Here is a 115,343-nt window from a genome sequence, read left to right as displayed (position 1 = left end):
ACCTGGCTAAGCATGATTCGCTAACAGGGCTACTCAACTTTGATGAGTTTAAGCGACTGTTTCAAACACAGCTCGATAAACAGAAGCCATGCACGGTGATGTTAATCGATATCAAAGGCTTTGATGTATTGTGCGATCAGATGGGTGGGCATCATCGTGATCAGGCATTGCTACAACTGATCCTGCAGATGAAGCAAAAGGCACCGCAAAATGTTCGGCTGGCGCGTTATCCGATGAATGGTGTCGCTATACTAGGTCCAGAGGATGAGCAGTCTGTGTTTGCGCTGTGCTATCAGTTAGTTCAAATTGTCCGTGAGTTTAGGTACAGCACCGAAGGGCGCGTCTTCCAGTTTACTGCGAATGCAGGCATGGCTGTGGCTCGGGATGCACAATTACGGATTGCAGAGCGCTTGATAAGGCAAGCCGAGGATGCTGAGAAGATAGCCCAACAACTAGGTGACTTTAAAGTATACAGCGCAACGGCTGATGATCATCGACGGTTACAGACAAGAGAAGAACGGCGTTGGGAAGATCGGTTGCGTAGCGCGCTCGTGAATCAAGATTGGCAAGTATTCCGCCAACCCATTCTTAGCGCATCAATCGAGCATGATAAACATTGCTATGAAATTTTGTTGCGTTTACCTAATGATGACACCTTAGAGCCTGACGAAGCTATTGCACCTCAACAGTTCCTACAAGCTGCCGTGCAGGCAGGGATTATGGGTAAAGCTGACCGTTGGCTGTTCCGCGAACTAATCGAACGATTTGAAGAGCAACCGTTTGAAGCTACACGGACTTGGCGATGCCATGTGAATTTGTCACAACAAAGCTTAGAGGATAACGACTTTATAAACTTTATCGAGTCGATGGTAGCGCATTCAAATATTCAACCCAAACAATTGATGTTTGAAGTCGCAGAGCCTATTGCTAACGAGCGTTTTGAACAGACCTATAGACTCTTTAAACAGTTACATCAATTAGGTTTTGGCACCGCCATTGATCAGTTTGGTAGCGGATTTAATAGCTTTCGGCTACTTAAATCGTTGCCACTTACTCAAATCAAAATTAACCGCTTTTGGGTGCAGAATATGCTACTCGATCCAACTGATGCGGAACTTGTCGATAGCTGTATACGTTTAGCCAAAATTAACCAAGTTGAAGTGACCGCTGTCGGTGTCGAAAACGATGAAACGCGGGCGTTACTGAGTCAAGCAAAGGTCGATTACATACAAGGTTTTGCGTGCGGTAAACCAACGCGTTGGTAAACGCTTAAAGAAAAAGGGCAGCGTCTGCTGCCCTCTGTTCAACTAATGTTATTTTGCCCAGGGAAAACAAAATAGATTAGCTTTCGCTTTTAACTCGATTCTCAAGTAGCTCTTTTGGCGAACTACCAATATCGATACGTTTAGGTTTCATCGCCTCGGGGATTCGTTTAACCAAGCCAATGGTTAACAGCCCATTTTTAAGTGCTGCACCCGTTACTTCTACATGCTCGGCAAGACTGAATTTTCGCTCAAACGCTCGATTGGCGATGCCGCGATGCAGAAACTCACGCTGTTCGCTTTCTTCTGCTTTCTTGCCGGTAACACGTAATACACCATTTTCGACTTCGATTTCTAAATCGTCGTCTTCAAAGCCCGCGACTGCGATAGTAATCGCGTATTGGTTATCTGCCACACGCTCAATATTGTATGGAGGATAGCCGCTCGCACTGGTGTCAGAACGAAGTGCTGCATCGAGTAGTGATGCCATACGATCAAAACCTACGCTGCTGCGATACAGAGGACTTAAATCTATAGTAGCCATAGTCATTCTCCTTAGAAGCAATAACTTTTAAATTTTCAATTAAAAGGCACAAATCGTTGTCGCCTTTGCTTAGGGTGACTCTCTTTGAGACCTCACCCTTAATTTCTAAATAGGGACAGGCGTAAGCCAATTCAAGTAGAGAAAGAAAAAAATTGCATCTTTGTAACCAACCCTTTTAAATGAAACTAAGATGAACTAACGAGTACAGCTGTGGACGAGAACCTTTGGCGATGGATTGAACTGAACGAATACGAAACGCCCAGTGTGCCGACAACGATGTTGGCAAAGCGGTGGTGGCATAAGATGCTACAAACACTCAGACCGAGCCGTGTCGAAGTATCCACCGCAAATTCGGCAGAGGAGGAACCGAAAGGCGTCGAATTTAAGTTTGAAGAGCAACCTTTATTGGATTCGCTAAACACGCTATTGGACCAGCAAAACCAAGATGATCCACGTGTCACTTGGCTGATACTCGCGCCTGCATCTCCAGTCTGGAGTGTGATAAGAAAATGGGCTAGTCAAAACGGGTGGCAACGCGTGTCAATCCCTCAGCGCGACTCATTACTGACCTCACATTCATTTGAAGAACCAAACCTGCCGTCTGAGCCTTGGGTGGTGGACGATTTGTCATGTGGCTTCGTCAGGCATCCTCTCGGCATGCGTTGGCTGCAAGGCTTCTTGAGGAAAACGCTTCATACGCCTACGTCGCCGGGCCTGGTTATCTGTGGCAGTTGGCTATATTACTACCTTGAGAAGACTCATGGCGGCCTTAATCGTCAGGCGTTAACGTTACGACCTTTCGATACTGAGTCTATGGTGACCAGTCGCATCGCTGTGAGTCGAGCGCATGCTAAGCGTCTGGTTGCGGTGAGTGAGGGTCATCCGGGTATTGCGGCGGCTTATCGTAACGCCTTTGCTGTCGCGGCTGAACAAACTGAAATTGCACTTGAAATGCCTCAGGTGCCAACCGCTCATGGGGAAACATCAACGTTTGTCATTTATGCGTTACTCCTACACGGTGGGCTTAGCACGTTTTTGTTAGGAGAAGTGCTCAACAGTATTGCGCCCAACCTTATTGAGCACAGTTTAAACTTATTGCGTAGTCACGGAATTGTGAGGTATCAGGATGATCAGTGGTCGGTCACCGAACTCGGTTACCCAGCCGCTAAGCAGTTTTTAGCGCAACGCGACTTTAATTGGACATCGTGTTAGGTGCAGGATTTTATGGATACACAAAAAATTTCCGACTTGTTTAAGACGGTTGATTCAAACGCTGCTCTGCAAGTCGTTACGATTATCCTAATCGCGTGGCTTATTGTATTTTTGAGTCAGCGATTACTGCCTCGTCTAGCCAACTTACTTCATAGTAAACAGCGCTTGTACACGCTGGCGCTGATTCCTTTGATTCGCTTAGTTGTCGTGATCGTCGCGTTAGTTATGCTCGTGCCAATTTTTATCGAGCCGACGCTAAAAAATATGGTCGCAGCCTTGGGAGCGCTTGGTTTAGCTATTGGCTTTGCGATTAAAGATTATGTGTCGAGTTTGATAGCGGGAGTCGTTGCGATTCACGAAATGCCTTATCGCCCAGGTGATTGGGTGACCATTGATGGCGTTTATGGCGAGGTCGCTCACATTGGTTTGCGTACCGTCGAGCTGGTCACACCCGATGATACGGTCGTCGCGATGCCACACGAGAAAATTTGGCAACATGCCGTGCTCAATGCCAATAACGGCGGGCCATCGTTGATGTGCGTTGCAGAATTCTTTTTGACGCCAGAATCTGACGGATTGGTGGTAAAAGAGGCATTGGAGCAAATAGCATTTACGAGTCCCTACCTACAAATTCACAAGCCTGTCGTGGTTACTGTAAACGATGAGCCGTGGGGCACACGATATCGCTTGAAAGCATACCCTGTTGATCCGCGACAGCAATTTAAGTTCATCACTGACTTAAGTCTTCGTGGCAAACAGCGTTTACTCGATTTGAACATAGAGTTTGCCAAAGTTGAAACCGCCAAAGTAAATTAATTCGCTAGGGCTTTAATCCGTTTTTGAGTGATTACTGTAAAACTAGAGACTTAATTGGTCAGCAGGGCGCGCATCGATAGCGCTGCGGAAACATCATTTATGAACTCAAACTACGAGCATGTATTAATACTTGAGGACGATGCAGTCACCGCGGCGCACCTCTCTAGTACCTTGAGCAAGCATGGCATTACAACTGTTACGCGATTCGAAAGTGGTTTCGATGTGTTGCACGAAGTTGAACACAACAAACACCCTGATTTGATTCTTTGTGACTTACGCTTATCGGATATGGATGGCCTCCAGTTTGTGCGCTTTTTAACAGAAACGCATTATGAGGGCGACATTGGATTTATCAGTGGTAATGATAGCCGTGTGCTAGACGTGGTGCAGCAGCTTGCACGTTCCTTGGGCTACTCAGTATTAGGTGGAGTAACCAAGCCAGTTACCCCGAATCAGGTTGTACGTTTGCTGATGGCGCGCCCCATTAACGAGCCAGAACAACAACCTCACTCCATTTACTCACTCACGGCTAATCAGATTATTAAAGGCGTTAGAACAGGCGCACTGCTACCCTACTATCAGCCGAAGGTTGATATCATCGACAACCGTGTGATTGGTTTTGAGTCGCTAGCGCGCTGGCGTGATAGAAAGACAGATCAAATTTTATCACCGGCTACTTTTATACCTGTTGCTGAGCGCTTTGGTATTATTAGTGAGTTGAGCTTAACGTTTTTAAAAGCAGTATTGAGTGATTTCAAGCAGTTCGATGCTTTCGATGAACAGGTGACCGTTGCGGTCAATTTTAGTATCGATAGTCTTAGCGATCGTCATTTGCCAGATATGCTGCTTGATCTTTTGCGTGAGTATGATGTATCCCCTTCTCGCATCGTAATTGAAGTGACTGAATCGCGGTTAGCTAATGAACGCATCAACGTTTTAGAAGTATTAGCGCGGTTACACTTAGCTGGCTTCAGGCTCTCAATCGATGACTTTGGTACGGGCTATTCATCACTTTATCGACTGAAACATACGCCATTTGAAGAGTTAAAGTTAGACCGTTCGTTTGTGCAAGACGCTGTTAGAGATAACTCAGCTAAAGCGGTGATTCGCTCCTCGATGCAATTGGCCAAGGAATTAAATATGCAGGTCGTTGCCGAGGGGGTAGAAACGGCAGCTGAGCAACAGTTAGTGAATGAAATGGGTTGCGGTGTCATGCAAGGCTTCCGCTTTGCAAAACCGCAACCCATTGAGAGCGCTTTTAATATTGAGTGGCCTCTTCATCAAGTGTCTCAGGTAGAAAGCCACCTGACTGGTGACGCCAGAGTTTAGCGTAAAGGCCATCCTGCTCCAGAAGCTGCTCGTGGCTGCCTTGTTCAATGATCTGACCTTGGTCCATTACGATCAGTTTATCCATCGCAGCGATAGTGGATAAACGATGCGCAATAGCAATGACAGTCTTACCTTGCATCAGTTGATACAAGTTATCTTGAATAGCGTTTTCAACCTCAGAGTCGAGCGCTGATGTTGCTTCATCTAAAATAAGTAACGGCGCGTCTTTAAGCATTACCCGCGCTATGGCAATACGTTGACGCTGTCCACCCGAGAGCTTAACGCCGCGTTCACCAACATGAGCGTCGAGTCCCCGTCGTCCTTTTGAGTCCTCGAGTTGGTCGATAAATTCATTACAATGCGCGCGTTTTACTGCAAGTAACAGCTCTTCTTCGGTGGCGTCGGGGCGGCCGTAGAGGATATTGTCGCGCACGGAGCGATGCAGCAATGAAGTGTCTTGCGTGACCATGCCAATATTAGCGCGTAGAGTGTCTTGCTGTACTTGGCTAATATCTTGACCATCAATAGTAATGGCGCCTTTTTCTACATCGTAAAAACGCAGTAATAAGTTAACCAACGTCGATTTTCCGGCACCCGAGCGACCGACAACGCCAATTTTTTCACCCGGTTTAATGTCTAGATTGAAATCTTCCATTACACCGGAGCCTTTCCCATAGTGAAAGCTGACATGATTAAACCGAATGTTACCGTGCGGTACGTTTAACGGCTTGGCATCGGGCTTATCAACAATACGTTGGGGAACGGCGAGTGAACCAATCCCATCTTGTACGGTGCCGATGCTCTCGAACAGCGTTGATAGTTGCCACATGACCATTTGTGACATACCGAACAAGCGCAGTACTAAACCAATGACAACCGCCACGGCACCTAAGGTGACCCAGTCGCCTCGCCATAGGACGATGGCGGTCGCAGCGGATCCGAATAATAGTCCACAATTGATAAAATATAGAAAGCCATAGAGTTGCGTGACCAAGCGCATTTGCGCGTGGACGGTGGTTAAAAACTCGCTCATACCCTCTTTAGCGAACCGCGCTTCACGTTGTGCATGGGAGAACAATTTGACGGTTTGGATATTGGTGTAGGAATCGACAATACGTCCCGTCATAACCGAGCGTGCATCTGCTTGTAAAGCGGAAACCTGTCCCAGTTTCGGAACATAGTAGCGCAATAAGATCCCGTAGAGCACAAGCCAAATAGCGAGTGGCAACATGAGGCGCCAATCGGCGGAACCAATAATAAAGAACATGCCAATAAAATAGACCACTACATAGTTAATGATCTCAATAAACGACATGATACATTGCCTGACAGCTAACGAGGTTTGCATCAACTTGGTTGCGACCCGACCAGCAAACTCATCCTGATAATAGCTCATCGATTGTTTCATTAAGTAACGATGCCCCTGCCAACGAATGCGCATAGGAAAGTTACCGAGCAGTGTTTGATGAGTCAGCATGGAGTGCACCCAAACCAACAGCGGTAGTCCGATAAGTACGAATGCGCTCATCCAAACTAAGGGTACGAACTGATCTTGGAAAATTGTTTCGCGATCTTGCTGTGACAGCCAGTCGACAATTTGCCCTAAAAAACCGAAAAGCCAAACTTCTGCGATGGCTATTCCAGCCATAAAGAGCGCAGTCATCAGCAAATAGGGTGTTGAACCTTTAGTAAAATGCCAACAAAACGCAAAGAAGCCTTTCGGCGGCTGCGTTGGCTCTTCCTCGGGAAACGGGTTGATACGATTTTCAAACCATTTAAACAACATCGATTGAACTCCAGAAAAATTATTGGCCGAGGTAGCGGCTGCGTTCTTGGCGCCATGCTTCAGTTTGGATGATAGCTAAGAGCTCGCGGTTGATAGACTCGCGGAGCGGACTGCCTTGTGGTAGTACAAAGCCATAGTCTTGCGAAATCACGCGTTCGGGTAATACTCGGACATTATTATACGACTGCGTACGAATTAGGTAGCGAATGATAGGTTCATCATAAACCACAGCATCGAGTTGACCATTGTCGAGTTTCGCTAAGGCTGTGTTGAGATCGGTTACAGATTCAAAGCCGATATTCTTATCTTCTAACCAGCGCGCTGTCGCTGAAGAGCCAATGGTCGCTACACGTGCATTACCTAAATCTGCAACACTGGATACTTTTGACTGAAACTTAGAAACGGTCAACGACGAAGCGATACTTGCGGTGAAGCTCGAAATAATGATGACGCAGGTAAACATCCAGATCAGGCTGACTGCTCGTCCCCCCAAGCTGCGGGGGGATTTATCACCGTAACCCACGGTGGTCATGGTCACGGCGGCCCACCAAAAGCCTGATCCCAGGCCCTTTAGTGGCTGGTCAGAGAACTCTTCAGTATTTTCTTTGCGCTCGAAATACCAAACTAATGCACCGGCAACAAAGAGCACCAACGATAGAATCATAATGATGTATAGAAAATCAAAGGACACAAAGCGTTTAGTCATTGCCCACCAAGTTGACTCGTTATTGACGGGTACAGCAATAGCCAGACCGCCATTGATAAACGGTTGACTAAAGTCTAGTCGTGCTTCGCGTTCAGAGGTGATGGTGAGTGCACCGAGGCCGAGATCATAGCCGCCCTGCTCCACACCATTGATAACCTCGTCTAAGGGCAGTGGATACAGTTCATAATTGACGTTTAACCGATCTGCGATATCTTGCCATAGTTGAATTGCCAAACCTTGATATTGCTGGTTACTTTGTTCAATGACAAATGGCGCATTCACGCGTACTGCAATTTTTAATGGCTCTTCAGGCTGCGGTGTCGCCTGCTGCTGTGCAAACGCAGATGAGGATATGAGTACGGCGATAAACGCGAAAACAAAATGACGCATGTGAACGTACCTTATTAATTAATACAAATTAAAGATTAGCAGTTATGATTACATAAAATAGTGTCATACCGATTGATTATTTGAATACTTTGGAAAAATAGTAAGAGGAATGTTCTATGCGAAAACTGGTTTACACCTTGGCAGCGTGTAGTGTGCTAATGACTGCCGGCGCGCTAGCGCAACAACAAAGCTATCAGCATTTTAAGCCGAAGCCTTCTGAAAATTTAGCGCAAGCGCTTGCCAATATTGATGAGTATAACGCGAAGTTGAAATCTTTAACCGAAGGCGAGATGACCGCTCAGGATTTAGCCAAAGTGCATGAAATTACCTACACATTAGAAGTTGCGCTGGCGCGCCTGAGTAAAGAGCTGGATGTTGCGGCGAATTCATTGGAGCAGGTCCACTTAGGTTCAGAGGCCATGAACCAAGCGCGCGTGAAAGGCTTTGCGAAAGACTACCTACGCACGCTCGACACAATCACCTCGGCTAAGAAAAACTAGCGTTCATAAGAAACAAGCGGATAGATGTCTAATCCAGAACTCGGGCGCTTGTTCAAGTGCCCGATCGCCAATCGAAACCTCGCAGATAGCCTTGTCATCTTGTTCGGCTCGTGGCAAAGGTAATACGATGACTCCCTGTTGTTGGGCATAATCAACAAGTTTTTCAGCCGCTATTGTCGCGTTACATGGGAGGCGGATATGAAACATAGCCGCTTTGGGCTGCGGGGGAATGATTTCGAAGCCGGCGGAGCTTAGCAAGTCCGTCAGAGTTTTAGTGAATTCAACATAATCAGGCATCTTCGGCAGATAACTCTCTAGCCCTTTGCGAGCCGAAAGCGCCTCAGGGTACAGTGTGATGGGATTTCCACCCGCGCGACGTGACCAGACGCGTGCAGGTTTTATTAATTCATCGGTACCAATCAGGGCCGCCCCAAATATTCCACCTAAATCTTTATAAAAGCTAACGTAAATACTGTCGAACAATTCGGCAATTTGAGCCAGTGAGCGTTGGTAATATTCGGTCGCTTGCCAAATACGGGCACCATCTAAGTGCATACGTACGTTGTGCTGACTACACCATGCGCGCATCGTGAGCAGATCATCCCAAGACGGCATTGCGCCACCTATTTCACGCATCGGCGTCTCGACAATAATCGCAGTCACGTGTTCAGGGTTAAGCGTGGTGATATCGACCGCTGTGAGCGAGCGCTGCGCTTCCCCCATAAAGTGTACTGACAGCCCCCACAAGTGCTGTATCGCATCATGCTCATGGAGTCGCAAATGGGACGTCGGATGCAAACCAACACCGTTTTTGCCACTGGCTTCGCTGTAACACTTCATCGCAACACACTGGGCGAGTGTACCCGTTGGTAAGAAGAGCGCTGAAGGCTTGTCAAAGAGTTCGCAGATTTGCTCTTCAAACTCGCTGACAATGCCGCCCTGTCCATAGCTATCGCGAGTATCGCTTTCTTGCGCATACTCGCTTAATTGCACCAACTCATTTTTTAGAGTCGGTTGTGGATGGCGATGAATGACCGCCGAGGCGGTGTCTAATTGTGAGTGAAACTCAGATTTTAAAGCGTCAGGGATGTGCATCTTTTATTTCATATGGACTTTGCCGCCAATCATTTTATACGCCGGTGTGCCTCGAATCATCGTTTCCCGTGCAAACTCTTGCCCACAGCCTGGGCAGTGACATGGGGTTTGCGTGTGATCTTCGACTATCCGTTCGATAAAACATTTTACCAGTGCACCTTTACCACCTTTGCGATATTTGAATAATGTCGCTTTGCATTGCAAACATGAAATTTGCACTGTGCGCACAGGGCCTTTTTTGTTTGGCTTAGCCATATCTCCCATTATGTTGCGTAGGTTTTATCTAATACTAACAACTGTGGAGGTCGGTTGGCTAACGCAAGTCTATAAAACACCTAAATCAATCGCTTTGAGTACCGCGCGCGTGCGGTCATGAACGCCTAGCTTGGCCATAATCGACGAGACTTGGTTTTTTATAGTACCAGTCGACTTAAACAAGCTATCGGCGATTTCTTGATTACTGAGCCCTGCCGCCATCAGTCTCAGTACAGCAAGTTCTTTATCGGTTAACGGTTCTATCAAGGCGGGAGCGGTCTTGGTGGCACTGTGTGTTAGGCTGTTAACGATGCGCTCAGTAATAGCAGGCTGGAGCCAAGTGCCGCCGTCGACGAGTGCGCGAATCGCATCGACCAACGTTTCTAAAGAGACATCTTTAAGTAGATAGCCCTGTGCACCTGCTGCAATGGCTTTAATAATTAATTCGTGATCATCAAAGGTCGTTAGAATCAATATCGGTAGCTGAGGGTGTGTCTGGCGCAGGCGTCTTGTCGTCTCAATACCGTCCATACGCGGCATACGAATGTCCATTAGCACGACATCCGGTTGCACTGAGTCGATCATGTTAATGGCTTCCTCACCATCGCTCGCCTGCCCACAAATTGTGAGCGCATCGCTCATGGTCAAAAGACTCTCTAATCCTTGTCGAATAAGCGTTTGATCATCGACAAGTAGCACTTTGATCATAGTGCTTGCTCCTTAGGCAATGTCGCAGTGATAGTTAACGTCGGCTGTTCATTAATATTTAATCGCCCTTTAAGTTCTGTGACGCGTTCGACCATGCCCCGCAGACCGTTGCCGAGCTGCAATGGTTGCTTTATTGTGCCTGAATCAGCAATTCGCATCTCGATATCTTTTTTACTCGATAGCTCAATCAGTAGCGTGTTGCCGTTAGAATGACGGAAAAAGTTAGTAATGGCCTCTTTTGCAATGAGTAATAGCGTCTCGGCCGTAGCAACGTCAGTCACGGTAAGGTCGTCTGAAATACTAAAAGAGACCTGCTTTTCTGGGCTGTTTAGTTGCAAAGCGAGCAGAGCACTTTTAACATCGATTGCGGCCGTGCTGCGTATATCGTTAACCGCTTCGCGGACATCGGCAAGTAACAGTTTGGCCACCTGCTGACTGCGTTCAATAAGCGTTTTTACTTCACCCTCCGACTTACGTTCGGCTACTTGCAACTGAATAGTGAGGGCTGTTAGATGATGCCCGACTAAATCATGGATATTGCGAGCAATACGGGTACGTTCAGATTGTTTACTCGCTTCAGTGAGCAGTGCCTGTGTTGCGCGAAGCTCACGATTAATTGCCTCCTCTCGCTCACGGGCTTGTTGCTCTTTTAGCTGGGTCATCATCATTACGATAGAAAAAATTTCAAACGTCCAAAACAAAACGGCGCTGAGCCAAGCGCCTGACTGTTGCCAATGAACGTGATAAATGACACCAAAAATAGTGGATAACACAGCCATGAGTATGACTGCACCTAGCAGCGACATAAAATAGGGCAATTGTGCGGCCCAGATTACCAACAGAATCGCGACATAATTATGCGGGATAAAAAAGAAGGTGACGTAAATACACGCTAATTGCAGAAAAATAAGGCCGTAACGAGTATGGGGTTCATGTTTGAATGGCTTTTGTCGTGTGGCGAGACTAAAGCAAATAATAAACCCAATAAATGCGAAGTAAGTTAGGTAAGTTGAAATAGCGCTCCAAGGCAGTAAACCTTGACGATGAGCAAAGTAAACCGAGGTCGCCGAGACGACTAGCCAAGTGAGTAGGCCCGCCCAACGGTCAGCGCCCATTTGCGCGATATGTGAAATATATTTGCCAATGTTCATATTAGCAGTATGCCGTGAATGTCTCCCTTTAGAAATAGGCCGAAAGTCACCTTTTAAGTCATGACCTTTGTCACTCACAAAGAGGGCTTAAGTTGCTTAAGCTTTCAATCAGTGAACTGACGGAGAACATCCATGTTGCAATTACATTCCTTTCTTTTATACACGCACATTCTGGCAGGTGCGCTGGCTATGGTCTTATTTGTCATCCCGATGGTGGCTCGCAAAGGCAGTCTCAATCATCGTAAGTATGGACGTTTTTACACTTACACGATGTATGTACTGGCCATCTCAGCCTTAGTGATGTCGGTGATGGTACTCGTAGCTCCGACTTACTTTAAGGGGCAATTGATTAATCAATCTACCTCGCCAGAAGATACCTTAGCGACGGTACGCATGTTTTGGACGTTGCTTCTTTTCTTGTCATTACTAACCTTTACATCTATTCATCATGCGAACCGTGTGTTGCAAACGAAGGGCAATAGAGCACCGCTAAGAAAATGGCACTATGTCGCAATGCCGGTGTTATTAATGGTGGTTGCCAGTGTGCTTTTTGTGCAGGGGATATTGATGGCACAACATGCATTGGTAAGTCCTTACTTACACTTTATTTTTGCTGTGCTGGGCATCGTCAACGGCTATCAAATGCTGTCTTATATATTTTCCCAAAATGTAGCGAGCAATCGTTGGTTAATTGAACACTTAAGTTCAATGTGTGGTTCCGGTATCGCGGTCTACACAGCCTTCTTTGCTTTTGGTGCGCGGCATGCGTTGGCACATATCGGACAATGGCAGTTGTTGTTTTGGGTTATGCCCGGTGTGTTGGGTGGTGTTGCGATTTATTTTTACAGCAAAAAGTATGAAGCCTTAAATGTGCGCAAAGGAGTCTAATATGAAAAAATTAATACTCATGATAGTGCTCCTTTGGAGCTGCTGCTCAAACGCACAAAGGAGCGACATCGAGAAACTGCTGAACATGGAGCAATATGACCAAGCTGAAATAATTTCTCAGCAATGGATTTGGGACAAGCCAATCAGGTTTTTGAAAGGATGATGTCTGCTGAAAGGCTAAATGAGCGATTGATGGGTTATTATCAATTTGCTCGGACGAGTATCTTTTCGGAGTCACGAACTGCTGATGGTGTGACTGCGCTAAATAGGTACCTTAAAGAGATCACAACGCTGCACAAACCTGATACATCTTTACCAAGTGCTGATTGGGCACGCTATCGCTTAGCGCAGTTATATGCTCACCAGGGTGCACAGCAGCAATTTAATGAGTTAGTGAAAGCCCGTGATAAACATGAGGAAGAAACATTGAACGAGGCGTGGCAGTCACTGCTGTCAATGCGTTAATAAAAGCGAATACAGTTGCGACCAGCGAGCTTGGCGCGATATAGAGCCGTATCTGCATTTTTAATCAAACGTTTGCTCGTTTTAACAAGTTCAGAATCTGCAATGGGTGCCTCATAATAGCCACCAATGCTGACAGTCAGTATGTCTGCGCACTGTGATTTTGGATGTGTAATCGCAAGTCGACTGATTTGTTCGCTAATGTTATTTGCCATTTTCAACGCACTACTGGCATTGGCCGCTGACATCAGAATGGCAAATTCTTCACCGCCATAGCGAGCAACAAAATCGGTACCACGTTTTACCAGTTGAGCTAAGCTTTGACTAACGGCTTTGAGCGCATCGTCACCCGCTAAGTGACCAAAATGATCGTTATAGGCTTTGAAGTCGTCGATATCTAATAGTAAGACAGCAATGCCCGTTTGTTGGCGTTTAGCACGTCTAATTTCGGTCGCGAGTCGCTCATCGAGCGCGCGACGGTTAGCAACACCGGTTAAGCCGTCGATATTGGCTTGCTGAGTTAATTGTTGGTTGGCTAACTCAAGCGCTCGTTTGGTCTCCAGCAACGCGGCGTGTGTACGTTCACGCTCAATGGTGTTCGCTATCATGTCAGCAATTAAACTCAGGTGCTGAATGTCTTCGTCAGTCCAATGGTATTGTTGGCGCACCTTGTCGCACCCGACAAACCCTAATATGCGTCCTTTTGCCACTAAGCCAATGCACAACACCGATTTAATTTGCTCACGTTCAAACTCGTCGCGCTCTGCTTTAGCGGTATCAGGGAGGAGCGATACGTCGGGACACACAAATCGAAAGTCATTTCGCATGGTGGCGAAAAAATAGGGCAAATCGTGTTGTTCGACGTTCTGCAGATCGTCAATATGCCGCGAGAAGCCCTCGCGTACCCATTCGAACGTATTCGACATCGCTGAGAGGTCTTCATTAAATTCAAAAATATAGCACCTATCCGCTTGGCAATAATCACCATAGGCAGCAATGACCTCAGAAACACATTGGGATGTTTCTGAACCCTGACTATTAATTAAGCGGGTAGAGAGCTTCGAGAGCAACTGATCAAATGATGACATTTATTTTTGAATTTTTGTATTTTGTTAACACTGCCTTAAGATTACAAAAGTTGCACGAAAAATCATCATTTTTTCCACTAAATCAATGAATGTCGTGATAAAAGCGCTATCGATTAGACATGAAGTGACCTAGGATAGGCAAAGCGTTGTCTTTAGTGAAAGGGTAAAAGGAGTTGAGTTTGGCTGACCAAGCGCCAGGGTTCATTGTTGCACATAGTCATCGGCTAGAAGACTTAACGGATATCGCAGTTAATTTTATTGAGCGGTTTCCTCTTGCACCACTTGAGCAAGAAACCATATTGGTGCAAAGCAATGGTATTGCACAGTGGTTGAAAATTAACCTCGCACAACACGCCGGTATTGCTTCGATGATTGATGTGACCCTGCCTGCGCGATTTCAGTGGCAAGCTTATCGAGCGGTCTTAGGCGATGATATCCCACGTACCTCGCCTTTTGATAAAGTGCGTTTGAGCTGGCGATTATTACGCATACTCCCCGATATTCTGGAGCAAGATACGCGATTCGCGCCGCTAAAAAACTATATCTCTGATGACCTTGATAATCGCAAGCTGTATCAGTTAAGTGAACGCTTAGCGGATTTATTTGATCAGTACGCTATCTATCGTGCTGATTGGCTAGATAACTGGTTAAACGAGCGCGATGTACTCGATAACGACGAACCTGTTGCTAATGAGCATGCTTGGCAACCTGAACTGTGGCGTCGAGTAGCAAATGACATCGGTGCTGAACACTTGTGGAACAACCGTGCCACCTTACACCAGCAATTTGTTAAATCAGCACGCGCGTTAAACCAACGTCCCGCCGCGATACCTCCTCGCATTATGGTATTTGGGATATCGTCGTTACCCCAGCAAATGCTAGAAGTGCTCGATGCCTTAAAACATCTCAGCCAGATCGTGCTGTGTGTGCATAATCCGTCAAAGTTCTACTGGGCCGATATTGTTGATGGTAAAGAGCAGTTAAAGCAGGTGGTCAAAGCAAAGTCGCGATTAGCTCACAAACCGGGTATGCCGCTGGAGTGGAATGACGAAGAATTACATCAACTTGCTCACCCTCTACTGGCATCGTGGGGTAAACAGGGCCGCGACTACATTCGTTTGCTCGACTTATATGATGAGTCGATTCAAAAGCAGGCCGCATTGGGGCATATGACTCTAGAGCTGTTTGAATCGCATGCTACCGAGCATGTGCTAGGACAGTTGCAAGACGATATTCTAAACCTGAGACCGCTGCACGAAACGCAGCAACATTGGTCGCCGCTTTCAGCGCAGGATCAATCGGTTCAGTTTCATATTTGCCACAGTCCTCAACGCGAAATTGAGGTGTTACATGATCGTCTACTTGCTGCGTTTGCTGACGACCCCACGTTAAAGCCGCGAGACGTTATGGTGATGTTGCCTGATGTCGATACCTATGCGCCTTATATTGATGCCGTGTTTGGACGGTATGCGCGTGACGGTAACAGCCAAGATACACGCGCTATTCCTTATACGATTGCCGATCAAACGTCTCGTCACCGAGCGCCACTACTGATTGCGTTAGAACTATTACTTTCTAGTGATCAGCTTAGGTTTACCCAAACCGACATGCTGACCTTGCTCAGCACGCCCGCAATTCAGCGGCAGTTCGCTATTGATGACGATGACATTGAGCAACTGCGCGTTTGGATGAACGAATCCGGTGGTCGTTGGGGATTAAGTGCGAACCATCGTAAACTATTCTTCATGCCAGATGATGACGAAACTAATAGCTGGTGGTTTGCCATAAAGCGGATGATGGCGGGCTATAGCATTGGTTACGCGGAAGTTGAAAATGATTGGCAAGGCATTGTTGCGTATGCCGATATTGGCGGCTTAGGCGCCGACTTAGTTGGGCGTTTTGGCTATTTTATTGAGCAGTTGGAGCGCTGGTGGGATCGCTCCCAAGCAGCGCGTAGCTATAAGGATTGGGTACCTGTAGCGGAATGGCTCATCGACACCTTTTTCGACACTGATGAGGCCAGTGATGCGCTGTTGAAAAATCAAATCGTAGATCAGCTATATCAAGTCGCCGAGCATGTAGATGAAGCGGATAACGAAACAGCGCTTAACATCGCATTATTTAGAGAATCGTGGCTATCGCGAGTCGATGAACACAGCTTAAACCAACGCTTCCTTGCAGGCGCTGTAAATTTTGCAACGTTGATGCCGATGCGCGCCATTCCATTTAAGTTTGTTGCCATATTAGGCATGAACGAGAGTGATTATCCACGAAATACGAGTCAGATTGATTTTGACCTGATGGCATCACGCTATCGGCCCGGTGACCGTTCACGGCGTGATGATGACCGATACTTGTTTCTTGAGGCGTTACTCTCTGCTCGAGATGTATTTTACGTAAGCTGGGTAGGTTTCAGTGCCCGAGATAACAGCGAACGCACGCCTTCGGTATTGGTTGCACAACTGCGCGAACATTTACAGCAAGGCTGGCACAGCGATCTAAGTGAGCACACGCTAGCTCATAAGCTACAGCCATTTAATCGTGCTTACTTTGATGAAAGTACTCGTGTATTTTCTTACGCAAGTGAGTGGGCGCAGGCGCACGATTCCGTCTCGAATCAGTCGTCTTCAGGTTCGGTTGTGATCGCTGATGACGTATCGAATGAACGTACGATAGACCTCAACGATATCAAACGCTTTGTTCAAGAACCGGCGCGCTTGTTTTTTAACAGTCGGTTGGAAACTTATTTTTCGGTTGATGCGGATGAAACGATTGATCGTGAGTCATTCCAACTGGATGCGTTAACGGAATGGAAACTGCTACAGCGTGTGGTGGATAAAACGCGCGAGGCGATACGCAAGGAGCTCGAACCAGAACAACAGATGCACCACGAGTTGGCTCGGATACGCCGAGAAGGCGCGGTCGGTACATCGGTGATAGCGGATCGTCATCAACAGCACATCCAACAGCAAGCCGAAGATATTTTAGAAACATACCGAGTTGTGGCTGAGGGTTACACTCGTCAGAATGTGACGCCGTATTGGATTGATGTGGAGTACAACAACGTCACTATTGAGGAAGGAATCGAGGGGTTGCACTGGGATGATAACGGACAGTGTGCTTGGATTATTACCACCGCGAGCCAGGTCGCCGCGAAAAAAGCTGACGATATTACCGAGAGTGGGTGGAAGCATTTCGCACCCTATTATGTAGGGCACCTACTGCTAAATAGTCGGCAGCCAACAGTGACACACATCGTATCCCGTGGTGGCTGCCACTTTAAGTTGCCGGCCATTGAACCTGCTGTGGTTAACTTTCAGCTGGAGGCGATGACAAAGTTAATTTCATTAGCGTACCGCGAACCGGTAGCAATGCACCTTGATTTAGCCCGAACCTATCTAAAAACCATGAGTAAAGAAGGTGATGAAGCCGCCGCTGAAGCTGCAGCTTGTGAATACTATGAGGTAGGTACATCACAGCGTAAACCGCTGGTAGAGACCGCGCAGTACTGCGCTCGCACAGCAGCGACGTTTAATGAGATACGTGAGCAACGATACTTTAAAGCTTTTATCGATACGATATATCGCCCTATGTTTGAGTTCGTCGAACAACAAGGAGGTCCAAAGGCATGAGTCATGTATTAGAAAACCCTTTAGACTTTCCTTTAGTGGGCAGCCGGTTGATTGAGGCGAGCGCCGGTACAGGGAAAACTTATACTATTGCAGCGCTGTATGTTCGACTCGTTATCGGCATGCGGGCTGACAGTCAAAATGGCGCTGAATTAGAAGCGCCTTTGCTGCCGCGTAATATTCTGGTAATGACATTTACCAAAGCCGCAACGGAGGAGCTGAGTGACCGCATTCGCGCACGCCTCTCTGAGGCGGCACGCTATTTTCGTGATGTTGAAAGCGCGCCAAGCGACCCGTTTTTAAAACAACTACGCGCGGCATGCGAATCTAAAGGTGAGTCACTCAATTATTTGGCGCGACTGCTTGAGCTTGCGTCCGAGTCTATGGATGAGGCGGCTGTAAAAACGATTCACGGCTGGTGTCAGTCGATGCTTAAAGAGCACGCATTCGCCAGTGGAAGCTTATTTACCCAAAATGTGGAAACCGATGACGAAGAACTCCGTCGGCAAGCTGCTGAGGATTACTTCCGCCGCTTTATCTATCAAAGTGATAGCGCAACGCAGGTTGCTTTGTTAGCCGTGTTTGATACCCCGGATAAGATTATGGCACAGCTATCGCGCGTCGATGAAACAGAGTCGGTGCAGATTGACGGGGATATTGCGGAACGATTACGAGCTGAAACACAACGCTATCAAAGCGAATTGAATTCGCTCAAGCAACATAGCTGTTCTGCATTTGAGCGTGTGTTAGCCGACCTTGAAGGTGTTAAGGGTGTAGCGCAGAAAACCAAGCAGATACAAAAATTTGTTGACTGGTGCGCGAGTGACGCACAAACCGATGTGAAGTTCACAGATGCTAACTGGCGAACTATCAGTGAAAACGATTTACAAACATTGCATGAGAAGAAGTTAGCGGGTGCTGAACTGCCCGCTTATTGGCTTGAAGTGGCACAGTTCAAAGCTAAATTCGAAGCAGTACATCAGGTTAAGCGTGGATTTGATGAGCTGATTAATCGTCATGCTACGCATTGGGTAAGCGCCCGCTTCTCTGCACTACAAAGCCAGCGTGCTGAAATGAACCACGACGACATGCTGACAAGGCTACGTGATGCGCTGCGCGGACCGGACGGCGAGCAGTTAGCGACCACCATTAGGCAGCAGTACCCGATCGCATTGGTTGATGAGTTTCAGGATACCGATCCGGTTCAGTATGAAATCTTTAACCGTATTTATCGCCTAAAAGAACCATTGCCAGACACGGGTATATTTTTAATCGGCGATCCCAAGCAAGCCATCTACAGCTTCCGTAATGCGGATATTTTTACCTATCTAAAAGCGCGTCGTGATACAGAAGGACGGCACTATAGTTTGGCAACCAATTTCCGATCCTCAACGCAGATGGTACAAGCAGTGAATCATTTGTTTGAGCGCGCAGAGCAATCGGATCGAGGCGCCTTTTTGTTTAAGCGTGCAGATGAGAATGAACTGCCGTTTGAGCCCGTATCCGCCAATGGTGTAAAAACAACATTTAGACACCGGTTGCGGAGTCAGCAGTTAGCGCAAGCACCCGCGCTCTATTGGAGTGTGAGCTCTGAGCGAAAACGGAAAAAGGGCGTTGCGTTTAGTCATCTGGCGAATCATCACGCGCAGTTGATCGTGAACTTACTCAATGATCCGCAAGCGGGCTACTATGATGACAACAATGCTTTGCAGCAACGTGTCTGTGCCAAGGATATCGCTATCTTGGTTAATAACTTCGCCGAGGCCGATGCGATTCGAACGGCGCTTTCAGCGAGGGGGGTTAAAAGTGTTTATTTATCCGAGCGAGAATCGGTTTATGCTCAACCGGTCGCGCGGGATTTACTCTATATTTTAAAAGCCTGTGCAGCGCCCCGAAATGCCAGCACACTGAAGACTGCGGTTGCGGCGCCGTTGTTGAGTTTATCGTTGGCCGAATTAATTCGGTTACAGGAAGATGAGAACACCTGGGAAAGAACGGTCGATACCTTCATTGATTTTCATGAAGTATGGCGCAGCCAAGGTGTGTTAGCCATGCTACATCGTTTAATGCATCACTTTCAGGTGCCGGCAACTTTGCTACAGGATAAAATCAACGGCGAACGTAAATTGGCGGATGCGTTACATATTGCGGAGCTGCTGCAACAGAACAGCATGGCGTTAGAGGGCATGGCCGCGTTGGTTAATGACTTTGCCGAGAAAGTTTATGAGCGGCAGAGCTTTGGCGCAAATAGTCGCACTCAGCGTGATGAACAACAACTCAGGCTAGAGAGTGATGACGATCTTGTTAAAGTTATCACTATTCATAAATCAAAGGGTTTGCAATACCCGCTGGTGTTTTTGCCCTTTATAACTTACACGCCACAAGAGCAATATCGTATTAAGCCACCGATGACTTATCATGACGAACAAGGTGACGTCCAAGTGCTCTGGTCAAAGGACGACTCGGCTAAATCGCGTGTGTTAGATGAGTTGTTGGCTGAGGATCTACGCAAGCTTTATGTAGCCGTAACGCGTGCACAACACGCCACCTTTATTACAGTCGAGAATGTCGGGCAATTTGAGCATAACCCGCTTGCTTACTTGCTCGGTGATGACGCACTAACTGACGATCTGTATAAAGCCGCGAGCGAAGCTTGGGGACAGTCAGGTGTGAGTGTGGTCTCCAAATTGGAAGACGACGAGCCATTTGAAGCGTTGCAAGAGCAAACCACTGAACATCGCGCATTGGCCGCGCGCGAGATGCCTAGAACCCAACTACTTGAGCGCTGGTGGGTGTCGAGTTACAGCGCATTGCGTTACCGAGCAGCCAATGAATACACACAGTCAGGTCCACAAACCGCGGTCGAGATGAATTTATTAGAGGAGGCTAACGCCGACACGAGCGAGGTCGATGCTGAAGCTGACGAAGTCACTTATTTACCGAGTCATCTGCATCAATTTCCGAAAGGCGCGACCCCGGGAACGCTATTGCATAACCTACTTGAACAGTGCGCGATTGAGGGCTTTTCGACAGTGTTGGCAAAACCTCGAATGGTCGGTGAAATTATTGAACGAGAGCTGCGAGGCGAAGTATGGGACGAATACCGAGAGATGTTAGATCATTGGCTCACGCATTATTTAGCATTGCCCATGGTGTTCAGCGACAGCTTTCAACCTACGGCATTGGCTGATCTTAAGAGCTATAAAGCTGAGCCGGAATTCTGGCTGCCAGTCTGTGAGCTTGAAGCTGTAAAGTTGGATGCGTTAATAAACCAATATATTCATCCTGGGCAGTCACGACCAGGCTTGGAGAACATTGAACTAAACGGCATGCTCAAGGGGTTTATCGATTTAGTATTCGAGCATCAAGGTCAGTACTTTGTGGTTGATTACAAGTCAAACTGGCTGGGTGAATCGGATGACAACTATAGCGAAACGGCAATGACCGATAAGATATTAGCAAGCCGCTATGATGTGCAGTATGTGCTTTATACCCTAGCTCTGCACCGACAGCTTAAACAACGGTTGGGGGAGCAGTATCATTACGATACGCATGTTGGAGGTATTGCCTATTTATTTCTAAGAGGTAATCACGCAGAAACGGCCGGTGTTTATCGAGCTCGGCCTCCCTATGAACTCATTACTGAACTCGATGTTATGTTTAGTGGAAAGGAGCACCATGATGTCGCATGACCCACTAAGTTATTTGCGCGCAGTTGCAGATGAGTGGTTTGAGCATAAATGGATACGCGCGCTGGATCGTGCCATGGTCGACTTTCTATTCCGCAGCGGAGAAACGAATGCGGCTATGCTGGCGCTCGCCATGCTGACGTCGCATCAAGCGGGACGCGGCTTAACTTCGTTAAAGCTCGAAGATCTAAAAACATCGCCTGAACGCTGTTTGGCGTTACCACCGACGGGCAGACTACATGAAGTCACCATGCCTAGCCAATTACTTAGTCAGTTGGGCGTATTTGACACAGACTGGCGAGCATCTGTGACGCTCAAAAGCGATGATTCATCCAGTAGCCCTTTGGTTTTAACTACTAATAGCGACGGTGAGCGTTTGTATTTGCGCCGTTATTGGTATTGTGAACATTACAACAATGAAAACCTCAAGATGCGAATGGAAAATCGTCTTGAGGTGAAAGAAGACCAGCTTAACCAGACCTTGGACGCGCTATTTGGCTCCTCGAGCGAGGAACTAGATTGGCAGCGCATAGCCTGTGCGAACGCTGCTAGAAGTGGTTTCAGTGTCATTACTGGAGGACCGGGGACGGGAAAAACGTATACGGTAGTGAGGCTACTTGTTGCGCTACAGCAGCAATTTCAGCAAACACATGGACGGTTACTACGAATTAAACTTGCGGCACCGACGGGTAAAGCCGCAGCGCGTCTGAGTGAGTCCATTAACCTAGCCCTGTCAGAATTACAGGACAGTTTACCGCAGGAGTTACAACCCTTACTCGCGAATATTCAGATCGAAGCGTCGACGGTGCATAAGTTGCTAGGTGTGATAGCGAACTCCAGACGGTACCGGCATCATGATAAAAATCCTGTCCGAGCGGATCTGATTGTGATTGATGAAGCCTCGATGCTGGATATCGAAATGATGACAGCGCTGCTACAGGCGGCTCCAACCCATGCTCAGTTGGTGTTGTTAGGTGACAAGGATCAACTGGCTTCAGTCGAAGCCGGTGCGGTTCTAGGTAATTTGTGTGAAGGAGCAGAAGAAGGGCGCTATTGGCCCGCTACGATTAACAGCTTGGTGAATAGTGCGGAGCAACGAGATGCATTAGCGAACTATCATGATGAGGATGGGCCCAAGCGCTTGCAACACGTGGTGATGCTGCGTCAAACACGGCGCTTTAAGCAGGCTATTGCAGAGGTTGCTAACGCAATTAATGAACAGGATATACGCACGATAGAGCGACTCAGTGCGGCGCCCATGTCAGAAAATGAGTCCAGTATTGTCACGTGGCTCATGTTGGAACACGATCACCAGAATAGTTTTGACGCATTGATAAAGCAGGGTTTTTCGCACTATTTGAGAGCGCTTGAAGATTGGCGCGCAGCACCTGCTGAACAGCGCGATACGGTGGCGGTACTTAAAGCATATGGGACATTTCAGTTATTAACGGGATTACGTAATGGACCTTGGGGCGCTCACGCATTGAACCGTTATGTAGCCGACGTTTTAGGAGTCGACGCGGATCGTTGGTATGAGGGGCGTCCAGTGATGGTGACTAAGAACGACTACGGTTTGCGGTTAAACAATGGCGATATTGGCTTAACTTTTAGAATGCCGGAAACCGGTCAAATGCGTGTCGCATTTTCCGATGTGAATGGCAAAATAAAGTGGGTGTTGCCGAGCCGATTGAATCATGTCGAAACGGTGTATGTGATGACAGTACATAAGTCTCAAGGCTCCGAGTTTTCCCATGCAGTACTTGTCAGTCCACAGCACGACTCCCCTGTTTTGACGAAAGAGCTCCTCTATACGGGCGTGACGCGTGCGAAAGAAAAGCTCACTCTAGTGGTCAGTCGAAAGTCGGTTTTGTTGAACGCTGTATCAAAAAAAATTAATCGTTGATCCGAATCCCTGCGTATTTGTAAAGATTACACTGTAAAGATGTATTTCTTTATCTATATTTAGGGAACTAAGACAAAAAGGATCTCTGTCACGAATGCCACACTCAACACGAAAGCTCGATGAGCGCATCTTATTTGATTGTATCGAACGGGATAACCAGCGCTCAATTTGGTTAAAGCGTGTTGAGTCAAACCCTGAGCCGCTAACCGAAGAGCGATTAAAAAACGATAACCGTTGGCAACAGGTTGTTAATCCTAAGCATTTTTACCGTAGTGGGGATCAACACGGACTTGTATTACCGTCTGGAGAGTGGCTCGACGAGCTACGCTGGGATAATTTGATTGATGCACTCACTATCGCGGGAAGTATTGTCAGCGCGGTAAAACATATGCATCAGAATGGTATAATCCATCGCACTATCAACCCCGCTATTTTCTACGTTACCTATAAAAATGTCATAGTCACAGACTTGTCGACCGCAACGCAGATTCGTTTTATCCACACACCCTGGTTTCCGCTTCCGCAGAATGCTACTTCGTTAAGGTGCGTAGCACCCGAGTTAACGGGGCGTTCACAAGCGGTGGGTGATGCACGCTGTGATTTATACAGTCTTGGTGTGGTTTTATTTTATTGGTTTACTGGAAAGTATCCATTTACCGCTGATTCAAGCGCGCGACTCGTCCACCAGCATTTAGTAGCAACACCTAAGCGTTTGAATCAAATTAATCCTCAGTTACCTGCGGTGCTGGCAGAGGTCGTTGAACGTTTGTTGGCTAAGCAGCCGTATCAACGCTATCGAACTGTGGATGCATTATTGAACGACTTAGCGACAGTACGCCAAGTGGTATTAGGACAACGTAAGGATGATATCAGCACGCTTTCGCGATTAGGATTTGCGAGCGAGATAGAGCGAATTGGTTCGCTTTACGGGCGTGATAATCAACTTCGGTTACTTGAAAAAAAATACAGTATGAGCCGCGAGGGTGGAACACACGGAGTATTAATCAATGGTCGCTCGGGTTTAGGTAAAACATCATTAGTGCGTCATCTTTATCCGCAAATGACAGCCGACAATACCTTTTTTATCTCGGGAAAATATGAGCACTCCACCCGTGGCGTTCCATACACCGGTTGGCTGTCAGCGATTGAGTCACTCGCGGGTTATTTTCAACAAATGTCGATCGAGCAGCGCACTCAATGGCGAGCTTGGCTCGCCGAAGCAATGTCGGACTACCTGGCTGTCTTCTTGAGTTGGGTACCTGATATTAAAAGGAGTCTTGGATTTTCGGACCTGGGTATTGCACCACAACACGCTAATTTACCGTCGTCAGAATTAAAACAACGACTTAATGAAACAGTTCGTCGTTTTCTCTCAGTTTTTGAGCACGCTGATCGTTCGTTAGTCATCTTTTTAGATGATCTGCAATGGGCCGATCAGGCGTCAGTAGAGTTACTAGAGTGGATACTGACCCAGTCCAGTCGAGCGCCTGTTTTACTGATTGGCTCACTGCGCGAGAATGAGGTCGACAGTGGGCACCCGCTTAGTATCGTGATTCAAGAAATTGAACGCGCTAATGTGATTCCGCTTAAGCATATTCGGCTTGATGAGTTATCTGTCGACGATATTTCCTTATTACTCGCTGAAAAGGTTCAACACGAAACGAGTCAATTTCAACAACTCGCTAATTGGTTGCATCAACACAGTCGCGGTAATCCATTCATGGTGTGGCAGTTATTAAAAGCTTTGAGCCAGAAGGGGTTGCTTCAGTATCAGCCAGAAGCAGGTTGGCAATGGCGAATGGATGCAATTAATGATTTGGACGCCATCGATGATATTTTCTCGGTTATACAATTACGGTTTCAACTGTTGCATGCTGATGTCCAAGATCTGCTTGCCCAAGCTGCGTGTATCGGTGTCCGGTTTGACATGCCATCTTTAGTCAGACTGACGGGAAAGACGCCTGAAGCGATTCTAAAACAGTTATTGCCAGCAATTAACGAGGAGTTTGTCGTAGTCGAAGCTGACATAACGACACCGATCATGGATGAATCCAACATGACCTTTCGCTTCATTCATGACCGAGTGCAAGAAGTCGCACACCGAACACTTGATTCAAACGACCTGGCCCAGGTGCATTACCAATTAGGCACACATCTGTTGCAGCAGACCACTGATCACCCAGAGGCTTACTCAATCCGTATCGTTAATCACCTATACCGCGGTAAACAGTTTATTGATACCGCCGACCAACAAAGAGACTTTCTTCGGCTGGTAGTCAACGCTACCAGGAAAGCGGCTTCGGCGGGCGCCTTTGCTGAGGCCTTAACACTTTTGCGTCAGGGTATGCATGAAAACCCATGTCTCAATGATTTATGGTCGGTCGATCCCGAACTGGCTTACCAAGTGTATTCAGAGCGTGGTGAGCTTGAGTACCTCAACTCGAACTTTGAGCGCGCTGAGTATTTTGTACGCCAAGCGATAGGCAATACTCATTCGTTATTTGATAAGGCCAACTTATATACCAAGTGGGTACAGCAAGCGACGTTAAGTGCCGATTACAAAAAGGCAGTCGATGTAGCGCGTGAAGGACTTGCATTGTTTGATGTGAGCCTACCCGAGGAGACAGAGCTAGACACCACAGCGTTACGTTGCAGCATATCAGACTCAGTCGACAGTCTTTCTTTTAATGATTTAGCGCATTTGTCAGTGCTGACCGACAAAACGCAACAGATGGTTCTCGCGCTACTGATAGCGGTGGGTCCGCCTTGTTATCGCGCGTTTCCACGCCTTTGGTCAAGTGTTGTTATCGCGCAGTTTAAGCTTATGAGATCTCATGGAGCCAATGGCGCCATTGGTTATACGCTGCCGGCTCTCGGTGGTCTTATGGTTAGTCATCAATTGGCTGACAGTGAACACATTAAATCGCTGTACGCGGTTACAGAACAGTTGACGCGAAAGCGAGGCGATACAAGCGCGCAAAGTATGGGCTTTCTGATGATGGGTAGCTCCTTAAGCCACTGGTTTAGAGCCCAACGTATCGCGAGTGATGACTATATGGCGGCGTACCGCTGTGGCCAGCAGTCAGGTAATTTGCAATATGCGGTATATGGTTTTGGTCATGATACCTATTGCCGATTTTTATCCGGTGAGCCACTTTCGGAACTCGTTCCGCGCGTTGAGCACTATTTGGAATACGCTAAACAGCGCGGCAATACTTGGGGCGTCGACTTGATGACAGGCGCTTTGGGAGTCATGTATCGACTGAGTGGTATCGGGCATTTTCGCGGTAGCTTTGAGCAACACGTGGCTCAAGCTGAAACCCATCATAATCACCAAGTACTCGCTATCCTCAGTTGCATGCGGATAATCGAAGGATTAGTCGGTAACGATAGACTTATTGTGCAAAAGTCGCTTGAACTCTGTGAACGCTATATTGAGCATACATCAGTACAAGGCTTATTACCGATGGCGCATTGGCCAGGGCTTCGTACGTTGGCATTGAGTCAGCTAGAACAGTTAGACGAGGACTCATTAAATGTCGCAATTGAGCGCTATCAAACTTGGGCACAATGGCAGCCCGATAATTTTAGCCATTGGCTTGCGTTAATGCGCGCTGAACAAGCACGTTGCCGAGGCGAAATGCAGCACACATTAGATGAATATGACCATGCTTTGCGCTTAGCGCAGAAACAAGGGCAGTGGCAAACCGCAGCGATGATAGCATCGCGGGCCCAGCATTATTGGCAAAATAAAGGTCATCCTGGCTTTGCGGCGGTGTATTCGTCACAACGTCATCATGTGATGGAGCGTTGGGATGCGATTGAGTTGATACACGATAGTGAGCGTAAACCTCAATCGACGGGCTACGCCATGAGCATGGATGCTGTAATTGAGATAGCTCAAGCACTCTCTGCATTTACTGAGCATGAGCGGCTTGTCTCAGAAGTATCGCGTATTCTGGTTCGCCAAACAGGCGCTCAGCGTTTGGCACTGATGCTGTGTGAAGATGATGAGCTGAAGCTCGTGATGGATGTAGAACATCACTTAGAAAAGTATTATGAGCCGAGTGTTAGCTTAGAGCATGTAAACGACTTGCCTACGGCAATGATTAGACATGTGGCTAAGGCCAAAAAGTTACAGCACATCAATGAAAATTCGCTGATAAACCGCAGTTGGCATAATCGTGCTGAAGACATTAAAAGTAGCCAAGTAAATGACTTTTCGGGCTCCGCAGTGAGCGTGCCTTTGGTTTATTTAGGTGACTTGATCGGTGTGTTGTATTTGGAACACAGCCGCAACCGTTACGCTTTTAATGAGCGGCAGATGCCTATTGTTGAGTTTATCGCTGCGCAAGCGGCAATTTCGATTCGTAATTTAGATCTCATGCGTGCGCTAGCGCGCGAAGGTGAGGCTCGTGCAGAAGCGGAGATGCGTATGCGATTTGCTGATGCCGAAATGGCTTCACACGATAAAGTAAGGCAGCAATTACAACATCTTGCAAATACTGACGCATTAACTCAACTGCCTAATCGTCGCTTCTTCATGAATGAACTGCGACAGAGCTTTGAATTGTTTAAGCGTAAAGGACAACAAGCAGCGGTCGTTATGATGGATATTGATTCATTTAAAGTGATTAATGACCACTATGGGCATAGCGCGGGTGATGAAGTCCTAAAGGCGATGGCTGAGCAATTTAACCGTGCCGTGCGTATGAATGATGTTGCTGCCCGGATTGGCGGTGAAGAATTTGCGTTATTAATTCGAGAAGCGGACTTGTCGCAAGTGCTTACTATTGCCGAGCGGTTAAGAAAAGCCATTGAAATCGACTCAATTAAACACAACGATGAAGAAGTCGACTACACAGTGAGTATGGGAGTTTCACAATTTGAGACAACAGACACGCAATTTGAATCGATTTTAAACCGCGCGGATCGTGCGCTTTATCAGGCGAAATCTCTAGGGAAAAACCGTGTGTGTCATGTAGAGCTCGAAAAGTGAGCCGTACGATGCTTCGCGCCTGTAATTCGAAACATCGTACGACAACTGCTCACACAGCTAACTAACGTGAAGTGCAAATCAATTATATGCGATCTATTCTCATTTGCAATACTAAATGAAAAAAATTCTCATTTAGATTATCATGTGTTAACCTGTTCATGATTTAAACAGTGATTTAGGAGTAGCCATGCGCAGTACCATTGCAGAAAAAGTCACTCAAGTACGTCATTGGAACGATACCCTCTTTAGTTTTAAAACTACACGACAACGTTCGTTCACATTTGAAAACGGACAATTTGTGATGATTGGCTTAGAGGTTGACGATAAACCTCTGCTGCGCGCTTACAGTATTGCAAGCGCTAACTATGAAGATGAACTGGAGTTCTTCAGTATTAAAGTACCCGATGGCGCGTTAACCTCGCGCTTACAACATATCGAAGTGGGCGATGAAGTCATCATGTCGACGCGCCCTACCGGAACTCTAGTGCCAGGTCACTTATTGCCGGGGAAACGACTGTATCTACTCTCAACGGGGACTGGCTTAGCGCCTTTCATGAGTGTGATTAAAGATCCCGATATCTACGAGCAGTACGAACAAGTGGTGTTGGTGCATGGTGTGCGTTATGTTTCTGAACTCGCCTATCAGAAAGAAATCGGCGAGGATTTGCCCAACAATGAATTTTTCGGTGATTGGGTCAAGGAAAAGCTACGTTACTATCCCACAGTAACGCGCGAACCTTTCCGTGATGAAGATCATCAGAAACGTATCACCGAGTTGCTCGAGTCGAACATACTTACGCATAAGTTGGGTTTACCTGATATCGACCCTGAGCACGATCGTTTCATGTTATGTGGCAATGATGCCATGCTACAAGATTTAATGGCTATCTTGAACGAACGCGGCTTTAGTAAAGCGACCTCGCGAAAACAAGGCAGCTACGTTATCGAGCAGGCGTTCATCGAAAAGTAAGCAGATTGCATTGCGCGAGTAAGTTTGCCACGCTATTTAAGCGTCTTATATTAAGGAGCTTGTAATGAGCGCGTGGCAAACGACGGTACAACACGTACGCAACTGCTCTCTATGTGAGCCCAAATTACCTTTAGGGGCTCGCCCTGTTATTCAATTTCATCCGCGCGCTAAGATACTCATAGCGGGCCAAGCCCCGGGTATTCGCGTACATCGTTCGGGCAAACCGTTTGATGATCCGAGCGGTGAGCGTTTGAGAGCGTGGCTTGGTGTCGATAAACCCGATTTCTACGACGCACGGCAGTTTGCCATCCTACCGATGGGCTTTTGCTACCCGGGTACTACGAACTCTGGAGATGCGCCCCCTCGACCTGAATGCGCCGACGCTTGGCGCGAGCAATTACTTGAACAACTACCTCACTTACAACTCACGCTTGCAATCGGACAATATGCTCAGCAATGGCATGCTCAGCAACTTACCGGTATCAAGCTCCAGCGAACCCTCACAGAGCGCGTAAAGAATTGGCAGGCGTGGTTAGAACAGGGCATACTGCCATTACCCCATCCGAGCCCTCGCAATAACCGCTGGCTTGCTAAAAATCCATGGTTCGAAGATGAGGTGTTACCCGAGTTGAAAGCGCAGATCGCGCTATGCCGAGGCTCTCAAAAATGAAAAGATTAGCAGCGTATGGACGCTTAATATGTTTTTTTGTGGCGGCTATGATAGGTGTTCAAATACCGCAATTTGTCGACCAATACGGTGATGCCGTCTACGCACATCTTAACGAGGCGAAAGCGAGCGTAGCGGAGTTTCAACAGGAAGCCGACCGCTATTTTGATGGCTCTATTGAGCGTCTTATTGACTATTACCGCGCTTCAGATGATCCGGTATTCATTGATGGCGGCGATAGCATCGAGACCATTTATCAGCGCTACCAGATGCTTCAGTCTGCTTGGAACCAATACCAACAGGGCTATTGGCAACGTTACCAAACGACATTTTTGTCTCCGATTACTGATATCCGTAGAGAAGCTTGGGCGCGTTACAACTATGCGATACGCCTGACACCTGAGGCTCTCGTTATGGCTGTCGTTGTCGGCTTATTTATTAGTTTGCTAGCCGATCTGTTGTTGAGCTTGTTATTATGGCCGCTCAGAAAACGCAGGACAGTCGCTAACTAGGAGTATGCAATGGCATATGATTGGGTTGTATTTGATGCCGATGAAACACTATTTAGGTTCGATGCTAAGCGCGGTCTAACTCAACTACTACAGTCTTACGACGTTGATTTTACCGAAGCGCACTTTAAACGGTTTAAAGAAGTGAATGCACCCTTATGGGAGGCGTTCCAACGTGGCGAAATTTCTGCCGCAGATATTAAAGCGCGACGCTTTGTAGATTGGGAAGATCGTTTGGGGGTTTCATCTACAGAGCTCAACCGTCAATTTATGGCGCAGATGGGTACTATTTCCTCAACGCTTGATGGGGCAGGGTCAATGCTCACTGCACTCGACGATAAAGTTCGCATGGGCATTATCACCAATGGCTTCGTCGAGCTTCAGCAGGAGCGACTCGCAACGCATCAGTTTGAACAGTTTTTTCAGTTTGTAGTGGTTTCTGAAGCGCTTGGTGTGGCCAAACCACACCCTGAGATCTTTCATCATACGCATCGTCAACATATCTCGGAGGAGGTTCCGACCAGTCGCATCTTAATGGTCGGGGATAATCCGTATTCGGATATATTGGGGGGACAACGGGCAGGTTGGCATACTTGCTGGTTGAATGAACACCAAGCCACTTGCCCCGAAGAAGTTAAACCGAATCATACCATTCGTCATTTAAGCGAGCTGGTGGAATTAGTCGCCTAGTCACCACCAGCGTCCCACGCGTTTTTTATACTCACGGTAGGTATCACCAAAGTGATTTTCGAGCTGGCGTTCTTCGGGTTTGATTTGAAATAGGTTCATGTAGAACATGTAGAGTGGTAAGCCCAACAAGGCTGCCATGTTGTGTAACGACAAGCCCCAAGCAAAAAGAATAACTAGAAAGCCTAGATACATTGGGTTACGTGTCCAGCGGTAAATACCGCTTGTTACCAATGTGCTTGATTTATCGGGTACCCGAGGGTCAATGGTGGTTTTTGCTTTGCGAAATTCCACCCAGCCTAATAATGGCAGTAAAATACCCACGGCTAATAAAAGGATACGTATCCAATGAGGTACCCAACCAAAGCGCACGGCAGGGAACAGGATGGTACAGCCATACATCAATGCGGCTACCACGATGATCAATAATAGCGGCGGTACTTTGAGCTCGAGTGCTTTCATAATTTAGGATAATAAACGATGGAACAACAAGCCATTATTGACCAAACCCAACGCTGGGTACAAGAGGTTGTGGTTAAGTTCAACTTTTGCCCATTTGCACGACCGGAAGTCGATGCCAAGCGTATCCGATACTGCGTTGTAGCTGAGCAAGATCGGCAGACTCAACTCGAAACACTGAATAACGAGTTGTTAAACTTGCAACAGAACGACGCTATTGCGACTACACTCCTGATTGTTCCTAAAGGCGTGGAGGGGTTTTATGACTTTTTGGATTTAGTCGACCAAGCCAACGAGCTCATAGCGATGCAAGGTTTCGATGGTGAATTTCAATTAGCTCACTTCCATCCCGACTATTGCTTTGCGGATGCCAAGCAAAGCGACCCAGAGAACTACACCAACCGCTCTCCTTTTCCGGTGCTACATTTGCTTCGAGAGGCTATGATGGAAGAGGCATTAGAGCAATTTGAGCACCCCGAGAAGATTCCGGAGCGTAATATCGAATATTGCCGCCGCCGAGGTGCTGAGTACTTTGCTCAACAGCTGGCGACGATTACAGCAGGTAAGCGTTAGAGAACATTATTGAGTGCGATACCGACACCAAAACGTGTTTGTTTATGGTTGTAGTCAATTAAGCTCTCGCCGTATCCAGTAAACAAACTGGTATAGCCAATGAATTTGCCCCAAAGTGGGAAGGTGAAGTTGAATTCCGCTGAGCCACGACCTGTTTCGATGGCATGTCGCAGATTTAATGTGTATTCAAAGTCATCGATATTAGCAGCGATGGTGAATTCATAATCGCCAACGTAGTCGGTAATATCAGGGTTGTCGTCGCCTGAAGACTGCATCGGATCGGATTTTTCGTCTTCTTGAAAGCGAATCCAAGGTTTTAGGCTAAACACAAAGGGACCCTTTTCGGCGACCAACTGCACATAGGCGCGGTTCCAACTGCGTGAAAGTTCTTGGCTACGTCCATTTGATAAATGCTCAACACCAATCGCTAAGCCGGTATTAGTACCAAACGGATGCCAACCTGTCGGTGTGGTATAAAATATTTCGGGCTGGTAGTTCGTTTCTCGAAAGGGTTTAGAGATATTGCTAGCATAAACCTGCCACCATGATTGCATACTAAAGCCGAAAAATAGCTTATCCCCTTCAATAAGCAAGCTTTCCTTATTGATAGGTACTTTAAAGCTCAGTTGCAGTTTTGCCTCGTATTCTTCGAGGCTATCTTCGTAGCCCTGAAAGTTTTGATACGGTGCGGTATTGATATCGGTCGTTCCCCAAACCGGTAAGAGGTAATTACGGCGGTGGGGCGTGAGCACGTATGGATCAAACTCGGTTACTTTTTCGCTTTGTAAGCGTTTGGTCAATGCGCCAGGCTCTTTTACCTCATCAATTTTTACTACGTCCTGGTTATCTTCTTCTCGAAGTTTCTCGGTGCATTGCTGTCTTACCTCAGCGATAGTTAATGAGGCGTTTTCTTTATTCATTGCGTCCAATAGACACTGCTGCATCGAGGAGAGCTCCTGAGCTTGAACAGCGGGCGCAAGACATGCAGCCGATAAGGCTAAACAAGAAATGATACGACGCGGCATGACAGCAAATCCTATATAATTGAATGTAATAAATCATGACTAATACGTATCTAAATGTCTACTCAGATCCCCCAACATCGTGAACTCTTAACAGGACTTTTTCGTAATCTGTTTATAAATTGATATTTTGTGGATAGCTGGAGGCATTATGAAAGTTGCAGTGATTGGGGCAAATGGGAAAATAGGCACGCATGTGGTCGAGCAGTTGCAACATGCAAAGACTCACCCAGTCGTTGCTATGGTGCGCAAGCAAGCACAAGTGGATGGTTGGAAAGATCAGGGTGTCGACGCGCGTTTGTTGGATCTTGAAGGTCCTGTAAACGACATTGAGAAAGCGTTTGAAGATATCGATGCGGTAATTTTTACGGCGGGCTCTGGTGGCGCGACAGGCGACGATAAAACGCTCATGGTTGATTTGGACGGTGCTGTTAAAACGATGGAAGCAGCGCACGCGGTTGCTGCCGACCGTTTCATCTTAGTTAGTGCGCTGCAGGCACATAACCGCGAGCATTGGAACGAAGATTTACTACCCTACTATGTCGCAAAACATTATGCCGACAAAGAGTTAATGCGTAGCGAACTTGACTGGACTATTGTGCGCCCTGGTGGCTTAACTGATGAGCCAGGTACAGAGAAAGTGGAACTTGCCGAGAACTTAGGGCGAGGCACCATCGCAAGAGAAGATGTGGCTCGTATTCTAATCCGTTGTCTTGATGCAGATAATACGATTGGCAAGCACTTCGATGCACTGACGGGCGAACAAGGTGTAGAGGCCGCTGTTAAGGCGATCTAATTTGATTGCATGGCGTGCATCCAACTGCGGTGCACGCTATTGCGAGTTTTCGGATTCTTCCACCGGCACGTATATCGCCACACCTTCGGCGGTTTTGTCGGTTAAACCAAACATGCGTCCAAGTTGAACACTTAAGCCTAAATTACCCGAATAACTGCCCAACCCGGTACCAACATAGACCGAGCTATCACGCTTTTCCCCCGTTGCTTGTAACAGAACACCATTGGCACCTAACTTTGCCGCTTGTTCCTTAAGTCGTTGGACAACCGCGTCCATTTGGGCTTGATCACCGAAGCTCCAACTACCGTCACTTGAAACAGATAGCAGCGCGACCGTTTCATATTGTGTGGGTTCTTTTAGATAGAGTTTGACAGCGTCGACGTTGATCGCAGGACGCGCCTCACCAACCATAACGGTGGAAGGTTTCGAGGAACAAGCTGCTAGCCCCAAAAGCATAACAGCTGTCGTGAGCCAGGCCGAGCGGCGAGAAAAAGCGTTGCGCATAATACACTCCAAACAAGTTCCTATTGATTGAGTATACGCAATTTATTGGCCTTTAGTGCGTCCTTTACATGAAAATGATAAAAGACGGTGGCGCGCTAATCGATAACGATACTCGCGACGCCGCGTCTGACCAATACGCGTAATTCTTGAGTGCCACTCACAGTCACGGGTTGAATAACGATACTGCTAGTTTCGCTGATGTTCTCGACTAACGACTTATAAATCGTTTGGACATCGCTCGTTGCGGTGTATTCGAAGACAGCAGCGCAAATAACATCGTTACAGGCTGCACTGCGTTGAAACGCGGATGAAGTCTGCTCTGCGGCATTTTTTAATGCTGCCCGAAAGTCGTATTCAAAGTCCTTGTGTTGTACGGCGCCACCCAGTTGATTAATGAAATTGTCGAAGTTTCGTAGTCTAAACGCCCTCTCTGTCGCCGTATTGGATAACCCACGCGGTGCAGATAGCTGGCCAATCAGTGTTTGCATCGCTGTCGGCTGCTCGGGCTCCGCATTAACAGAAAGTGTCTCGTCGAACTGCGCGATACGCGGTTCTGTGCTGCGTTTGGGTGAAGCGAGTGGAGCTTTTGAGGGCTGCTCTTGGTTTAACCTTGGCGTATTTACTTGAACAGGCGTCGATTTTGGTTGTTCCTTGCTCATATACAAAACGATGATTACCGCTGCGATCAGCAGCGCAAGGATGAGCAAAAGATATCTATTTTTCATTGTATAGCGGTTATCTTTATAAGTTGTTAGGCAACGTCAGTATGTGTTGGTTAATGCTTGCTGGCAAGGGTAGCTGGTAAGTTGCAAAAGGGCGAGCTAAGCTCTTATTACATAATAGAATAATGGGCATCTGAGGCACATGTTATTTATTGATGCGGCTATTCGATTTTCTGCTCTCGGTTTTTTATTGTTGATGACAGTCGTGATCATTCGAGATTTGCCGCGCTCACCGCGTTACTACCTCTTACTTTCAAGCAACTTTTTATTGGCTTGCTTTTTATTAGGCACGATGCCAACTGATATACAGCTCCCTCATACAGTTCAAATTCCCTTTCGTTTGCTTGATACTTTACTGATTCCAGTAACGTGGTTCTTAGTTTTGACGTTGTTCCACCCTTATTTTCGTTTGAGCTATCGGCATATGTTAGTCGCTTTGCTATTAACGAGCTCAATGCTTGCAGAACGAATGGTTTGGTTAGGAATTATTGAAAAGCTGCCACCTGAGTGGCCGTTGCTGGTCATCGGCCTCGCTGTGACCGTAGTTATTCATATGTTAGTTGTGACTTTATCCGGTCGAGCGGATGACCTTATCGAACGACGCAGACGTTATCGGCTGTATTTCGTCGTGATTATTTCACTCTCTATACTAATCGCCATTTTCGTAGGTTCGATATGGTTACGCAGTGCACAAGCGACGACTCAGGCAATGAGTGTTTGGTTGCCCATCACTTCGCTCACCTTGTGGTTAGTAAAGGGAGATACCTCAGCGTTGGCTTTTTATCGTAGAGGAGACAATGGCAACAAGCAGACCGATATCGATAAGCATTGGATGCAGAAACTGGACAGTTTAATGCAAACTGAACGTTTGTACTGCCGGGAGAAGCTGAGCGTGAAAGATTTAGCAACAGCGCTCGGCGTGGCAGAGCACAAGCTAAGAGCGCTGATAAATAAGCATAGTGGTTATAGCAACTTCAGCCACTACATTAATTCTTTACGAGTTGATGCCGTTGTGAGGTGCTTAGAGAGTCGAGAGTATGACCATTTACCGATTCTTACCCTTGCGCTTAACCACGGTTTTAATTCCTTACCTCCTTTTAACCGTGCGTTTAAACGTGAAATAGGCCTTACACCATCCCAATTTAGAAAAAATTTGCGAGACTTTCAGAATTGACTCGCTTTTTTTAGAAATCGACCAGCTTAAACTTCTCTATCTATCTATCGTGGTTGTATGTTTCTCGAACAAGGTAAGCAATCATGATGAAATTCAATTCCCTAAAAAAAGTGATGCTGTTCATTCTCATCGCTCTTATCATTATATGTGCATTCAGCTTCATCCTAATAAACCAACAAATAGAGCGAGCGTGGGGCGCGAGCGTTCCCCCTGTCGAAGTCGTTCCATTTGAACGACCCCAAGGACATTACGCAATCGTCAACGCCAGTGTGCTAGATAGCCTTGGCGAGCACATGTTGTTTAATCAGATCCTACTGATCAATAACGGAATCATTGAGGCGGTTGGTAACGATATTGCTATACCCGAAGATGCTGAGCAAATTGATGCCACAGGTATGTTCTTGATACCGGGGCTGATCGATGCGCATGTACACTTGTGGCAAAGCCCTAATGACTTACTGCTTTATTTAGCGAACGGAGTAACACATGTTCGTGAACTGAATGGAAGTGAAGAGCATTTGCAGTGGCGTCAACAAATCAGCCAGGGTAGACCGGGCCCTGATCTATTCGTAGCCTCTCGCCGACATAATAGCACAGGACTATTCGAGCAGTTGTTTCATAAGTGGGCAGCCAAGGTTGAACCGGTAACCGTCATCACAGATATGAAAACCCATGTGACTGAGTTGAAAGCTGCGGGTTACGACGCGATTAAAGTATACACCGAGTTGAGCAATGATGACTTTAGTGCACTAGCCAATGAAGCCTACCATCAAGGCATTCCGATACTAGGGCATATTCCACGGGGGGTAAAGCTCACTGAGTTGTGGAACTCAAACCTAAAAGAAATCGCACATATTGAAGAATTTGCTAAAGCACTCGACCGCGAGTTTGGTGGTTATACACGAGACAATACAGATGACTTTATTGAGTTTGTTCGCCTACGAGCTCCTGAGATCGCACGGAATCTAGCTGCTCAAGATATGGCTGTGGTATCGACGCTCGCCCTAATAGAGAGCATTCCAAAGCAAAAGCTAAATGTGCAAAGGGCTTTAAAGCAAGTAGCGCTTGAATACGTGAATCGGGGTATCGCCGAGTCAGTGCATCCGAGTATAAAAATGATGGGGTGGCTTTCGGATGTGAATATTTATCGACTGCCAGATGACTATCCACAAGACCGCGTTGCAGGTAATCAGCGTTATTGGCTGGCATACGCCGAGGCTAATCGCATTTTGTTGAGTAAAATGCGCGAATATCAGGTCAAGGTATTGGCTGGCACCGATGCCAACGTACCGATCATGGTACCTGGCTTTTCAATACACGATGAGTTGAAAGCGTTAGTTAAGACTGGCTACTCACCAGCAGCAGCATTGCGAAGTGCGACTACTGAGACAGCGCAATGGATGGATCTAAAGACTGGCAAGATAGCGCCTGGTTATGAGGCAGACTTGGTTATGCTCAGTGGCAACCCATTGCATGACATCAGCAATAGTCGAACAATCCAGGGGGTTATGACTAATGGACGGTGGTATTCGAAGTCATCACTTACGCAAATGCTAGTGGCAATCCGAGAGGCTAATGGGTCTTAGTCTGAGGAACTGTAGCCAACCCTTCCGCACACGCATAGGCGCTTGACCATGCCCATTGGAAGTTATAGCCACCGAGCCAACCGGTGACATCGAGTACTTCGCCAATGAAAAATAGTCCAGGCTGTAGTTTACTTTGCATGGTTTGGGAGCTGACTTCATCGACATTAACGCCGCCCAGGGTGACCTCGGCGGTTCGATAGCCTTCGGTGCCATTGGGCTTGATTTGCCATTGGTTAAGTTGCTCAGCGATTGCTTTAAACGTCTTTTTGCTGATATCGGCGAGGCGTTGAGTCAACGGCCATTGATGATACGCACCGAGTTGAGTGACGACGCGTTTCGCGAACAGCTGCTGTAATACGGTATTCAGCTGAGCCTTTGGTTGTTTAGTTTGGTTTTCTTGTAGCCATTCAAACGCATCGGTACTGGGCAGGCAGTCAACGGTAATCGCCTCGCCGGGTTGCCAATAAGAGGACACCTGCAGCATCGCCGGACCCGATAAGCCGCGGTGAGTAAACAACATCGCCTCACTAAAGTGACCATCATTGGCGCTGGCGGCTACGTTCATTGAAACGCCAGCTAGCTCAGCAAAAGCGTCTTTTTCGGTTGGATGCAAAGTGAAAGGTACTAAGCCCGCCCGTACAGGTATGATCGAATGACCGAATTGCTCAGCAATTTGGTAGCCCAACGGTGTCGCCCCTAGCTTGGGCATTGAGAGTCCACCACAGGCGACGACTAGTTGATTAGCGCTCAGTTGACCCTGCGAGGTATTAATACGATAAGTGTCTTGCTCGTATTCGACATCCAGCACTTCGGTTCTCAGTTGTACTTTGGCACCGTAGCGAGCGCACTCGTCGAGTAGCATGCGAACGATGTCCTTCGCTGATTCATCACAGAATAATTGTCCCAAGGTCTTTTCATGATACGGGATTTGGTATTCTGCGACTAAACCAATAAAGTCCCACTGGGTGTAACGACTAAGCGCCGATTTACAAAAGTGAGGGTTACTGGAAAGATAGTTCTCGGGGCTGGCATACATGTTAGTGAAGTTACATCGACCGCCCCCCGAAATGAGGATCTTTTTACCAGCCTGTTTGGCATGGTCTACCACGATAACCTTGTGGCCGTTTCGCGCGGCATGAGCTGCACAGTGCAAACCGGCAGCTCCCGCACCAATAATCACTACATCAAATAACGCCATTACTGCTCAGATTTCAATACATCAAGAACGTATTTTGCTGCACTCACTTCGAATTGCTTCTCATCTTCCACGAATAGATGTTCCACGATGCCATCAACGATAATCATGGCGTAACGTTTTGAGCGAATGCCACCAAACGCACCAGTATCATTAGCAAGCCCTAGGGTTTGGCTATATTCACCGTTACCATCTGATAATAACCGAACCTCATCTCCGATCCCCAGGTGGTCACCCCAAGCTTTCATCACGAATGCATCATTGACCGAAACGCAATTAATACTCTGCACCCCTTGTTTAGCAAGCTCATTTGCGAGTGACACATAGCCTGGCAAGTGTTTCTCCGAACAGGTCGGAGTAAATGCACCAGGTACAGCGAATAGGATGTGTGTGCCTTTGGCGAAAAGCTCTTGAGGATCGTAATGTTGAATGCCAAGTTCACCTTTTGAGGTGAGCGAGCCCGATGGTAATAAATCGTTTTCTTTAATCATAGCTGTTCGAATCCTTGCTTTATATAAACATCAAATCGATGCTTTTTACTCTTGATTTGCGTATTCGGTTCTCTTTGCCCTAAAAAGTCGGCATGATCAGGACGCTTTACGACCACACGAAATTTAGCCGCATTTAGCGCTGGAGCAATTAGGTCGTCCGCATCTTCATCGCCGCCGACTAACTGCTGAAACATTTGCATGTCTTTTTTTACTTGAGCGCGCTGTTTACCCGATTTTGGATACATCGGATCGAGGTATACCACATCGTACTGTTCTGAAGAAACCTGTTTAACGTGCTCGAGCTCAAGTAGTTGCATGCGTTGGCAACAGTCCGCAATTTTATCGGCACCATTACGACCACGTTCAAGTGCATCCTTGAGTAGAATACGAACCATCGGGTGACGCTCAATTAAATCAACCAATGATCCGAACGCGGCAACCATGAGTGCGTCACGAGCCAAACCAGCCGTTGCGTCGAGTACGGATGGTTTGCGCTTGCCAGTAATACCGAGTGCCTTTATCAGAGATTCTGATTTCAAGTTTGAGTTAACCGCGCGGTAACCTGATTTTCCCGCCCGGAAATCAAGATCAAGCGGTTTGATACCTTTAGGGCCTGCTGTCCAAACTAATTGGATGCCGTGTTCGGTTTGTTGTAATTCAAATTCTGAGCTCATTGATTTTTAGCGGAGCGTTGCATATCGACATGTGGAATATCATCTTCAAGATAGTCCTCGCTAATTGCCTCAAAGCCAAACGACTGATAAAACGCCCGTAAGTAAGTCTGAGCTTGGACTTGAATAGGCGCCCTAGATGCCCGCGAATCAAGGTATTCGATCGCACGCTGCATAAGCTCTCGGCCCAAGCCCAATTGTCGCGCCTCTGCGGTCGTGAGAACGCGACCAATTTTTGATACTGGACTCACGTCAGAGGCTTTAAAAATGCGTGCGTAAGCAAGCATCTTGCCTTGGTCGTTGCGAGCAAAAAGATGTTCGGCGTCAAAGTCAGTCCCGTCAGCGTCTAAATATGGACAGTTTTGTTCTACAACAAAAACTTCTTGGCGAATGCGTAGAATTTCATACAGCTGATGGGTGTTCAATTCTTCAAAAGTTCTTAAAAACCAGTTCATGTCCCTACTTTTTTAATGTCACGTTTAATCGGAATCACGTTTCGCTTATGTTCGTGGGAGAACAGTGCCAATAACTCGGTGACGGGTTTGCGTGCATCACCTTTTTGGCTAATATTGCGAGCAACTTTCAGACTACTGATTTCTGCCTGCTCGTACAATGCGCGTGTTAGCGGCGTATCGTGATTACTTATTAGTACAGGAATGTGTCTTTTACAAGCTGTACGTAAGGCGTGTCGCGCGAGCTCACTTTGTTCGTCTAAACTAAAACCACCCGTAGCATAACTTGTAAAATTACTTGCTTGTACAAGTGGTGCATAAGGAGGATCACAATAAATGACATCGCCTTTTCGGGCTCTCCTGAACATTTGTTCAAAAGAACTGCAGACGAATTTAGCACGCTTTGCCTTTTCTGCAAAAACTTCAATTTCCGCTTCTGGAAAATAGGGCTTACGATAGTCGCCAAACGGGACATTAAAAATACCGCGACTGTTATAGCGGCAAAGCCCGTTATAACCATGCCGATTGAGATACAAAAATAGCAGTGAACGGTAATAGGGGTCGTTGCTTTCGTTAAACGATTTACGCAACGCGTAGTACGCGTCTGGTTGATTATTACGTGCAGTAAAAAACCTACGCGCATCAACAATAAACGTCTTAGGGCGGCGCTTTACAAATTGATACAGGGTGATGAGATCGGGATTGATATCGTTTAGTAAATAGCGGTCATAATCAGTGTTTAGAAAGACCGATCCTGCACCCACAAAAGGTTCAATTAACTTACGCCCCTCGGGCAAACAAGCTTTTATGGGCTCGACAAGGCCGTACTTGCCTCCTGCCCATTTTAAAAATGCCCGATTTCGTTTCATTAGCCGGCCTTTTGTGGATTGAACGGCTAGTGTACCCGAAAGCTAAAGATATGAAAATTACTCTCCGCTCAATGGTCTTTGTTCCCGTTGAATAGCGGCAAAAGACTTGGGCCACGGACCCAGCTTACGCAAAGATTCAGGCAGTGCACTTGCGCGTGTTCTTGCCGCATCAATTGTACCGTAGCTACCTAGAATAACGACAAAGCTGTTGTCCTTTTGACGCTGATAAATACGTGCTTGCTGAGTCAAATTATTGCGTTTAATGAATTCGGTTAACGTTGGCTTATCACTGGCAATGGTGAGCTGTACTGAATAGTTTTGCGGTGGTTGATCAGCCACCCATTGACTATCGGTAAGTGTATTCGGTTGAGTGATGGTCTCGGCTTCTTTGGGGACTCGTTTATCACTGACCCATTCAACGCCTACTTCACGTGGGTCATTCTCGGCGGCGGCGACACGATTAAGTGAATGAAGTGCTTCGCGATATGATGTTGCGAGCTCGGCAGGCACAAATTCAAATTGATTCGACTGCAAAGGTTCAAAGCTCGGCAGTTGTTGTGTGACTTCTTTTGAACTTGGTTCGATCGTCAGCGGGCGAGGCTCAGGCGCCACCTCTGCTGTTTCGACGGAATCGGGCTGTTGGTTGAAGTAATCGATGATCGCTTGATGTTTGAGGCCTGCGAACCCAACTAAAGCGAGTGAAATACTTGCAGCAAGAACTTTTATGACCGGTACCGACCGTCGTTCCGTAGCGGGCTCGAGGTTGCTCTCCGCCTGCTCCAACTGGTTCGAGAACACATCATCTTGGTTTTCCTCTGGCTCCGAGTAGCGTTGTGCTTGAGTCATTAGCTTCAGTTGCAAACGCTGCTGGATCTCACCCGGATAACCATTAATGGTGGCTAGAAACTGTTGGATTTTATCAAGGTTCCAAAGCGGGCGTTGGCGCTCTGGCAATAACGCCTGAATAAAGCGCATCTGTTCTTCTTTGCCAAGTGGCGGTACTTCTACTAGTTCAGGTCGCTTCACACGTAACTGCGGTGGTGGTGTCTGTTGAAACACCCAGCGTGACTCGGCTGAGATAATAATACTTACACGTTGTCCAAGCGCACACAATTGATTAACTGTATTGACGCACTCCGCCAAAAAGCTGTCAGGCATGAGTTCACCATTATCAATGACGATAACGGCATGTTGCAGTGGACGTTGCCGCTGAATTTCACGACTCAGCGTGTCATCATTTAAACTGATGGTGCCAAACAGTTGATTCAGGATTTGCGCGCGTAGACGCTCTACCGAAGCTCGCTCTGATACTTGTACCCAAGCACACTCAGCGTAATTAGAGGCCTGCTCAATAAATAGCTCGCTGATCGTCGACTTGCCGCTACCTTGCGGACCATGCAGTAACACGAGCGTATCACTGTGCTGGCAATGTTCATGCAAACGATCGATCACTGCCTGTTGGGAAGGCTTTGACCTAACGGGGGCGGCGACAATATGTGATGAGTAGGCGTTAGCCGGCATAATCTGCTTCCTATGTGATGCGGTTTAGCAACATTCAGTCAGCACAGCGGCTAGGTCCTCGTCAGTGATGTTGTGAGTGACTTCCGCTTGGCCGATACCGAGCGGTAACACGAAGTTTATTCGATGGTCTTTCACTTTTTTATCGCGCATCATATAGCTCAGCCAATCCGCCAACGTCATGTTGGGCGCTTGTGTTGGTAGCTGTAACTGTGACATCAGGTTGAGCACGCGACGGAAATCTGACGAAGACATCCGCTGTGTTTTCTCTGATAATTTAGATGCAATAATAGTGCCAGCGGCAACAGCTTCACCGTGGGTCCACTCACCGTATTCAGTTGCTGCCTCGATCGCATGGCCGAATGTATGACCTAAGTTTAGCCATGCGCGGATACCAGACTCGCGTTCGTCTTTGGCGACAATGTCTGCCTTAATCTCACAGCTTCGTTGAATCGCATGTTGCAGCGCTTGCGTCTCTCGTTGTGCGAGGGCAATAGCATTGTGTTCGAGCCAGTGAAAGAAATCGGAATCGTATATGATGCCGTACTTTACGATTTCTGCTAGCCCACTTCGAAAGTCACGATCGTCTAACGTTGTTAGGCAGTTAAGATCAATAACAACGGCTTTGGGCTGATAAAAAGCGCCAATAAGGTTTTTACCTTGGGGGTGGTTAATTGCCGTTTTACCGCCAACCGAGGAATCCACTTGCGATAACAACGTTGTCGGAATTTGATAAAAGTCGACGCCACGGTGATAAGTCGCTGCCACAAAGCCTGCTAAATCGCCTACGACACCGCCACCTAAAGCAACGATTGCGCAGTCGCGACTGAAACCCTCAGCTATAAGCTTGTTGGTAATGGCTTCGAATGATGCGAGGCTCTTATATTGTTCGCCATCGTCCATCTCGAACAGGACAAGACGATGATCAGCAAGAGCGGCGGAGACATCGGCAAAATAATGTTTGGCCACAGTCGTATTACTAACGACAAAAACATCTTTACTTAAGTTAGGAAGCAATCGCTTCAGTTGTTGCAGATGATTTGCGGCGATATGAATATGGTAGCTGCGTTCGCCCAACTCTACATGCACATTGGCCATAACACAGCTCCCCAAAAAGGTTAACCTAAACCGTTAACCCCTAGTTGATCGATGATTTCATTGACTACTACTTTAGCGCTTTGTTCGTCAGTACGCACAACGATATCCGCAATTTCCTCGTATAGCGGGTTGCGAACTTCTGCTAATTCTTCAAGCACTTTACGCGGGTCATCCGCCTCTGCGATCAGAGGACGACGTTTATCACGTTGTGTACGAGCCAATTGTTTGTCGATGGTCGTTTCAAGATATACGACAACACCACGAGCAGATAGACGGTTGCGGCTTTCTTTACTCATTACCGAGCCGCCACCTGTCGCCAGGACGATACCCATATGCTCAGTCAGTTCTTCAATGACTTTTTCTTCCCGCGCACGGAAGCCTTCTTCACCTTCCAGCTCAAAAACCCAGCTGATGTCAGCGCCGGTGCGTCGTTCAATTTCTGTATCTGAATCGTAGAAATCTAAATGAAGTTGTCTGGCAATTTGACGACCAATCGTACTTTTGCCGGCGCCCATTGGGCCGACAAGAAAAATATTACGTTTCTCAGCCATATTCCTGCTTACATCACTGTTAAATTAGCTGTAAATCACGAATCCGGAGTGTCTGGAGACGTCCCCCAACTCAACGAAAAGAAGCGGGATTATCTCAATTAGATTGCATTTTAGCAAATTTATTCCGATTCACTTAACAGCGTGGGTGTAACGAAAATAACCAGTTCACGTTTTTCTGATTGTTCACGCTGATTTTTAAAAAGATTACCGACAAGCGGCAACGAGGACAATATGGGGACACTTGTATCATCCTTCAACTCATATTGCTGAAAAATTCCACCTAATACGATCGTTTCGCCACTCTTTACTAAAACACGAGTAGCCATCTCTTGGGTATCGATAGCCACTGCCGGACCTGTGGGTGTTGATACGGTATCGCCACGCGTGTTTTGTGTAATGGTAAGATCAAGCATTACATAGTCATTGGATGTAATCTGCGGTGTTACGCGTAATCCCATCACTGCCTTTTTAAATTTAACCGCAGTCGCCCCCGAAGCTGCGCTCTCAACATACGGAATCTCGGTGCCTTGCTCGATGTAAGCGGGTTGCTGATTAGATGTAAAAATCTTCGGCCTTGCAATGATTTCGGCTTGGTTGTCCTGTTCCATTGCAGAAAGCTCAAGATCCAGCAGGAGTCCGTCAGACAATTTTCCGACATTGACCTTAAACCGTCCCGCGGCGGGCACAGAAGGAAGATCGACACGCATGCCTTCGATGACCTGAGTAATGGCTTCATCCTCGCGCAGGGTGGTCAAATCGCCCCAACGTACTCCAAATTGATCAATGGCATTACTTTTCATGGTGACCATACGGGCTTCTATCATGACCTGCTTTACCGGCACATCCAATTGCGTAATGAGTCGTTTGATGCCATCGAGATAGGCTTTTGATTCTTTGAGTATGAGCGTATTTGTTCGGGCATCGATAGAAACCGCACCTTGCTCTGACAACAACCTTTGTTCGCTTTCTGAAAGAAGTTGAGCAATATCTTCAGCCTTTGCATGATTGAGGGGAATGAGATGTGGAAGTATGACTCGTTCTGGCGGTTGTTGATCCGATGTCGAGGGCTGCACACGTGTGACGCGGATAAGGTTGTTACTCATCCGTAGCGTGAGGCCGTAGCTATCGGCTAACTCACGCATTAACTCAAGCGCATCGACATCACTGACGGCTAGGCTGACTGTCTCATCGATCGCCTGGTCAGCAATAAGATTAAGTTTAATTTTGTCAGCGATGATCTCAAAAGCGGTGACGAGGTCGACATCTTTCAAGCTCAAAGTGATTTTCGCTTGTTCGTTAGCGTACGCCGTTTTTAACGACAGCAAGCAAAGCAACACCAGCAGCAGTACGCATGGTAAAACTACAACGCGAGCTCGCTCGTGCGTTTGACTTTGTTTTGAAAAGTTGTGGTTGCACACGGAAAAGACTCCAGTTGTTTAAACGTGACGGATTCATGGGTGATGTGTGTGATGATCGTGGTAGGTGCTTGAAAATAGTCTCCGACCTCTGCCGCATACCAACGATCATCAGTTGCTTGGAAATAAGCAGAGAAAGTGCCTTGGGCGGCCAAAGTGGCAACCAGTGTATAGTCATGCCAATTACCCAGTAATTTACCATCGGTCTTAAGTGCACACTTTGTGGATGCCGACTCGATTAAGCGAACGGGAGCGATGGAAGGGCCTGTATCAACCAGGTGCAGTGTGAGCTCAGTTGCACTTTCATCCCCATCGTTCTGATTAAGCGCTACACTGGATAGTACAAAGGGGTGGAGGACGTTGTACGGCCAGTAGCTGAACGTGTCCGACAGCCACCGTTCGAGTTGTTGAGGTTCGGCCGTCAACTTCAGTCTGATTTGGGCATCTGAAACGAGCGGTAATTGCTGCTCCACGTCGAGACGTGCCGCTGTCTCTAACGCATAGCTGAGCCATTGCGAAGCTAATAGCTTTTCAGGTGCGACGGTGTCCGATTCATCGACTAGTTGCGAGGGCGGCGCTTCTTGCCAGATGGCTTGGATAGCCTTACGTGAGCTTTGTTGACTCGAGCCAAGTTGCCATGACCCGATCAGTAAACTCACCGGTGTAATGGTCAGTGATAGGCTAATGAATAAGTAATAAAGAGCGGTGTTTCGCATGCTACAGGGTCAATGTTTGAATATATCAACTTGAGCATGATGGTGCTTTTGCAGTTGAAGCTGAACACTCTGTTCCCCACCATGTCGCAAAGACTCACTTAAACGGGTTAGTTGCGCCGTATTAACATAAGTCCCACTCAATGATAGTTGCGACGATGTCCAACGCGCTTGTTTGAGGTTGAGCCCCGATAGTTCATCCCGTCCAAATTTGATTAACTGCTTGAGCAGAGCGATTTGGTGCTGAGCCTGGACGGCTTGGTCGAATTGACGAAGCGCCGCTGCTTTCTGATCTTCTTCTGCGCGATGCCATTGAGCAACTTTAGTCTCAACCTCGCCAAGGTTTTGGGCAAAAAATTGCAAGTAGACAGGTAAATTGACGAAGAGAGCACAGACCCCATTGAACAACATGAGCGCTATAACAACGCTAAGCCGCTGGCGCTGTTTTTTACGCTGAATGGCGGATTGCCAGTCATTCAGGTTTAGCCACGCCATGGAAAGAAACCTCGAAGTGCGGCGCCGAATAAGAGCGGAGTGATATGTTTAAATAACGCACTTGTGGTGCCGATATTAAGCCACAGCGTATCAGAACCCAGTAATTGCTGTTTAACCTGACTATCATCGTGATTATCGAGATAGCTAAGTATCATTGCACAAGCGTGATCAAAGCGCACCGCTTCAAGGCGTGCAAGTGAGTGTAAAGAGACTAGAATCCCGTGCTTAACTCGTAGCAGAATGTAACGTTGTTGCTCTTTGCATAAAATAATCCATTCAGTGATGGGCTTGTTATAGGTTGCGTAGCGCGATAACGAAGGTAGTAAATAGTTGGTACAACGCACCCAAGCTTGAGGTGCTGGCTCTAGTACTTTCGGAACGATGGGCAGTTGTTCCGTCAGCTTTTCAATGGCGCTCTCATGGCCGCTGACCTGTTGGGTACCCAGTAGGGGCAGCGTCTGGGTATCCTGAAAAGCTGCCGCGCGCTGTGGAGCCTCTTGTGAGGTATCAGTTAACGTTTTTAAGTGAACGAACTGGCTCGGAATAATAAGACACAACTGTGTCTTATACTTGTGCCAACTAATTTGATGAATAGCTGCAACGCGATGGTGTTTGATATTGAATCGACCCTGCTTGAGACGCAGCGAAACGAGTGAAACAGTACCGTCATCTATTAGTGCGGCAGTGAGAAAAGGTGTCATAAGTCTGTGCTACCAATGCAGTCGATTTTTGTATCGTGTTAAGCGTTGCAAGCGTAGTGTTTAGTTTAAAAATCAGCCATAATAGTTGGTCAAAGGTGTATGTCAGACATTCAACAACGTCACAGTAATGGGGTAAGTTTTTGAAGTTCTTAAAGCGATTCGCATGGATAGTCGCCATTTTGGGCGTGTTGGGGATATTGGCCGTAGGTGGACTCTACCTTTACGTAAAACCCGAATTGCCGAGCGTCGAGACATTAAGGGAAGTGAAACTGCAAACCCCAATGCAGGTATTCACAAAAGATGGCCAAATGATCTCTCAATTCGGCGAAAAGCGTCGGATTCCGGTTAAGCTCGAAGATGTCCCACAAACCATGGTTGACGCATTCCTTGCAACCGAAGATAGCCGCTTTTATCAACACTTTGGTGTTGATCCCATTGGGGTTGTGCGAGCATTCGGTGTGCTAGTTACTACCGGCGAAGTCAAAGAAGGTGCGAGTACTATCACCATGCAGTTGGCGCGAAACTTTTTCTTAAGTTTTGACCGAGCCTGGATGCGAAAAATCAAAGAGACCTTCATTGCGCTACATATTGAGCAGCTGCTTACTAAAGACGAAATTCTTGAACTCTATCTGAATAAAATTGCATTCGGTCACCGCGCGTATGGTATTGGTGCTGCGGCACAAGTCTATTATGGCAAACCTTTAAGTGAATTAAGCCTAGCGCAAATGGCGACTATTGCGGGCTTGCCTAAAGCGCCTTCTAACCTGAACCCGATTAGTAACCCAGAAGCTTCAAAGGCACGCCGTCGAGTGGTTTTGTTGCGTATGCTCGACGAGAAAAAAATTACTCGGGCGCAATTTGACGAAGCCGCAGAAGCGCCTGTTACTGCTCGCCGTCATGGCGCGGAGGTTACGGTAAATGCGCCGTATCTTGCGGAGATCGTGCGTCAAGATATGGTCGACCGTTTTGGCGAGGAAGAAGCCTATAACGGTGGCTATAACGTCTACACCAGTGTGAGAAGCGATGTACAACTAGCTGCTCAACAAGCTATTTGGGACAACCTGCATGGCTATGATGAACGCCATGGCTATCGCGGTCCTGTAAGTGTGTTATGGAATGAAAAAGAGGATCAGCCTGCATTAAGCCAGCGCGAGGTGGAGCAATACTTAGAGCGCGTCGACCGCATTGGCGCAGTGACTCCTGCGGTTGTCATGGCGCTTGAAGACCAGTCGGCAGAAATTATTATTAAAGGTGATGAACAGCTTACCACGCTCGATTGGGACGCCATGAAATGGGCGCGCCCCTACCTTAATGAGGAACGTCAGGGCGAACCGCCTGAACGCGCGGCTGATATTTTGCAGCCTGGGCATGTGATCTATGTGCGCTCAGTCGGTGAAAATAACCGTCTGCGCTTGGCACAAGTGCCGGAGCCTAGTTCAGCTATTGTCTCTTTAAAGCCCGAAGACGGTGCAGTCGAAGCTGTCGTCGGTGGTTATAGTTTCAATTTGAGTCAATATAACCGTGCCCTACAAGCAGCACGACAAGTGGGCTCTAATATCAAACCATTGATTTACTCGGCTGCGTTTGAGCAAGGCTTCACGTTGGCTACCTTAGTCAATGATGCACCGATTAATCAGTGGAATCCTGGAGCGGGTATCGCTTGGCGTCCCAAGAACTCTCCAGATGTGTATGAAGGGCCGATTCGTTTGCGCAAAGCGCTGGCGAAATCTAAAAACGTGGTTTCTGTAAGGCTGATAAGAGAAATCGGCGTCAAAACTGCTGCAGATCATATTGCTAAGTTTGGTATTCCACGCGATTCCATTCCGGAAAATGAATCAATTTCGTTAGGGTCGTTATCCATGACACCGATGGAAGTGGCGCGCGCTTATGCAACGTTTGCTAATGGCGGGTTTCTTATCGAGCCTTATGTTATCGAGCGGATAGAAAATGGCGATGGTGAAGTTGTGTACGAAGCGAACCCCCAACGCGCTTGTGAGGACTGCGATAACCCAGCGCCACGTATTATCTCTGAGCAGAACGCGTTCTTGGTCGCTCAGGCGATGAACTCAGCGGTATGGGGTGGCGGCAGTTGGGCTCACAAAACCGGCTGGAACGGTACATCTTGGCGTATTCAACGCTCAAAACCTATTGTTAACGTAACTGGTCGTGCGATTACAGGTAAAACCGGTACTACCAACGATGTGAAAGATACCTGGTTCTCAGGCTTTACCACTGGTCTGGTGACAACCACATGGGTGGGCTTTGACGATGTATCACGCGAGTTGGGCCGCACTACCATGAACCCATTACTGAGTAGTAAAGAACAACCAATCTCAGGAGGTGAAGCGGGTGCGAAAACCGCATTGCCAGGGTGGATCTTATTCATGGAAAAAGCGGTCGACAAATTTCCAGCCGATGACTTTACCATTCCACCCAACGTGGTGAGTGTGAGAATTGATATGGAAACGGGTAAGTTATCGCATCGAAACGACTACACCAGCCGCTTCGAGTATTTTATCAGTGGCACCGAGCCGACTGAATATGCTCAGGACGAGCGTGATAATAAAGATATCTTTAATAACGAAGACGGGTTGTTTTAACCCGTCACCGTTAGTTTTGCCAATAATTGGTTGAGATCTGATTGGACCCCGCCGGCAGTGACATGCTTACCTGCGCCTGGGCCGCTAATAACCAGTGGCATTTCTGAATACCAATCGGTGTATATCACAAAGATATTCTCGCCAGGGATCAGGTTGGCGAGCATATCGCCTGCTGGAATATATTCGACACCTATTTTCGCACTGACCCGCCCCTCTTCAGAGACCGAGAAACTGGCGAGTAAGCGCGGCACATTACCGTCTTTAGCGGCTTCCTTAAGCATGGTATCCATTGGCTCGTCTAACTCGTGAGCTCGTTGTAAAAATTCACTGGCAGAGATATCGCGAAGACTTTCAGGCACTAAACTGCTCACGCTGATATCTTCCCAATCAAGTTTAAGACCAATTTCACGCGCTAAGATTAATAGCTTACGTACCAGATCCTGACAGGATAAGTCTTCACGTGGGTCGGGCTCTGAATAGCCGCGCTTTTTAGCTTCCAATACTAAATCACTGAATTTGACACCGTCTGTGAAGTTCTCGAATAGCCAAGACATGGTGCCCGAAAAAATCCCTGAAATACTACGAATTTCGTCACCGGAACCGCGCAGATCGTTGATGGCATAATTGAGCGGTAGGCCTGCACCGACCGTAGTGTTATACAACCACTCGCGCTTATACTCATGTTGAATCGTGCGAATTTCGCGATACAGTGCCTCCTCAGCAGACCCTGCTCGCTTATTTGCGCTGATAATATGTAAACCATTAGCAAACAAGCTCGGGTACAGTTGAGCGACCGGCTTCGCGTCGGTTAAATCAATCATGACGAGTTCATCATAGGGGGCATTAGGTAATTCGCGCAGTAACTCGGTTAGCACGTAAGGACGTGATAAACGGTCAAACCCTGCTTGCCACTCATTTAATTCGACGCCGCTATAGTCAAGCCAGAGCTTCTTAGAGTTAGCGATACCGATAACACGTACATCCATCACCTGGTTAATGCGGTCACGTTGTTGGCGGAATAAGTCCAACCAAGCAGTACCAATGTTACCGCGACCAATGACTAACACGCCTAAGCTACGGCGATAGTTAAATAACTGGCTATGAAGACGATTGAGTAAACGGTTGTCGAGCTTTTGTTCTAATATTGCGACCGCAGAACACCCATCTTCGCTGACGGCAAAGCGGCGCACCTTCTGTTCGCCCAACTGGAGTTTGAAGGTGTTGTATTGATCCGTCTCTTGAATGCGATTACCAACCAGTGCCACCATTGAATAGCCGTGGATTTGCGTAACTGCATTACCCGCATTGATACGATCGAGCCAGTGGCTGATGTAGTTCAAGTGGTTTTGGTGGAAAACCAAGTATTGCTGATGTTTTTCGGGTTCGGTCCAGCTTACCAATGGCGTTAAATCGAGCGCCTCAAGTTGTTTGACGAGTTCGCGGTCGTTGAGTTCGACTTTAAACAATACAACTTCGGACAAAGATGTGAATACTTTGCCCTTGGGCTCTGTATGTTCGAAATTGCCAATACGGGTCTGTTGATTTTCGACTTTTAGACTTGAGCGCACAGAAATGACCATGCGATCGCGGTCAACAGGTTGGAATGTACGCGGGTGTAGTACCGGACTGCCTAATCGAGCCAGCTCTTCTGCTTCACTCCAATCTAAGGTCGACAAACTGACGACACGTTCTATCTTACGCGGATCGGCTGAATAAACACCGGCGACGTCTTTCCAAATAGTGACTTGCTTTGAATTAAGTAAGCTACCAACCAACGTTGCAGAATAGTCACTGCCGTTTCGACCTAATGTGAGGCTCTCACCGTTTAAGCCTCGTGCAATAAAGCCTGTGACAATAAATCGTGTGCCGGGAAACGGTGCTACGCGGTTCAATAGATTGTGGCGCGATTCCAGCTCCTGAATGACGGGTTCGGGGGCGTCTTCAGCCTTTAGGAAGTCACGTGCATCAATATGGTCCGCTTTAGTACCTTGTTTCCTTAATAATGCCGCAAGGAGTCGAGCTGACCAAAGTTCACCGTAAGACAGCAGTTCTGCTTCGTGTTCGATAATTTCTTTACCCGCAACGAAGTCGCGGAAGCGTTGAAAATCAACAGTCGACTGCTCAAGGATAGGTGCTGCAAATTCGCTGCCGAGTAGTTCGAGGATTAACCCTTGCTGGAAACGTTCCAACTGATCGAGCAAAATGTCAGCGGTATCACCCGACTCCTTTTGAGCTTTGATAATCGCAAGAATCCGATTAGTGGTATCACCTGCCGCCGAAACAACAACAACATCGCTTGCGCCTGCATATTCAGTTACAATACGCGCCACTCGACGGTAACAAAAAGCGTCAGCCAAACTACTGCCGCCAAACTTATGCACTTGAACGTTGTCTGCAACCGTTCGAATCTGGTCTAAGCTCGGCTCTACGCTCATTGGCGATACCCCTCAAATATATGAATTAACTGATGTAAATACTAAGGCTAAAACATCAAACACCAAATGTCAGCAAATTTTAGCCATCTAGACGGATAAAATTTGACCTTCATCTGGGATTGAGTAAAATTCAATATAACTTATATGGTTTTTGACTAAGGCAGGACTCTCACGATGAAGTGGAATGGTGACTATATCTACCCCTACGCTGAGCATGGGCGAAAGAGCGAACAGGTAAAAAAAGTAACAGTATCGATACCGACTCGCGTGCTCAAAGTGCTCACTGATGAGCGCACCCGCCGTCAAGTTAAGAACTTGCGTCATGCTACGAATAGCGAGTTGCTCTGCGAAGCTTTTTTACATGCTTTTACGGGGCAACCACTGCCAACAGACACTGATTTAGAAAAAACTAACCCAAATAAAATTCCCAAGGCGGTACGAGAGGAATTAGAAGCCCGTGGACTTCCAATTCCTTCTGATGACGAGCTTGATACGCCTTAATCTCTCATGTAGTTATCAGGCAGCGGGATCTTCGCGACACCGGACTCGACCGCTGCCTCCGCCACTGCTCTAGCGACTCGCTGACACAAGCGCGGGTCCATCGGTTTAGGAATAATGTAATCTGGGCCGAAAGAGAGCTTATCAATACCTGCAGCTTTTATAACTGCGTCGGGTACTTCCTCTCGAGCGAGTTGGCGAATCGCTTCAACAGCAGCGATCTTCATCTCGTCATTAATGGCGGTTGCGCGCACATCTAAAGCGCCACGAAACATGAAAGGAAAACACAACACGTTGTTTACTTGGTTGGGATAATCTGAGCGCCCCGTGCCAATAATAATGTCGTCGCGTGTCTGTTGGGCTAACTCAGGTTTTATTTCTGGATCGGGGTTAGAGCACGCAAACACAATAGGCTTATCGGCCATCAACTTGAGTGCATCCGGCGATAGCAAGTCTGGCCCCGATACGCCCAAGAACAAGTCTGCTCCTTCAATGACTTCCTCAAGTGTGCGCTTATCTGTGTTGTTGGCGAACAGTGCCTTGTATTCGTTGAGATCTTCTCGACGCGTATGAATCACACCTTTCGAGTCGAGCATGTATATATGTTCACGCTGTGCGCCACATTTAATCAGTAGTTCCATACAAGCAATGGCTGCGGCACCGGCACCCATACATACAATATGTGCATCTTTAAGTGATTTACCTTGGATTTCCAGCGCATTTAACATGCCCGCCGCGGTCACAATAGCCGTACCGTGTTGGTCATCATGAAAAACCGGCACGTTGCACTTTTCAATAAGCGCTTGCTCGATTTCAAAGCATTCAGGCGCTTTAATATCCTCGAGGTTAATACCGCCAAAGGTATCAGCTATGTTGGCAACGGTATTAATGAAGTCTTGAGTCGTGCGGTGGGATACTTCGATATCAATTGAATCAAGCCCAGCAAAACGTTTAAATAATAGCGCCTTACCTTCCATGACTGGCTTAGACGCCAGCGGTCCTAAGTTACCTAAACCAAGAATCGCGGTGCCATTAGAAATAACGGCGACCATGTTGCCTTTCGCCGTGTATTTATAGGCATTATCTGGATCTTCAGCAATGGCTCTAACAGGCTCAGCCACACCAGGGCTGTAGGCAAGTGCTAAGTCTTTAGCGGAGTCAGCTGGTTTAGTGAGTTCAACAGAGATCTTACCCGGTGTAGGGTATTGATGATAATCCAACGCTTTTTGGCGGAAATCTGACATTTAGGCAACCTGACAAAATGAGTAAAGGATGATGCATAAGGATAAAGGCAATTGCGAAAATAACAAATCTTACCTGCTTAATTGGCTTCTTTGGGTCAGGCTAACTTTTCATGTGTTTAAAAACGCACCAGTTAACTTTTCGTTAACAATGCTTGGTCTGGGCAGGGTAGAAACGAAAAAAGGCGCCATTTGGCGCCTTCTTCATAAAAACGTGCTGAAAAGCCCGTTTTAATACGTTTTGTGTTCGGGCTATTATTTTTTGCCCAAAGAACCAAAACGTTTCTTGAATTTGTCGACACGACCACCGGTGTCCATTACACGTTGCTTACCAGTGTAGAATGGGTGGCACTCTGAACATACGTCGATGTGTAGATCTTCTACGCGAGTAGAGCGAGTTTCAAATTCGTTACCGCACGAGCAAGTCACTTTGATTGCTTCGTACTTAGGGTGAATACCTTGTTTCATGGGAATACCTCAAGTTGGGCCACATCGCTATCCAGTCGCCTCTTTTGCGCAGGACACCATGTGTAAAAAAACAACAATGTTTAAGAGCGCGGCATTTTATGCGATCTTCACTGATCATTCAAGAGGCTTATTGCGCTTGTTTTATCTTTAATTGCGTTTCAGAATAGCGGCATGATAGAGAGCCCGCATTACATAGAAGTCGCCTTACCGTTGCCATTGCGGCGCGTCTTCACCTACCAATACACATTGTCCGAGCCTGCGGTAGTTGGTGCTCGCGTGCGAGTACCTTTTGGTCAGCGACAATTGGTCGGCATTGTAACCGAGCTGAATGCGAGCGCGCCGGAGAACTTTGAAGCAAAACCTGTGCTGGCGCAACTCGATGCCCAAGCGGTTTGGAAAGCCGAATTGTGGGAACTGTTAAATTGGGCGTCCGACTACTATCAGCATAGTCTGGGTGATGTATTTGCCAATGCTTTACCGGTATTGTTAAGGCAAGGAAAGCCCCTCGGTTATGCGCCAGTTACCTATTACGAGTTGGCGCAAAGTGCGCCGAGTCCGAGTGACACTGTGCTAAACCGCGCGCCAAAGCAGAAGCAATTACTCGAATTGTTGGCACGAGGTCGAGTCAGCGCTGCACAACTTAAGCAGGCTCAGATTAGTACCACAGCCATCAGTGCTGCCTGCGATAAAGGCTGGGTGAGACGCATCGAAGAAAAGCCGGAGCTGAAGGCACAACAACATTGGCAGATGGCGCTAGGTGAAGAGCCACTGGCGGTCAACCAAGAACAGGCAGTTGCATTAAGTGCGATAAAGCAAATCGAAGATCACGCGTGCTGCTTGATCGAGGGCGTCACTGGTAGTGGTAAGACAGAAGTATACTTACAAGCGATTGAGCGTGTTTTGTCAGCGGGACGCCAAGTGCTGGTGCTGGTTCCTGAGATTGGACTGACGATGCAGACAATCAAACGTTTTAAGCAGCGCTTTGAGGTACCTGTCGAGGTCTTACACTCTAATCTTAATGATACTGAACGTCTTCATGCTTGGCTCAACAGCCGTTCGAATCGGGCAGCTATTGTTATTGGAACACGTTCAGCCATTTTTACCCCGTTTGCTGACTTAGGCATGATCGTCGTCGATGAAGAGCACGACTTGTCCTACAAGCAGCAAGATGGATTCCGCTATCACGCTCGCGATATTGCTATAAAGCGCGCGCAATTACTTGATATTCCGATCATTCTAGGCAGCGCTACGCCTGCGCTAGAGACTCTTAATAATGCCGTTAATCAGCGCTTTCATTGGTTGCAGCTAACTCAACGCGCCGGTGTTGCAGAAAACGTTGAGCATGAACTTATAGACTTGAAAGGTCTACCGATGCAGGCGGGCTTGTCGGAACCGTTGCTGCAGCAAATAGAACAAGAGCTAAGCAAGCACAACCAAGTGCTTTTGTTTTTAAATCGGCGTGGGTTCGCGCCGGCGCTTATGTGTCATGAGTGTGGCTGGATTGCTCAGTGTAAACGTTGCGATGCGTATTATACGTTGCACCAAGCACAACGGCGCCTCCATTGTCACCATTGCGATAGCCAACGGCCTGTCCCAAAGCAGTGTGAGCAGTGCGGCTCAACACATTTAATATCGCATGGCGTGGGTACCGAACAACTCGAAGACTTTCTTAATCAGCGATTCCCCGAGCACAGCGTTTTGCGGATAGACCGGGACTCTACACGACGCAAAGGCGAGTTAGACGCACACTTAAAATCGGCCTCCGAGCATAAAAATCACATTTTGGTGGGTACCCAGATGCTCGCCAAGGGGCACCATTTCCCCAATGTGACTTTAGTCGCGCTGTTGGATGTCGATGGCGCTTTGTATAGCGCTGATTTTCGCGCGCCAGAGCGGTTGGCTCAGCTGTTTACACAAGTATCGGGTCGCGCGGGTCGGGCTCACAAACGCGGCCGTGTCGTTCTACAAACGCATCATCCCGAGCATGACTTAGTGCAAGATTTGCTAAATAATGGATACCAACACTTTGCGCTAACGGCTTTGGCTGAACGGCAGGCGACAGCGCTTCCCCCGTTCAAGCATTGGGCGCTGGTACGCGCTGAGAGTACTGACAAAACGCAGGTGGTCGAGGCATTGAATCATATGGCTGCTTGCTTACCCGAGGTCGCTGGCGTCATGGGCGTCGGTCCGATTCCCGCGTTAATGGAAAAACGCGCAGGTCGTTACCGTTATCAATGGATACTGCAGACGACATCGCGTAAACAACGCTATCAAGTCGTTAAATATTTACTTAGCCAGTGGGAAAACCTCAGTATTCTCAACCGTATACGATGGTCGTTGGACATTGATCCACAAGACTTCACATAAACGCGCAAAAACAGGTAAACTAACCCTCTTATTGTGAATCACTTTTTCTTTCCTTTTTAACGTTAATACAGGTAGTCGTGTCGATGAAAGAGCAACTTGAACAGTTAATTACTGATGCTGTGGGCCAATTAAAAGCTGACGGTATTCTTCCTACGGATCAGACCGTGAAGATTCAGTTGGACCGACCACGAGATAAGTCACACGGCGACTTTGCGTCCAATCTGGCGTTGATGCTGGCAAAGCCTGCAAAAATGAATCCGCGTCAATTAGCGGAAAAGGTGATTGAAGCGATTCCCGCGAATACGTTGATTGCCAAAACCGATATCGCTGGACCTGGCTTTATTAACTTTACGATTGCACAGGACCAGTTAAAAGGTCAGTTAACTACTATGCTGAGTAGCGCTGATCTCGGTATTCAGCCTGCTGAAAAGCCAATGACCATTGTCATTGATTATTCATCACCTAACTTAGCGAAAGAAATGCACGTAGGTCATTTGCGCTCAGCGATTATTGGCGATGCGGTATCGCGTACCGCCGAAATGCTGGGCCATAAGGTGATTCGCCAAAATCACGTAGGTGATTGGGGTACTCAATTTGGGATGTTGCTGGCGCACATGGAAGAGCTGGATAGTGAAGCGGCTAACTATGAGCTCAGCAACTTAGAAACGTTTTATAAAGCCGCCAAAAAGCGCTTCGACGAGAGCGAAGACTTTGCTGAGCGGGCGCGTGAATTAGTCGTGAAGCTGCAGTCAGGCGATGACTACTGTTTGAAGCTGTGGAATCAGTTTATTGATGTATCGCTGGCTCACTGTCAGGAAGTGTATGACCGTTTGGGTGTGAAGTTAACCCGTGACGATGTGATGGCTGAAAGTGCGTACAACGACCGCTTGCCGAGCGTTATCGAACACCTTAAAGAGCAAGGTCTGTTAGTCGAAGACCAAGGCGCGCAGTGCGTATTTTTAGACGAGTTTAAAGGTAAAGAAGGTGAACCCCTTCCGATTATTGTGCAGAAAAAGGGCGGCGGTTATTTGTATGCGACTACTGACCTGGCTGCAATCCAATATCGTCAAAAAGAGCTCGGTGGCGACTATCTGATGTATTTTGTCGATGCGCGTCAATCTCTGCACTTCGAACAGATCTTTACTTTAGCGCGTAAAGCCAAATTCATTGAGGGTGATATCAAAACCCAACATTATGGATTTGGTACTGTCATGGGTAAGGACGGGCGTCCTTATAAGAGTCGCGACGGAGGTGTGACTAAGCTTGCTGACTTATTAGATGAAGCGGAGCGTAGAGCCCTTGAGCTGTTACAGCAGAAGAACTCTGATCTGACCGCAGAACAGCAAGAAGCGGTCGCGAAAGTGGTGGGCATCAGCTCAGTTAAGTATGCTGACTTATCAAAAAACAGAACATCGGATTATATTTTCGATTGGGATTTAATGCTCACGTTTGAGGGCAATACGGCGCCTTATCTACTTTATGCGTTTACTCGCGTGAATAGTATTTTCGATAAGTTAGGTGAGCGTTCATTTGATATGGACGCTGAATGGTTGCTAGAAGATGAGCGTGAGCTTGCGTTAGCCAATCAACTGGTTCGGTTTGAGGAAGTGGTTAACCGCGTATTCGACAAAGCCATGCCGCATTTCTTATGTGGTTACTTGTTTGAACTCGCAGGTTACTTCTCAAGCTTCTATGAGGCTTGCCCAATCCTCAATCAAGAGGATGAGGCAGTGCGTAATAGCCGACTGAAGTTAGCCCGTTTAACAGCGAACACGCTCGAAAAAGGTTTATCATTGCTCGGTATTCCAACGTTAGAAAAGATGTAAGTTATGGATTACGCAAACCGTAAACCAAAGCCGAAAAAGAAGCCGGGCAAGTCGACCGCTCAACGTGGAAAGTCCAACCGCGGTGCGGCGCCAAAGCAAACTAGACAGGTTCCTTGGTTAGCTGTTGTCATTGTTATAGCGCTCATTGCATTTTTTGTATACGGCTTGATAACGATTAAGGGCGATGGCGATAAAGCCAAGCAGACACAACCCGCTGACACACAAGCCGTCGATGACCTGCCAGCTAAACCGCAAGAAAAATGGCAGTACATTGAGGAGCTGGAAAGTAAGCAAGTCGAAGTCGACGTGCCAGAGCGAGAGCTCGGTCCACCTAAATTAATGCAATGTGGTTCGTTTCGGAAGCAGTCTGATGCGGAGCGGCTAAGAGCCGAAATCGCGATGGCTGGACTAGAGAGTCAAGTGCGAGGCACCGAGGGTTCCAATGGCCTTTGGTATCGCGTGATTTTGGGTCCTTATGAAACTAAACGAGCCGCCGAAAGAGACCGTCACAAACTGCAACGCGCTAAGATATACGGTTGTGCAATTTGGAATTGGAATCTCGACTAAAACCGCATAAAACTGCAAAGGCATCTTAGGATGCCTTGAAATCTCACCGGTAAACCCTCAAATAGTCAGTAATCGCGTTGCAGCGTTGCCTGCAACTCACCGTATTAGCTAGAGAGGGTTTTGTTTTGACCACGATAGTATCCGTAAGACGCGGCGATAAAGTCGCAATTGGTGGCGATGGCCAAGTATCACTCGGTAACACCGTCATGAAAGGCAACGCCAAAAAAGTCCGCCGTTTATACCACGACCAAGTATTGGCTGGCTTTGCAGGCGGTACTGCCGACGCATTTACGCTGTTTGAACGCTTCGAATCAAAGCTCGAGCAACATCAGGGTAACTTGATGCGCGCAGCTGTTGAACTCGCAAAAGATTGGCGTACTGACCGCGCGCTGCGTCGATTAGAAGCGCTGCTGGCTGTCGCCGATAAAGAGACCTCATTGATTATCACGGGTAACGGTGATGTCGTGCAACCTGAGAATGATCTGATTGCTATCGGCTCAGGCGGACCCTACGCGCAAGCTGCAGCAACCGCCATGTTAGAGAATACCGAATTATCGGCGCGCGACATTGTAGAAAAGTCGCTCACTATCGCAGGCAACATTTGTGTTTATACAAATGGGTACCAAACCATCGAAGAGCAGCAATCCATCGCTGCGTCAAAAAGTAAGTAGGGGATAAATGATGTCAGATATGACCCCAAGAGAAATTGTTGATGAACTTAACCGTCACATCATTGGTCAAGATAAAGCTAAACGCGCAGTTGCTGTAGCACTTCGTAACCGCTGGCGTCGGATGCAGCTTGATGATGATTTGCGTAATGAAGTTACGCCCAAGAATATTCTAATGATCGGTCCAACTGGTGTAGGTAAAACCGAGATCGCGCGTCGCTTGGCTAAACTTGCCCGCGCACCGTTTATAAAAGTAGAGGCGACAAAATTCACTGAAGTGGGTTACGTGGGTAAAGAGATTGAATCCATTGTTAAAGACCTAACGGATGTTGCGGTTAAGCAAAAGCGCGAAGAAATGATGCAGAAAGTGCGTTATCGCGCCGAAGAAGCAGCAGAAGACCGTATTTTAGATGTTTTATTACCGCCCGCGCGTACCTCAGGGGGCTGGGGTGCAGAAGAAGACAAAGGTAATGATGACCAGCGTCATTCGCGCCAAGTGTTTCGTAAGAAGTTACGCGAAGGTAGTTTAGACGACAAAGAGATCGAAATTGATTTAGCGATGCCGCAAATGGGCGTTGAGATCATGGCGCCGCCAGGCATGGAAGAAATGACCTCACAGCTACAAAACATGTTCCAGAACATGGGCAATGATAAGACCAAGAAACGTAAAATGAAGATCAAAGATGCGTTTAAGCAATTGATCGACGAAGAAGCGGCTAAGTTGCTCAATCCCGATGAGGTTAAAGAAGCTGCGATCGAGTCTGTTGAGCAAAACGGTATCGTGTTCCTTGATGAGATCGACAAGATCTGTAAGCGCGGTGACAGCAGTGGTCCTGATGTCTCTAGAGAAGGTGTGCAACGCGACTTACTGCCATTAGTTGAGGGCACTACGGTAAATACCAAACATGGCATGATCCGCACCGACCATATCTTGTTTATAGCGTCAGGCGCGTTCCAGATGAGCAAGCCGTCGGATTTGATTCCAGAATTACAAGGCCGTTTGCCGATTCGTGTTGAGTTGGACGCGCTGACAAGTGGTGACTTTGTAAGAATTCTGACAGAGCCGAATGCGTCGCTAACGACTCAGTACAAAGCATTGCTCAATACCGAGGGTGTTGAAATTGGCTTTACTGACGATGGCATTCAACGAATTGCAGAAATCGCCTTCCATGTGAATGAGACCACCGAGAACATTGGTGCACGTCGGTTACATACAGTGCTGGAACGCTTGATGGAAGAAATTTCCTTTAATGCGACTGATCATAGCGGTGAAAGCATTAGCGTTGACGCTCAGTATGTCGATAAACACATTGGTGAGTTATCGCAAGATGAAGACCTAAGCCGCTTTATTCTATAACGGCCGGCTATCTAAGCCGTTGCCAACGAAGATGGCAACGGCTCTCTTCCTAATTTTAGTTCGTTTTCAATCAGTTGTTCTGCTAACTCAAGCTTAATCGGCGGCGAATAGAAATAGCCTTGCATCATGTCGCACCCGAGCTGCTGCAGAATGTCTTGCTGGTCCTGAGTCTCGATACCTTCAGCAATAACACGTTTACCTAAACCGTGGGCTAAGCGAATCATCGCTTTTAGAATAGTGGCATCGGTTCGGTTGACTTGCAGTTCACTGACAAAACTACGGTCTATTTTAATTTTACTAATGGGTAATGAGCGTAAGTAAGCAAGTGAGCTATGCCCGGTACCAAAGTCGTCGATAGCGACCATAAAGCCAATATCACGTAATCTTCGAATGACATCCATACCATTGCTGAGATCAGACATTGCAACCGTTTCAGTAATTTCTAACTCTAAAACACTTGCGTCTAATTGGTGCCGATCCATAAGCTCAGTCAGATGCTCTACGAGTTTTGATTGCTGGAATTGTTGTGCCGATAGGTTAACCGCGATAGGCCAAACATGGTTAAATCGCGTTTGCCAATCCTTCAGAATCTCTGCAGCGCGCTCGAGTACCCAGTTATCCAATAACTCGGTTAAGCCAAGTTGCTCTATATGCGGAATAAACTCGGCTGGAGAGAGTAATCCGCGCTCGGGGTGTTGCCAACGGATTAATGCTTCAAAACCACAGAGCTGCTGATAATCAAAATCAAACTGAGGCTGTAAATAGAGTACAAACTCGTTTTGTTTAAATGCCTTACGTAAAATAGGCTCCATATCAATCAGCTGTGAAAATGCGTCGTCCATACCACGTTCGTAGAAGGTAATGTTAGACGCATTCTGATGCTTAGCTTCGGTTAAAGCGAGTGTCGCCTTATTAAGCAGTATTTCTGCGTTCACACCGTGCTGTGGATAGCGTGAAATACCGACCCCAACCGACAACGAAATCTGCCGTTGATTGACTTCGATGGGACGAGAAATTTCTTTTTGTAACTCTTTAGCTAAATCAAGAATGTGGCGACGACTTTTCAGATGATCAAACATGACCGCAAAGACATCACCACTGATGCGGGCCACGGCAATAGGTTTGCGATTAAACTGTTGTAGACGTCGGGCGATCTCTTTTAGCACCTGGTCACCGCCCCGAATGCCTAGTCGTTCATTGACCGATTTAAAGCGTGAGACGCCGAGTAGCATGACAGAAAGGTGGCGATTGTTAGACCGACAATAATCAACTAAAACTGGGATTTTACTTACTAATTGATGGCGGTTTGCAACCCCCGTAAGTGCGTCATGAGTATGGAGGTATTCGGCACGCTGCACCGCATAAAATGAAGTAGAACGCTCGGAATCAAGCAGCCAGATGACAATTCCGACCATGATGATAGTTAAGAAAACAATGGTGAATAAGCCTTGAGCGCTGATAATCCAGTCTAAGTAGATGGTTGTGGTAAACAACAAAATAGCCGAGAGAATCAGGTTTTTAATGGCTAAGAATAAGAATGCGAAGGCGACTATTTTTGGCCCAAAGCCTGGTGGTATGCGCAAAAACATGAACAAACTGATACCCAAAAAGAGCAAGGCAGGTACGACAAATCTTGGTAACTCAGATTCGAAGACAGTGAGTTCGCCCGCTTGATTGGAGTACATCCAAACTACCGTAAGAATGGCCGCCGCCGCGGTTACCAAGAGTAGAATCCGGCGCGTCAAAAAGCTGGGATCACGTTCTTTAATGGCGTTGAATGCGCCGAGTGCGATATAAGTTAACGCAACGTAATGTAAAAAAATCGAGCCGCTATAGAGACTCTGATTCGCCCATTCGGGGTAAGTCGTGCCGATCAGCGCACTCGCCGTCAGTATTGCCCTGATGAACTCGCTTGCACCATAACTTAAGCAGGCTATAGACCAATCACTCAGATAGCCTTGTTGGTACGATTTAAAATAAAAGCGTAGCAAACCCGCAAACCCCAATAACATAAGGGTTTGGATGACGTGAGTTAATGTTTCGATCGCCCAAGAGGTGACCAAATCGAGATCAGGCATCAGAAATAGTAATAATTATTGTTATAGTGGCATTAGATTACGCGCCATTGGTATGTTAATTCAAGTATAACTGTTCAAAGATTTTAACAAAGCCAGTATTGAGCATTTTTAAAACCACTAATTACCGTTATACTTACGTGAATTCGTACTGTCTAACGCAGGATACAGTCATGGAATACAATACCTCAGAACTTTGTGATTTATACCCAGATATGGTCGATGTTGTCGAACCTATGTTTGAGTCGTACGGGGGACGTTCATCGTTCGGTGGTCAGTTGGTCATCGTGAAATGTCATGAAGACAAAGGATTGATTGAGGAAATACTGAATCAAGATGGTGGCGGTAAAGTCTTATTGATCGATGGGGGCGGTTCAGTTCGCCGAGCATTGATCGATTTGGCGATAGCTGAGCAGGCACTTGATAACGATTGGGAAGGTATCATTTGTTACGGTTCTGTGCGTGATGTCGATGCCCTCGAAGAGCTCGATATTGGTATTTTAGGCGTCGCCTCAATTCCAGTGGGCGCCTCGAGCGAGGGTATTGGTGAGATGGATATTCCCGTTAACTTTGGTGGAGTGACCTTCTTACCCGAGGACCATATCTACGTGGACAGCACGGGTGTTGTTCTATCTCCTGAGCCACTTGATATCGAATAATGAAAAAGCCTGAGTTTTTAACTACCGACGATTTAAGCCGTTACGTTAAGCTTCGGCCACATGAAACTAAAGTCGGGCAAGCCATTAATGGCCTGCCCTCTGGTTCTTATTCTGAGGCGTTAGATAAAGCGTGGGAAATGGGCCAACGCGTTGCACTGGTCGGCGTGCCCGAAAGTATTGGTGTTAAAGGCAACCTCGGTCGTCCGGGTGCCGAGGGTGGCTGGCAGGCTTTCCTAGGTAGCTTCGCGAACTTACAGCATACGGGTTTACTTTCCACGCACGAATTGCTTCTTGTTGGTTCCGTCGACTGCAGTGATCTCATGAGTCAGGCAGAACCGCTAGACACCAATAATGAACACGACTTACAAACGATTCGACAGCTTGTTGAACGGATCGATGTGCGCGTTCAGGAAGTGGTGGCACCGTTATTCCAACGCGGATTTGAAGTTATTTTAGTCGGCGGCGGACACAATAACGCGTATCCCTTATTAAAGAGTCTTTCGAGTGCTAAACAGCAGCCATGTGGGGCTATTAACCTCGATCCCCATGCTGACTTTAGAGCCCGCGAGGGTCGACACAGCGGCAATGGTTTTAGTTATGCCTATGTCGATGGGGCTTTATCGCACTATCACGTTGTCGGTTTACACCAAGCCAAAAATTCCGCCTCAAGCCTGCGACAAATGGCGGATGCCGGTATGCGTTATCATGCGATCCACAGCATTATCGGACGCCCTTTTGCGGAAGTTATGGATGAAGTCGCCGCTAAGTCCGTCAGTTGGCAACGGCCACTGGGCATCGAGGTGGATGTCGACTGCTTGACAGGTGTTCCCGCCAGCGCAGTTAATTATAGTGGCTTGAGCCTTGCGCAAGGATTTAGTTTCGTGAAGCGTTTAGCCGAGCTTGAAGATGCTGCCTACTTGCATCTTGCCGAAGCAGCACCTTCATTATGCCCCACTGGCTTTGACGAGGGTTTGAAGCAAACCGGGCAAGTGTTAACTGAGCTCGTTATTGCCTATATGCTGGGACGTGAACGACGCCGTCGTACCAACGTTTAATGAGTGGATTTACGCCGAACTGATAAGTTAGTTCGGCGGCATCCTGAATATCCCATAAAGCTAAATCAGCTTTCATACCTGCTTTGATTTCACCGACTTGCCCATGCATGCCGAGCGCTTTAGCTGCGTTAACCGTGACGCCCCGCAAACACTCTTCTGGTGTTAACTTAAAAAAGGTCGCCGCCATTTGTAGCATCAGTTGCAAGTTGTGAATCGGTGACGATCCAGGATTAGCATCGGTCGCAACAGCCATCGGCACTTGGTGCTTACGCAGCAGTTCAACCGGCGGTACTTGGTCATCTCGGAGAAAGTAAAACGCACCGGGCAGTAGCACAGCGACGGTGCCGGACGCTGCCATGGCTTTAACACCTTCTTCGTCGAGTTGTTCTAAATGATCGGCCGAAAGCGCTTTAAATTGTGCTGCGAGCTGAGCACCCTGTTGATTGGTGATTTGCTCGGCGTGCAATTTAACGGGCAAACCTAAGGATTGAGCCGCTTCAAATACGCGTTGTGTTTGCGCGGGAGAGAAACCAATTGATTCACAGAACGCATCGACGGCATCCACCAGTCCCTCACCAGCAAGCGTTGGCAGAATACGTTCTACGATTTCGTCGATGTAGCCGTCGGCGTTATTTTTGAATTCGGGTGGAATCGCGTGAGCCGCCAGCAACGTTGTTTTCACTCGTACGGGTAATTGTTCGCCAACTGCGCGCGCCACTTGTAACTGCTTACGCTCGGTCTCAAGATCGAGGCCATAGCCCGATTTAATTTCAAGTGTTGTTACACCCTGCGCGATAAGTGCTTTAGCGCGCTTTAATGCTAATTGCAGTAGCTCTTCATAGCTTGCCTCTCGGGTTGCTCGTACGGTCGCGGCTATGCCGCCGCCGGCTTGCGCAATCTCAGCATAAGTAGCGCCATGCAGTCGCTGAGCAAATTCGTTAGCACGCGAGCCTGCCCAGACTAAGTGAGTATGGCAATCCACTAAACCCGGCGTCATTAAACCACCTTGACCGTCAAGCACTTCCGCGGTGGGTGTGGACGGCGCATCAAAAGCAGGTCCTGCCCACTCGATGTGGGTGCCGTTAACAATCACGATGGCATCTTCAATCAGTCCATAGTCTGATAGTTCAGCATCTAAAGTAACTAGTTGAATATTCTCGATTCGTTGCATGATGTATGGCTCTTACGATTCTGTTTGGCAAGATGATACTAATTAGATTAGCAAATACAGGTTGTATAGACAAATAATCTGATCTAAACTTTTTGGCATGTTCAACGCTTATGCCGCTGGGTGTCCTATGGCCAAATTTTCCAATATCAAACAATTCATTTACGACAAAATCGAGACAGGCGAGTGGCCGGAAAATCATCCTGTCAGCTCTGAAAACGCCCTCGCCGAACAGTTTTCTGTCAGCCGTATGACCGCCCGTCGTGCCTTACAAGAGTTGGCAGACGAAGGTTTGGTGATACGAACTCAGGGCGCTGGCACTTTTGTGGCACCGATTAAGTCACAAACATCGTTTATGGCGATTAAAAACATTGCTGATGAAGTACGCGATCGTGGTCATGAATACCGCGCCAAGGTTCATCATTTACGTATTCAGGATGCATCGAGCCAAGTTGCCGAGGCATTACAAATTGAACCGGGCAGCGAAGTCCTGCACTCCACCATCACGCACTTGGAAAACGACTTACCGGTGCAGTTAGAGGAGCGCTATGTAAATCCTAAGTTGGTGCCCGACTATTTAAAGCAGGATTACACCAAAGTGACGCCCCACGAATATTTATGCGTGGTTACGCCGCTGACTGAAGCGAGTCACCAAATTGAAGCGATTCATCCGATTTCTTCGGTGTGTCAATTACTACAAATTAGTCGCGATGAACCGTGTTTGCGAATTATACGCCGGACATGGAGTTCCGGCGGCGTCGTGAGCTACGCCATCCTGACTCATCCGGGCTCACGATTCAAATTGGGCGGACATATGAACTTTGATGCGCCAAAACCAGATTAGAAAAGGAGTTAATCATGTCATTTACCCGTTTAGATAAGTCGCGCGTTATCCGCGCTGATCGTGGCGCAGAATTAACCTGCGCGAACTGGCAAATTGAAGCTGCTAAGCGCATGTTAATGAATAACCTCGATGAAGAAGTGGCAGAACACCCACAAGCGCTCGTCGTATATGGTGGTATTGGTCGTGCGGCACGCAGCTGGGAGTGTTTTGACAAAATCGTTGAAACGCTAGAACGTTTAAAACCGAACGAGTCACTGTTAGTCCAATCTGGCAAACCTGTCGGTGTATTTCCTACTCATGAGAACGCGCCGCGTGTGCTTATTGCTAACTCTAATTTGGTACCCGAATGGGCGAATTGGGAGCACTTTAACGAACTCGATAAAAAAGGTCTGATGATGTACGGTCAGATGACCGCTGGCTCTTGGATTTACATCGGCTCACAAGGCATTGTTCAAGGCACCTATGAAACCTTTGGTGCGGTAGCGCGCAAACACTTTGAGGGTGAAGCGGCCGGGAAATGGATTCTAACCGGTGGTCTGGGTGGCATGGGTGGTGCTCAACCACTGGCTGCAACGATGGCGGGCTTTTGTATGCTCGCGGTTGAGTGTGATGAAAGCCGCATCGACTTTAGACTTCGCACAGGTTACGTGGACCACAAAGCGACCAGTTTGGATGACGCGCTGGAATTAATGAACAACGCTATGTCGGAAGGTAAAGCCGTTTCTGTTGGGTTACTCGGTAACGCGGCCGATGTTTATGAAGAACTAAAGCAGCGTAATGTTACGCCCGATGTGGTGACCGACCAAACCTCAGCGCATGATCCGTTGCATGGTTATCTGCCGCAGGGATGGACACTCGAAAAATATCAGGCTGAGCAAGATAACGATCCACAGGCGACTGTGCTTGCAGCCAAACGCTCAATGGCAGTGCAAGTTAAAGCAATGCTGCACTTCCAGCAACAGGGTGCTGCGGTACTGGATTATGGCAACAATATTCGTCAGATGGCTCAAGATGAGGGTGTTGCTAACGCCTTTGATTTCCCAGGCTTCGTACCAGCCTATATTCGTCCGTTATTTTGCGAGGGTATTGGTCCGTTCCGTTGGGTCGCTCTTTCAGGCGATCCAGAAGACATTTACAAGACCGACGCCAAAGTCAAAGAGCTGATTCCTGATAATCCACATTTGCATAACTGGCTGGATATGGCGAAAGAACGCATTAGTTTCCAAGGCTTGCCTTCACGTATTTGCTGGATTGGTCTGAAGGATCGTGCCCGGATTGCGAAAGCGTTTAACGAAATGGTGCGTAACGGTGAGTTAAAAGCGCCTATCGTCATTGGTCGTGACCACCTCGACAGCGGCTCGGTTGCGAGCCCCAACCGCGAAACCGAGAGTATGGCGGACGGCTCCGATGCTGTATCTGATTGGCCGCTACTGAACGCACTCTTGAACACCGCAGGCGGCGCGACTTGGGTCAGCTTACACCACGGCGGCGGCGTGGGGATGGGTTATTCCCAGCACGCGGGTGTGGTTATCGTTGCCGATGGCACCGACGAAGCTGAGCAACGTTTGGGCCGTGTGTTGTGGAATGACCCGGGCACCGGGGTGATGCGCCATGCTGATGCTGGCTACGATATCGCGAAGAACTGTGCGCAAGAACAGGGGCTTGACTTGCCCATGCTCGAGAAATAAGGAGTAACAATGAGCCAATTTCCATTAAATCCTGGTCAGCTTACATTGGCTGACCTCCGTGCGTGGTACTTCGAACCACAGCAGCTTAAGCTCGCGGAATCCGCTATCGAAGATATTGAGCGATCGGCAGCGACTGTACAAAAAGTATTGGATAAAGGGCGCGTTGTTTACGGTATTAATACCGGCTTCGGCTTGCTCGCCAATACACGCATTCCACCCGAAAAGTTAACCGACTTACAGCGCCGTATTGTGCTGTCACATTCGGTCGGTACGGGTGAGCTTATGGACGATGAAGTCGTCCGTCTAATGCTATTGCTAAAAATAAACTCGTTGGCGCGCGGCTTCTCGGGTATTCGCCTAAAAGTTATCAATGCGCTTACTGCGCTACTGAACCATCAGGTCTATCCGTGTATTCCGAGCAAAGGTTCGGTTGGCGCATCCGGTGATCTCGCGCCTTTGGCACACATGGTGCTGCCGTTGTTAGGAGAGGGCGAGGTGCGTGTTAAGGGTGAACGTATGCCCGCCAAAGAAGGCTTGGCAAAAGCTGGTTTAGAGCCGTTCGAGCTGGCGCCAAAAGAAGGCCTTGCGTTGTTGAACGGTACGCAGGCATCCACCGCATTGGCATTAGCTGGATTATTTAAAGTGGAGCGTGTGTTCCATAGCTCTATTCTTGTAGGCGCATTGTCAGTGGAGGCAGCGATGGGGTCACGCGCACCGTTTGACGCGCGTATTCACCAAGTTCGCGGACAAATCGGACAGCAACAAGTGGCGGCTGCATTCCGTGATATCCTGACTGATAGCTCTGAGATTGCTAAAGATCATGAAAATTGTGAGAAGGTTCAAGACCCTTACTCGTTGCGTTGCCAACCTCAGGTGATGGGCGCGGTTTATGATCAATTGAAGCATGCGGCGACAATTCTAGAACGTGAAGCGAACGGTGTAACCGATAATCCGCTCGTGTTTAGTGAACAAGAAGATATTATCTCGGGTGGTAACTTCCATGCTGAGCCTGTTGCTATGGCGGCAGATATTATCTCTATCGCGGCGAGCGAGATCGGTGCAATGTCAGAACGCCGCGGCGCGCTATTGATTGATAAGCATCTGAGCAACTTGCCTGCGTTCCTAGTCGAGGAAGGTGGTGTGAACTCGGGCTTTATGATGGTGCAAGTGACTGCGGCAGCGCTTGCCTCAGAGAACAAAACCTTAGCTCATCCAGCGTCGATTGATAGCCTGCCAACCTCAGCGAACCAAGAAGATCATGTTTCCATGGCAACCTTTGCAGCGCGTAAAATCAGTGATATTGCTGACAATATCGCCGATATTGTTGCTATTGAGTGGTTAGAGGCTGCGCAAGGCTTAAACTTTAGAAGGCCATTAAAAGCCAGTGCAAAATTAGAAGAAGTGTTCGCTATTTTACGCGAACAAGTCGACTACTATGATGAAGATCGCTATTTTGCACCGGATATCAAAGCAGCGAGTGATTTGATTAAGTCGGGTCGCTTAGGCGTGACGCTAGCGGACATAACGCCCGCTTAATCACGTTTAGCCAATACGACAAAACGGCCTGTAAATTCAGCCACAGGCCGTTCATCATCCATGATCTGGGCTTTCATCATCATACGCGCGTTCTTGCCCTCTTTTAGCGCTGAGAAATCACCCGTTACATCACTTAAATAAGCGACCGCACGCGGCTCTCTTGAAACCGGCTTGTGATAGTGGATGTTAGCGTCGCCGAGCACCACCGAGCCTTCCAATTCGCGCTCGAGCAATTGCAAATGCAGCAGCCCCCAGCAAGTGAGCGTACCTAAGGAATAGATACTGCCTGCGAACATGGTGCCATGCACGTTGATATTACGTGACAGTTGAGCGCGCGTTTCAAACATGCGACCCGTATATTGGTGGATTTTGATACCCATAGCATCCGATATAGGAATATCTTTTGCCCAAGTATTCTGTAATTCTTCACACCATTCTGGGCGATAGATAATACGGTTTTGCTCACTGAACGACTTTTTAAGCTGGTGTTCTGCCATTGGATTTTTGACGGTATCAGCCTCTTCAACGACTTGGTATCCACACTTCTTATAAAAACCGATTGTGGTATCGCGAGAGTTAATAATAACGTGAGTGGCTCCCTCGGCGCGGGCTGCGCTTTCGAGCGCAAAAATAATCGCTACGCCATGGCCCTCGCCACGATACTCAGGCGCCGTGGCCATAAACCGTATTTGTGCCTCTTCCGGGCTGTTAAAGTGTAATCGACCAACGGCGACAGGGTCGTTTGCCTCATTGACGACCATACGATGCAAACCGACCTGATCATACTCATCCTGTTCTGAACCTAAGGGGCGTTGAAAAGGCTCACGTAGTACACGCCATCGTAAGTGAAAGTACTTTTCAAACTCGGCATCAGTGGTTGGGGTAATGACTTTATACATATTAATCTACTCGTAACTCAAAAGTGACAGGCCCGTCATTCACCAAACTGACTTGCATATCGGCACCAAATTCGCCGGTTTCTACATGCACACCCTGCGCTTGGATATGTTCGCAAAATACATGGTACAACTTTTGCGCATCAGACGGGTGAGCCGCGCTCGAAAAACTAGGACGGCGCCCTTTGCGAGTATCGGCGGCGAGCGTGAATTGCGAAACAACCAACGTCGCATACCCCTTGTCGACAAGGCTTTGGTTCATTTTGCCGTCGGCATCGGTAAACACGCGATAATGAATAATACGCTCGGCAAGACGTTTGGCCTTTTGCTCATTATCACCCTGTTCAACACCCAGTAATATCAGTAACCCGGCGTCGATTCCGCCAACCTTATTATTATCGACATCTACCTGAGCACGGCTTACGCGCTGAATTAAACCTATCATGCTATCTACTCTTGCCCTTAAAAAAGTATATGGTTGTCGATTCTGCTAAGCAGTTCAATCTGACTTTGTACGCTTTTTATGGATTAATCGGTATTCCTCTAGACTCACTGTCATTTCGGCACCTGCTAATACAATCAACCATGACAAATAGATCCAAACGATGAGTATGGGCACCGTGGCAAGCGCACCATAAATCGCCTGATAGGTTGGAAAGTGGGTGATGTAGAGCGAGAATAATTGTTTACTGACCTCGAATAGGATGGCTGAAAAGGCGGCACCAAAAGCCGCATAGCGGAATTTAACGGGTCGATTAGGCACCAGTTGGTAAAGCAACACAAAGGCGATGAAGCTAGTCACTACCGGTACTGCGGAAAGCAAAAAGCTGCGAATCCCCGAAACATACGTTTCGGCGAATTGTGATAGCGAGACTAAGTAAGACGTTGCCGCCAACCCCGTACCAATAAGAACAGGCCCGAGTGTCAAAATCATCCAATAAATGGCAAAAGATACCGTCCAACGTCGGCTGCTGGTATCGCGCCAGATATTATTTAACGCAGAGTCTATCGCCGAAATCAGAGCTACGGCGACAAAAAATAAAAATGCGATACCGACGGCAGTCATCTGCGATGCGTTACCAACAAATTGATCGATATATTCTTTCAGCTGCTCGCCTGAAGTGGGCAGCAAGTTAGCGAACAGCGCACTCTCTATGTTGTTTTTGAGATCATCGAACACTGGAAAGGCGGAAAACACAGTGAATGTGACCACTAACAATGGCACTAATGATAATAAACTGACATAGGTGAGATGCCCGGCGGTCACGTTAATTGAGTCGGACTGACTGCGAAGTGCGACATGTCGAGAAAATTTAAAACCGTGTTTTAGCCAAAGTTTCCAGTTCATATTGGTCAAAATTACATATCTCTGCGTACGATGAATGAGTCTTATATTGATGGAGAACGCACAAGATGGCAATTGTAGTGTTTGGTGCCGCAGGTGGTCTCGGGCTTTCATTAACGAAAGCTTTGAAGCAAAAGTTCAACGATAGCACCATTATTGCAGTATCGCGTCAGCCAATTAACCAACGCGTCGCCGGTGTACATTACACGACGATAGAGGATTACACCGCTGACCCCTTAGAACAGTGGGTCACTGAATTTAATCAGCGCGGTGAAGTGCTCGAAGGTGTTGTTTCGACGGTAGGCATGCTGCATGACGATGATACGTTCCCAGAAAAGCAGCTCGACGATTTAAATGAAGCAAACTTGAGTAAGCTCTTTAGCGTTAATGCTGTCATGCCGTTAATGATTCTAAAGGCGTGTAAACCGCTGTTGGATAAGAAGAAGAGTCGTTTTTTCGTTCAACTGTCAGCGAAAGTAGGTAGCATTGAGGATAATTATCTGGGCGGTTGGTACAGCTACCGTGCCAGTAAAGCGGCTTTAAACATGTTGCTCAAAACAGCATCGATTGAACTTAAACGCTCACATAAATCCTTCGTGGTTGCCGCAATTCACCCAGGCACGACAGATACCGATCTCTCGAAACCATTTCAAAAGCGTGTGCCGAAAGACAAACTTTATTCGCCTGAGCTTTCAGCGGATCGCATTGTTAAGGTAATTCAGGGGCTGACAGCTGAAGACTCGGGTGGTTTGTTTCATTGGGATGGTAAACGACTGCCTTATTAAGACTTGTATTCATTGTGCAACCAATGCATTAATATGCGGTCGTACGGGGGGATTTCATTTATCTCGACAGGGGGTTTTATGCGTTACATTTTAGCTGTTTTGATTCCACCGCTCGCGGTGTTGACGACAGGACGGATCTTTCAATTCCTATTCAACGTGATACTCACAGCTTTAGGCATTGTGCTATTTGTTTTTTCATTTGGCGCTTTAGGTTTAGTTTATATCCTTGCGATCATTCACGCGATTTTGGTCGTACGTAGTTACAACCAAGATAAACGAGATGAACGATTGGTTCGCGCCGTAAGGGGAGACTAATGAAAAAGCTGGGGTTAAGCATTTTTACGTTGTTGTTCTTAGTGGGCTGCCAAAGTGCCTACTATGGAGCGATGGAGAAATTGGGTATCGAGAAGCGTGATATTTTGGTCGATCGTGTTGACGACGCTAAAGATGCACAAAGCGATGCTCAAGAAGAATTCAAATCGGCTCTCGAGCGCTTGGATGCGCTGCTGCAATTCGATGGTGGTGAACTCGAAGAACGCTACAACGCGCTGCGTGATGATTATGAGGCGAGTAAATCTGCGGCTGAGCGTGTCAACGAACGTATCGAAGAAGTCGACGACGTGGCTCAAGATTTGTTTGATGAATGGAGCGAAGAGCTTGAGCTCTACAGTAATGATGCCATGCGCCGCGAGAGTGAGCGACGTCTGCGTGAGACAGAACGTCATTATGGTGAACTCATTCGCGTGATGGAACGAGCGGCTGGAAAAATGGACCCTGTGTTACAAAAGATGCAAGACAACGTGTTGTATCTCAAACACAACCTGAACGCGCGCGCTATCGACGCAATTCGCGGTGAATTTAGTCGTTTACAGACCGATATCTCGGACTTAATTGATGAGATGGAGTCTGCCATTGATGAGTCTAATCGCTTTATTGAAAGCATGAACAGCGGTGCTTAACCCACTATTACAGGAGTTTTCATGAGTATTTTGTTTATCGGCGGCAGTCGTCGTAAAGAGTCAATTAATGCAAAATTAAAGCATCGCTTGGTGCAGGTGGCCGAAAAGCACACGTTCGATTTTGAGTTACTCGATGCTGACGCATTAGACGCGCCGATCTATCACGGCGACCACGAGCAGGCAGAAGGTGTTCCTAAGGCAATGCAACAGCTGGCCAAGGCCGTTGCGGCGGCTGATAAAGTTGTGCTTGTCAGCCCAGAATATAACGCCTCTGTTTCGCCACTGATTAAAAATGCGATTGATTGGACGTCGCGCGTTGACGGTCAGGTATGGAAAGGCAAAAAAGTGTTATTGGCAGCAGCCTCACCCGGTGGACTGGGTGGTATCCGTGGTCTCAGCCATTTGCGCGATATCCTGGGTAATGTTCAGGCGTGGACTGCTCCTCTTTTTGCCTGCTGTCCTAATGCTAATGATGAGACCATCGCGGCAATGGACGAAGATTTCCTATCGACTTTCCTTAGTCAGGGTGACTAATGAGCCTCTCGGATATTTTGGTGTTTGAGCACATGGCGCCCTTCACTTGGAAGGGCATTGCCACCGCGATTGCCAGCGGTGCCATTGTAGGGCTTGAGCGGCAAATTCGTGGCAAACCGGTCGGTATTCGGACTTCAGCACTGATCACACTCGGCACCTACGTCTTCTTAGTGAGTGCCAAACTAGTCATGAATGATCACACCGACGCGTCACGTATCATCGGGCAAGTGATCACGGGTATTGGCTTTCTTGGTGCGGGCGTAATGCTTGCCAAAGACGGAGTGGTAGTCGGCGTTACATCGGCGGCCACCATCTGGATGCTAGCAGCAATCGGCGTTGTTGCCGGTTTAGGGTTATACCCTACAGCTTTCGCTTTAGCACTGATCGTTGTGGTGGTATTAGTGGGCGTTGACTTGCTAGAAGAGAGTTTTCAGTCGCTTACGCGCGGCGTTCATCAAAAGTACGATGGCTGGCGTAAGCGCCGCGCAGATAGCAACGAGCCTTAGGCTTTTAGTCCGTTCATATACGTATTTATGGCTGCTTCACCATACTCGACAAGAGGGAAGTAGCCATCATCCATTAACCAGTTGTAAATCAGCCCATCGACTAAGCCAAATAATCCGATAACCGCAATGCGTGGGCTCACTTGGGGTGGCAACTGACCCTCGTTAACCGCTTTCTCGAATAACGCTTCGACATCACAGATACAGTCATTGCGGCCACTCAAATGGCGTAACTTGATCGGATTGACCTCATCAATGTATTCACATTTATGCATTAAAATATTTGCGAGTGCTTGCACGCGCGGATCGGTGGCAACACGGTTTAAAAACTCATTGGTGCGTTCCTGTATTTCGACGAGCGCATCGAACTCAGGTTGTTGTGCAATTTGCTCGCGCATCTCATCAATGGGCAAACGCACACGCTCCATTAACGACTCAATCAACGCCATCTTATTACTAAAATGGTGGTAAATAGCGCCTCGAGTGACACCTGCAGCTTCGGCGACCTGTGCCATTGACGTATGGGTGACACCTCGCTCACTAAATACACGCTCGGCCGCATCAAGCAGCTGTGAGCGAGTCGCGAGCGCATCTTCTTTTGTACGCCTAACCAAATTACACCTCATCAAATTAGAATACAGTCTGATTATAGCGATTTTCTGCTTATCATGCATTATTGTATGTATATTTTGTATACACGCTCGTATTTGACAACTGAGTCATTTCGATAGACTCTGAAAGGGCATTTAGAGCAGAACAAGTCTAGTCGCGGCGATGTTGCGTATAATTACTATGTATACATTAATGGACAAGCAAGGAGACAGTGCATGAAAAACGAGATCGATTTTCGTCTTATTTTAGATGCTTATGAGAAGATCCATGAGCATGGCGAGGCAAAGCAAGGCAAGCACGTCCTTGATGGTGTTACTGCGTATACTGACCATGATGGCTACACCGTATTTTTGGAAGGTCACGGCGTAAAACTGACGCTAGAGTTTCATAACAAATACCGGTTAGATTACGACAATGGCAAGCAGTTCGACCAATTCATTCGTGCGCTTAAAAATATCAGTGAAGGCTACGAAACCCCAGGTCTGGAGCGTGGATGAGTAATAAGTCGTATACAGTTTTAGAAGAAGTCGCTCATGCGCTAACGCATGGCATAGGGGCGGTGCTGAGTATCGTTGGGCTCGTGGTGATGCTGGTGTGGTCTGTCGCCTATGGCGATACTTGGCATGTGGTGGCAGCCAGTATTTATGGGGCTAGCCTCATTTTGCTCTATACCGCCTCAACGCTTTATCACGCCTTTCCTTGGCCGCGCATTAAGGCCGTATTCCAACAGTTAGACCACGCGGCTATATTTGTACTTATTGCGGGCACCTATACACCCTTTGCACTAATTAACCTGCGTGGACCTTGGGGTTGGTCATTGCTTGGTGTGGTCTGGGGAATCGCATTATTCGGCGTGATTCTAGAGCTGGTTGTGAAGAATCCACCTAAGTGGTTGTCTTTGACGTTGTATCTTGGACTCGGCTGGATGGCGTTGGTCGCCATTAAGCCGATGCTCGATAACGTTGATACGGGCGGCTTACTGCTGCTGCTTGCAGGTGGTCTTGCCTACACCTTGGGTGTGATATTTTACGTACGTAAGCAGATGCGATACCACCATGCGATTTGGCACTTATTTGTGCTAGCGGGGAGCATTCTGCATTTCTTCTCGATTTTTTATTATGTGTTGCCGCAGCCCGAGTTAATGGCAGCACAATGACTTTTATATTACCCATAAAAAAACCCGCCAATCGGCGGGTTTTTTGTGTCTCATTTATAGACACTTAGCTTTTCGGTTCGCGACTCGCACGCTTACGCTCGTTCTCTGTGAGCGCGCGTTTACGAATACGGATAGATACCGGCGTTACCTCGACCAACTCGTCATCGTTAATGAACTCAAGCGCTTGCTCAAGTGTATAACGGATCGGTGGGCTCAAGGTTTGTGCATCATCAGTACCCGAAGCACGTACGTTAGTCAGCTGCTTACCTTTCAAACAGTTAACAGTTAGATCGTTTGAACGGTTATGAATACCGATGATTTGGCCTTCGTACACTTCGTCACCGTGTGATGCAAACAACTTGCCGCGCTCTTGTAAGTTAAATAGCGCATAAGTTAATGCTTTACCCTGTGCATTTGAAATCAACACGCCGTTCACACGTTGACCGATAGTACCGCCTTTATGCGGACCGTAATGATCAAAAGTGTGGTACATCAAACCGGTACCTGAAGTCAGGGTCATGAACTCGGTTTGGAAACCAATCAAGCCACGGCTAGGTACTTCAAAGTCGATACGTACACGGCCTTTACCATCTGGGTTCATGTCAGTCATCTCGGCTTTACGTAAGCCAAGTTTTTCCATGACAGCACCTTGGTGTTGATCTTCGATATCAACCGTCAGTGTTTCGTACGGTTCCATCTTCTGACCATCTTCATGCTTGATGATAACTTCTGGACGCGATACTGCGAGCTCGAAGCCTTCACGACGCATGTTCTCGATTAAAACACCCAAGTGTAATTCACCACGACCCGATACACGGAATTTATCCGGGTTATCAGTCTCTTCAACACGCAGCGCAACGTTGTGAACCAACTCTTGCTGCAAACGTTCAAGGATCTGGCGAGAAGTAACGAATTTACCTTCTTTACCTGCGAACGGAGAGGTGTTGACCTGGAAGGTCATTGTTACCGTTGGCTCGTCAACCGTCAGTGGCTTAAGCGGGTTTGGTTTACCCACAGCGCACACTGTGTCAGAGATTTTTAATTCACCTAAACCTGTAATTGCACAGATATCGCCAGCGTGCGCAGCTTGTGCATCGATGCGATCCAAGCCAAGGTAATTAAACACTTGACCGATTTTACCATTACGGGTTGTGCCGTCGGCACCCACGATAGTCACTTGTTGGTTCACTTTAACGCTACCCTGAGTGACACGGCCGATACCGATGACACCTAAATAGCTCGAGTAGTCCAACTGAGAAATCTGCATTTGCAGATCGCCTTCAGGATCCGCATCAGGATGACTGACTTGGTCAACGATAGTCTCAAACAATGGCGTCATATCGCCACCTGATTGTTCTGCATCCAAACTTGCCCAACCATTTAATGCTGATGCATAAATAACAGGGAAGTCTAACTGCTCATCGGTTGCACCAAGGTTGTCGAACAAATCAAATACTTGATCCATGACCCAGTCAGGACGCGCGCCTGGACGGTCAATTTTATTAATAACGACGATTGGATTAAGTCCGTGAGCAAACGCTTTTTGCGTTACAAAGCGTGTTTGCGGCATTGGACCATCAACAGCGTCAACGAGTAGCAAAACTGAGTCAGCCATTGACATGACACGCTCAACCTCACCACCGAAATCGGCGTGGCCAGGGGTATCTAGAATGTTGATGCGGTAGTCTTGCCAGTTGATCGCTGTGTTTTTAGCGAGGATGGTAATACCGCGCTCTTTTTCTAGATCGTTTGAGTCCATGATGCGCTCTTCAAGCTCACCACGGCTTTCTAACGTGCCAGATTGTTGAAGCAGCTTGTCAACCAAAGTCGTTTTACCATGGTCAACGTGCGCAATAATCGCAATGTTGCGAAGTTTATTAATATCAAATGCCTGAGTTGTCATTAAGAACAGCCTATTGATGTCGGAAAGTGAACAACGTTGTCTAAACCGACAAGGGGTTGATGAAAATAGCGGCGTATTCTACCTGTTTGCTAACGATATAAAAAGGGGCTGTTGAATTTTTCATCAGAATGACATGAATCAATAGGAATTAATGCTTATTTGCACCAAAATAGTCTACAATGATCCAAATTGGTGCAATTTTGAGTTGCTTTCAACGTTCAAACGAGACTCTAATTTATTAAAAAACTTTAAAAACAATGAGTTATATATTTGGCACGTGGATTGCAATCCAATATGTATCCTAAGAGGTACACAACAATAGCTGTAAAAACTGGATTTAATCAGTTATTGATATATGTTTATTTTGACTTTTGATATTCAAGATTCCGCTGGAGGAAAACATGTCAGCAAGTAAGATTTTCGACGCCATTAAAGAGCATGACGTCAAATTCGTCGACTTACGCTTTACCGACACCAAAGGTAAAGAACAGCACGTCACAATCCCGGTGTCGCAAATCGACGACGATTTCTTCGAAGAAGGTAAAATGTTCGACGGTTCTTCAATCGCTGGCTGGAAAGGTATTAACGAGTCAGACATGGTATTGATGCCAGACGCAGAGTCGTTGGTACTCGATCCGTTCACCGACGAAATGACACTGAACGTACGGTGTGACATTTTAGAACCTGATACCATGCAAGGCTACAGCCGCGATCCTCGTTCTATCGCGAAACGCGCAGAAGAGTTCCTGCAAGCATCAGGCGTGGCTGACAGCGCATTCTTCGGTCCTGAACCGGAGTTCTTCTTATTCAATGATGTGCGTTTCCACACCGACATGAGCGGTTCGTTCTACAAGATCGATGCCGAAGAAGCAAAGTGGAACTCGGGTCGTGAATACTCAGAAGGTAACTTGGCGCACCGTCCGGGCGTAAAAGGCGGTTACTTCCCAGTGCCTCCGGTTGACTCTGCGCATGATATTCGTGGCACCATGAGTTTGGTGATGGAAGACATGGGCTTGGTTGTTGAAGCGCACCACCACGAAGTGGCGACAGCGGGTCAGAACGAAGTGGCAACTCAGTTCAACAGTCTGACTAAGAAAGCCGACGAAATTCAAATCTACAAATATGTTGTGCACAACGTAGCGCACTCATATGGCATGACCGCGACCTTTATGCCTAAGCCATTGGTCGGTGATAACGGCTCGGGTATGCACGTTCATATGTCACTGGCGAAAGATGGTCAAAACCTGTTTGCCGGCGACCAGTACGCAGGCTTGAGCGAAACCGCGTTATATTACATTGGCGGTATCATCAAGCACGCACGCGCTATCAATGCGTTTACTAACCCATCGACTAACTCGTACAAACGTTTGGTACCTGGGTTTGAGGCACCGGTGATGCTGGCTTACTCAGCGCGTAATCGTTCTGCATCGATTCGTATTCCATTGGTATCGAGTGCTAAAGCGCGTCGTATCGAAGTGCGCTTCCCTGATCCAAGCGCTAACCCATACTTGTGCTTTACTGCACTATTAATGGCGGGCTTGGACGGCATCCGTAACAAGATCCACCCAGGCGATGCGATGGACAAAGACTTGTACAACCTACCACCGGAAGAAGCGAAAGATATTCCAACAGTATGTCATTCACTCGAAATGGCACTCGATGCATTGGATAAAGACCGTGACTTCCTCAAGCAAGGCGGTGTGATGGATGACGACATGATCGACGCGTACATCGACCTTAAGTACAACGAAGTAGAAACATTGAAGAAAACAACACACCCTGTTGAATTCGATATGTACTACAGCGTTTAAATTAAGACGGTTGCACGAAGGGAGGCACAGCCTCCCTTTTTAAGCCGCGTATATGCACCAAATTAGTGCAGACTATTGTGGAGTGTATTTGAGTGAACCTTGCGTCCATATTGAATCAGCTACTGACCGGTGTGGTCATTGTCGACGATCAATGGATCGTGCGTTACGTCAACGCTGCAGCTGAATCGATTTTTGACCATAGCGCCAAGCGTCTTATTGGTGAGCCTTTTGCTGAGGCTTACTACGAGAGCGATTTACCATTAAATACACTGCAGAATTGTTTGTCCGAAGATCAAACCGTGGTGAACTCCGAAGCCAGTTTCTTTCTTCACTCGGGGCAACGGGTCACTACTGAAGTCAGTATTCAGTCACTGCATGAAAGTGGAATTAAGCACTGGCTTATCGAGCTCAAACAAGTCGACTTACAACGCCAGATTTCGCGCGAAACACAGCAACAACAGCAGTTATTTGCTACTCAGTCATTATTACGTGGAATGGCGCATGAGATTAAAAATCCATTAGGTGGTCTGCGGGGCGCTGCGCAACTGCTGGCACTCGAACTGCCAGATGAAGAGTTAAAAGAGTACACTGACCTTATCGTGACGCAAGCCGATAGGTTACGTACCTTGATTGATCGCATGATGGGCCCGGTACAAGCCGAGCAAAAACGAGAAACCAACCTGCATGAGCTACTCGAACGCGTCGCCAAAACCTTGCGTTACGAATATGGCGAAGGTCTTAGCATAAAACGTGACTATGACCCTTCGTTGCCCGAACTGTGGGCAATGGCTGAATCCTGCGAACAAGTTTTTTTAAATATCGCCCAAAATGCGGCCCAAGCATTGAGCGGCGAAGGTCAAATTACCTTTAAAACGCGCATTGAGCATCAACTCACGTTATTGGGGCGTCGATATCGTCAATGTGCAGTGATCAGTATTATCGATGATGGTCCGGGGATCGATGATGCAATTAAGGCGAGCTTGTTTTTCCCGATGGTGAGCGGTCGAGCCGAAGGCACGGGCCTGGGATTATCCATGGCGCATAGTTTAGTCCATCAACACCAAGGCAAAATCGAGGTCGACTCCGAGCCGGGAAACACGGTGTTCAGGATATACCTCCCGTATCAACGACAAATCACTGAGGAGGCGAATCTATGAGCCAAGCACAACATCTATGGATTCTAGACGATGACCCCTCTATTCGTTGGGTACTTCATAAAGCGTTTGAACGCTCGGGTTATCAAGTGCAAGTATTCGAGCGGGCCGATGAACTAACACGAGCGCTAGATTCGGAAGTTCCCGATACCATCATCAGTGATATTCGCATGCCGGGAACCGATGGCTTGGCTTTGCTAAAACAAATAAAACAGCGAGATCCTGACTTACCTATCGTCATCATGACGGCGCATTCGGACCTGGATACAGCGGTGAGTGCTTTTAAAGGCGGTGCCTTCGAGTATTTGGCTAAGCCCTTTGATATCGAGGAAGCTCGCAACGTTGTTGCGAAAGCGATGGCGCACCGCAGTAAACCCGAGGTGAGTGTCAGTGCGCAGCAAGCGAATAATGACATTATTGGCGAGTCAGCTCCCATGCAAGATGTGTTTCGTGCCATTGGTCGACTGTCGGCTTCGAGCGTGAGCGTATTGATTACGGGTGAGACGGGCACGGGTAAAGAGCGCGTTGCGCGTGCCTTGCACAAACACAGTCCACGATCAGATAAGCCGTTTATTGCATTGAACATGGCAGCCATTCCAGCTGACTTGGTTGAATCCGAGCTGTTCGGTCACGAGCGAGGCGCATTTACCGGGGCTGATAAAAAGCGTGATGGACGGTTTTTACAAGCCGATGGCGGGACGCTATTTTTGGATGAAATTGGTGATATGCCACTTTCGGTGCAAACACGCTTATTGCGTGTGTTAGCCGAGGGCCAGTTTTATCCAGTCGGTGCGCATCAGCCCGTACAGGTTAATGTGCGGGTCATCGCCGCTACCCACCGAGATTTAAAAGAGGCTGTTGCACACAACGAATTCCGTGAGGACTTATATCATCGACTCAATGTCATTCAGTTGCGGTTGCCTGCCTTGCGTGAGCGCAAGCAGGATATACCTTTGCTGGCAAGGTACTTTTTAAAGCAGTCAGCTATTGAGCTCGAAGTGAGCGAGAAACAGTTATCAGACGCAGCGTTGGAGCAACTTGAAGCATACGGGTGGCCGGGTAATGTAAGGCAGCTCGAAAACGTGTGTCGTTGGCTCACCGTGATGGCACCTGCACAACAAGTCAGCCCCGATGAACTGCCTCATGAGCTGTTAGAACAGAGCGATCAGTTGGAAAACGGTCAATCGACAGGGAATTGGCGTGAGCTACTGGCACACGAGTTGCGCACACAAACCCATAACCATGATAATATGACACCTATTATACAGGATGTTGAGCGCATCGCCTTGCGCATTGCACTGGAGAAGTGCGACGGACACAAGCAAAAAGCCGCACATTGGCTTGGCTGGGGGCGCAATACGCTAACGCGCAAGCTCAAGCTATTGAGCAAGTAAATCTTTGTAAAGAGAGTCGCGTTACGCTGTGCTATTTTAGAAGATGGTCTTTACACTTTAAACGGGACTCAATTGACCATGACACATTCTGTTCTACTCATTGATGACGACCATGAAATGTCAGCGATGCTGACCGAGCTCTTTAAACGAGAGGCGGTCGAGCTGACCGTAGTTGATGATGGCGTTAAAGGACTGGATGCCGCTTTAAACGGGGACTTCGAGCTGATCTTGTTAGACGTCATGCTGCCCGGTATTGATGGTATGCAGTTATTACAACGTCTACGTCAGCAACACCGTGATACCGCAGTACTGATGTTAACCGCACGCGGAGACGATGATGACCGTGTAATGGGGCTCGAGCTTGGCGCAGACGACTATCTGCCTAAGCCATTTAATCCGCGCGAATTAGTCGCACGAGTACGTGCTCTGTTGCGGCGTACAGCAAACACTATGATGCAAAATGAAGTGTTAACTGTCAGTGGCTTTACACTGGATCCGAGCAAAGCGGAAGTTACTTGCGATAAAGAGCCGTTGGTCATGACACCGACAGAGTTTGATATTCTGCGTTGTTTGATGCAGCAAGCGGGACAAATGGTGAGTAAAGACCAACTCTCGGTGGCTGCGCTGGGCCGCAAGATGGGGCCGTTTGATCGTAGTCTCGACGTACATATCAGCAACATTCGTAAAAAATTACCGGCTAATCCTGAGCGCATTCAAACCGTTCGTGGTCGGGGATATCGTCTCGTCAACGAATAATGAAGCCGCACCGTAAACGCCCGATCCGCTGGTACCAATCGCTTACGCTGCGGTTGCTCCTGCTGTTTTGGGCGTTATTGTTTTTAACCGCCAGTAGCGGTTACTTGCTTGCGGTCTGGAATAAAGTCACACCCGAAGTTAAACCTATCGCGGAACCCATTCGGCGGACCTTAGCACCGTTACTCGAAAATGAGCTGACCTATCTTTCCTTGCAGCCTGGACGTTTATTGACGGGTGATTATCGCGTTGCAGCCCGAGTACTCGCGCAAGGTCAGCAAAAGTTGATGATGGATGAGTTCCTATCGCAGCGTTACCGGCAAACCATGTTGCGCTTTTTAAACTACGATGAGCCGATGCAAATGCCACTCGAGGACCGTTTGTTGATAGGTCCTTTCGAGTTTAAAGGCAATAAGCTTCTAATCACTCGTCCACTAAAAGCGTCGGAGTGGACTGATCGTGAAGAAGCAGAGCAAGAGTTGATGCGGGCACGCAGTTGGACGTTGGTTGGCGGTAGTTTGGCGATTGCGATTTTGCTAGGTATCTGGCTGATTCGACCGATAAAGCGCATGATCCGAGCTACGCGTGAGGTCGCTCAAGGTAGTGCTGAACCTGATTTAGGCCAGCTGCCTCGACGTAAAGACGAAGTGGGTGAGTTGGCGCGTGCGTTAGCTCAGACAGCGCGCGATCTTGCTATTTCTCGTGATGCACAACGGCGCTTGTTAAGTGATGTGTCACACGAACTACGTTCGCCGATGGCACGGATGCAAGTCGCTCTTGATCTCAGCGAAGATGAGCATCAAGAGGATGCACACTGGCAACAGTTGCGTCGGGATAGTGAGCGCTTGAATCAAATCATTGAACGTATCTTATCGCTCTCGAAACTTGAGAACGGCTTAATCAGCTTAAATACGCATACTGTTGATCTACGCAAGTTGGTGCAGCGGCTTGTCGACGACACCTTGTACAGTCATCCTGAGTATAAAGATCGGCTCGTTATTCGCGAGGGCGATTGGCGCGAACTCGAGAGCGATGATGAGCTGATCCGGTTAGTGTTAGAAAATATTATGCGTAATGCCCTGCACTATACCGACAAAGCGGTCGAGTTTGGCTGCGAAAAGCATGGTAAGTGGTTGCAGCTTTATGTGCGTGACCATGGGCCTGGCGTTGATGAAGAAACCATTGAGAAGCTATTTGAGCCATTCTATCGCGGCGACCCGTCGCGTAAGCATCAGGCAGGTGTCGGTTTAGGTTTAGCGTTAAGTCAGCGCTCAGCGTTGGTTCTAGGCGGTCATCTGCGTGCACGCAATCATCCGCAAGGAGGACTAGAAGTTATCTTGGATTTACCGTTAGACTAGGGCTTAATCATAGCGACGGGAATCAAAGCGGATGATCCGACCGGCGGATAATGAGCCCCAATGGCTCGAATTTTATCACCAACATATCGCCCCTTTCTGGGCGGAGTCAGTTGAGCAGATTTATTTAGACGCAGCGGATGGACTGCGTCTTTTTTATGCCTACCATAAAGTTAGCGATACAGCGCCACTACTGGTCATATCAACGGGTCGCATTGAGGCGGCGATAAAATACCAAGAAGTGATTTGGGAGCTCGCGCAGCAAGGTATTTCTTGTGCTGTCATCGACCATCGTGGCCAAGGTTTATCAGGGCGCATGACAAAGAATAGCCATCAGGGCCATGTCGCAAACTTCCGTGATTTTATTGATGACTTTAGCGTATTCATGAATGACATCGACGAGCGCTTTCCTAAAGCGTCGCGCTATGCACTTGGGCACTCGATGGGCGGAGCGATTTTATCGTGGGCGTGTTGCGAGCAGGATTTTAAATTTAAGCATCTGTTTTTGACGGCACCGATGTTCGGTATCAGAACAGCAGGCATTCCAACAGCCATTGCACGAGCGATTGCTGGCGCGGGTCGTTGGTTAAACGAGACCATTGCACCGGATAATCCGTGGTACTTCTTAGGTATGAAGGACTATATTGCGATTCCTTTTGCTGAGAATGTGTTGACCCACAGTGAGCATCGTTATCAAGTATTTCGCGAAGCCTATGAGAGCGAGCCCCGGGTTAAACTCGGTGGACCCACGTTTGCTTGGTTACATGAGGCACTGACGACTTGTAAACAGTTGCAGGGCATGGGGAGCCAACTCAAAGTAACGGCGACATTGTTCAATGCGGGAGCCGATGTGGTGGTGAGTAAAAAAGCGCAACAGCGTTTTGCTAACAATGCGGGCGCCAACGTTGAGTTTTGCTCGATCAAAGGAGCGAAACACGAATTAATGATGGAGAGCGACGATTATCGACAGCCCATCATGGATTCGATCTATGCCAGACTCAAGTCGAGCGACGCTCAGTAATTGAACCCTCAACATAAGCGATAATTTCGGGGTCCATGTGAACAATGATATCCGCGCTCGGGAACGCCTTCATCAGTGCACTTTCGACTTCATCAGAAATTGCGTGGGCTTTGAGCAGAGACAAATGATTGTCGAGTTCAATGTGTAATTGAATAAAGCGTGTTGAACCTGCCTCACGAGTACGCAGGCCGTGGATCCCTAAAACACCATCAATGGCTAGCGCCGTATCCACTACTTGCTTTTGCAAATCTTCGGGTAGTTCGCGATCCATCAACGAGTTAAATGCCTCAGTGCCGATGCGAATCGCCCCCCAAATTAGATACAACGCAATTAAAATGGCGAATACGCCATCCGCCCAGTGCATACCAAACTGGCTCAGTATCAGCGCAACCAAAACCGCGGCATTGAGTAAGATATCAGACTGATAATGAAGATGATCGGCTTTAACCGCTTGCGAGTCGGTGGCGCGGATAGCCATCCGCTGAATCACAAGTAATACCATGGTGATGACAATTGCCGCGATACTGACCCAAATACCACTTTGAACATCGGGTAAGTCGGTATCTTGCATCCACTGTTGCACGCTGTGGAAAATCAGTAGCATCCCAGAACCAGCGACAAAAGCGCTTTGCGCTAACGCGGCCAGGGACTCGGCTTTACCATGGCCGAACCGGTGCTCATCATCGGCAGGCTGAAGTGAGTAACGAATAGCAAAAAAGCTAAAAATCGAGGCGCCACTATCGAGCAACGAGTCGGTTAACGAGGCGAGCATACTGGCAGACTCGGTATCAAACCATGCGTATAGCTTCATGGCAATCAGCAATGCGGCCGCAGTGACCGATGAGGCACTGGCAAGCTTTACCCAAAAGGCGTATTGATGCTTGTAACTCGTTGGAGAATTCAATTCGATGCACACCTCGTATTAAGATAGTGGTATTCTAGCGTTTTTTAAGTAGCTGATAAAATCACTATGTTGCATTTGGTCTTATTTGAACCGGAAATACCACCGAACACGGGTAATGTTATTCGCTTAGCGGCGAATACAGGCATGCAATTACATCTTATTGAGCCACTGGGTTTCGACTTAGATGAGAAGAAAGTGCGCCGTGCTGGCTTGGACTACCATGCCCTCACCCAAGTGAAAATCCATAAAAATTGGTCGGACTTTCTAGAAAACGTGGATTATAACCGCATTTTTGCATGCACCACGAAAGGCTCAACACGGTATACCGACGTAGCGTACGAGGAAAATGACGTATTGCTGTTTGGTCCCGAAACGCGCGGGTTGCCGATGGAAGTCTTGCAGACATTTCCGCAAGAAAATTGGTTACGTCTACCAATGGTGCCGGATAGCCGGAGCTTAAATTTATCAAATTCGGTCGCGATTTTTACGTATGAGGCCTGGCGTCAGTTGGACTTTAAGGGCGCGGTGTAGCGTTTTTAATTTCATTATCCAACAAGCTTCGTAATAACTGGCCTTGCGCGTTGTCTTTGAATGCTAAGTAGAGCGGTACTTCGTCACTCAAGGCATATCGCTCGTAAGGCGTCTCTGTCCAGTCCGGCAGGTTAGCGGCGTAATCAACAACGCCTTCAACGCGGCCCATGTCCAATAGTGCGAAGCAATCTAACGATGTATTCGCGTTATAGATACTGGCGTTGGCGGGTAATAAGGTTTGCTGATAATGACCCCCGGCAACGCACAAGCTGACTTGTTGCTGTTGCTTGAAGGTTTTATCGATAGCCGCTTGCGTTTTAGTGAATAAATAAACGGGTTCGCTGCGAGCAAGTGCGTGCTCTGTTTTTATGAAGCGTTGATCAAGTTGCTCTTCACGAATACCCACTAAAACCTGAGCTTTACCCGAGTCGACTAATTGCTTGGCACGAGGCCAGTTTGATGCATCCGTCTCTATTTGTTGTGGCCAATCGGCGGTTAACTGTTTGAATCGCTGCCATATCGCTCCCTCTCCATCAACTTCGGTTTGCCCAGGCACGAGTGAACTGGCACCGATAAGCGGATCGGGAATACGGATCGGTAAAATCGGACGGCTAATTTTTGACTGATAGGTTTCGCGCAGTGCGGTAATGCGTCCTGTTGCTTGCATAAGCTCAAGAGCTTGCACTAAATCGGGGATAAGACCTGCATATTTTTTATGTAGATAGTGGTAACCCTGATAGCGCTGAATTTCATAGACGATTAAGTCATCACGATCATGTAAAGCCGAGCCGCGGTACTGAAAGTCTGCCATTAACGTGGCTTCTACGCGACCCGCGTCCATCAATTTAATCACCTGCTCAAGTTTTACCGGCTTAACAATGGGAATATCTAATTGATAGGACTCAACCACTTGGTCGGCTGACCGTAAGCCGCTGAGGTAGGCTAGGTTACTCAGTGTGTCGGGGGTGCAGATACCGCATTGTTTAGGATCGGCAACAAGCAGCAACGAGAACTCATAAATGGGGAAGTCTACCCGAACGAGGTTGGTAAGTTGCTCAGATAACCCGGGAATGCGACCTAACTCGCCAGCGATGATACCTTCCGAGGCGAGTTGCTCACCGCGCAGGCGCGGTAATGGTTCATAGCGCAACTCGACATTAAGCTCGGCATAGGCCTCTTCTAATATTGACTGAACGAGCTCTGGCAATGGACCGTCTTGCGGCGCTCGAAAGACGAGCGTTTGGGTTGTTTGCTCATCGTCTAACTTTAAGTCAGTCGATAGGTCGCTTGATGATTGCTGCGCATAGGGCTGCCCACTTACAAAAAAAAGCGTAGAAAAAACGATAGCGCGAAATAAGTTAATCACCAGAACACAGAACCTTGGTCAATTTGACCTCAGCAGTATATCAATTGCAGGGTATTATGCACAGTATTTACAAAAATCCAACACTCGCAGGGTGATTGAATTTATTCTTCTTATTGAGGTCAGAGCAGATGGGGTCGATGTTGATAAAACTGAGAGCGATTTTTATCCATTGACCCGTTATACTAGGATTCATTAACCCGCAACTTTGCAGTAATCAGAAGGGTGTCTCATGAACAAAGGATGGATCGCATCAAGCCTCAGCATCGTGCTTGCAGGACTGATGACCAGTGCGGTATCCGCACAAGAACAACCAACCATTAAAGACGATGGTTACCGACACTTAATGCTCACCGGCGGCGGTTTAACGCTCTGCACGAGCATGGCGTCCGATACCTGTAACGAAACCGATTGGATTGATAGCAAAACAATGCGCACCAATCGGTATATCGACTTGTCGGAGAAATCAATCAAGACGGCTGTTTCAGATGAATACTGGACCGGCTTTCGCGAAGAGGCTCGGAAAAAGGTCGATGAGGCGTTAAAGCTTATTTATGACCGTATGAACGAGGAAATCATCACAGAGCGCGTGTTCATGCGTGAATTTACTCGTCGTGCCACATTAAAAACGTACAACGCACTATCTGAAGCTGAGTGGAACAAGCTGGTCGACTTACTCGAGATGCCAGTTCCTGCTGAGCTCGATGAAAAGATTAATTTAAATGAGTCGCAGAACAAGCCTGCGGTCGACATCTATCGCCAGTTTATTGACATGGCGAAGACCACACGCTTTGATGACAGTAAAAAGCCGACCATTTTCTTCACTACCTCTTCATCGCGCGACCCGTACAACGAAGTCGATTACTACATGGACTTGTTCAGTCAGTTGGGAGCTGAGCCGCATTGGTTCCCGGTTGATGCGGCTCTAATTAAAGCGCAACAAGAGGGCCGTTGTGACGAATTGGCTGACGTGCAAGAGGAAGTGCTCGGTGCATATGCGCGAGACCGTGTGTATCGCGACCGCTATCAGCAGCAAGTTGAGTTTTGTAAAGCGCCCAAAGAAGCCTTAAAGATGGTGCGCCAAGCCAATGCGATCTTTATCAATGATGGTGATGCGAACCTTACCCGCTCAACCTTTATTAATGAAGATAACCAGCCGTCTGATTTGTTACGCGACATCGTTAGCTTCGTGCAATCGAAGCGTCTAGTGGTAGGTGGTAACGGCGCGGGTGCTGTTGCGCTGACATCTAAACCGATGATTTCTAACGGCACCACCGAATCAGCGATAAAAGACGGCGCCTTTGCTTCTGAGCCACCGCCGTTCGGTTGTGATTTGGATGCAACCTGTCCCACCAATACCAACCCAGACACGTTGACTTTCCACCCATTGGGCGGTTTAGGGCTGTTTCACTTTGGTATTTTGGATAGCGACTTCTCTGATAAAGGTCGTTATGGTCGCTTGATCCGTCTCGCGGGCGATAGTGGTACACCGCTTTCGCTAGGGATTGATGAGAATACCGCCATGAAAGTGAACCTTGAGAAAGGCCTATTTGATATTGTCGGCGAGCGAGGCGTATTCTTTGTAGAAAACGCACAGTCGGTGCCTACGGCGGTCGCAAGTACCTTCCATTATTTAGTCGCTGGCGCGTCCGGTATGATGAATCCGTATGGCTTACAAACCGCGGAATTCTCGGACCAGTCAGGTATTGTAAAAGAGAACCCAACCACCAATTTCTTAACCGACCGCGGTTTAGTTGATTCGATTCGCGTGTTGTGTGGTGAAGAACGCAACGAAGTAACGCTTCTGAATAAAGACTATCGCTTGATCGCGCGTATCAACGACGCAAGCCGTACCGCTGAAGCCGGTGGTGAATGCCAAGTGATTAACGGTAAAATCGGTATTGCTTATCAGCCCGAAGAAAAACTGTAAGTAGCACCTAGTTACTAAAAAGCTCGCCCCGTTGGCACGGAGGCGAGCTTTTTTTATGCGCTGCTTTTTAGTGGCGTAGCGCGTTATGCTACACCGTATTGAGCGCGATACGCTTCAACCGCAGGTAAGTGCGCTTTAAACTGCTCGTCGTCCTTAAGATACTCAATCACATCGTTCAGTGAGACAATCGCAATCACTTGCGCATTAAAGTCACGTTCAACTTCCTGAATCGCGGATAGCTCGCCTTTGCCTTTTTCTTGACGATCTAAGGCAATCAAAACACCCGCGAGCTGTGCACCGTTTTGCTCAACAATATCCATGGATTCACGAATTGCCGTGCCCGCGGTGATCACATCATCGACCAACATCACGCGACCATCGAGGGGTGAACCGACTAAGTTACCCCCTTCGCCGTGGTCCTTTTTCTCTTTACGATTAAAGCAGTAAGGGGTATCGGTCTGAAAATGATCAAACAAGGCTACGGCCGTCGCGCTGGCGATAGGAATACCCTTGTAGGCTGGACCAAACAACACATCAAAGTCGATGCCTGAGTCTTTTAACGCCGCTGCGTAAAAGCGCCCTAACTTCGCTAAGTCAGAACCCTTGTTAAACAAGCCGGCATTAAAAAAGTAAGGGCTGGTGCGACCGGATTTCAGCGTAAACTCACCAAATTTTAGTACACCGCGCTCAATCGCAAACTCGATAAACTCTTTTTGATAGGTTTTCATGCTGATCCCTTATGCCAATGCTGCTTTTTGGATATCGATCAATTCTTTAATGCTGACACGCGCAATGTCGACTAGACTTTGCATCTCGTCGTAACTAAACGCCTCACCCTCAGCGGTGCCTTGGATTTCAATGAACTTACCCGCTTCAGTCATTACAACGTTCATGTCAGTCTCGGCTTGAGAATCTTCAATGTACTCTAAGTCGCTCACTGCATCGCCATCAACAATACCGACAGAAATCGCCGCAACCATTTCTTTTAACGGATTGACCTTAACCATTTTGTTAGCGCGCATGTAGTTCAACGCATCAACCAACGCCACGCAAGCACCGGTAATTGAGGCGGTACGTGTACCACCGTCAGCCTGCAATACGTCGCAGTCGAGCGTGATGGTGTTTTCGCCGAGCGCCTTAAGGTCGATGCAAGCACGCAAAGAACGCGCGATTAACCGCTGGATTTCCATCGTGCGGCCACCTTGCTTGCCACGCGCCGCTTCGCGCTGCGAGCGAGTGTGGGTAGAGCGTGGGAGCATGCTGTATTCAGCGGTCACCCAACCTTGTCCCTGACCTTTTAAAAAGCGTGGCACACCGGCTTCAACCGTGGCATTACACAACACCTTAGTATCGCCGAATTCAATCAGAACTGAACCCTCGGCATGTTTGGTGAAGTTACGCGTGATGGTGACCGGGCGAATTTGTTGGGCAGTACGACCACTTGGACGCATGGCATCTCCTTTATTTGATAGTAAACGGGGATAAGTAAAAAGAATTAGCCGTTAGTGTAGCAAATTTGACCGTTGAATGGATCGCGAATCGTTCTGTAACGTATTAAACTAACGCAAGCTGAAAATACGCGGTAATCACTGAACGGGAGGCCGTATGTCGCGTTCAAAAGACGAAGAATTTGAATTGTTCCGCCAAGAAATGAACGACGTAACACCCTTGGTGGGTGAGGAAGTTGCAGACATTCGCACTGCTTTTGAGCCGACATTGGCACAAAAGGAGCGGCGCCGTGCGGCTGAAGCCGAAGAGCAAGAAAACGTCAACTTTTTATCGACCGAATATGTTGAGTTGGTGGAGCCAGAGGAATGCATCGAATTTCGGCGCGATGGTGTGCAAGAAGGCGTGTACAAACGGCTTAAACAAGGTCGCTACACCATGGAAGCGAGTCTCAATTTGCACCAGCATACGCTGCGCGAGGCGCGTACCGCAGTATTTAACTTTATTCAGGACTGCCATAACGCCGGTATACGCACGGCACTGATTATTCACGGACAAGGTAAACACAGTAAACCGCATCCCGCACTGATAAAAAGCTATGTGAATAAGTGGCTGCGTGAAATGCCGCCCGTACTCGCGTTTCATAGCGCACAGCGCCACCATGGTGGACGCGGCGCGGTGTATATCATGATGAAGAAGAACGCCGAACAAAAGCAAAAGAACCGCGAAAAACACGCGAAAAAATAACCGTAAAACGAGTGGTCGTTAGAGACGACCACTCAGTAATAATCCCGCAAAGAAGCCCGTTAGGCCGCCACCAAGCCCAAGCGCTAAACCCAAATAGCAGCTCAGTGACCGACCACCGGAGCATACCAAACGCTGCACTCGGCGTTGATAGGTTAGAATACCCAGCAATAGCACTAGATAACTGAGTGTCGGCAGTAACCAGCCGGGATCGACCTCGTAACTTAGAATAAACAAGCTACCGACAACGATCATGAATACTGCAGCCTGATTACGCATTCGCACCAACTGTTGGCGGATAGCATCGGTGGCTGCCATTTTTTGCGCGCGGTGAGAGCCGATAAATAAGCCCGCCAAACCACCGAGAATAGTGACCGCCATGGCACCTAATAACGCTAACCACTTCACGCTTGTGGCAACACCAGAGGTCAGCGAAAAGCCCGCTGCAGCGGCAGGTGCACTACCCACCATCGCGCCTGTTGTCAGTAACGTCGAAATACTGATGGACGGTGCCGAAAGCAACGCCGCTTTACCCACACGGCTTAGTAATTGTTGAGCTAACTGCTTACGAGCGCGAGACAAACGCTGGCGCACCGCCTCGGGGGTGATCCCCAGCAAGTCGGCAACATGCTCAGCCGACTGCTGTTCGCGATAATACAGCAGTACGACATCGCGGCTTTGCTCTGGCAACTTATCCAACGCATGATAAATAATCGCCTGCTGCTGTTGCTCACTGAGCGACGCCTCGGGTGATTCATCGCTCAGTACCGCACCCAGCTCCTCATCGAGATTATTCCTATAGTCGGTACGACGCACATGCTCTTTGCTTAACCACTGATAAGCACAGTGCCGCGTGATTTGTCGTAGCCAGGGCAAAAAGCTACGCGTCTTACGCAGCGTATTCATTTTTTGCCAAACAATGAGATAAGCCTCTTGCGCCACCTCTTCTGAGGCTCGGATATCTTTAACAATGGCCAAGGCAATACTCGCCACTAAGTTTTGTGTATGTGTGACCACCTCGGCGAACGCCTGCGAATTCCCTTGGCGCGCTTGCTCAATCGAAGCGTTAAGCGCCGCATACTGTGCAGTTTGATTAGTCATGGCAGCGCTCCTCGATGAAGTGATTAACGGCCGACAAAAAGGCCTCGGGTTGATCCCACATAATAAAATGGCGTGACTCAGCAAACTCTAGCAAGTTGATGGCATTATCACCAGCGATCTGCTGTTGATAGGCATTAAGCGCCGTTTGCTTTTGCTCGGCAGTTGAGAAGCCACCGGTCGCCGCCATTTGTAATGTCGGTACGTTGAGGTCAGCGACCTCAGCGCGTAAATCTGTGGTCATCAGCTCATACATCGCACGACCCACCGTGGCAGGATCCGACGTTTTTGCCATCGCGACCACGCGCGCTTGATTATCCTCAGATGAGGTTTGCCGTGACGCCCCCATTTGCACTTGCATCGCCATTTGTTCGGGGGTGAGTTGTTGATACACCGCCAGCATTTGCTGTGCTTGCGGCTCAACCGCTTGAGCGATTAACGCCGAGTTACCACTGACCAGCGCCGAGAAAAACGGCACACCATCAACCGCGATAAGACATTCCAACGCCTGAGGTTGCTGGCTTGCCAGTTGATAGCCTAAAAAAGCGCCCAAACTATGCCCAATGACCACCGCATCGCCAGCGGTGTGCTCCTGCAAATAACGTTCTAGCGCAGTACCTGCGTTTTCAGTAAATGCCTCGCGTAATTGAGGGTTGCTTGGATGCGCGCCAAAGCCAGCAAATGCCAGCGTGTGCACCTCATAATGCTGCGCCAACGCCGCTTCAGTTTGCTGCCAAACACGCTCATCGGACATTAAACCCGGGATAAGCACTACCGGCTGACCCTGACCCGAAACCTGCGCATGTAGCACGGTGTTTTGTGAATGCGAGGGTAGGCTGAAAAGACCAAACGACACGCCTAATAACAAGATAAAAAATTGGTTTTTCAAAGACATAATACGTTCCTATTGAGTCACTTTTAATAAAGGTTGCTCAATAAGGTCAGACTCGCACAGAAAAGTGTGACATCTTTTTTGTACTATTACTTCATATTGCCTCTTTGCGCAGGTAATATTTGGCTTATACGCTTAACGCACACATTGTTTTCGGCAGGTTGAAGGAAAGACCTCCCGACAAAAAAGTAGGATACGCCATGATTCAAAGTATGACCGGTTACGCTCGTTACGAGCACAAAGCAGAATGGGGTAGCGCCGTGTGGGAAATCCGCTCGGTTAACCAACGCTATTTAGAAACCTACTTTCGACTGCCCGAGAGCGTGCGCGCCCTCGAGAACAACCTGCGAGAGCTATTCCGCAAGCAATTACAGCGCGGCAAAGTCGAATGTCGCTTGCACCTGCATATGGATGAGAGCAAGCAAAGCGAGTTAGTGATTAACGAAGCACTCGCCGAGAGCGTGATCAACCAAGCCAAATGGGTCAACCGCCAAGTTCACAACGCACAAATTAACGCACTCGACGTGTTGAAATGGCCTGGCGTCGTCAGCAGTGACGACCAAGATATCGACGAGCTCCAAAAAGAACTGTTCGACGCCGTAAAACCCGCGCTTAACGAATTTATCGAAAACCGAGCCAGTGAAGGCGAAGCCATTAACACCATGCTTCAACAACGCTTAGACGGCATCATCGAACACGTCGCCTTTGTACGCGAACGCATGCCAGAAGTCGTTAAATGGCAACGTGAGCGCTTACTAACCCGCTTTGAAGAAGCCAAAGTCGAACTCGAACCACAACGCCTCGAAGCCGAAATGGTCATGCTGGCGCAAAAAGTCGACGTCGCCGAAGAACTCGACCGCCTCGACGCTCACGTCGCCGAAGCCCGTAAGATCCTGAAAAAGGGCGGCGCCTGCGGCCGACGCCTCGACTTTATGATGCAAGAGTTCAACCGCGAAGCGAACACCCTCGCCTCTAAATCCATCAACGCCGAAATCACCGCCGCCGCGGTCGAACTGAAAGTGTTGATCGAGCAGATGCGTGAGCAGATCCAAAACATCGAGTAGGTCGCGCCTTTGGCGCGACTCCGCCCAACCTCTCCAACCACACCATCACCTCACCACCGAAAACTCCTGAAATAGATGAGCAGGTAAAGGGTGTGCAAGGCGCCATGTGATGCTCATTGGGGCAGCGCCTTCGTGTTTAACAAATTCCACAGGTCCACAAGGTCTGTAAGGGGAGTCCTTGTTCAAACGCACGAACAGTTGAAACTGCCAGCCTTCTTCAGCTCCTTGTATATAGCGGAGTCCCGCTGCTGTTGATGGGCCTGTCGTATTTTGAGATTGCCAATGAAATAGCTCGGGGCTTATTGCGTAGTCGTTGTACTCGACGCCTTCATGCAATGCATTTGATTTATCTAAGGTTACGAACAAAGCTTCAATTTTCCGTTCGAAGTCGCGCCACACGCCAGCCTGGAAAGGGCTGTAGCGGGCCTCAGTGTAATATTCAAATGCGGTTAATATCTCTCTAATTTTGTAGCTACTGTGTAGCTTCAAGCCGGTCCACTTAATGCCCGGTACTTCATAAAAGCTTTGATTAGTTCGAGCGTCAAGGGCATCACTGAGCTCAGTGAGCTCTTTTGCAAGCTCAGGGCATTCATTGAGTTCTGTTTGCAGCTCAGCAACAGACTGTATTGAGCGACCGCCTTTTACCTGATAGGTAAACATCAATGCTCTTTTATACTGAGGCGAGGTTGGTAAAATACTGGCGTGTTGTCCAAGCTTTCTGATAACGTCGATATAGTCTGTGTCGTCGAGATGCAGTACATCTTTAAAGCGTCGATTGATTGACGTTTCTTGTGCAGTAAATGTGGGTGAGATAATTTCTGCGTCACGCTTGAGCCGCGTCCAGCCCGATGCAGTTTGCCCACTACCTTTACGATAAATGTCAGTTAACTCAATCGCTTGATCATTAACGAAATCAGTGAGTTTTATTTCGTCTTGCGGGTGGCGCAGTTGATATTGGACAAGCTCTTGCCGTAGGCGATTCCAGTTTAGATTGATTGTTTGCCGTAAATTGGTCAGGATTTGCTGACGCGCTTGCCGATTCATTTGCAAATAACAACCGGGCGGTAAGCGTGAAAATCCATTTTCCACACCGTCGAGAACTTCCTTTTTACTTAATCCGGTAATCGCACTGTATAAAATATCGAACCGGAAATGAGTATCGTATTGCCCTACAAAGTCGAGGATGAGACAACTCTCTTTACCCTCGAATAATCGTAATCCTCGCCCAATTTGCTGTTGGAATAGCGACACACTTTGTGTTGGTCGCAGTAATAGGAGCGTATCGACATAGGGTAAATCGACCCCCTCATTAAAGAGGTCAACGGTTACAATGATATTAATGTCTCGCTGCTCTAGCTCTCTTTTGATTTGTTCGCGTTGATTTTGTGGGGTTTCGCCAGTGAGTAGCTTGGCTTTAACGCCCTTGTCACAGAAGTAGTGAGTCATGAACTGGGCATGCTGCACTGAAACACAGAATGCCAACGCTCGACACTCGGTGATGTTGTTTACGTGCTCTTGCCAAGCTCGAAGGACCGCAAGTGCTCTTATATCACTTTCAGATAATAGGTTATCAAGCTGTGAGCGTTCATTAGCTGAGCGCCAATTTATACCTCGATAGTTAACTCCGTCGTCGCATGCATAATATTCAAATGGCGCTAACAGTTGCTGTTCTAGCGCATGCCATAAACGCAACTGTACAGCAGGTGAACCATCAGGTCGGGGATCGAAATGACGCATGATATTCAATCCGTCCGCACGCTCTGGCGTTGCAGTTAAACCGAGTAGGTATTTAGGCGTTAGTGCTTCTGTGATGCGTTGGAATGAGGCCGCTTCAATATGATGACACTCATCGATAATGACCATATTCCAATAGTTTTCATCGTGTCGTGTTGTGTAATCGCGCGAATTCAGTGTTTGTATCGTGGCAAACAGATGCGAGTCAGAGTCAGGTTTGTGGTTTCCCGAGAGTAACTCACCAAAATTAGAGTCTCGTAAAACGTGACGAAATACTTGTAGAGACTGCTGTAAAATCTGTTCTCGATGAGCAACAAACAATAATCGAGGTTGTCCGCCTTCTTTTGAGCAGATCCGCCGATAATCTAAAGCGGCCATAACGGTTTTACCCGTACCGGTCGCTGAGACTAACAAGTTTTTGTAACGTCCGTGGTCCCGCTCATTTTGTAGTTGATCGAGGATAATCTGTTGGAATGGTTTAGGCCGAATGTCAAAGAAAGTGGTAATGATATCGGCATTGTATTCTGGCTTGCCGCTCTCGCGCGTCAGTGCTTTTTTGAGTTCAGCTTTGTGTGTTTCATTATTAGGATCGTAAAGTTGAAACTCTTCATCCTGCCACAGTGTTTCGAAGTGCGCACGGGCGCGTTGATATAACTGTTTCTGACCCTGTTCGGTGAACTTAACCGTCCACTCTAAGCCCCCCATCAGTGCCGCTTTAGAGAGGTTTGCACTACCGACGTAAGCGGAACCAAACCCTGTGTCTCGCTCAAATATCCATGCTTTTGCGTGTAAACGAGTACGACGTCCATCCAAAGACACTTTAACCTGGCAATTGGGTAGTTGAGCTAACATATCGACTGCGGACTGTTCAGTCGCGCCGATGTACGTCGTGGTTATAATTCTTATGCTGGTCTGCGAACGTTGTTCGGCGTCTACTGCTGTAATTTCCTTGAGGATATTAATGATTTTTCGTACACCTGACATGGTGATAAAACTCATCAAAATATCAACGTGATTGCAGTGCGAAAGCTCCGCTTGTAACTCATTGAGTAATCCTGGCGAGTCTTTTCCTGATGTAAACAACCAAGGTTGCGACATACCTATTTGCGGTAAACTCAATGGCTGATCTGGAGAGTGCAGAGCACGCAAAACTGAAGGTGGATTTAAGTAAGTCGGTGTGTTGGTCTCAGTTTGGCTGAGCTGTCGAGTAGTGACTAACACTTCATTAAGAACTTCGATTTGCCGTCTTAACCTAGCATCATTAGCAGACTCATTCTCTTGAGTTTGGGTAGTGAGCTCAGACAGCGCTTGGGCGATTTGTTCAGTTAGAACTTCTGCTAAATGGCGACTGCTGGTGGTGAGGTCAAGCTCCTCACTTACTTCTGTATAGCCCGACTGATCAATAGCTTCCTGCAGCTGTTCGCTTTTGAGTAGCTCGTAAAATCCCTTTTTCATTACCATGGTCCTTTGAGCCCAATACTTAGGCATCTCAAGATGCCAGGTTTGTCGGGCTTGGGCAAGGTGGTTAGAATGAACGCATCATTTTTACGTAGCGACCAACCATGCCCCCAAAACACAAACACACCGAACGCGACATTATTCGTGCGCTGACCGAAGTCTGCGAGGATGCCAAGGTTGAGCATGAGGGCTTCGTGTGGCTCACGCACGAGGTGAACTATCAGCGTTTTCCACAGAGCTTAGTGGTGACCTTGGTGTTTGATGAGTATGTCAGTGAGCCGGCGATGTTGTCGGCTTTGGCCGCGTTAGTGCCTGAAGTGCAGCGCGCGTTGAAGCCGATCGTGGGGGGTGAGTTGCCTGCACGTCAGATTGAGGCGCGCTACGAACACACGATGCATTAAAAGCGACTATACTCATCCCAATTGGTGCCGCCGCCAGCGCAGTTGCGTTGACACCTCCTATTGTAAAGGTTATTAAGTTGTACAAACTTAAAGGAGAAAAACGATGTTCGAATATAAAAAAATCGCCTTAGCGGTGTCGGTGGTATTGATGACCACTGCGTGTTCTGACAACGCAAATACCAGCACTCAGTCGACTTCGGCAGAGCAGCAAACGGCGTCGGCTGAATCGGCTCAACAAGAAACACAACAAACCGAGTCTGAAAAGGCGAATCAGCTGTTTGAAGATATCTTTATGGCGAATGTCATGCGCAGCCCAATGTATCAGTCTTACTTGGGTATTAAAGATGACCAAGATAAGTGGGATGACATCTCAGAGGAGCAGGCGCAAGAAGACTTGGCGCTCAACAAAAAGCATTTAGAACAAGTCAAAGCGATTGATGAGTCGAAGCTGGATGAACAGACTAAAATCAGCTGGATGCTGATGAAGCAGCAGCTTGAAAATGATATTGCCGACTTTAAATGGCGTCATCATAACTACCCGGTTAACCAGATGTTTGGTTTGCACTCGAGCGTGGCTTCGTTGCTGATTAACCAGCATGGTATTAGCTCAGTGGACGACGCTGAGGATTATATCGCGCGGCTAAATGGTCTGCCGGCGCTGTTTGAACAGTTGGCTGAGAACCTCCAATTGCGTGCAGACAAAGGCATCATTGCGCCTAAGTTCGTGTATCCTTATGTGATTAGCGATAGCAAAAATATCATTACCGGTGCGCCGTTTGATGACGGTGAGGCCAGTGCGCTTTGGGCTGACTTTAATAAGAAGGTTGAAGGCTTAGCGATCTCGGATGAAGAACGCGAACAGTTAATTGCTTCGGCGAAAACGGCGTTTTTAGAGTCGGTAAAACCGGCTTACGAAAACCTCATTGTTAAGCTCAAGGATATTGAAGCGCAAGCGACCACGAAGGCGGGCGCATGGAAGTTTCCTGATGGTGAGGCGTTCTTTAACAACGCGCTGCAGCGTACCACCACGACCGATCTTACCGCTGACGAAATTCATGAGATTGGTTTGAGCGAAGTTGAGCGTATTCATGACGAGATGCGCGGCATTATGGAAGAGGTCGGCTTTGACGGTACTTTGCAAGAGTTTTTCGTTTACATGCGGAACAATGACGACTTCATCTACCCCGATACGGAAGAAGGTCGTCAACGCTACTTAAGCGAAGCGAAAGCCATTATCGATGATATGCGCGGTCGCTTAGATGAGCTCTTTATTACTAAGCCAAAAGCCGATCTCATTGTTAAAGCGGTTGAACCTTTCCGCGAGAAATCGGCGGGTAAAGCGTTTTATCAGCAACCTTCGATGGACGGCTCGCGTCCGGGTACTTACTACGCGAACTTGTACGACATGGGCTCAATGCCAACGTACCAGATGGAGGCTTTGGCGTATCACGAGGGCATCCCAGGACACCATATGCAAATCGCCATTCAGCAAGAGCTTCAGGGGATTCCTAAATTCCGTCGTTTTGGTCGCTATACCGCGTACAGCGAGGGCTGGGGCTTATACACTGAGAAACTACCGAAGGAAATCGGCCTGTATAAAGACCCATACTCTGACTTTGGTCGTCTAGCGATGGAGTTATGGCGTGCAGTGCGTTTGGTCGTAGATACAGGTATTCATGCGAAGCAATGGACGCGTGAAGAGGGTATCGATTTTTACGTAAACAACACGCCAAACGCGAAAGCGGACGCAGTGAAAATGGTTGAGCGTCACATTGTGATGCCAGGTCAGGCGACAGCTTACAAAATTGGTATGAACAAAATCATAGAGCTGCGTGAAAAAGCGAAGGCTGAACTGGGTGACAAGTTCGATATTCGCGAGTTTCACGATCGCGTACTTGGCAATGGTCCGGTGCCATTGAACGTGCTTGAACAGTTCATCAACGATTATATTGAAGAGAAGAAAAACGCTTAATTAAGCTTAATCAGCAGCGTTGTTGGCTATACAGCAACGCTGTTTCCTCCCCGCCGTTTGGCGTTATACATGGCTTGATCGGCGTGATGTAGCAGTTGCTCAATGCTGTGACCGTGCTCGGGCCACATGGCCACGCCAATGCTGGCAGTAATGGCTAACGACCCATGTTTCATGATGTGGGGTGGCTTTAACGCAGCCTGGATCTTATTCACCACCTTATCAATCGCACTATCGAGTCGTCGGGTATGTGAAGCATCCACCAACACCACAAACTCGTCTCCACCTAAGCGTGCTGCGGTATCGGTATTACGGATCGCGGATTGAATCCGAGTGGCGACTGCTTTTAATAATTCATCGCCCGTGGCATGACCGTAATGGTCGTTAACCTCTTTGAACTTATCGAGATCGAGATAGAGTATCGCGAGCCCACCGGCATCACGCTCTGCACGCGCTTGTGCGGTACGCACGCGGTCATAAAATAACGCTCGGTTAGGGAGTTGAGTCAGGGAGTCGGTGAGCGCCATGTGCTCTAGCCGCTCGATAAGTGCTTCGCGTTCGTGTTCCAACGCTCGCTGTGCAGTGATATCGCGTGCCACACCGATACGCATTTGGTCTTTTTCGGACCAGCGTGCTGTCCAGTGTAAATAAATGACTGAGCCGTCTTTATGGATGTAGCGATTTTCAAAATGTAGCACGTCCCGTCCATTATTGACCTGCTCGGCACGCAACAGCGTCTCGGCATGATGATCCGGGTGCATAAAGTCAAACATTGAACGGCCAATCATTTCTTCAGGCTCATAACCAAACACGCGTTTGGCGCCTGGGCTGAGGTAACTAAAGCGGTGGTCTGGATCCACAACGCAAATGGCATCAAGGAGCAGATCCATATATTCGGCAAGGGCTGCAAATGCAGGTTTATTCATAAGCCGCCTTAGATTTTGTTAGTATGATTGTTCTAAAACCTTATGTTTGCTTAGATTAGCCCGTCTGTCTATGCTTTCCATCTTTTATTAGTGAGTGATGAACGGATATGAATATTTGGGTGGACGCCGATGCGTGTCCGACGGTCATAAAAGAGATTTTGTATCGCGCCGCTGAGCGCAAGCAGGTGCCGCTTATTTTGGTCGCTAACCAAGCGTTGCGCGTGCCGCCCTCTAAGTTCATTCGCTCAGTGCGCGTGGAGTCGGGGTTTGATGTGGCGGATAACGAAATTGCTGAACGCTGCGAGGCTGGCGATTTAGTGATCACCGCAGATATCCCGTTGGCGGCGGATGTGATCAAAAAAGGGGGGCAAGCGCTGAGCCCAAGAGGCGAACTGTACACCAAAGAAAATATCGGTGGGCGTCTTAATATGCGCGATTTTATGGATACCATGCGCAGCAGCGGTGAACATACCGGAGGTCCTCCCCCTTTGCATGCCCGCGATAAGATGGCGTTTGCGAACCAACTCGACCGGATTTTGACACAGCTCACTCGCTAATCTATTTCGACTGGCTTTAAAATACATTTTAAATGTATGATTACTCTATAGGGCTAAAATAGCCAAACAAGGAGTAATCCATGCAAGTGACACAAATGGAACAGGAAATGCGCCTGACGCCGCTACTGCGCCAGGCATTTCGACCTTTCTTTTTATTCGGCGCGAGCTTTAGCATTGTTGCGGTTGGTCTGTGGATAGCGATGCTTGGCGGCTGGGTCTCACTACCTGTCTACGGCAATATACTGTTTTGGCACGCTCACGAAATGCTATTTGGGTTTGTTACTGCAATTATTCTCGGTTTTTTACTAACCGCAGTACAAAACTGGACGGGGCAGCGCGCTACTCATGGTAAGACATTGTTTGTCCTCGTCATGCTTTGGAGCTTAGCAAGGTTGGCGTTGCTGTTTGGTACCTATTTGCCTGCACTTGCTGTCATCCTTATTGATTTAAGCGTAATGCCAATAGCGGCGCTGTTGTTTACGCGTCTGCTGCTTAATGTGAATCAAACCCGTAACTTATTCTTTGTGCCTATTTTACTGTTACTCACCGCGACAAATGCGATGATGCACGCGGGGCTTTGGTTTGAGCAGTATGCGTGGCAGGTGCAGGGCGCTTATGCTGCGGTATTTTTAATTACCCTGTTGATGAGTGTGATCGGTGGGCGTGTCATACCCATGTTTACTGCAAATGGCACCGGTACTGCTCGGGTAAGCGCTTGGCCTTGGTTAGAACGTGCTGCTTTGGGTTGCTCGTGGCTGATCGCGGTGGTGTTTTTGTTCAGTCTAGATGGAGTGTTACCGGGCGCTGTGCTTGCCTTATTGTTTGCGTTCGCCTGTGTGTTCCACACTATCCGCTGGTTGCGCTGGCGCCCATGGATAACTTGGCGCGTGCCGTTAGTATGGTCCCTGCATGGCGCTTATGCGTTTATTCCTGTTGGGTTGGGCTTGCTTGCTATCTATTACGCGCAAAGTGCAGGTTTATTGGCGACTCATATTCAGCTTGCCAAAAGTACAGCACTGCATGCGTTAACCGTCGGTGCAATGGGTAGCCTGATTTTGGCGATGATGGCACGTATCTCACTCGGCCATAGCGGACGCCCGCTAAAATCTAAACCCGTGATGTCTGTTGCGTTCTTGCTAATAGTACTGGCTGCGTTAGCCCGTGTTGTGGGTATTGTGGTGATGCCCGAGGCTACGTTCAGTTGGTTATTGGTTGCGGCACTGGGATGGATGTTGAGCTATGGTTGTTTTGTTGGTGTGTATCAGAACATCTTGCGAAGCCCCAGAGCGGATGGCCGCCCTGGGTAATCACTCATATAGTGCGGTTTAGCCGCGCGAGAGTGTTTTAATAAGATGGTAACCAAATGCGGTTTTAACGGGACCATGTACTTCTAGTGTCGGTTGACCGAATACCACCTTGTCAAAGGCAGGTACCATTTCACCGCGACGGAACTCGCCTAAGTCGCCACCCTGTTTGCCTGACGGACAGAGTGAATGTTTACGCGCTAAGTCGGCAAATTTTGCGCCGTTGGCGAGCTGCTTTTTTAGCTCTTCGGCTTCGGGCTTGGTTTTAACCAAAATGTGTAATGCATGCGCACGTGCCATGAGATTTCTCCTTTACTGATACGTTGATCAGTTTATCACAGCTTGTACGGACTACTCCGACCAAACCGCATATTCATTGCCGCTGGGGCAGGTGAAGTGAAATCGATGACCGCCTGGAAAGCTGAAAATGGGCTTAATGATTTCACCGCCTGCCTGTTCGACGGCATGTAGACTCTTTTGTAAGTCGGGACTGTACAGTACCACCAATACGCTGCCTTGTGCCGTTTGCGCTTTTAGAGGCGCACTGTAGAAGCCGCCATCAACACCGGCATTTTTAATAGCCGCGTAATCGGGACCATAGTCGATATACTCCCAACCGAAGGCGTCATTGAAAAACTGCTTAGTTGCGGCGATATCGCTTGCAGGCATTTCAATATAATTAATTTTAGTGGCACTCATTCTTGGCTCCTAAGCAGGCATATCTCATCAGTATAGATCGCTTGTGGCCGTCGTCTAGAAGACTAACGGGTACCAAAAATTTTATCCCCGGCATCGCCCAGCCCCGGGATGATATAGCCCTGCTCATTGAGCTTGTCATCGAGTGATGCAGTAAAAATTCGTACATCGGGATGCTTGGCCAATACGGCTTCAACGCCTTCGGGTGCCGCCACCAACACGAGTACGCGAATGTCCTTACAGCCTTGTTGCTTGAGCATGTCGAGGGTGGCAATCATACTGCCGCCAGTAGCGAGCATCGGGTCGATCACCAGGGCGATGCGCTGGCCGATGTCGTTAACGAATTTATCGAAATAACTGACGGGCTCTAACGTTTCCTCATTACGGTATAAGCCGACAACACTAACTTTTGCGCTGGGGATGAGTGTGGTGACGCCATCCAGCATGCCCATACCTGCGCGTAGAATGGGGACTACCGTGACTTTTTTACCTTTAAGTTGCTCGACCTCAATAGGTGTTTCATTCCAGCCGTCAATGGTATGTGGCTCCAGCATAAAGTCACTGGTCGCCTCGTAGGTGAGTAACGTACTGATTTCATTGGCAAGTTCGCGGAAGCTCTTGGTCGAGATCCCGTGTTTACGCATTAATCCAAGCTTATGCTGTACAAGCGGATGCTTAATGACCTGTAATCCCATGGCGATGCCCCTTAATTCATGTTCTTGGCTGCAAAGCATAGCAAATTTCGCTGTTTTTTACTTGCCGATGTCCACTGCATCGACCGGACATACTGCATAACAGCTGGGCTCAGGATAGAAACCTTCGCATTCGACACATAACGACTGCTTAATTTCGTAATGCTCGTCACCCATCTCGATCGCTTCGACCGGGCACTCAGGTACGCACATATCGCAGTTGATGCAGTCTTCGTTAATGGTGATCATGCTCGCTCCTTTTTATCAGAAAACACATGGGTCTATCTACTGAGTCGATAGCGACTTCAGCAGGAACATAGACTTGATAACCCGAGCCCGGTGCTCGTAAAAGTGGTGTTCCCTTGTTATCCACAAGCTCAGTGACTTGAAGTGGATAGTTACCTTTTGGCGTGATGAGTAAAAGTTCATCGCCCACCGAGAATGCATTTTTTACATCAATAAGGTAGGCGTCTTGGTGGTCGCTTGCGAGTAGCTGCCCGACAAGTTGCTCTTTTCCTTCACTATGAGCGCGTTCGTAGTTCTGCAGTGACTGTGCGCTGTGACGTTGTAAGAAGCCATGAGTAAAACCACGGTTCGCCATACCATCGAGCGCATTGAGCAGTTGCGGGTTGAACGGCTTGCCCGCTACGGCATCATCAATCGCACGCCGGTAGACTTGGGTTGTACGTGCGACGTAATAGTCGGACTTGGTCCGACCTTCAATCTTCAGCGAGTGAACACCCATTTGCGTCAGCGGTTCGACTAAATCAACGGCACGGAGATCTTTAGAGTTCATGAGATAACTGCCATGAATATCTTCGTCGAGTAACATGGGCTCATCGGGACGTTGAGGATCGGCGACTAAGATGGGGTCCGGTATATATTGGCCCACTTCATCTTGCTGTGCAGATTGTGTGTGATACTTCCAACGGCATGCGTTGGTGCATGCGCCTTGGTTGGGGTCACGTTTATTGGTGTAACCGGAGAGTAAACAGCGACCCGAATAAGCCATGCATAGAGCGCCGTGGACGAATACCTCAAGCTCCATATCAGGCACGTGCTCGCGCATTTCTTTGATCTCTTGCAAAGACAGTTCGCGAGAAAGGATAACCCGCTCGATGCCCTGTTGTTGCCAGAACTTGAGTGCCGCCCAGTTCACGGTGTTCGCTTGCACAGATAAGTGCAGTGCCTGCCCAGGGAAGTGCTGACGCAGCAACATCACGATACCCGGATCTGAGACGATTAATGCATCAGGCTGTAGAGCAACCACCTGCTCCATGTGTTCAACAAACTGCGTCAGTTTTGCGTTATGCGGTGCGATGTTGACCACGACATAGAAACGTTTACCCAGTTTGTGGGCGTAGTCGATAGACTCACCTAGATTTGCCAAGGTAAAGCTGTTGTTTCTTACCCGTAAGCTGTAGCGTGGCTCGCCCGCATAAACCGCATCTGCACCGTAAGCAAAAGCGATTTTCATGGCGGTGGGGTTACCGGCTGGCGCGAGTAGTTCGGGGCTTTTATACATCGACATAGTTTAAGGTGCTGATCCAGTTACGTGCGGAGCTAAATGCTCGCAGGTTACTGCTAAACGCCTTATCACGCGTTGATGTGAATCAATAAACTGCCGATGTGAGGCGCTTGAGATGGGGTCGAAAGAGTGCTAATGATAAACAAAATAAATAAACTTTGGTTATTTGTAATGAGTCGTTTCGTTCAGTTCTTATTGGTTAGTATTATGTTGGCACCTAGTGGTGCGAAAGCGGCGCAAGCCACATGCATTGAAAACAAGGCAGCGCTGCTTGAGTTAGATTTCATGAGTTTTGACCAAGACTTTGAAGGGGGCTGGCGCGCCGTTGCCGATACACCCGGTTGTAAGCCCGAAGCGGTTAAACTGATTGAGGCGTATCAACAACAACGAACTGACTTATCGGACGGTATGAAGCACACGCTCCGTGTACATCAAGCCCAGCTGCATGCGGAGTTAGGTCACAATGAGGCGGCGATTGCTTTATTTAGACAGAGTTATAAACCGGACGAGCAGGACCGTAGCGGGTGGAACCCCTATATGGATGCGACCATTGCATTTATTAAAAAGGACAAACCGAAACTGGTTGATGCAATAGCGCGTCTAAAAGCCGTTCCGCGCCCCGAGGGATTTGATCCGCGCGATGCTGAAGGTAATCCGATTGAAGTGCCGTGGCCACCTAACTTAACTATTGTTGAATCTTATCTGCGATGCTTCGATATGAATTATGTTGAAGTGAATGTCGAGGGACAATGCCCTCGACCTAAAAATGATGAAACGGCTGACTAGTCGGATAAGTAATATTCAACCGTTGAGACGACACGTACTTTTTTAAGGTGTGGGTTATGACGGTCACGTTCTTGAATACTGAATAGGCCTTGGCGGGCATCTTTTATTTTGCCGAGCTCGCTATTGCTATCTTGGGCGAACTTCTCTGCCACTTCGCGTGCGTTCTTAGTGGCTTCTTCTATCATTTCGGGTTTCACATCGTTCAATCGGGTGAATAGGTACTCAGGTTGCGCTTGGTAATCGTCGGTAGATAGCACCATACCCTGTTTACCTAACTCCGATAGCGAACTCATCATGTCGCGTATTGTTTCGACGCGCGTTGAATACACGGTAATGGTTTGGGTGGCGGTATAGCGAAACTCAGCCGGTTGGCCTGAGCCGTAACGTTGTGCCGACTTATCGGTGATCGAGGGAGCTGCGACGGAAATCTCATCGGCTTTAACCCCTTTACCCTTTAGAAATTCGCTGACTTGCTGCTTGCCTTGTTCAATAGTTTGATAAATATCCGAAAGCTGATTGCTGGCAGCGGTAAATTGAATCGGCCAAATCACGGTGTCGGCAACATACTCGCGTTCAGAGAGCCCTTTCACAGTGACACTGCGATCCATTGATCGAAAGTCGGTTAAGCCTTTTGAAAAAAATGTACCAAGTATCCCACAACTGACGATCAGTCCGATAGCGATGATGATGCTGCTTTTGGTTTGCGACATGAAGCCTCCGATTCGAGTTCGACCCAATTTCTACCAGCTTCCTTGCCGCGATACAGTGCGTCATCCGCACGCTTTACTAATGTATTGACCGAGTCATCGGGTTTGAGTTCACTCACTCCGATACTGGTGGTCAACGTAATTTTCTCATTAATGACTGTGTGCCAGGGATATTTTGCAATTGCTTTGCGAATGCGCTCAGCAACTTGGGCTGCGTGATTTAAGTTTGTTCGTGGTAAAAACACCAAAAACTCCTCACCCCCCCAACGAGAAACCTTGTCATGGTCGCGTGCGGTGTCGCGAAGAATATCCGCTGCTACTTTTAGTACCTTATCGCCTGCGTCGTGCCCATAAGTATCGTTAATTGTCTTAAAGTGGTCGAGATCGAGCAATAATACCGAGACAAGCCGTTGTTCTTTTTGATAGCTCTCCACCGCACGTTTCAATAATTCAGACATGTGGCGACGGTTGCGTAACCGCGTTAAAGGATCGGTGGTGGCAAAAAAGCGTAGCTTGTCGTGTGTGATACTGACCTTATTGAGATAATAGAGTGCAAGGTAGGCAAACATTGCAAAAACAACGGTTAAGTTGAATAGGTGCACCAAAACCAATGCATCACCGCGGATAGGCTGAATGGGCGGATAGTACCAACCGAATAAATCGAGCGAGACATAGTAAATCCACAAGCCACACAGTGATAGGATAGCGGGCTTTAAACTCATACTGACAAAAATTGCGGGTACAAACATCAGTAGAAAATAATGAAAGCCACTATCCCAACCGATCAACAGCGTGCCGAAGGCAGAGTGATATAACACCTCTGCCCAGATTAGCAGAGTTGCGAGTGTGTTTTTACGCGTTGTGTACGCCCAATACGCGGTCAGATACATGGAAATACTTAATAGATTAATCCATGCAAGCAAGGGCGAGTCGAGCAGCATAAAGATGACAAAGAACGCCACATCGATGAACGCCGCTATAATGCAGCAACGCTTGGCAACTTGCCAAAACTGTGGGCGCTTGGGTGAAAGCGCGCTGAGCGAGGACAGTTCCATGTCTCGAGTAACATCCTTTTATGATTATAATAATATATTCATGTTATATTATCTTGGTTGTAACAGAATATTTCAATGGATTTTTTACCCGTTAGTTTGCTGTCTAGCGCCTTTAATAGTCGGTTTATCGTATATATCTACGTAATTAGGCGATTACGCTATGAATCTGACAATCCGCTTATTGGCTTAACGGGCTTATCCTTTATAGTTCTGATAAAGCCTTTAAATAGAATCAAAATGCTAAAAACGATTTCACCACAGCAGTTTCAAAAAGTTTTTTCATGGGCTCAAACGGCACGCGATCGTCTCTTTTGGCTTGGCCCTAATGTGCACACCGATAGTCCCATCAATGACGTTTGGGCGCGCCTAAAATGTGACGAACGCCCTTCTCTTGGGTTTTGGTACGACAATAAGTTAGTTGGTTTTGCACAATGTTATGAAAAATATGAAGGTGCAAGACACATTGCGTGTTTAATCGTAAACCCACAGGAGCGAGGTAAAGGGCTAGGGCGCCTATTTGTGCAGGCGTTACTTGATTACGCTTGGCAACATCCTGACGTTGAGCATGTTACATTAAACGTATTGCCAGAAAATCATCGCGCATTGAATCTATATCGCAGTTTAGGGTTTGTAGAGCAAACCAATAGCGATCCACAGATGGTGCCTATGCGTTTAATGCGCTAGTAGACGCTTATTTTTGAGAGTTCTATGCACGTACAACAATTTGAGTTAACGCTGCCAGCCTTTAATCGAGGCTTTCACTTAATCACTGATCGCGTAGAGCGGTTATTAGCTGAAAAGTGCCAATTATCGACTGGTCTCGTGCATGTGTTTATTCAACATACCTCGGCTTCATTGACGATCAATGAAAATGCCGATGCGACCGTGCGGGGTGACTTTGAACGCCATTTCAACGAGATGGTGCCTGAGAACGCGCCCTACTATGAGCACACCTATGAGGGGCCTGATGACATGCCAGCTCACTTGAAGTCGAGTATTCTAGGCGCGAGTGTGACTGTACCGTTAACCCAAGGGCGTCTTAATATGGGCACATGGCAAGGTATCTACTTGTGTGAGCACCGCGACCACGCCAGCAGTCGAAAACTGGTGCTCACTGTACAAGGTGTTTAAGCTTTAAAAGTGAGCTTAATACCGTTCTAACCAATGCGCATAAGGGGCGGGTAATACCCAAGACGGCTTCTCAACACGCAATGCTTTAGCAGTATCGTAAGGCCAGTGTGGGTTCGATAAATGTGCACGGCCAACCATCACTAAGTCTAACTGACCCTGTGCGACGGTGTGTTCTGCCAGCTGTGGTAAATCGATTCCCCACGCCGATGCAACGGGAATATCCGCGGCGTTTCTGATGCGTTCAGCAATCGGCGCCATAAAGCCCGGTCCCCATGGGATATTGGCGTGCGGCGTTGAGAAACTGATACTGACGTTTAGAAAATCCAACCCTTCTGCTTTGAGCAACTCAGTTAACTTAATCGACTCTTGCAACTGCTCCTCGTCATTGCCATCAAATTCGATAACACCAAAACGTGCAGTTAGCGGGAAGTTATCGGGCCATACGGCTTTGACCGCCCGCACAGTTTCGACTAAGAAGCGTGCGCGGTTCTCAAATGACCCGCCATATTCGTCAGTACGCTGGTTAGCATGTGGCGAGAAAAAGCTTTGACCAAGGTACCCATGAGCAAAGTGTAACTCGAGCCATTCAAACCCCAGGTCTCGAGCACGTTCAGCAGCGGCAACAAAGTCAGTTTGTACACGCTTGATATCTTCTAACGTCATCTCTTTGGGTTGGCGAGGCAGGTTCGCGCCAAAAGCGATTGGTGAGGGCGAGAGCGTTTCCCAGCCTCGGACGTCCTCTTCAGCAATATGGTCGTCGCCGTCCCATGGACGGTTGGCACTTGCCTTCCGTCCCGCATGACCAATTTGAATACCCGCTACCGCACCGGCGGCTTTGATGTTGTCGACAATCGGCTGCATCGCTTGTGCTTGCTCGTCATTCCACAACCCGGTGCAGTTCGGGGTGATACGTCCTTCAGGAGAAACTGCGGTCGCCTCAACAATAACTAAGCCTGCACCACCGCGCGCTAAGCTGGTGTAGTGACTGAGGTGCCAATCGTTGACCACGCCTTCTTCTGCCATGTACTGGCACATCGGAGGTACGGCAATACGGTTACGCAAACGAACATCTTTTAACTCAAATGGTTGAAATAAAGCTGACACGCTAAGTACTCCTTGTTGATTACTGCGCTTGTTCTAGTTGCTTAATTAACGCTTCTGCTAGAACTTTGTCGGAAAAAGGGTTCTGACCGGTAATCAGTTCGCGGTCGATAACGACGTTGGGCTGCCACGCTTCGGCTTGTTCGAGATTCGCGCCTGCGGCTTGCATCGCAGCGGCTGGGTAATAACGGATTTGTTTGCCATTAAGTGAGCGCTCGAAAACTTGTTCTTCTGGGGTCGAGAAGATGGTCATGTTATAGCCCTCGTAGATCCAATCTTGCGCTTGTGATTGACCTTCTTTCGCAAATTGGTCAATAAACTGTGCCGGCATTTGCTGTGGTGACAGCAGCGCAATAGGGCCGTGGCAAATTGCGGCGGTAGGCTTTTGTTGGTTGTGGAAATAAGTCAGTAGCTTACCGACTTCAGGATTACCGACCAAGTCAATCAGAGGTGCATGACCGCCAGGTATGAATAGACCATCAAATTGGCTCAAATCACTTTTGAGTACGTCGGCGAGTTTGTGGGTATCGTTAATACCATCAAGGTTAGCGATGACTTTTTGAATGCGCTGCATTTCTTGCTCATCGCCGCCGAAATATTGTGTATCGACAGAACGTTGGTCGACCCGCGGCGCGTTACCTTTTGGAGTGACCAAAACGAGCTCGTAGCCCGCTTGCTGAAGCGCATCAGCCGGTACACCAAATTCGTTCAGGTAGTATCCCGTTGGATATTGGCTGCCATCAGCAAGTTCCAATTGTGTTTCACTGGAGAGTAAAACGAGCACCTTGCCCTTGCTCGCCACCGCTGCTTGGCAAAACAGCAATACTGCACCTAAAGTGGCAGTGAGTAAGAGTGACTTGATAAAACCGGTTGTCATAAAGCCTCCAATTAAGGCGTAAATTTGATGCGCTTATAGTAGCGTGTGTACTATCATTCGATAATAAGAAAATATCTATTTGACCCATCGAAAAAATGAATAGCGAATGAATTTATACACTAAGGATATTAACCTTCTGTTGGTTTTTCATACACTTTATGAAGAGTTAAATGCTACCCGGGCAGCGCAACGTATGTCACTGAGTCAGCCCGCATTAAGTCATAAGTTAAATAAACTTCGCCACGAAATGGGAGACTCATTATTCGTGCGTGCAGCGAGAGGGTTGACCGCGACACCGCGTGCCCATGAGCTTGCGCGTCAGATGCAACCACTTATTCATCAGCTCAGAAACTTTTATGAACAAACCGAGGGACATGACTATCTGAGCAGAACGGAGTCGATACGGATATATACGACAGATTATATGGAGCAAGCGCTATTGCCTCATCTATTGCCTTTAGTTCGGCAAGCTGCACCTAATGTCACCATAGTTACGCAAAATACGCGAGGTCGTCTTCCACGCCAAGAGTTGGAAACAGGCGAATGTGATATTGCTATCGCAGGCTTTTACAATGACTTACCTGACACGTTGCGACAACAACGCTTGATTGAGGAGCCATTTAAAGTATTAGCAGCTAGGGATAATCCGCATGTCATCGGCGGGTTTTCACTTGACGATTACTTAGAGTGTGAGCATTTACTTACTACCTTAACAGGTGATTTGAAAGGGTTGGTCGATCAAAAGCTAGCAGAGTTGGGGCGTGAACGTAGTATCGTTGCAGGTTTATCCAGTTTTATTGTGCCGACTCGGTTGTTAACCGAGACGCGGTGGTTGCTGACTTGTTTGCGCTCAATAGCTGAGCAGGCGACCGCATTGGATGATAATTTAGTCATACTTGAACCCCCCCTTGACCTTCCGAATGTGCAGGTAATGCAGATTTGGCATGAACGGACGGATGCTGATCC

At 47.9% G+C, this 115,343-nt stretch carries 107 protein-coding genes (2 of these 107 cut by a window edge); 56 read left to right on the top strand and 51 right to left on the bottom strand.

What is annotated here, in order from left to right:
- A protein-coding gene (locus tag BFR57_RS00805; protein WP_071462191.1) for an EAL domain-containing protein crosses the window boundary here: on the top strand, positions 1-1,265 show its end. The gene continues 1,570 nt to the left of window position 1, outside the view; the window shows 1,265 of its 2,835 coding nt (coding positions 1,571-2,835); its start codon lies beyond the left edge, outside the window; its stop codon occupies positions 1,263-1,265.
- A gap of 76 nt (positions 1,266-1,341) precedes the next feature.
- On the opposite strand, the gene BFR57_RS00800 is transcribed toward BFR57_RS00805, so the two are convergent.
- The gene (locus BFR57_RS00800) at positions 1,342-1,806 is read right to left on the bottom strand and encodes an Hsp20 family protein (RefSeq protein ID WP_071462190.1); all 465 of its coding nucleotides are present in this window, start codon (positions 1,804-1,806) and stop codon (positions 1,342-1,344) included.
- Positions 1,807-2,016: 210 nt separating this feature from the next.
- Between BFR57_RS00800 and BFR57_RS00795 the strand changes: the two genes are divergently transcribed.
- The 3 genes from BFR57_RS00795 to BFR57_RS00785 all read left to right on the top strand — a co-directional run bounded on the left by BFR57_RS00795 (position 2,017) and on the right by BFR57_RS00785 (position 5,163).
- On the top strand, positions 2,017-3,018 hold the full coding sequence (locus BFR57_RS00795) for a hypothetical protein (protein WP_071462189.1): 1,002 nt from the start codon (positions 2,017-2,019) through the stop codon (positions 3,016-3,018).
- 12 nt (positions 3,019-3,030) lie between these two features.
- The gene (locus BFR57_RS00790) at positions 3,031-3,834 is read left to right on the top strand and encodes a mechanosensitive ion channel domain-containing protein (protein ID WP_071462188.1); all 804 of its coding nucleotides are present in this window, start codon (positions 3,031-3,033) and stop codon (positions 3,832-3,834) included.
- 99 nt (positions 3,835-3,933) lie between these two features.
- Entirely contained in the window at positions 3,934-5,163 is a 1,230-nt protein-coding gene (locus BFR57_RS00785) for an EAL domain-containing response regulator (RefSeq protein WP_071462187.1), read from the top strand.
- Here the strand turns inward: BFR57_RS00785 and BFR57_RS00780 are convergent.
- Positions 5,093-6,946, bottom strand: a complete 1,854-nt coding sequence (locus BFR57_RS00780) for an ABC transporter ATP-binding protein (RefSeq protein WP_071462270.1) — start codon at positions 6,944-6,946, stop codon at positions 5,093-5,095. The genes BFR57_RS00785 and BFR57_RS00780 overlap by 71 nt on opposite strands.
- Before the next feature lie 22 nt (positions 6,947-6,968).
- Positions 6,969-8,045, bottom strand: coding sequence for a transporter substrate-binding domain-containing protein (locus BFR57_RS00775; protein ID WP_071462186.1), 1,077 nt, complete (start codon positions 8,043-8,045; stop codon positions 6,969-6,971).
- Between the two features lie 116 nt (positions 8,046-8,161).
- Here BFR57_RS00775 and BFR57_RS00770 point away from each other — a divergent pair, with 116 nt between their 5' ends.
- Positions 8,162-8,545: a DUF6746 family protein gene (locus BFR57_RS00770; RefSeq protein WP_006954645.1), complete on the top strand. Its 384-nt coding sequence runs from the start codon at positions 8,162-8,164 to the stop codon at positions 8,543-8,545.
- A gap of 3 nt (positions 8,546-8,548) precedes the next feature.
- On the opposite strand, the gene BFR57_RS00765 is transcribed toward BFR57_RS00770, so the two are convergent.
- The 4 genes from BFR57_RS00765 to BFR57_RS00750 all read right to left on the bottom strand — a co-directional run bounded on the left by BFR57_RS00765 (position 8,549) and on the right by BFR57_RS00750 (position 11,754).
- Positions 8,549-9,640, bottom strand: coding sequence for an aminotransferase class I/II-fold pyridoxal phosphate-dependent enzyme (locus tag BFR57_RS00765; protein ID WP_071462185.1), 1,092 nt, complete (start codon positions 9,638-9,640; stop codon positions 8,549-8,551).
- A 3-nt stretch (positions 9,641-9,643) separates the two neighbouring features.
- Positions 9,644-9,895: a hypothetical protein gene (locus BFR57_RS00760; RefSeq protein ID WP_071462184.1), complete on the bottom strand. Its 252-nt coding sequence runs from the start codon at positions 9,893-9,895 to the stop codon at positions 9,644-9,646.
- A 69-nt stretch (positions 9,896-9,964) separates the two neighbouring features.
- Positions 9,965-10,603 (bottom strand): response regulator transcription factor, encoded by a 639-nt coding sequence (locus BFR57_RS00755; protein WP_071462183.1) that lies wholly within the window; start codon positions 10,601-10,603, stop codon positions 9,965-9,967.
- Entirely contained in the window at positions 10,600-11,754 is a 1,155-nt protein-coding gene (locus BFR57_RS00750) for a sensor histidine kinase (protein WP_071462182.1), read from the bottom strand. The genes BFR57_RS00755 and BFR57_RS00750 overlap by 4 nt, the downstream gene beginning before the upstream one ends.
- Before the next feature lie 132 nt (positions 11,755-11,886).
- Here BFR57_RS00750 and BFR57_RS00745 point away from each other — a divergent pair, with 132 nt between their 5' ends.
- Together BFR57_RS00745 and BFR57_RS00740 are read left to right on the top strand one after the other, a co-directional pair.
- Positions 11,887-12,642: a hypothetical protein gene (locus BFR57_RS00745; protein WP_071462181.1), complete on the top strand. Its 756-nt coding sequence runs from the start codon at positions 11,887-11,889 to the stop codon at positions 12,640-12,642.
- Between the two features lie 192 nt (positions 12,643-12,834).
- Positions 12,835-13,107 (top strand): hypothetical protein, encoded by a 273-nt coding sequence (locus BFR57_RS00740; RefSeq protein ID WP_143441025.1) that lies wholly within the window; start codon positions 12,835-12,837, stop codon positions 13,105-13,107.
- Here BFR57_RS00740 and BFR57_RS00735 read toward each other — a convergent pair.
- Complete coding sequence (locus BFR57_RS00735) at positions 13,104-14,192, bottom strand: sensor domain-containing diguanylate cyclase (protein ID WP_071462179.1); 1,089 nt, start codon at positions 14,190-14,192, stop codon at positions 13,104-13,106. The two genes, BFR57_RS00740 and BFR57_RS00735, sit on opposite strands and share 4 nt — an antisense overlap.
- Before the next feature lie 179 nt (positions 14,193-14,371).
- Between BFR57_RS00735 and recC the strand changes: the two genes are divergently transcribed.
- The 8 genes from recC (at position 14,372) to yjjG (ending at position 31,248) form a co-directional block, all read left to right on the top strand.
- Positions 14,372-17,824 carry an exodeoxyribonuclease V subunit gamma gene (recC, locus tag BFR57_RS00730; protein WP_071462178.1) on the top strand — a complete coding sequence of 1,151 codons (3,453 nt, stop codon included), beginning with the start codon at positions 14,372-14,374 and terminating at the stop codon, positions 17,822-17,824.
- Positions 17,821-21,513: an exodeoxyribonuclease V subunit beta gene (gene recB, locus BFR57_RS00725; protein ID WP_071462177.1), complete on the top strand. Its 3,693-nt coding sequence runs from the start codon at positions 17,821-17,823 to the stop codon at positions 21,511-21,513. The genes recC and recB overlap by 4 nt, the downstream gene beginning before the upstream one ends.
- Positions 21,500-23,413, top strand: a complete 1,914-nt coding sequence (gene recD, locus BFR57_RS00720) for an exodeoxyribonuclease V subunit alpha (protein WP_253183595.1) — start codon at positions 21,500-21,502, stop codon at positions 23,411-23,413. Before recB ends, recD begins: the two co-directional genes overlap by 14 nt.
- A 94-nt stretch (positions 23,414-23,507) precedes the next feature.
- Entirely contained in the window at positions 23,508-28,412 is a 4,905-nt protein-coding gene (locus BFR57_RS00715) for a diguanylate cyclase (RefSeq protein ID WP_071462175.1), read from the top strand.
- 187 nt (positions 28,413-28,599) lie between these two features.
- Complete coding sequence (locus BFR57_RS00710) at positions 28,600-29,382, top strand: ferredoxin--NADP reductase (protein ID WP_071462174.1); 783 nt, start codon at positions 28,600-28,602, stop codon at positions 29,380-29,382.
- A gap of 64 nt (positions 29,383-29,446) precedes the next feature.
- A complete protein-coding gene (locus BFR57_RS00705; protein WP_071462173.1) occupies positions 29,447-30,052 on the top strand; it encodes a uracil-DNA glycosylase family protein in 606 nt (201 codons plus the stop codon).
- Positions 30,049-30,561 (top strand): DUF2937 family protein, encoded by a 513-nt coding sequence (locus BFR57_RS00700; protein WP_071462172.1) that lies wholly within the window; start codon positions 30,049-30,051, stop codon positions 30,559-30,561. Before BFR57_RS00705 ends, BFR57_RS00700 begins: the two co-directional genes overlap by 4 nt.
- A gap of 9 nt (positions 30,562-30,570) precedes the next feature.
- Positions 30,571-31,248 carry a pyrimidine 5'-nucleotidase gene (yjjG, locus tag BFR57_RS00695; protein ID WP_071462171.1) on the top strand — a complete coding sequence of 226 codons (678 nt, stop codon included), beginning with the start codon at positions 30,571-30,573 and terminating at the stop codon, positions 31,246-31,248.
- On the opposite strand, the gene BFR57_RS00690 is transcribed toward yjjG, so the two are convergent.
- Positions 31,249-31,707, bottom strand: coding sequence for an isoprenylcysteine carboxylmethyltransferase family protein (locus tag BFR57_RS00690; RefSeq protein ID WP_071462170.1), 459 nt, complete (start codon positions 31,705-31,707; stop codon positions 31,249-31,251). It abuts the gene before it with no gap.
- An 18-nt stretch (positions 31,708-31,725) separates the two neighbouring features.
- Here BFR57_RS00690 and BFR57_RS00685 point away from each other — a divergent pair, with 18 nt between their 5' ends.
- On the top strand, positions 31,726-32,277 hold the full coding sequence (locus BFR57_RS00685; protein ID WP_071462169.1) for a DUF1415 domain-containing protein: 552 nt from the start codon (positions 31,726-31,728) through the stop codon (positions 32,275-32,277).
- Here BFR57_RS00685 and BFR57_RS00680 read toward each other — a convergent pair.
- Positions 32,274-33,302 (bottom strand): phospholipase A, encoded by a 1,029-nt coding sequence (locus BFR57_RS00680; protein ID WP_071462168.1) that lies wholly within the window; start codon positions 33,300-33,302, stop codon positions 32,274-32,276. The two genes, BFR57_RS00685 and BFR57_RS00680, sit on opposite strands and share 4 nt — an antisense overlap.
- 148 nt (positions 33,303-33,450) lie before the next feature.
- Here BFR57_RS00680 and BFR57_RS00675 point away from each other — a divergent pair, with 148 nt between their 5' ends.
- On the top strand, positions 33,451-34,095 hold the full coding sequence (locus BFR57_RS00675; protein ID WP_071462167.1) for an SDR family oxidoreductase: 645 nt from the start codon (positions 33,451-33,453) through the stop codon (positions 34,093-34,095).
- 36 nt (positions 34,096-34,131) lie between these two features.
- On the opposite strand, the gene BFR57_RS00670 is transcribed toward BFR57_RS00675, so the two are convergent.
- Complete coding sequence (locus BFR57_RS00670) at positions 34,132-34,599, bottom strand: hypothetical protein (RefSeq protein WP_071462166.1); 468 nt, start codon at positions 34,597-34,599, stop codon at positions 34,132-34,134.
- A gap of 95 nt (positions 34,600-34,694) precedes the next feature.
- The gene (locus BFR57_RS00665; RefSeq protein ID WP_143441024.1) at positions 34,695-35,258 is read right to left on the bottom strand and encodes a hypothetical protein; all 564 of its coding nucleotides are present in this window, start codon (positions 35,256-35,258) and stop codon (positions 34,695-34,697) included.
- Between the two features lie 205 nt (positions 35,259-35,463).
- On the opposite strand from BFR57_RS00665, the gene BFR57_RS00660 reads away from it, so the two are divergent.
- Both BFR57_RS00660 and BFR57_RS00655 read left to right on the top strand, forming a co-directional pair.
- The gene (locus BFR57_RS00660; protein ID WP_071462164.1) at positions 35,464-36,495 is read left to right on the top strand and encodes a helix-turn-helix transcriptional regulator; all 1,032 of its coding nucleotides are present in this window, start codon (positions 35,464-35,466) and stop codon (positions 36,493-36,495) included.
- Between the two features lie 83 nt (positions 36,496-36,578).
- Entirely contained in the window at positions 36,579-38,081 is a 1,503-nt protein-coding gene (locus BFR57_RS00655) for an amidohydrolase family protein (protein ID WP_253183594.1), read from the top strand.
- Here BFR57_RS00655 and BFR57_RS00650 read toward each other — a convergent pair.
- From BFR57_RS00650 to BFR57_RS00595, 12 genes are all read right to left on the bottom strand, one after another.
- Complete coding sequence (locus BFR57_RS00650) at positions 38,068-39,279, bottom strand: NAD(P)/FAD-dependent oxidoreductase (RefSeq protein ID WP_071462163.1); 1,212 nt, start codon at positions 39,277-39,279, stop codon at positions 38,068-38,070. The two genes, BFR57_RS00655 and BFR57_RS00650, sit on opposite strands and share 14 nt — an antisense overlap.
- Entirely contained in the window at positions 39,279-39,767 is a 489-nt protein-coding gene (locus BFR57_RS00645; RefSeq protein ID WP_071462162.1) for a peroxiredoxin, read from the bottom strand. The genes BFR57_RS00650 and BFR57_RS00645 overlap by 1 nt, the downstream gene beginning before the upstream one ends.
- Entirely contained in the window at positions 39,764-40,441 is a 678-nt protein-coding gene (locus BFR57_RS00640; protein WP_071462161.1) for a class I SAM-dependent methyltransferase, read from the bottom strand. Before BFR57_RS00640 ends, BFR57_RS00645 begins: the two co-directional genes overlap by 4 nt.
- Positions 40,438-40,893 carry a GNAT family N-acetyltransferase gene (locus BFR57_RS00635; RefSeq protein WP_071462160.1) on the bottom strand — a complete coding sequence of 152 codons (456 nt, stop codon included), beginning with the start codon at positions 40,891-40,893 and terminating at the stop codon, positions 40,438-40,440. The genes BFR57_RS00640 and BFR57_RS00635 overlap by 4 nt, the downstream gene beginning before the upstream one ends.
- Positions 40,890-41,759, bottom strand: coding sequence for a Dam family site-specific DNA-(adenine-N6)-methyltransferase (locus BFR57_RS00630; protein ID WP_071462159.1), 870 nt, complete (start codon positions 41,757-41,759; stop codon positions 40,890-40,892). Before BFR57_RS00630 ends, BFR57_RS00635 begins: the two co-directional genes overlap by 4 nt.
- A gap of 57 nt (positions 41,760-41,816) precedes the next feature.
- Positions 41,817-43,280: an AAA family ATPase gene (locus tag BFR57_RS00625; protein ID WP_071462158.1), complete on the bottom strand. Its 1,464-nt coding sequence runs from the start codon at positions 43,278-43,280 to the stop codon at positions 41,817-41,819.
- Between the two features lie 24 nt (positions 43,281-43,304).
- Positions 43,305-44,375 (bottom strand): 3-dehydroquinate synthase, encoded by a 1,071-nt coding sequence (gene aroB, locus BFR57_RS00620; protein WP_071462157.1) that lies wholly within the window; start codon positions 44,373-44,375, stop codon positions 43,305-43,307.
- A 20-nt stretch (positions 44,376-44,395) separates the two neighbouring features.
- Positions 44,396-44,926, bottom strand: coding sequence for a shikimate kinase AroK (gene aroK, locus BFR57_RS00615; RefSeq protein ID WP_071462156.1), 531 nt, complete (start codon positions 44,924-44,926; stop codon positions 44,396-44,398).
- 119 nt (positions 44,927-45,045) lie between these two features.
- Entirely contained in the window at positions 45,046-46,251 is a 1,206-nt protein-coding gene (pilQ, locus tag BFR57_RS00610) for a type IV pilus secretin PilQ (RefSeq protein WP_253183593.1), read from the bottom strand.
- Between the two features lie 35 nt (positions 46,252-46,286).
- Positions 46,287-47,057 (bottom strand): hypothetical protein, encoded by a 771-nt coding sequence (locus BFR57_RS00605; RefSeq protein WP_071462155.1) that lies wholly within the window; start codon positions 47,055-47,057, stop codon positions 46,287-46,289.
- Between the two features lie 9 nt (positions 47,058-47,066).
- Positions 47,067-47,549, bottom strand: a complete 483-nt coding sequence (locus BFR57_RS00600) for a hypothetical protein (protein ID WP_071462154.1) — start codon at positions 47,547-47,549, stop codon at positions 47,067-47,069.
- Positions 47,537-48,250, bottom strand: coding sequence for a hypothetical protein (locus BFR57_RS00595; protein WP_071462153.1), 714 nt, complete (start codon positions 48,248-48,250; stop codon positions 47,537-47,539). The genes BFR57_RS00600 and BFR57_RS00595 overlap by 13 nt, the downstream gene beginning before the upstream one ends.
- A 140-nt stretch (positions 48,251-48,390) precedes the next feature.
- On the opposite strand from BFR57_RS00595, the gene BFR57_RS00590 reads away from it, so the two are divergent.
- On the top strand, positions 48,391-50,850 hold the full coding sequence (locus BFR57_RS00590; RefSeq protein WP_071462152.1) for a penicillin-binding protein 1A: 2,460 nt from the start codon (positions 48,391-48,393) through the stop codon (positions 50,848-50,850).
- Here BFR57_RS00590 and BFR57_RS00585 read toward each other — a convergent pair.
- Positions 50,847-53,285: a bifunctional aspartate kinase/homoserine dehydrogenase II gene (locus BFR57_RS00585; protein ID WP_071462151.1), complete on the bottom strand. Its 2,439-nt coding sequence runs from the start codon at positions 53,283-53,285 to the stop codon at positions 50,847-50,849. The two genes, BFR57_RS00590 and BFR57_RS00585, sit on opposite strands and share 4 nt — an antisense overlap.
- 174 nt (positions 53,286-53,459) lie before the next feature.
- Here BFR57_RS00585 and metJ point away from each other — a divergent pair, with 174 nt between their 5' ends.
- Positions 53,460-53,786, top strand: coding sequence for a met regulon transcriptional regulator MetJ (gene metJ, locus BFR57_RS00580; protein ID WP_071462150.1), 327 nt, complete (start codon positions 53,460-53,462; stop codon positions 53,784-53,786).
- Here the strand turns inward: metJ and BFR57_RS00575 are convergent.
- Together BFR57_RS00575 and rpmE are read right to left on the bottom strand one after the other, a co-directional pair.
- Entirely contained in the window at positions 53,783-55,027 is a 1,245-nt protein-coding gene (locus BFR57_RS00575; RefSeq protein ID WP_071462149.1) for a malic enzyme-like NAD(P)-binding protein, read from the bottom strand. The genes metJ and BFR57_RS00575 overlap by 4 nt on opposite strands.
- 252 nt (positions 55,028-55,279) lie before the next feature.
- Positions 55,280-55,492 (bottom strand): 50S ribosomal protein L31, encoded by a 213-nt coding sequence (gene rpmE, locus BFR57_RS00565; protein WP_071462147.1) that lies wholly within the window; start codon positions 55,490-55,492, stop codon positions 55,280-55,282.
- Positions 55,493-55,663: 171 nt separating this feature from the next.
- Here rpmE and priA point away from each other — a divergent pair, with 171 nt between their 5' ends.
- The 5 genes from priA to hslU all read left to right on the top strand — a co-directional run bounded on the left by priA (position 55,664) and on the right by hslU (position 62,277).
- A complete protein-coding gene (priA, locus tag BFR57_RS00560) occupies positions 55,664-57,859 on the top strand; it encodes a primosomal protein N' (RefSeq protein WP_071462146.1) in 2,196 nt (731 codons plus the stop codon).
- A gap of 83 nt (positions 57,860-57,942) precedes the next feature.
- The gene (gene argS / locus BFR57_RS00555) at positions 57,943-59,685 is read left to right on the top strand and encodes an arginine--tRNA ligase (RefSeq protein WP_071462145.1); all 1,743 of its coding nucleotides are present in this window, start codon (positions 57,943-57,945) and stop codon (positions 59,683-59,685) included.
- A 3-nt stretch (positions 59,686-59,688) separates the two neighbouring features.
- Positions 59,689-60,252: an SPOR domain-containing protein gene (locus BFR57_RS00550; protein ID WP_071462144.1), complete on the top strand. Its 564-nt coding sequence runs from the start codon at positions 59,689-59,691 to the stop codon at positions 60,250-60,252.
- A 125-nt stretch (positions 60,253-60,377) separates the two neighbouring features.
- Positions 60,378-60,923: an ATP-dependent protease subunit HslV gene (gene hslV, locus BFR57_RS00545; protein WP_071462143.1), complete on the top strand. Its 546-nt coding sequence runs from the start codon at positions 60,378-60,380 to the stop codon at positions 60,921-60,923.
- A 10-nt stretch (positions 60,924-60,933) separates the two neighbouring features.
- Positions 60,934-62,277, top strand: a complete 1,344-nt coding sequence (gene hslU / locus BFR57_RS00540) for an ATP-dependent protease ATPase subunit HslU (protein WP_071462142.1) — start codon at positions 60,934-60,936, stop codon at positions 62,275-62,277.
- A gap of 11 nt (positions 62,278-62,288) precedes the next feature.
- Here the strand turns inward: hslU and BFR57_RS00535 are convergent, their stop codons facing one another.
- On the bottom strand, positions 62,289-64,355 hold the full coding sequence (locus BFR57_RS00535) for a bifunctional diguanylate cyclase/phosphodiesterase (protein ID WP_071462141.1): 2,067 nt from the start codon (positions 64,353-64,355) through the stop codon (positions 62,289-62,291).
- Between the two features lie 170 nt (positions 64,356-64,525).
- Between BFR57_RS00535 and rraA the strand changes: the two genes are divergently transcribed.
- Entirely contained in the window at positions 64,526-65,011 is a 486-nt protein-coding gene (rraA, locus tag BFR57_RS00530; RefSeq protein ID WP_071462140.1) for a ribonuclease E activity regulator RraA, read from the top strand.
- Positions 65,011-66,066, top strand: coding sequence for a formimidoylglutamase (locus BFR57_RS00525; protein ID WP_071462139.1), 1,056 nt, complete (start codon positions 65,011-65,013; stop codon positions 66,064-66,066). Before rraA ends, BFR57_RS00525 begins: the two co-directional genes overlap by 1 nt.
- On the opposite strand, the gene hutI is transcribed toward BFR57_RS00525, so the two are convergent.
- A complete protein-coding gene (hutI, locus tag BFR57_RS00520) occupies positions 66,017-67,237 on the bottom strand; it encodes an imidazolonepropionase (protein ID WP_071462138.1) in 1,221 nt (406 codons plus the stop codon). The two genes, BFR57_RS00525 and hutI, sit on opposite strands and share 50 nt — an antisense overlap.
- 127 nt (positions 67,238-67,364) lie before the next feature.
- On the opposite strand from hutI, the gene hutC reads away from it, so the two are divergent.
- From hutC to hutH, 3 genes are read left to right on the top strand one after another with little or no spacing between them, the layout of a single operon-like run.
- Entirely contained in the window at positions 67,365-68,078 is a 714-nt protein-coding gene (hutC, locus tag BFR57_RS00515) for a histidine utilization repressor (RefSeq protein ID WP_071462137.1), read from the top strand.
- Positions 68,079-68,092: 14 nt separating this feature from the next.
- Entirely contained in the window at positions 68,093-69,766 is a 1,674-nt protein-coding gene (gene hutU / locus BFR57_RS00510) for a urocanate hydratase (protein WP_071462136.1), read from the top strand.
- Between the two features lie 9 nt (positions 69,767-69,775).
- Positions 69,776-71,302, top strand: coding sequence for a histidine ammonia-lyase (hutH, locus tag BFR57_RS00505; RefSeq protein WP_071462135.1), 1,527 nt, complete (start codon positions 69,776-69,778; stop codon positions 71,300-71,302).
- Here hutH and BFR57_RS00500 read toward each other — a convergent pair.
- Genes BFR57_RS00500 through BFR57_RS00490 form a run of 3 tightly spaced genes read right to left on the bottom strand, consistent with a single transcriptional unit; the run spans position 71,299 to position 73,546 of the window.
- Entirely contained in the window at positions 71,299-72,201 is a 903-nt protein-coding gene (locus BFR57_RS00500) for a bifunctional GNAT family N-acetyltransferase/hotdog fold thioesterase (protein ID WP_071462134.1), read from the bottom strand. The two genes, hutH and BFR57_RS00500, sit on opposite strands and share 4 nt — an antisense overlap.
- Position 72,202: 1 nt before the next feature.
- Positions 72,203-72,643 carry a D-aminoacyl-tRNA deacylase gene (dtd, locus tag BFR57_RS00495; protein ID WP_071462133.1) on the bottom strand — a complete coding sequence of 147 codons (441 nt, stop codon included), beginning with the start codon at positions 72,641-72,643 and terminating at the stop codon, positions 72,203-72,205.
- 54 nt (positions 72,644-72,697) lie between these two features.
- Positions 72,698-73,546 carry a virulence factor BrkB family protein gene (locus tag BFR57_RS00490; protein ID WP_071462132.1) on the bottom strand — a complete coding sequence of 283 codons (849 nt, stop codon included), beginning with the start codon at positions 73,544-73,546 and terminating at the stop codon, positions 72,698-72,700.
- Positions 73,547-73,611: 65 nt separating this feature from the next.
- Here BFR57_RS00490 and BFR57_RS00485 point away from each other — a divergent pair, with 65 nt between their 5' ends.
- The 5 genes from BFR57_RS00485 (at position 73,612) to BFR57_RS00465 (ending at position 76,327) form a co-directional block, all read left to right on the top strand.
- Positions 73,612-74,328, top strand: coding sequence for an SDR family NAD(P)-dependent oxidoreductase (locus tag BFR57_RS00485; protein ID WP_071462131.1), 717 nt, complete (start codon positions 73,612-73,614; stop codon positions 74,326-74,328).
- Positions 74,329-74,406: 78 nt separating this feature from the next.
- Positions 74,407-74,643 (top strand): YqaE/Pmp3 family membrane protein, encoded by a 237-nt coding sequence (locus BFR57_RS00480; protein WP_006954575.1) that lies wholly within the window; start codon positions 74,407-74,409, stop codon positions 74,641-74,643.
- Positions 74,643-75,287, top strand: a complete 645-nt coding sequence (locus tag BFR57_RS00475; protein WP_071462130.1) for a DUF2959 domain-containing protein — start codon at positions 74,643-74,645, stop codon at positions 75,285-75,287. The genes BFR57_RS00480 and BFR57_RS00475 overlap by 1 nt, the downstream gene beginning before the upstream one ends.
- 21 nt (positions 75,288-75,308) lie before the next feature.
- Positions 75,309-75,821: an NADPH-dependent FMN reductase gene (locus BFR57_RS00470; RefSeq protein ID WP_006954573.1), complete on the top strand. Its 513-nt coding sequence runs from the start codon at positions 75,309-75,311 to the stop codon at positions 75,819-75,821.
- Complete coding sequence (locus tag BFR57_RS00465) at positions 75,821-76,327, top strand: MgtC/SapB family protein (RefSeq protein ID WP_006954572.1); 507 nt, start codon at positions 75,821-75,823, stop codon at positions 76,325-76,327. The genes BFR57_RS00470 and BFR57_RS00465 overlap by 1 nt, the downstream gene beginning before the upstream one ends.
- On the opposite strand, the gene BFR57_RS00460 is transcribed toward BFR57_RS00465, so the two are convergent.
- The gene (locus BFR57_RS00460; RefSeq protein ID WP_006954571.1) at positions 76,324-76,938 is read right to left on the bottom strand and encodes a TetR family transcriptional regulator; all 615 of its coding nucleotides are present in this window, start codon (positions 76,936-76,938) and stop codon (positions 76,324-76,326) included. The genes BFR57_RS00465 and BFR57_RS00460 overlap by 4 nt on opposite strands.
- 213 nt (positions 76,939-77,151) lie before the next feature.
- Here BFR57_RS00460 and BFR57_RS00455 point away from each other — a divergent pair, with 213 nt between their 5' ends.
- Both BFR57_RS00455 and BFR57_RS00450 read left to right on the top strand, forming a co-directional pair.
- A complete protein-coding gene (locus BFR57_RS00455) occupies positions 77,152-77,433 on the top strand; it encodes a DUF3081 domain-containing protein (protein WP_071462129.1) in 282 nt (93 codons plus the stop codon).
- Complete coding sequence (locus BFR57_RS00450) at positions 77,430-78,092, top strand: hemolysin III family protein (RefSeq protein WP_071462128.1); 663 nt, start codon at positions 77,430-77,432, stop codon at positions 78,090-78,092. The genes BFR57_RS00455 and BFR57_RS00450 overlap by 4 nt, the downstream gene beginning before the upstream one ends.
- A 64-nt stretch (positions 78,093-78,156) precedes the next feature.
- Here BFR57_RS00450 and typA read toward each other — a convergent pair whose 3' ends face one another.
- Positions 78,157-79,995, bottom strand: coding sequence for a translational GTPase TypA (gene typA / locus BFR57_RS00445; RefSeq protein WP_071462127.1), 1,839 nt, complete (start codon positions 79,993-79,995; stop codon positions 78,157-78,159).
- Positions 79,996-80,396: 401 nt separating this feature from the next.
- Here typA and glnA point away from each other — a divergent pair, with 401 nt between their 5' ends.
- The 6 genes from glnA (at position 80,397) to BFR57_RS00415 (ending at position 87,483) form a co-directional block, all read left to right on the top strand.
- Positions 80,397-81,806: a glutamate--ammonia ligase gene (glnA, locus tag BFR57_RS00440; RefSeq protein ID WP_071462126.1), complete on the top strand. Its 1,410-nt coding sequence runs from the start codon at positions 80,397-80,399 to the stop codon at positions 81,804-81,806.
- A 92-nt stretch (positions 81,807-81,898) separates the two neighbouring features.
- Positions 81,899-82,963 (top strand): nitrogen regulation protein NR(II), encoded by a 1,065-nt coding sequence (gene glnL, locus BFR57_RS00435; protein WP_071462125.1) that lies wholly within the window; start codon positions 81,899-81,901, stop codon positions 82,961-82,963.
- Positions 82,960-84,354, top strand: a complete 1,395-nt coding sequence (gene ntrC, locus BFR57_RS00430) for a nitrogen regulation protein NR(I) (protein WP_071462124.1) — start codon at positions 82,960-82,962, stop codon at positions 84,352-84,354. Before glnL ends, ntrC begins: the two co-directional genes overlap by 4 nt.
- A 78-nt stretch (positions 84,355-84,432) precedes the next feature.
- Entirely contained in the window at positions 84,433-85,110 is a 678-nt protein-coding gene (locus BFR57_RS00425) for a response regulator transcription factor (protein WP_071462123.1), read from the top strand.
- Positions 85,110-86,465: a HAMP domain-containing sensor histidine kinase gene (locus BFR57_RS00420; protein WP_071462122.1), complete on the top strand. Its 1,356-nt coding sequence runs from the start codon at positions 85,110-85,112 to the stop codon at positions 86,463-86,465. Before BFR57_RS00425 ends, BFR57_RS00420 begins: the two co-directional genes overlap by 1 nt.
- Positions 86,466-86,496: 31 nt before the next feature.
- Positions 86,497-87,483 carry an alpha/beta fold hydrolase gene (locus BFR57_RS00415; RefSeq protein ID WP_071462121.1) on the top strand — a complete coding sequence of 329 codons (987 nt, stop codon included), beginning with the start codon at positions 86,497-86,499 and terminating at the stop codon, positions 87,481-87,483.
- Here the strand turns inward: BFR57_RS00415 and BFR57_RS00410 are convergent.
- Complete coding sequence (locus tag BFR57_RS00410) at positions 87,461-88,387, bottom strand: cation diffusion facilitator family transporter (protein WP_143441023.1); 927 nt, start codon at positions 88,385-88,387, stop codon at positions 87,461-87,463. The two genes, BFR57_RS00415 and BFR57_RS00410, sit on opposite strands and share 23 nt — an antisense overlap.
- 66 nt (positions 88,388-88,453) lie before the next feature.
- On the opposite strand from BFR57_RS00410, the gene trmL reads away from it, so the two are divergent.
- The gene (gene trmL / locus BFR57_RS00405) at positions 88,454-88,918 is read left to right on the top strand and encodes a tRNA (uridine(34)/cytosine(34)/5-carboxymethylaminomethyluridine(34)-2'-O)-methyltransferase TrmL (protein ID WP_071462119.1); all 465 of its coding nucleotides are present in this window, start codon (positions 88,454-88,456) and stop codon (positions 88,916-88,918) included.
- Here the strand turns inward: trmL and BFR57_RS00400 are convergent.
- Positions 88,902-90,284 carry a hypothetical protein gene (locus BFR57_RS00400; protein WP_083404976.1) on the bottom strand — a complete coding sequence of 461 codons (1,383 nt, stop codon included), beginning with the start codon at positions 90,282-90,284 and terminating at the stop codon, positions 88,902-88,904. The genes trmL and BFR57_RS00400 overlap by 17 nt on opposite strands.
- A gap of 229 nt (positions 90,285-90,513) precedes the next feature.
- On the opposite strand from BFR57_RS00400, the gene BFR57_RS00395 reads away from it, so the two are divergent.
- Entirely contained in the window at positions 90,514-92,211 is a 1,698-nt protein-coding gene (locus tag BFR57_RS00395; protein WP_071462118.1) for a cyanophycinase, read from the top strand.
- An 83-nt stretch (positions 92,212-92,294) separates the two neighbouring features.
- Here BFR57_RS00395 and pyrE read toward each other — a convergent pair whose 3' ends face one another.
- Together pyrE and rph are read right to left on the bottom strand one after the other, a co-directional pair.
- The gene (gene pyrE, locus BFR57_RS00390) at positions 92,295-92,939 is read right to left on the bottom strand and encodes an orotate phosphoribosyltransferase (RefSeq protein WP_071462117.1); all 645 of its coding nucleotides are present in this window, start codon (positions 92,937-92,939) and stop codon (positions 92,295-92,297) included.
- A gap of 9 nt (positions 92,940-92,948) precedes the next feature.
- On the bottom strand, positions 92,949-93,662 hold the full coding sequence (gene rph / locus BFR57_RS00385; RefSeq protein ID WP_071462116.1) for a ribonuclease PH: 714 nt from the start codon (positions 93,660-93,662) through the stop codon (positions 92,949-92,951).
- A 154-nt stretch (positions 93,663-93,816) separates the two neighbouring features.
- On the opposite strand from rph, the gene smrA reads away from it, so the two are divergent.
- A complete protein-coding gene (smrA, locus tag BFR57_RS00380) occupies positions 93,817-94,404 on the top strand; it encodes a DNA endonuclease SmrA (protein ID WP_006954555.1) in 588 nt (195 codons plus the stop codon).
- Positions 94,405-94,422: 18 nt separating this feature from the next.
- Here the strand turns inward: smrA and BFR57_RS00375 are convergent, their stop codons facing one another.
- Both BFR57_RS00375 and BFR57_RS00370 read right to left on the bottom strand, forming a co-directional pair.
- On the bottom strand, positions 94,423-95,502 hold the full coding sequence (locus BFR57_RS00375) for a sigma-70 family RNA polymerase sigma factor (protein WP_071462115.1): 1,080 nt from the start codon (positions 95,500-95,502) through the stop codon (positions 94,423-94,425).
- Positions 95,495-96,394, bottom strand: a complete 900-nt coding sequence (locus tag BFR57_RS00370) for an alpha/beta hydrolase (protein WP_083404975.1) — start codon at positions 96,392-96,394, stop codon at positions 95,495-95,497. The genes BFR57_RS00375 and BFR57_RS00370 overlap by 8 nt, the downstream gene beginning before the upstream one ends.
- 197 nt (positions 96,395-96,591) lie before the next feature.
- Between BFR57_RS00370 and BFR57_RS00365 the strand changes: the two genes are divergently transcribed.
- On the top strand, positions 96,592-97,455 hold the full coding sequence (locus BFR57_RS00365) for a YicC/YloC family endoribonuclease (RefSeq protein WP_071462114.1): 864 nt from the start codon (positions 96,592-96,594) through the stop codon (positions 97,453-97,455).
- Between the two features lie 45 nt (positions 97,456-97,500).
- Here BFR57_RS00365 and BFR57_RS00360 read toward each other — a convergent pair whose 3' ends face one another.
- Entirely contained in the window at positions 97,501-100,644 is a 3,144-nt protein-coding gene (locus BFR57_RS00360) for a DUF3427 domain-containing protein (RefSeq protein WP_083404974.1), read from the bottom strand.
- 107 nt (positions 100,645-100,751) lie between these two features.
- Between BFR57_RS00360 and BFR57_RS00355 the strand changes: the two genes are divergently transcribed.
- Positions 100,752-101,048 (top strand): hypothetical protein, encoded by a 297-nt coding sequence (locus BFR57_RS00355; RefSeq protein ID WP_071462112.1) that lies wholly within the window; start codon positions 100,752-100,754, stop codon positions 101,046-101,048.
- 103 nt (positions 101,049-101,151) lie between these two features.
- Positions 101,152-103,020, top strand: a complete 1,869-nt coding sequence (locus BFR57_RS00350) for a DUF885 family protein (protein ID WP_071462111.1) — start codon at positions 101,152-101,154, stop codon at positions 103,018-103,020.
- A gap of 26 nt (positions 103,021-103,046) precedes the next feature.
- Here BFR57_RS00350 and BFR57_RS00345 read toward each other — a convergent pair whose 3' ends face one another.
- Positions 103,047-103,943 carry a sensor domain-containing diguanylate cyclase gene (locus BFR57_RS00345; protein ID WP_071462110.1) on the bottom strand — a complete coding sequence of 299 codons (897 nt, stop codon included), beginning with the start codon at positions 103,941-103,943 and terminating at the stop codon, positions 103,047-103,049.
- 107 nt (positions 103,944-104,050) lie between these two features.
- Between BFR57_RS00345 and BFR57_RS00340 the strand changes: the two genes are divergently transcribed.
- On the top strand, positions 104,051-104,500 hold the full coding sequence (locus BFR57_RS00340; RefSeq protein ID WP_071462109.1) for a YaiI/YqxD family protein: 450 nt from the start codon (positions 104,051-104,053) through the stop codon (positions 104,498-104,500).
- Between the two features lie 80 nt (positions 104,501-104,580).
- Positions 104,581-105,807 (top strand): NnrS family protein, encoded by a 1,227-nt coding sequence (locus BFR57_RS00335; protein WP_071462108.1) that lies wholly within the window; start codon positions 104,581-104,583, stop codon positions 105,805-105,807.
- 18 nt (positions 105,808-105,825) lie between these two features.
- On the opposite strand, the gene ppiC is transcribed toward BFR57_RS00335, so the two are convergent.
- From ppiC to yegQ, 5 genes are all read right to left on the bottom strand, one after another.
- Entirely contained in the window at positions 105,826-106,104 is a 279-nt protein-coding gene (gene ppiC, locus BFR57_RS00330) for a peptidylprolyl isomerase PpiC (RefSeq protein ID WP_006954514.1), read from the bottom strand.
- A gap of 51 nt (positions 106,105-106,155) precedes the next feature.
- Complete coding sequence (locus BFR57_RS00325) at positions 106,156-106,503, bottom strand: VOC family protein (RefSeq protein WP_071462107.1); 348 nt, start codon at positions 106,501-106,503, stop codon at positions 106,156-106,158.
- Positions 106,504-106,565: 62 nt separating this feature from the next.
- Entirely contained in the window at positions 106,566-107,195 is a 630-nt protein-coding gene (gene upp / locus BFR57_RS00320) for a uracil phosphoribosyltransferase (RefSeq protein ID WP_071462106.1), read from the bottom strand.
- A gap of 57 nt (positions 107,196-107,252) precedes the next feature.
- The gene (locus tag BFR57_RS00315) at positions 107,253-107,441 is read right to left on the bottom strand and encodes a 4Fe-4S dicluster domain-containing protein (protein ID WP_006954506.1); all 189 of its coding nucleotides are present in this window, start codon (positions 107,439-107,441) and stop codon (positions 107,253-107,255) included.
- Entirely contained in the window at positions 107,428-108,717 is a 1,290-nt protein-coding gene (gene yegQ / locus BFR57_RS00310) for a tRNA 5-hydroxyuridine modification protein YegQ (RefSeq protein ID WP_143441027.1), read from the bottom strand. The genes BFR57_RS00315 and yegQ overlap by 14 nt, the downstream gene beginning before the upstream one ends.
- A gap of 174 nt (positions 108,718-108,891) precedes the next feature.
- Here yegQ and BFR57_RS00305 point away from each other — a divergent pair, with 174 nt between their 5' ends.
- Positions 108,892-109,506 (top strand): hypothetical protein, encoded by a 615-nt coding sequence (locus tag BFR57_RS00305; RefSeq protein WP_143441022.1) that lies wholly within the window; start codon positions 108,892-108,894, stop codon positions 109,504-109,506.
- On the opposite strand, the gene BFR57_RS00300 is transcribed toward BFR57_RS00305, so the two are convergent.
- On the bottom strand, positions 109,503-110,216 hold the full coding sequence (locus BFR57_RS00300; RefSeq protein ID WP_071462104.1) for an SIMPL domain-containing protein: 714 nt from the start codon (positions 110,214-110,216) through the stop codon (positions 109,503-109,505). The two genes, BFR57_RS00305 and BFR57_RS00300, sit on opposite strands and share 4 nt — an antisense overlap.
- Positions 110,174-111,268 (bottom strand): GGDEF domain-containing protein, encoded by a 1,095-nt coding sequence (locus BFR57_RS00295; RefSeq protein WP_071462103.1) that lies wholly within the window; start codon positions 111,266-111,268, stop codon positions 110,174-110,176. Before BFR57_RS00295 ends, BFR57_RS00300 begins: the two co-directional genes overlap by 43 nt.
- Positions 111,269-111,505: 237 nt before the next feature.
- On the opposite strand from BFR57_RS00295, the gene BFR57_RS00290 reads away from it, so the two are divergent.
- Complete coding sequence (locus tag BFR57_RS00290) at positions 111,506-111,952, top strand: GNAT family N-acetyltransferase (RefSeq protein ID WP_071462102.1); 447 nt, start codon at positions 111,506-111,508, stop codon at positions 111,950-111,952.
- 24 nt (positions 111,953-111,976) lie between these two features.
- Complete coding sequence (locus BFR57_RS00285; RefSeq protein ID WP_071462101.1) at positions 111,977-112,399, top strand: secondary thiamine-phosphate synthase enzyme YjbQ; 423 nt, start codon at positions 111,977-111,979, stop codon at positions 112,397-112,399.
- Positions 112,400-112,414: 15 nt separating this feature from the next.
- On the opposite strand, the gene BFR57_RS00280 is transcribed toward BFR57_RS00285, so the two are convergent.
- Together BFR57_RS00280 and BFR57_RS00275 are read right to left on the bottom strand one after the other, a co-directional pair.
- A complete protein-coding gene (locus tag BFR57_RS00280) occupies positions 112,415-113,503 on the bottom strand; it encodes an NADH:flavin oxidoreductase/NADH oxidase (RefSeq protein WP_071462100.1) in 1,089 nt (362 codons plus the stop codon).
- A 19-nt stretch (positions 113,504-113,522) separates the two neighbouring features.
- A complete protein-coding gene (locus BFR57_RS00275) occupies positions 113,523-114,377 on the bottom strand; it encodes a type 1 glutamine amidotransferase domain-containing protein (RefSeq protein ID WP_071462099.1) in 855 nt (284 codons plus the stop codon).
- A gap of 106 nt (positions 114,378-114,483) precedes the next feature.
- Here BFR57_RS00275 and BFR57_RS00270 point away from each other — a divergent pair, with 106 nt between their 5' ends.
- Positions 114,484-115,343: the 5' portion of a LysR family transcriptional regulator gene (locus tag BFR57_RS00270; RefSeq protein ID WP_071462098.1), read on the top strand. The gene runs 70 nt beyond the window's last position; 860 of the gene's 930 nt are visible here — the first part of the coding sequence; its start codon is at positions 114,484-114,486; its stop codon lies off the right edge, out of view.

Source organism: Idiomarina sp. MD25a, assembly GCF_001870515.1.
Lineage (GTDB): Bacteria > Pseudomonadota > Gammaproteobacteria > Enterobacterales > Alteromonadaceae > Idiomarina.
This window is presented reverse-complemented; position numbering and strand designations above follow the sequence as displayed.

Excerpts from the sequence above, each read along its gene's own strand:
- BFR57_RS00800 (WP_071462190.1), bottom strand. The coding sequence starts at position 1,806 with ATGGCTACTATAGATTTAAGTCCTCTGTATCGCAGCAGCGTAGGTTTT.
- BFR57_RS00790 (WP_071462188.1), top strand. The coding sequence starts at position 3,031 with ATGGATACACAAAAAATTTCCGACTTGTTTAAGACGGTTGATTCAAAC.
- BFR57_RS00785 (WP_071462187.1), top strand. The coding sequence starts at position 3,934 with ATGAACTCAAACTACGAGCATGTATTAATACTTGAGGACGATGCAGTC.
- BFR57_RS00775 (WP_071462186.1), bottom strand. The coding sequence starts at position 8,045 with ATGCGTCATTTTGTTTTCGCGTTTATCGCCGTACTCATATCCTCATCT.
- BFR57_RS00770 (WP_006954645.1), top strand. The coding sequence starts at position 8,162 with ATGCGAAAACTGGTTTACACCTTGGCAGCGTGTAGTGTGCTAATGACT.
- BFR57_RS00765 (WP_071462185.1), bottom strand. The coding sequence starts at position 9,640 with ATGCACATCCCTGACGCTTTAAAATCTGAGTTTCACTCACAATTAGAC.
- BFR57_RS00760 (WP_071462184.1), bottom strand. The coding sequence starts at position 9,895 with ATGGCTAAGCCAAACAAAAAAGGCCCTGTGCGCACAGTGCAAATTTCA.
- BFR57_RS00755 (WP_071462183.1), bottom strand. The coding sequence starts at position 10,603 with ATGATCAAAGTGCTACTTGTCGATGATCAAACGCTTATTCGACAAGGA.
- BFR57_RS00750 (WP_071462182.1), bottom strand. The coding sequence starts at position 11,754 with ATGAACATTGGCAAATATATTTCACATATCGCGCAAATGGGCGCTGAC.
- BFR57_RS00745 (WP_071462181.1), top strand. The coding sequence starts at position 11,887 with ATGTTGCAATTACATTCCTTTCTTTTATACACGCACATTCTGGCAGGT.
- BFR57_RS00740 (WP_143441025.1), top strand. The coding sequence starts at position 12,835 with ATGGGTTATTATCAATTTGCTCGGACGAGTATCTTTTCGGAGTCACGA.
- BFR57_RS00735 (WP_071462179.1), bottom strand. The coding sequence starts at position 14,192 with ATGTCATCATTTGATCAGTTGCTCTCGAAGCTCTCTACCCGCTTAATT.
- recB (WP_071462177.1), top strand. The coding sequence starts at position 17,821 with ATGAGTCATGTATTAGAAAACCCTTTAGACTTTCCTTTAGTGGGCAGC.
- recD (WP_253183595.1), top strand. The coding sequence starts at position 21,500 with ATGATGTCGCATGACCCACTAAGTTATTTGCGCGCAGTTGCAGATGAG.
- BFR57_RS00715 (WP_071462175.1), top strand. The coding sequence starts at position 23,508 with ATGCCACACTCAACACGAAAGCTCGATGAGCGCATCTTATTTGATTGT.
- BFR57_RS00710 (WP_071462174.1), top strand. The coding sequence starts at position 28,600 with ATGCGCAGTACCATTGCAGAAAAAGTCACTCAAGTACGTCATTGGAAC.
- BFR57_RS00705 (WP_071462173.1), top strand. The coding sequence starts at position 29,447 with ATGAGCGCGTGGCAAACGACGGTACAACACGTACGCAACTGCTCTCTA.
- BFR57_RS00700 (WP_071462172.1), top strand. The coding sequence starts at position 30,049 with ATGAAAAGATTAGCAGCGTATGGACGCTTAATATGTTTTTTTGTGGCG.
- yjjG (WP_071462171.1), top strand. The coding sequence starts at position 30,571 with ATGGCATATGATTGGGTTGTATTTGATGCCGATGAAACACTATTTAGG.
- BFR57_RS00690 (WP_071462170.1), bottom strand. The coding sequence starts at position 31,707 with ATGAAAGCACTCGAGCTCAAAGTACCGCCGCTATTATTGATCATCGTG.
- BFR57_RS00685 (WP_071462169.1), top strand. The coding sequence starts at position 31,726 with ATGGAACAACAAGCCATTATTGACCAAACCCAACGCTGGGTACAAGAG.
- BFR57_RS00680 (WP_071462168.1), bottom strand. The coding sequence starts at position 33,302 with ATGCCGCGTCGTATCATTTCTTGTTTAGCCTTATCGGCTGCATGTCTT.
- BFR57_RS00675 (WP_071462167.1), top strand. The coding sequence starts at position 33,451 with ATGAAAGTTGCAGTGATTGGGGCAAATGGGAAAATAGGCACGCATGTG.
- BFR57_RS00670 (WP_071462166.1), bottom strand. The coding sequence starts at position 34,599 with ATGCGCAACGCTTTTTCTCGCCGCTCGGCCTGGCTCACGACAGCTGTT.
- BFR57_RS00665 (WP_143441024.1), bottom strand. The coding sequence starts at position 35,258 with ATGAGCAAGGAACAACCAAAATCGACGCCTGTTCAAGTAAATACGCCA.
- BFR57_RS00660 (WP_071462164.1), top strand. The coding sequence starts at position 35,464 with ATGTTATTTATTGATGCGGCTATTCGATTTTCTGCTCTCGGTTTTTTA.
- BFR57_RS00655 (WP_253183594.1), top strand. The coding sequence starts at position 36,579 with ATGATGAAATTCAATTCCCTAAAAAAAGTGATGCTGTTCATTCTCATC.
- BFR57_RS00650 (WP_071462163.1), bottom strand. The coding sequence starts at position 39,279 with ATGGCGTTATTTGATGTAGTGATTATTGGTGCGGGAGCTGCCGGTTTG.
- BFR57_RS00645 (WP_071462162.1), bottom strand. The coding sequence starts at position 39,767 with ATGATTAAAGAAAACGATTTATTACCATCGGGCTCGCTCACCTCAAAA.
- BFR57_RS00640 (WP_071462161.1), bottom strand. The coding sequence starts at position 40,441 with ATGAGCTCAGAATTTGAATTACAACAAACCGAACACGGCATCCAATTA.
- BFR57_RS00635 (WP_071462160.1), bottom strand. The coding sequence starts at position 40,893 with ATGAACTGGTTTTTAAGAACTTTTGAAGAATTGAACACCCATCAGCTG.
- BFR57_RS00630 (WP_071462159.1), bottom strand. The coding sequence starts at position 41,759 with ATGAAACGAAATCGGGCATTTTTAAAATGGGCAGGAGGCAAGTACGGC.
- BFR57_RS00625 (WP_071462158.1), bottom strand. The coding sequence starts at position 43,280 with ATGCCGGCTAACGCCTACTCATCACATATTGTCGCCGCCCCCGTTAGG.
- aroB (WP_071462157.1), bottom strand. The coding sequence starts at position 44,375 with ATGGCCAATGTGCATGTAGAGTTGGGCGAACGCAGCTACCATATTCAT.
- aroK (WP_071462156.1), bottom strand. The coding sequence starts at position 44,926 with ATGGCTGAGAAACGTAATATTTTTCTTGTCGGCCCAATGGGCGCCGGC.
- BFR57_RS00605 (WP_071462155.1), bottom strand. The coding sequence starts at position 47,057 with ATGCGAAACACCGCTCTTTATTACTTATTCATTAGCCTATCACTGACC.
- BFR57_RS00600 (WP_071462154.1), bottom strand. The coding sequence starts at position 47,549 with ATGGCGTGGCTAAACCTGAATGACTGGCAATCCGCCATTCAGCGTAAA.
- BFR57_RS00595 (WP_071462153.1), bottom strand. The coding sequence starts at position 48,250 with ATGACACCTTTTCTCACTGCCGCACTAATAGATGACGGTACTGTTTCA.
- BFR57_RS00585 (WP_071462151.1), bottom strand. The coding sequence starts at position 53,285 with ATGAGCGTAGAGCCGAGCTTAGACCAGATTCGAACGGTTGCAGACAAC.
- metJ (WP_071462150.1), top strand. The coding sequence starts at position 53,460 with ATGAAGTGGAATGGTGACTATATCTACCCCTACGCTGAGCATGGGCGA.
- BFR57_RS00575 (WP_071462149.1), bottom strand. The coding sequence starts at position 55,027 with ATGTCAGATTTCCGCCAAAAAGCGTTGGATTATCATCAATACCCTACA.
- rpmE (WP_071462147.1), bottom strand. The coding sequence starts at position 55,492 with ATGAAACAAGGTATTCACCCTAAGTACGAAGCAATCAAAGTGACTTGC.
- priA (WP_071462146.1), top strand. The coding sequence starts at position 55,664 with ATGATAGAGAGCCCGCATTACATAGAAGTCGCCTTACCGTTGCCATTG.
- argS (WP_071462145.1), top strand. The coding sequence starts at position 57,943 with ATGAAAGAGCAACTTGAACAGTTAATTACTGATGCTGTGGGCCAATTA.
- BFR57_RS00550 (WP_071462144.1), top strand. The coding sequence starts at position 59,689 with ATGGATTACGCAAACCGTAAACCAAAGCCGAAAAAGAAGCCGGGCAAG.
- hslU (WP_071462142.1), top strand. The coding sequence starts at position 60,934 with ATGTCAGATATGACCCCAAGAGAAATTGTTGATGAACTTAACCGTCAC.
- BFR57_RS00535 (WP_071462141.1), bottom strand. The coding sequence starts at position 64,355 with ATGCCTGATCTCGATTTGGTCACCTCTTGGGCGATCGAAACATTAACT.
- rraA (WP_071462140.1), top strand. The coding sequence starts at position 64,526 with ATGGAATACAATACCTCAGAACTTTGTGATTTATACCCAGATATGGTC.
- BFR57_RS00525 (WP_071462139.1), top strand. The coding sequence starts at position 65,011 with ATGAAAAAGCCTGAGTTTTTAACTACCGACGATTTAAGCCGTTACGTT.
- hutI (WP_071462138.1), bottom strand. The coding sequence starts at position 67,237 with ATGCAACGAATCGAGAATATTCAACTAGTTACTTTAGATGCTGAACTA.
- hutC (WP_071462137.1), top strand. The coding sequence starts at position 67,365 with ATGGCCAAATTTTCCAATATCAAACAATTCATTTACGACAAAATCGAG.
- hutU (WP_071462136.1), top strand. The coding sequence starts at position 68,093 with ATGTCATTTACCCGTTTAGATAAGTCGCGCGTTATCCGCGCTGATCGT.
- hutH (WP_071462135.1), top strand. The coding sequence starts at position 69,776 with ATGAGCCAATTTCCATTAAATCCTGGTCAGCTTACATTGGCTGACCTC.
- BFR57_RS00500 (WP_071462134.1), bottom strand. The coding sequence starts at position 72,201 with ATGTATAAAGTCATTACCCCAACCACTGATGCCGAGTTTGAAAAGTAC.
- dtd (WP_071462133.1), bottom strand. The coding sequence starts at position 72,643 with ATGATAGGTTTAATTCAGCGCGTAAGCCGTGCTCAGGTAGATGTCGAT.
- BFR57_RS00490 (WP_071462132.1), bottom strand. The coding sequence starts at position 73,546 with ATGAACTGGAAACTTTGGCTAAAACACGGTTTTAAATTTTCTCGACAT.
- BFR57_RS00485 (WP_071462131.1), top strand. The coding sequence starts at position 73,612 with ATGGCAATTGTAGTGTTTGGTGCCGCAGGTGGTCTCGGGCTTTCATTA.
- BFR57_RS00480 (WP_006954575.1), top strand. The coding sequence starts at position 74,407 with ATGCGTTACATTTTAGCTGTTTTGATTCCACCGCTCGCGGTGTTGACG.
- BFR57_RS00475 (WP_071462130.1), top strand. The coding sequence starts at position 74,643 with ATGAAAAAGCTGGGGTTAAGCATTTTTACGTTGTTGTTCTTAGTGGGC.
- BFR57_RS00470 (WP_006954573.1), top strand. The coding sequence starts at position 75,309 with ATGAGTATTTTGTTTATCGGCGGCAGTCGTCGTAAAGAGTCAATTAAT.
- BFR57_RS00465 (WP_006954572.1), top strand. The coding sequence starts at position 75,821 with ATGAGCCTCTCGGATATTTTGGTGTTTGAGCACATGGCGCCCTTCACT.
- BFR57_RS00455 (WP_071462129.1), top strand. The coding sequence starts at position 77,152 with ATGAAAAACGAGATCGATTTTCGTCTTATTTTAGATGCTTATGAGAAG.
- BFR57_RS00450 (WP_071462128.1), top strand. The coding sequence starts at position 77,430 with ATGAGTAATAAGTCGTATACAGTTTTAGAAGAAGTCGCTCATGCGCTA.
- typA (WP_071462127.1), bottom strand. The coding sequence starts at position 79,995 with ATGACAACTCAGGCATTTGATATTAATAAACTTCGCAACATTGCGATT.
- glnA (WP_071462126.1), top strand. The coding sequence starts at position 80,397 with ATGTCAGCAAGTAAGATTTTCGACGCCATTAAAGAGCATGACGTCAAA.
- ntrC (WP_071462124.1), top strand. The coding sequence starts at position 82,960 with ATGAGCCAAGCACAACATCTATGGATTCTAGACGATGACCCCTCTATT.
- BFR57_RS00425 (WP_071462123.1), top strand. The coding sequence starts at position 84,433 with ATGACACATTCTGTTCTACTCATTGATGACGACCATGAAATGTCAGCG.
- BFR57_RS00420 (WP_071462122.1), top strand. The coding sequence starts at position 85,110 with ATGAAGCCGCACCGTAAACGCCCGATCCGCTGGTACCAATCGCTTACG.
- BFR57_RS00415 (WP_071462121.1), top strand. The coding sequence starts at position 86,497 with ATGATCCGACCGGCGGATAATGAGCCCCAATGGCTCGAATTTTATCAC.
- trmL (WP_071462119.1), top strand. The coding sequence starts at position 88,454 with ATGTTGCATTTGGTCTTATTTGAACCGGAAATACCACCGAACACGGGT.
- BFR57_RS00395 (WP_071462118.1), top strand. The coding sequence starts at position 90,514 with ATGAACAAAGGATGGATCGCATCAAGCCTCAGCATCGTGCTTGCAGGA.
- pyrE (WP_071462117.1), bottom strand. The coding sequence starts at position 92,939 with ATGAAAACCTATCAAAAAGAGTTTATCGAGTTTGCGATTGAGCGCGGT.
- rph (WP_071462116.1), bottom strand. The coding sequence starts at position 93,662 with ATGCGTCCAAGTGGTCGTACTGCCCAACAAATTCGCCCGGTCACCATC.
- smrA (WP_006954555.1), top strand. The coding sequence starts at position 93,817 with ATGTCGCGTTCAAAAGACGAAGAATTTGAATTGTTCCGCCAAGAAATG.
- BFR57_RS00375 (WP_071462115.1), bottom strand. The coding sequence starts at position 95,502 with ATGACTAATCAAACTGCACAGTATGCGGCGCTTAACGCTTCGATTGAG.
- BFR57_RS00370 (WP_083404975.1), bottom strand. The coding sequence starts at position 96,394 with ATGTCTTTGAAAAACCAATTTTTTATCTTGTTATTAGGCGTGTCGTTT.
- BFR57_RS00365 (WP_071462114.1), top strand. The coding sequence starts at position 96,592 with ATGATTCAAAGTATGACCGGTTACGCTCGTTACGAGCACAAAGCAGAA.
- BFR57_RS00360 (WP_083404974.1), bottom strand. The coding sequence starts at position 100,644 with ATGAAAAAGGGATTTTACGAGCTACTCAAAAGCGAACAGCTGCAGGAA.
- BFR57_RS00355 (WP_071462112.1), top strand. The coding sequence starts at position 100,752 with ATGCCCCCAAAACACAAACACACCGAACGCGACATTATTCGTGCGCTG.
- BFR57_RS00350 (WP_071462111.1), top strand. The coding sequence starts at position 101,152 with ATGTTCGAATATAAAAAAATCGCCTTAGCGGTGTCGGTGGTATTGATG.
- BFR57_RS00345 (WP_071462110.1), bottom strand. The coding sequence starts at position 103,943 with ATGAATAAACCTGCATTTGCAGCCCTTGCCGAATATATGGATCTGCTC.
- BFR57_RS00340 (WP_071462109.1), top strand. The coding sequence starts at position 104,051 with ATGAATATTTGGGTGGACGCCGATGCGTGTCCGACGGTCATAAAAGAG.
- BFR57_RS00335 (WP_071462108.1), top strand. The coding sequence starts at position 104,581 with ATGCAAGTGACACAAATGGAACAGGAAATGCGCCTGACGCCGCTACTG.
- ppiC (WP_006954514.1), bottom strand. The coding sequence starts at position 106,104 with ATGGCACGTGCGCATGCATTACACATTTTGGTTAAAACCAAGCCCGAA.
- BFR57_RS00325 (WP_071462107.1), bottom strand. The coding sequence starts at position 106,503 with ATGAGTGCCACTAAAATTAATTATATTGAAATGCCTGCAAGCGATATC.
- upp (WP_071462106.1), bottom strand. The coding sequence starts at position 107,195 with ATGGGATTACAGGTCATTAAGCATCCGCTTGTACAGCATAAGCTTGGA.
- BFR57_RS00315 (WP_006954506.1), bottom strand. The coding sequence starts at position 107,441 with ATGATCACCATTAACGAAGACTGCATCAACTGCGATATGTGCGTACCT.
- yegQ (WP_143441027.1), bottom strand. The coding sequence starts at position 108,717 with ATGTATAAAAGCCCCGAACTACTCGCGCCAGCCGGTAACCCCACCGCC.
- BFR57_RS00305 (WP_143441022.1), top strand. The coding sequence starts at position 108,892 with ATGAGTCGTTTCGTTCAGTTCTTATTGGTTAGTATTATGTTGGCACCT.
- BFR57_RS00300 (WP_071462104.1), bottom strand. The coding sequence starts at position 110,216 with ATGTCGCAAACCAAAAGCAGCATCATCATCGCTATCGGACTGATCGTC.
- BFR57_RS00295 (WP_071462103.1), bottom strand. The coding sequence starts at position 111,268 with ATGGAACTGTCCTCGCTCAGCGCGCTTTCACCCAAGCGCCCACAGTTT.
- BFR57_RS00290 (WP_071462102.1), top strand. The coding sequence starts at position 111,506 with ATGCTAAAAACGATTTCACCACAGCAGTTTCAAAAAGTTTTTTCATGG.
- BFR57_RS00285 (WP_071462101.1), top strand. The coding sequence starts at position 111,977 with ATGCACGTACAACAATTTGAGTTAACGCTGCCAGCCTTTAATCGAGGC.
- BFR57_RS00275 (WP_071462099.1), bottom strand. The coding sequence starts at position 114,377 with ATGACAACCGGTTTTATCAAGTCACTCTTACTCACTGCCACTTTAGGT.